This window comes from Streptomyces sp. NPDC002309, assembly GCF_053593375.1.
Map to the genome: position 1 here is coordinate 1 of NZ_JBSFCI010000008.1, position 113,091 is coordinate 113,091.

The following is a 113,091-nucleotide window of genomic DNA, read 5'->3' on the forward strand; positions in this document are numbered from 1 at the left end:
CAGTCGTGTGCTGTTCCGATCTGGTTGGCGCGTCAACCCGGGTGAGTCGGTGAGTGACCGATTCCGCGCCGTTCCGAGGACGGACACCCCCCGGCCCGGCCCCGACCCACCCACCGGACAGACGCCGCGGGCCGGACCCACCCACCCACCGGACAGACGCCGCGGGCCGGAAACCACACACGACAGCGGCCCACCCGTCGTAAGGGGGATCAGGGGCGGATCCCGTCGCAGGCGATGGGCAGATGGCGCGGGCCGCGCAGGACGGCGTTCTGGCGGTAGGGGGGCGGGTCCTCCAGCAGGCGGGGGTTCTCCAGGCGCCGCGCCAGTTCGGCCAGGGCGAGCTGCGCCTCCAGCCGGGCCAGCGGCGCTCCGAAGCAGCTGTGGATACCGCTGCCGAACCCGAGGTGCTGGATGTCCCCGCGGTCCGGGTCGAAGCGGTCGGGGTTCTCGAACCGCTGCGGGTCACGGTTGCCGGACGCCAGCACCAGCCACAGGGACGCCCCCTTCGGAATGTTCACCCCGCCGATCTCGATGTCGGCGATGGTGGTGCGCTGCGGCACCAACTGCACCGGCGGCTCGAAGCGCAGCAGTTCCTCGACGATCGGCACGGCGAGCCGCGGCTCGGCCCGCAGCCGCCGCAGGACGTCCGGGTTGCGCAGCAGGGTCAGCATCCCGTTGGTGACGAGGTTGACGGTGGTCTCGTGCCCCGCGATCAGCAGCAGCGCCGCCGTGCTGAGCAGCTCCATCGTGGTCATCGCTCCGTCCGGGCCGTCGGCCGCCGCCAGCGCGGAGATCATGTCGTTCTCAGGGCGCTTGCGGCGCTCCTCGATCAGACCGGCCAGATACATGCCGAGCTGCATACGGGCCTCGTTCGACGACTTGCCGTGCTCGGCGGGGTCCGCGTCCGGATCGGGGTCGAGGCTCGCGGCGATGGCGTCCGCCCACCCGTGGAAGCGGGGCTCGTCCTCGCGCGGCACACCGAGGATGCGGCAGATCACGGTCACCGGGAACGGGTACGAGAACTCCTCCACGAGATCGATCCGGCCGGGGTCGGCGATGCCGTCGACGAGGCCGGAGACGATGCCGTGCAGTTCCTCGCGCATGCCGTCGACCCGGTGCGGGGAGTGCGGCGGGCCGAAGGGCCGGTTCGTCATCCGCCGCAGCCGGTCGTGCTCGGGCGGGTCGAGCCGCAGGAAGCTCGGCGGCAGCACCCCGTCGCCCGGCTCGGACGGCGACTCGGCCAGCGGGTCGTTCGTCGCCGAGGCCAGGTTGCGGGCGTCGGAGCTGATGCGGGGGTCGTGCAGGAGGCTGCGGATCTCGTAGTAGGTGCTGACGACGTACGGCCCGTCTTCCTGGTGGAGGACCGGCGTCTTCCGCAGCTCCTCGTAGAGGGGGTACGGGTTGGCGCGGTTGGAGTAGTCCAGGATCTGGTGCAGCGGAGTTGGCGTCATCGTGCGTCCTCGTGGCCGGGCGGGTCGGCGGGTCAGTGCGCGGGGGTGAACGTGATCCGGCGGTCGGCCGGCGAGTATCCGCTGAGGGTCACCGTGGGGCCGTGCGTGGGCACCGACGGGTCGGGGAAGTCCGCGTCGACCGGACGCTGCCCCGGGCTCCGGCCCACCGTGGGGAACGGCGGCGGGAACGGCGCGGTGGTCTCGATCAGCTCCTGGTAGAACGGCAGCCATCGGGCGTGGTCGAAGGAGACCGCCCCGATGACGCGCCCCTGGTAGCCGTAGACACCCACGAAGCGCCGGTCGGTGAGCGAGCCCTGCGCGATGAGGATCTCCGTGCCGAGCGACGGCACCCCGACCGACTTGATGTTCACCCCGAACTGCGAGGACCAGAAGGCCGGCACCCACAGGTGGGGCAGCCGCTCGGCGCTCTCGCTGAGCATGTTGTGCGCGGCGGTCTCGGCCTGCCGGACGGCGTTGCCCCAGTGTTCCAGGGACAGGAACTGGTAGCCGAACAGGGCGTGCGGGGACCTCGCCACGTCACCGGCGACATAGACGTCGTCGGTCACGATGCCGCGGATGTCGAAGGCACGGCAGCCGGCGTCGCAGGCGATGCCGCGCGGGCCCGCCCCGAGTCCGGACCCGGCGAGCCACTCGGTGTTGCGGGTGGCGCCGAGGGAGACGATCACCAGGTCGGTCTCGACGGTGGAGCCGTCGGAGAGGTGAGCGGCCCGCACCCGTCCCGAGGCGTCGCCCTCCAGGGCGGTCACCATGACCCCGCACCGCAGGTCCACGCCGTGTTCCTGCTGAAGTTCGGCGGCGACCGCGCCGACCACTCCGCCGAGCGCGCCGACCAGGGGCGCCCCGCCGCGTTCGGCGACGGTGACGGCGATCCCGCGCTCCCGGCAGGCGGAGGCGATCTCCGAGCCGGTGAACCCGGCGCCGATCACGAAGACCCGCTTGGGCCCCTCGGCGAGCCGCCGCTGCAGCCGGGCGGCGTCGTCCCGGGTGCGCAGCACGAAGACGCCGTCGAGTTCCGCCTCGGCCTCGTGGGGCCACGGTCGCGCCCGCACTCCGGTGGCGATCAGCAGCCGGTCGTACGGCACCTCGTCGCCGTCGCCCAGCCGCACCCGGCGCGCGGACATGTCGAGACCGGTGGCCGGGACGCCGAGCCGCCAGGTCGCGCCGAGGTTCTCGCGCCGGGGCAGGGCGGTGCGGTCCGCGGTGGTCAGGCCCAGCAGCACCTGCTTGGAGAGCGGGGGCCGGTCGTACGGCTCGTAGGGCTCGTCACCGATGATCGTCAGGGAGCCGGTGAAGCCCTTCGCGCGCAGGGTCTCCGCTCCGCGCAGGCCCGCGAGCGAGGCGCCGACGACGACGATGCGGCCGTCGCGCCTGAGGCGTTCCAGGGATCCGTCAGCGTTCATCCGGCACCGCCCCGGCGGGTACGTCGACCTCGTCGACGAGGATGGCCTGGACGGGGCAGGCGGCCGCGGCCTGCGCGATTCTGTCGCGCTGCGCCTCGTCGGCCTCCGGGTGGTAGAGCAGCCCCTCGTCGCCGTGCATGACGAAGACGTCGGGCGCGAGGAACGCGCACTGCGCGTATCCCTGACAGCGGTTCAGGTCGACGACAAGCCTCACCAAGGGATTCGTCCTCTCCTGCGGCACGGCCCCCTGCGCCCATCGTCGGCGCGTCGGCGGGGCCCGGCGACGAGGGATGGGCCGTCGGAGTGAACCCCCGTGCCGCGCGGGACCGGCGAGGGTCAGCCCGCGGGTCGTCTGCCCCACAGGATGTTCAGGCTGACCAGCAGCGCCCAGGCCGGGAAGACCAGCTCCGACCAGGGCAGGTTCGCCCCCACCACGAGCAGCACCAGGCCGACGAGGTAGCCGAGGACGACGAGGGGGCGCGGGATGACGCCGAGCCGGTGGCCGATGGTCGAGGTCGTGAAGATGAAGACGGCCGCCATGCGCAGCCCGTAGGTGGTCAGCAGGGTGTAGGCGAAGTGGCGGCCGAACGGCGAGGGTCCCTGGTCGTCGGCGAGCACGGTCCCGGCCGCCGCGCCGCTGCCGAACAGCATGGCCACGAAGACCAGTCCGCTGCCCAGGAACACGGTCGACACGAACCGGTCCTCGCCCGCACCCGCCTGTTCACGCAGGGCTCCCATGAACCACAGGAAGGCGATCCCGGCGAACGGCAGCAGCTCCAGCGCCGTCTGCACGGCGCCGCGCTGCCCGGCGTCGATGGCGACCTCGGTCCCGCCGGCCCCGCCGGGCAGGGCGAGGCGCACCAGGATGATCGCCGCGGCCATCAGGAACGCGAAGAGGACCCCGGCGATCCCGGCGGCCCGGGGTGTCCCGAGGCCCTCGTCCTTGTGCCGCATCCGTTCCTCGCTCTCTGTCCGTCCCGCGTCGCGCGGACGTCCGTCCCCGATCGCCAGGACGCCCGCCCTCCCGCCTCCAGACAGCAGCAATCGGCGGACTCCCGCCACCGGACCGCGCCGGCCCACGAGGGCGCCGCCCCCACTCCTGACCTCAGGCACGTTCGACGTCGGACGGGCATCCGAGTGACGGGAAGGGGCCAGATGTACGAAGCTGGAAGCATGAAGCTGGCGTTCTCCACCCTCGGTGTCCCCGGCCTCCCCCTGCCGGACGTCCTCCGGCTCGCGGCCGACCACGGCTACCACGGTGTGGAGCTGCGGGCGCATCCCGAGGAGCCGGTGCACCCCGGCATGGGGGCGGCCGAACGGACGGAGGCCGCCGCAGCGTTCGAGGCGTCCGGGGTCGCGTTGCTCGGGATCGCCGGGGACACGCGTGTGGCCACCCCCGGTGACGACGAGCCCGTGCTGGCCGAGCTGCGCGCCCTCCTCGACCTGGCCCGCGACCTGGGCGCGCCGTACGTCCGGGTCCGCCCCGGCGGTACGGCGGAGCAGAGTCCCGAGGAGGCCGACGCCGTCGCCGCCGGGCGCCTGGGCACGGCGGCCGAGTACGCGGGCGACGTCGGGGTGCGCATCCTGCTCGAGACCCACGACTCGCACCCCAGGGGCGCCGACGCGATGCGGATCCTGGGCCTGGTCGGCCACCGCCAGGTCGGCGCGCTGTGGGACGTGATGCACACCTGGCTGGGCGGCGAGCAGCCCTCGGAGACGTACGCGGCGCTCTTCCCCTACCTGGGCTACGTCCAGGTCAAGGACATCGCCTCCGCCGAGGACACCGCTCCGCTGCCGCTGGGCGCCGGGGTGCTCCCGCTCACCGAGACCGTGGAGCTGCTCTCCCGGCAGGGCTGGGACGGCTGGCTGTGCTGGGAGTACGAGAAGCGCCGGCACGAGGACGCCGCCCCGCTCCCCGGCCTGCTGGACGCGGGCCGCGGCCACCTGGCGCGCCTGCTCAACGACTCTGCCTGAACGCCGCCGCGCGGTCACCTGCCCGGCCCACGGTCACCGAGCCGGCACAAGGCACACAGCACCCGGCACCCGCACCCGCACCCGGCACACAGCACCCAGCACCCAGCACCCAGCACCCAGCAGACTCCGCCAGGCAGCAGAGTCAGCCGGGCAGACGGGCCCGCACCGCCGCGACCTCGCCGTCCACAGGACGGACCGCCGGGGATCGCCGGGGAGTGACCGAGGTGAGGGCCACGCCGCCCACCAGCAGTGCCGCCGCGCACCAGCGCAGCGGGGTCATCGACTCACCGAGGAACACCACCGCGGACGTCATCCCGAAGGCCGGGACCAGCAGCGAGAACGGCGCGACGGTGGAGGCCGGATGACGGCGCAGCAGCCAGCCCCAGGCCCCGAAGCCGAACACGGTGGAGACCCAGGCGACGTAGACGACGGTGCCGGCGCCCTGCCAGTCGAGGCCGCGCAGGGCGTCGTAGTCCCGGGTGGGTCCCTCCAGGAGCAGGGACAGGGCGAGGAGGGGCAGGACGGGGACGGTGCTCACCCACACCATGAAGTTGAGGGCGTCCGGGGGTGCGGCCTTGCGGGTGAGGACGTTGGAGGCGCCCCAGCAGGCGGCGGCCGCGATGACGAGGGCGAAGGCGGTCAGGGGGCCGGAGGTGCCCTCGTCGACGGCGGCGGCACCGACGCCCACGAGGGCCACGAGCATGCCCGACACCCGTACCGCGGTGGGGCGTTCACCCAGGAACGCGAAGGCGATCAGCGCGGTGAACACCGCCTGCGTCTGGAGCACCAGCGACGACAGTCCGGCGGGCATCCCGGCGTCCATCCCCACGAACAGCAGCCCGAACTTCGCGACCCCCAGGACCAGTCCCACCGCCACGATCCACTTCCAGGCGACCTTGGGGCGGCCCACGAGGAAGACGGCGGGGACGGCCGCCACCAGGAAGCGCAGGGCGGAGAAGAGGAGGGGCGGGAAGTGGTCGAGGCCGATCTCGATGACGGTGAAGTTGACGCCCCAGACGGCGGCGACGAGGACGGCGAGCAGGAGGTGGGCGGGGCGCATACGTCGAGGGTCACCCGCGTCGACCGTGTAGCACCAGCGATGCTTGCTGCATGATGGGATGAAGCAAAGCTAATTGATCGAGGGGTGTCATGCTCGACCTCCAGCGACTGCGGGCCCTGCACGCCGTCTCCGTGCACGGCACGGTCGGCGCCGCGGCCGTGGCGCTCGGCTACACCCCGTCGGCCGTGTCCCAGCAGATCGCCAAACTGGAGCGGGAGACGCGGACGGTACTGCTGGAGCGGGAGGGGCGGGGGGTGCGTCTGACCGACGAGGCGCACCAACTCGTCGCCACGGCCGCCGAACTGCTGGCCATCGTGGAGCGGGCGGAGACGGATCTGGAGGAGCGGCGCGGGCTGCCGGCCGGGCGTCTGACGGTGGCGGCGTTCCCGTCGGCGGCGCGAGGGCTGCTGCCGCCGGTCCTCGCCGACCTCGCGAAACGCCACCCGGCGCTGGACGCCCGCCTGACCGAGGTCGACCCGCACCTGTCGGTCGACCTGGTCACCAAGGGCGCGATCGACCTCGCCGTCGCCCACGACTGGGACATCGCGCCGCTGCCCGCTCCCGCGGGCGTGGAGCAGGCGGCGATCGGGGACGACCTGTGCGACCTGCTGGTCCCCGCGGACCACCCCTTCGCGTCCCGAACGGCCGTGCTCCGCTCGGAGTTGGGCGGCGAGCGCTGGGTCTGCCAGCCGCCCGGCCGGGTCTGCCACGACTGGCTGCTCCGCACCCTGCGCTCGGTCGGCCACGAGCCGGACATCGTCCACACGGCGGAGGAGAACCCGACCCTCGTGGCGCTGGTCGCGGCGGGCCTGGGAGTGGCCCTCATCCCGCGCCTGGGCCGGGGCCCGCTCCCGCCGGACGTGGCCCAGGTCCCCCTGGACCCCCTCCCCGTCCGCCACCTCTACGCCCTCTGGCGCGAGGGCGCGTCCCGCCGCCCGGCGATCGCGGAAACGGTCCGCACCTTGCAGACCCACTGGCCCGAGGTGTCGGACCGCTAGGACGTGTTTCGGAAGCCCCTTCGTCGCCCGAAGGGCGGCCCCGCGACGCCCGGCACGCACTCTCGCCGCACCGGAGGAAATGCCGAGTACGCCCAGTACGAGGCATTTCGTCCGGCACGACACGACCAACTGGTTCGCAACCGGGCCGGCGTGGGAGCCGACGCCGGAGAGGTGCCGCCATCGGCGCACGGGCCCGGTGCGCCGATGGCGGCACCTCCGGGGCGGGGCTCTGCGCCCCCCTTGACTGGCATAAATTTCCGGGATATTGGTGGCTCTTTGGAATTTATTTTCATCAATCTTCTACGGAAGGAGGGCACGTGCAGCACAACAGCACGCCGACCTCAGGAAACCCGGCTGCCACCCCGTCCAGGCGTGCCGTTCTCGCCGCCACCGCGGGCGTCACCGCCGTCCTGACGGTCGGCCAGAGCACGGCGCACGCCGCCGCCGGCGACGACGACAGACGCCTTCGGAAGATCATTTCCGGGATGACCCTGGAGGAGAAGGTCGGTCAGCTCTTCGTCTCCCGTGTCTACGGCCACTCCGCGACCGAGCCCGACCAGGCCGACATCGACCTCAACCTCAGCGAGTTCGGGGTGCGTACGGCGGCCGAACTGATCGCCAAGTACCGCCTCGGCGGCGTCATCTACTTCGCCTGGGCCCACAACACCCGTAATCCGCACCAGATCGCGGACCTGTCGAACGGCATCCAGAAGGCCTCCCTCGGCCTCCCCCGCGGACTGCCCATGCTGGTCTCCACGGACCAGGAGCACGGGATAGTGACCCGCGTGGGCAAGCCCGCGACGCTCTTCCCGGGCGCGATGGCCATCGGCGCCGGCGGGTCGCGCGCCGACGCCCGCACCCTCGGCCGGATCTCCGGCGAGGAACTGCGCGCGATGGGCATCCGGCAGGACTACTCCCCCGTCGCCGACGTCAACGTCAACCCGGCCAACCCGGTGATCGGCGTGCGTTCCTTCGGCTCCGACCCGCACGCGGTGTCCGAGATGGTCGTGGCGGAGGTCACCGGGTACCAGCGCGCGGGCGTCGCCGCGACCGCCAAGCACTTCCCCGGCCACGGCGACACCGCGGTGGACAGCCACTACGGCTTCCCGGTCATCAAGCACACCCGCGAGGAGTGGTCGACGATCGACGCGCCCCCGTTCCGGGCGGCGATCGCGGCCGGCATCGACTCCATCATGACGGCGCACATCATGGTCCCGGCGCTGGACTCCGCCGAAGACCCGGCCACGCTCTCCCGCACGATCCTCACCGGCATCCTGCGCGAGGAGCTGGGCTACGACGGTGTCGTGGTCACCGACGCGCTCGACATGCAGGGCGTCCGCACGAAGTACGGCGACGACCGGGTGCCGGTGCTGGCGCTGAAGGCGGGCGTCGACCAGCTGCTCAACGCGCCGAAGCTGGACATCGCCTGGAACGCCGTGCTGAAGGCCGTTCAGGACGGCGAGCTCACCGAGGAACGGCTCGACGAATCGATCCTGCGGATTCTGCGGCTGAAGGCGAAGCTCGGGCTGTTCAAGGAGCCGTACGTCACGGCGCGGGGCGTCGACCGCACGGTCGGCACCCGGGCCCACCTCAAGGAGGCCGACCGGATCGCCGAGCGGACGACGACCCTGCTCGTCAACGAGGGCGACCTGCTGCCGTTGTCCCGGCGCGAGCACCCCCGGCTGCTCGTGGTGGGCGCCGACCCGGCCTCGCCGTCCGGCACGACCGGCCCGCCCACCAAGGTCCTCGCGGGCGCCCTGACCGAGCTGGGCTTCACGGCCACGGCGCTGTCCACCGGCACGGCGCCCTCCGCGGCGGTCATGGACCAGGCCGTGGCGGCGGCGCAGGACGTGGACGCGGTGGTCGTGGGGACGTACAACGTCACGGCGACCAGCGCGCAGAAGACGCTGGTCGAGCGGTTGCTGGCGACCGGGAAGCCGGTCGTCGCGGTGGCCGTCCGCAACCCGTACGACGTGGCCCATCTGCCGGGAGTCCGCGGCTACCTGGCGTCCTACGCGTGGACGGACGTGGAGATGCAGGCGGCGGCGCGGGTCATCGCCGGGAAGGTGCGGCCGCGCGGCACTCTGCCGGTGCCGGTGCAGCGGGCGGACGACCCCGCGCGCGTGCTCTATCCCGTCGGACACGGGTTGTCGTACTAGGAGCCGACCGGACGCGCGATGCGGTGCGCCTGCGCCTCGGCGCAGGCGCACCCGTCAGGAGCACGCGGCTGTGCCCGCCCGACGCCGTGCGAACGGCGGGCACAGCACCGGCGTCACGGACGCAGCGTCCGCTCCGCGCCCCGCTTGTCGAGCCGTGCGTCGTACTTCGCCAGCGGCTCGGCAGCCGCCGGGTCGGCCGCGACCGCCGGGGAGGCGACGCCGGCCCACTTCAGGATCTTGGCCGTGGCCAGCGCCTTCTGCTGCTCCCGCAGACCGGCCACGTTGGCACCGTGGTTGGCGCCGGGCGCGGTGAAGACGTACGAGTCACGCGCGCCCTTGCCGAGGCGGAACGGCTCGGCGCCCCACGGGTCGTTCTCGCCGTAGACGAACAGCATCTGCCGCGCGTTGTGGCGGACCCAGCTGTCGACGTCCTTCATGGCGCCGTCCCGGAACTTCATCGGGATCGCGCGCGGCACGAAGTACCGCGGCGGCAGGTAGCCGTGGCGGATGTACTTCTTCTCGATGTGCGGGAAGACGATCGTGGGCGCGCCGAGCTCCGTGCCCGCCTGGTAGTAGTACGGCGTGTACGGCTCCAGGCCCTGGTCGGTGTAGAAGGAGAACCCGGCGATGGTGTCGACGGAGTTCCAGATCTCGTCGTCGGTCGCGTTCCTCGCGTCCGCCGGGATCGTGTCGCAGTCGGCCGGCAGGCTGTACTGCCAGAAGCCCCAGACGTAGTCGAGGACGGTCGCCTCGTACGCCTTGTCGAGGCTGCCGACGGTGGTGAACGTGTAGCCGTTCTCGGCCGCGTACGCCTGGTAGCGCTGCTCCAGCGGCTCCCTGCGCACCAGGGCCTCGCGCTGCACGCCGTTCAGCCGGTCACGGCACTCCTTGGTGCCGACGGTGGCGAAGAAGCGGTCGTACGCCCTGTCCTCGTGGTTCACCACGTCGTTGGGGGCGACGTAGGCGACGACACCGTCCATGTCACGGGGGTAGAAGCGCTCGTAGTAGGTGGCGGTCATGCCGCCCTTCGAACCGCCCGTGGAGAGCCAGTTCTCGGCGTAGATCCGCTTCAGCGCCGTGAAGATGCGGTGCTGGTCGCTGGCGGCCTGCCAGATGTCCAGCTTGGTCCAGTCGGCCGGGCTGGGCCGGGACGGCGTGAAGAAGCGGTACTCCATGGAGACCTGGTTGCCGTCCACGATCTGGGTCGGCTCACGGCGGCTCGGGTTGGTGGAGACGTTGTAGCCGCTGGTGTGGAAGACCGTCGGACGCGAGACGTCCTTGTGGAGCACCGTGATCCGCTGCTGGAACGTGCCCTTGGAGGGCTTGCGGTGGTCCACGGGCTGTGCGTAGTTGAGGACGAAGAAGCGGTAGCCGGGGTACGGCTTCTCCTCGATCAGGCTCATGCCGGGTATGGAGAGCAACCGGTCCTTGATGTCGGTGGCCTCCGGCGACGGGGCGGCGGTGGCCGCTCCGGCCGTGCTCAGCGTGCCTATGAGCACCGTGAGCGCGAGCAGCCATCTGAGCGCCTTGCGCATGCACCCTCCCTGTAAGAACAGATGTGCGCCGGAAGCTATCGGAGCAACACACCTGTGCACCAGGGTGGTTGGTGCTTCAGCAGGTCAGCACAGTGTCCAGCCGGAGCTGACCGACCCCCGGCCCACCGTGCCCTTCACCCACACGCAACGCTGCCCGGCGTGCACGGTCACCGGTCCCGCGCGGTGCGAGTAGCGGCCCTTGTCGACGACCGGGCGGTTGCCGCGCGCCTGCACGCTGACCGACATCGACCGTCTGGGACCGGGATCGTCCGGGAGCGTGACGGCGCAGACGTACCCGCCGCGCTTGTAGACGTGCACGGTGCCGGTGGCGAACGGCAGCGTCCTGACCTTGCGTCCGGCGCAGCCGGCCGCCGCCGCCTGCGCCTGTGCCGGTACGACGAGCGCCAGCAGCCCGGACACGGTCAGCAGGGCCACGCCGAGCGCCATCCGCCGTCGTATCGCACCCGTGTCCACAGTCGTCCCCTCCGCGCCCCTCGGATCGACGTACGGCTGTACGGACGCACGGCGTACGCCCGATGGTTGCACCCGCCTGCCGCGGACCCGACGTCAGGCCACCGCCGGGGTCTCTTCGCCGACGAAGGTCCGCCACAGGGCGGCGTACCGTCCGTCACGGGCGAGCAACTCCTCGTGCGTGCCGTCCTCCACCACCCGGCCGTGATCCATCACCACGACCCGGTCCGCGCGGGCGGCGGTGGTCAGGCGGTGCGCGACGACGAGCGTCGTGCGACGGCCGGCCAGCCGGTCCGTGGCCTGGTTGACCTGCGCCTCGGTCGCCAGGTCCAGCGCGGCCGTCGCCTCGTCGAGGAGCAGGACGTCCGGGTCGACGAGTTCGGCGCGGGCCAGCGCGATCAGCTGCCGTTGCCCGGCGGAGAGGTTGCGGCCGCGCTCGGCGACCTCGTGGAGGTACCCGCCCTCCAGTGTGGCGATCATCTCGTGCGCCCCGACCGCGCGGGCCGCCGCCTCCACCGCGGCGTCGGTGGCGTCCGGACGGCCGTAGGCGATGGCGTCCCGGACGGTGCCGGGGAAGAGGTACGCCTCCTGCGGTACGACGCCCAGGCGGTGCCGGTACGAGGTGAGGTCGAGGCCGCGCAGATCGGCGCCGTCGACGGTGACCCGTCCGCCCGTCGGGTCGTAGTACCGCGCCACCAGCTTCACCAGCGTCGACTTGCCCGCGCCGGTCTCGCCGACGAACGCGACGGTCTGGCCGGCGGGGACGGTGAGGTCGATGCCGCTGAGGGCCTCCTCCTCGTCGCCGTAGGCGAAGTGCACGTCCTCGAAGGCGATGTCGCCCCGCAGGGAGAGGACTTCGCGGGCTTCGTCGGCGGACTTCGTCGACGCCGGCTCCCGCAGCAGTTCCTGGATCCGGCCGAGCGAGACGGACGCCTGCTGGTAGCCGTCGAAGACCTGGGAGAGCTGCTGGACGGGGGCGAAGAAGAGATCGATGTAGAGGATGTATGCCACCAGCGCACCCGTGGTGAGGGTGGCCGCCTCCACCCGCCAGGCGCCGGCCCAGAGCACGGCCGCCACGGCGGCCGACGCCAGCAACTGCACGAAGGGGAAGTAGACGGAGATCAGCCACTGACCGCGTATCCGGGCCTGCCGGTAGCTGTCGCTGCGCTCGGCGAACCGCCGCCCGCCGTCCCCCTCGCGCCCGAACGCCTGCACGATCCGCAGCCCGGAGACCGTCTCCTGGAGGTCGGCGTTGACCGTGGACACCCGCTCACGGGCGAGTTCGTACGCCTTCACGCTCGCCTTGCGGAAGAAGTACGTGCCGACGATCAGCGGCGGGAGCGTGGCGAAGACGACCAGCGCGAGCTGCACGTCGATCACCAGCAGGGCGACCATGATCCCGAAGAAGGAGACCACGGAGACGAAGGCGGTGACCAGTCCCGTCTGCAGGAACGTCGACAGCGCGTCCACGTCGGTGGTCATCCGGGTCATGATCCGGCCGGTCAGCTCCCGCTCGTAGTAGTCGAGTCCGAGCCGCTGGAGCTGGGCGAAGATCTTCAGCCGCAGCGAGTACAGCACACGTTCACCGGTGCGGCCGGTCATCCGGGTCACACCGATCTGCGCCACCCACTGGGCGAGCACCGCGAACAGCGCGAGCAGCGAGGCGGCCCAGACGGCCCCGAGGGCGGCCTTCGTGACACCGCTGTCGATGCCGTGCCGGATCAGCACGGGCAGCAGCAGGCCCATGCCGGCGTCGACGGCGACCAGGCCGAGGCTGACCAGCAGGGGCGCGCCGAAGCCCCGCAGCAGCCGCTTCAGCCCGTACGACCGCTCGGGCCGCACGGCCTGGGCCTCGTCGACGGCGGGGATGTCCGTGGCCGGGGGCAGGGCGTCGACCTGGGCGAGCAGCTCCGGGGTGGCCGGGGTGCCGGCCAGGGCGGCGTCCTTGGGCTCGCGGTCACCGGTCCACAGGCGGGGTGTCACCCCGCGCTCGGCGTCGAACTCGGCGTCCAGTTCCTCGCGGACGGAGGTGTCCTCCCGGGGCACGGCGGGCGGGGCGTGGCCAGGGGAGACGCCGCCGAGTTCGTCGGGGTCGGTGAGCAGGCGGCGGTAGAGGGCCGAGCGTTTCTGGAGCTCGTCGTGGGTGCCGATGTCGACGAGCCGGCCGGCGTCCAGGACGGCGATGCGGTCGGCGAGGTTGAGCGTGGAGCGCCGGTGGGCGATCAGCAGGGTGGTGCGGCCCTCCATGACGTGCTTCAGCGCCTCGTGGATCTCGTGCTCGACTCGGGCGTCCACGGCGGAGGTGGCGTCGTCGAGGACGAGCAGACGCGGGTCGGTGAGCAGGGCGCGGGCCAGGGCGATGCGCTGGCGCTGGCCGCCGGAGAGGGTGAGGCCGTGCTCGCCGACGGTGGTGTCGTAGCCGCGCGGGAGCTCCTGGATGAAGCGGTCCGCCTGGGAGGCGCGGGCGGCGGCCTCCACCTCGGCGTCGGTGGCGTCCGGGTGGCCGTAGGCGATGTTGTTGCGGACCGTGTCCGAGAAGAGGAACGAGTCCTCGGGGACCAGGCCGATCGCGGCCCTCAGCGAGTCGAGGGTCAGTTCGCGGACGTCATGGCCGCCGACGAGGACCGCGCCGCGGTCGACGTCGTAGAAGCGCGGCAGCAGCAGGGAGACCGTCGACTTCCCGGAGCCGGAGGAGCCGACGACCGCGAGGGTCTCGCCGGGGCGGATCTCGAAGGTCAGGCCGTCGAGCACCGGCTTGCCGGCGTCGTACCCGAAGGAGACGTCGTCGAACTCGACGGTCGCGGGCGCGTCGGCGGGGAGGTCGCGGGCGCCGTCGCGCAGCGAGGGCTCGGTGTCGATCAGCTCCAGGACGCGCTCGGTGCCGGCGCGGGCCTGCTGGGCCACGGTGAGAACCACGGCGAGCATCCGGACCGGGCCGACGAGCTGGGCGAGGTAGGTGGAGAAGGCCACGAACGTGCCGAGCGTGATGTGGCCGCGCACGGCCAGCCAGCCGCCGAGGGCGAGCATCGCGACCTGGCCGAGCGCGGGGACGGCCTGGAGCGCGGGGGTGTACTTGCTGTTCAGCCGGATGGTGCGCAGACGCCCGGCGTAGAGCTTCCTGCCGACCTCGCGGAGCTTGCCGGTCTCCTGCTCCTCCTGCCCGAAGCCCTTCACCACGCGCACGCCGGTGACGGCGCCGTCGACGACGCCCGCGACGGCGGCGGCCTGGGCCTGGGCGTACCAGGTGGCGGGGTGGAGCTTGCCGCGGCTGCGCTTGGCGATGAACCACAGGGCGGGGGCGACGGCCAGGGCGACCAGGGTGAGCGGAGGGGACAGCCACGCCATGATCGCGAGGGAGATCACGAAGAGCAGGAGGTTCCCGATGGTCATCGGGAGCATGAAGAGCAGGCCCTGGATCAGCTGGAGGTCGCTGGTGGCCCGGCCGACCACCTGGCCGGTGGACAGCTCGTCCTGACGGCGGCCGTCGAGCCGGGTGATCGTGTCGTACATGTCGGTGCGCAGGTCGTGCTGGACGTCGAGGGCGACCCTGCCGCCGTAGTACCGGCGGATGTACGTGAAGACGTAGACGAGGAGGGCGGCGCCGATGAGCGAGGCGGCCCACGGGGCCATGGCCCGGGTGCGGTCGCCGACCACGTCGTCGATGATCACCTTGGTGATCAGGGGGACGAGGGCCAGGACGGCCATGCCCGCGAGAGACGAGCCGAGGGCCAGGACCACGTCCTTCCGATACCGCCAGGCGTAGCCCCACAGCCGCCGTGCCCATCCCCGTTGCGGTCCCACGCGGGTGCCCTCCGATCGTCCTGATCTACCGGAAGGCACCAACACGGACGGGCGCCGATTTCATCCCGCCGTGGCGATCGCCAGGCCGGTCAGGACGCGGCGAGGTCCTTGTGGACGACCTTGGCCACGCCCTGGATGGTGGCGATGCCGTAGTTCATGGTGCTGTTGCCGTGGGTGAGCACGGTGATCATGTAGTCGTGGCCGCGGCCCTTGAAGGTGCCGACGCTGTGCACCCGCCAGCCGTGCGTGGCCCGCTGGAGCCAGCCGTTCTTGACGGCGACGGAGACCCCGGACGGCACCCCGTACGGCGTGCCCCAGCGCTGCCCGGAGACCACCTGGCCCATCAGCTTGAGGATGTAGGCGCGGGAGTTGTCGCTGAGCACGGTGTTCTTGGCGGTGACGAGCTTGAGCAGCTTCTGCTCGTCGTTGACGGTGATCTGGGTCAGACCCCAGTAGCCGTTCGCGCCGGGCTTGGTCTGCGTCATGCCGGCGGCGGACAGGAAGCCCTTGATCTTCGTCAGGCCCAGCTGCTTCCAGAGCGTGGTGGTCGCGGCGTTGTCCGACTTGGTGATCATGGCCGTGGCGAGGGAGGTCTCGCGGGCGGTGAGATAGCGGCCGTGCTTCTTCGCGTCCCAGAGCAGCGCAGCGAGCACGGTGACCTTGACGACGCTGGCCGAGTCGTAGGCGGTGGTCGACCGCAGGGTGCAGGTCGTCTTGGTGGTGCGGTCGTAGAGGCCGACGGCGACGGTGCCCTTGCGGTTCGCGAGGGCGGCGGTGATGTCCTTCTTCAGCTTGGCTGCGAGGCCGGCCTTGGCCGACGTGCAGCTGACGGTGGGCGCGGGCGCGGCCACGGCGGGTGACGCGGCGGCGACGACCGATATGAGAATTCCGGCACCGAGGGCTGCGGAGAGCAGTCTCGTACCCCGGGGTCTGCGGGTTGTCATGCCGGTTCTGACCCGCACGGCGGACCGAAGGTTGTACGTGTGTTCCCCAGGACATATGTCCAGGCCGGAGCCCGGACGGGCCGGTGTGCTTCTGGAGCGACGAGGGATGCGGCGGTGACCACCGGGAGGGGACGGCACGCGGCGGCCACCGCGACCTGCCGCCCCGCCCGCACGACCACGTCGGCCCGGCGCCCGCTGGTCCGGGGCCGGGCCCGAGGCCGTACCGGTGCCTCGGCAGGCGTCAGCCGAGGTGCGTGGGGGCGAACATGCGCAGCACCGCCGGGAGGACGACCACCGACGGGCCCGGTGACGCCAGCGCCTTCTTCAGGTCGGCCTCCAGGGTCTCCGGCGTCGTGCGGATTCCCGGCACGCCGAAGGACTCGGCGAGCGCCACGTAGTCCGGGCGGGTCAGTTCCGTCGCCGTGGCCTGGCCGAAGGCGTCGGTCATGTACTCGCGCAGGATGCCGTAACCGCCGTCGTCGACGATCAGCCAGGTGACGTCCAGGCCGTACTGCCGGGCCGTCGCCAGCTCGGCGATCGAGTACAGCGCGCCGCCGTCCCCCGACACCGCCAGCACCGGCCGGGTCGGATCGGCGGCGGCCGCGCCGAGCGCCGCCGGGAAGCCGTAGCCGAGGCCGCCCGCGCCCTGGGCGGAGTGCATGGTGTTGGAGCCCTTGGGGTCGAAGGCCGACCAGGCCCAGTAGGCCAGGATCGTCATGTCCCAGAAGGACGGGGAGTCGGCGGGCAGCGCCCTGCGGACGGACGCCAGCACGTCCTGCTCCAGGGTGAGCTCCTGCGCGGCGATCCGGTCGGCGACCTTCGCGAGGACCTCCCGCACGCGCTCCGGCGCCGACGGGTCCGTCCGCTCCGTCACCGTCTCCAGCAGCGCCTGCAACGCGAGGCGCGCGTCCGCGTGGACGCCCAGCGCCGGATGGTTGGACTCCAGCTTGCCGAGGTCGGCCTCGACCTGGATCACCCGGCCGCGCGGCCGGAACGTGTGGTAGTTGGAGGAGACTTCGCCGAGGCCCGAGCCGACGACGAGGAGGACGTCCGCGTCCTCCAGGAAGTCCGTGGTGTGCCGGTCCTCGATCCACGACTGGAGCGACAGCGGGTGCGTCCACGGGAAGGCGCCCTTGCCGCCGGGGGTGGTGACGACCGGCGCCTGGAGCAGCTCCGCCAGCTGACGGAGCTTCTTCGAGGCGTCGGCCCGCACGACACCGCCGCCCGCGATGATGGCCGGGCGGGCCGCGTTCGAGAGCAGGTCGGCCGCCACGGCGGTGAGTTCGGGGCGCGGGGGCAGTTCCTCGGGGAAGGCGTCACCGCCCGTCACGACCGGGACGGACGTCTCGGCCAGCAGCACGTCCTGCGGGATCTCCACCCACACCGGCCCGTGCGGGGCGGTCAGCGCCGACTTCCAGGCCGCCGCGACGGCGGAGGGGATCTGGGACTGGGCGCGCACGGTGTGGACCGACTTCACCACGCCCCGGAACGAGGCGGCCTGGTCGGGCAGCTCGTGCAGATAGCCGTGCCGGCCGCCACCGAGGCCCGCCGTCGGGATCTGGCTGCTGATCGCCAGCACGGGCGCCGAGGCCGCCGCCGCCTCCTGGAGCGCGGCCAGCGAGGTCAGCGCACCGGGGCCCGTCGACAGCAGCAGCGGCGCCGCCTCGCCGGTGATCCGGCCGTAGGCGTCCGCCGCGAAACCGGCGTTGTTCTCCACCCGCAGCCCGATGTAGCGCAGGTCGGAGCGGCGCAGCGCGTCGAACATGCCGAGCGCGTGCTGACCGGGCAGGCCGAAGACCGTCGTCGCGCCGAGCCCGGCCAGGGTCTCCACGACCAGGTCCCCGCCGTTGCGCCCGGGCGGCGGGTTCAGGGCCGCCGTGATCTGCGCGGCCGTCGGGCGGAGTACCAGGTCGTGGTCGTGAGTCACTTCGCGCGCGCCTCGGCAATCTGTCGGGACATGATCGTGGTCAGTTCGTACGCGGTGTGGGAGGCCGCCACCGACGTGATCTCCGCGTGGTCGTACGCGGGGGCCACCTCGACGACGTCGGCCGACACCAGGTTGCAGGACGCCAGGCCGCGCAGGATCTCCAGCAGTTCGCGGGAGGTCATGCCGCCGGCCTCGGGCGTGCCCGTGCCGGGCGCGTGCGCCGGGTCGAGGCAGTCGATGTCGATGGAGATGTACAGCGGGCGGTCACCGATGCGCTGGCGCAGCTGGTCGGCGACCTCGTCGGCGCCCCGGCGGTAGACGTCCGCGGAGGTGACGATGCCGAAGCCCATCTTCTCGTCGTCGGTCAGGTCCTGCTTGCCGTACAGCGGGCCGCGGGTGCCGACGTGGGAGAGCGCCGAGGTGTCGAGGATGCCCTCCTCGACCGCGCGGCGGAAGGGCGTGCCGTGGGTGTACTCGGCGCCGAAGTACGTGTCCCAGGTGTCGAGGTGGGCGTCGAAGTGGAGGAGCGCGACCGGGCCGTGCCTCTTGGCGACCGAACGCAGCAGCGGCAGCGCGATGGTGTGGTCGCCGCCCAGCGTCATCAGGCGGGCGCCGGTGCCGAGCAGGTCGTCGGCCGCCGCCTCGACGGTCTCCACGGCCTCGTTGATGTCGAACGGGTTCACGGCGATGTCGCCGCCGTCCGCGACCTGGGCGAGGGCGAAGGGGTAGGCGTCCTGCGCCGGGTTGTACGGCCGCAGCAGCCGGGACGCCTCGCGGATCGCGTTGCCACCGAAGCGGGCGCCCGGCCGGTACGAGACGCCCGAGTCGAACGGCACACCCACGACGGCGACATCGGCGGTGCCGACCTCGTCGAGGCGGGGCAGCCGGGCGAAGGTCGCGGGGCCGGCGTACCGCGGGACGCGGGACGAGTCGACGGGGCCGCGGGGGGTCGGCGTCTCGCTGCTGCTCATCGGGGTTTGCCTTCTCTCTCACGCTTCATCGCGTATGCAACACATGGGCGCCATGCGCCGCTTGCACTACTTGTCGTATGACTTTACCGGTGGGCCGAGGCCGGTTCCGCCTCGGGTTCGGCCGCCCGCCCGGCGAGCCGCTCGCGCCAGGCGGCGAGCACGGCGGCGTCCGTGGCCGGGGTGGCCAGCGAGACGATCAGGTAGGCGGCGAGGGAGGCCGGCAGACCGTAGTAGACGGGCTCGTTGGCGAGGATGCCGTGGGTGGCCATCAGGACGACCACGGAGAGGCCGCCGACCGCGACGGCCGCGAGGGCGCCCTGGACCGTGCCGCGCTTCCACAGCAGTCCGCCGAGGATCGGCACCAGCAGACCGCCGACGAGCAGGTTGTAGGCCACGGTGAGCGCCTGCACCACGTCGTTGAGCGCGATCGCCGTGAGGATCACGGCGACACCCATGACGAGGATGAAGACGCGATTGCCCTTGACCTCGTCGTGCTCCTCCTCGGCGGTGCGCACGAGACCCCTGAGCCGTGACCAGATGTCGTTGTTGGCGACGGTGGCGCAGGCGATCAGGGCGCCGGAGGACGTGGACATCACGGCCGCGAGCGCCGCGGCGAGCACCAGGCCCCGCACGCCGATCGGGAGTTCGTCCTTGACGATCGTCGCGAACGCGTCGTCCGCGCTGGCCAGGTTCGGGTAGAGCACCTTGGCCGCGGTGCCGATGACGGCGCCGGCGAGCGCGTAGACCAGGCAGTAGGTACCGGCGACCGTGCCGCCCCACTTCGCCGTCCGGTCGTCGCGGGCCGTGAAGACGCGCTGCCAGATGTCCTGACCGATCAACATGCCGAAGGTGTAGATCAGGACGTAGGTGAAGATCGTCTCGCCGCCGATGCCCAGCGGGTCGAAGTACTCCGTGGGCAGCTGGGCCTTCATCTCACTGAAGCCGCCGGCCTTGACGACCGCGATCGGCAGCAGGAGCAGCAGCACGCCGATCGTCTTGACCACGAACTGCACCATGTCCGTCAGCGTGATCGACCACATGCCGCCCAGGGTCGAGTAGGCGACGACGATCGAGCCGCCGAGCACGATCGCGAGGGTGCGGTTCATGTCGAACAGGACGTCGAAGATCGTGGCGTAGGCGATGGTGGACGTCACCGCGAGCATCAGGGTGTACGCCCACATGACCACGCCCGAGATCACGCCGGCCCGGCCGCCGTAGCGCAGGTCCAGCATCTCGGACACGGTGTAGACCTTCAGCCGGGCGATCCGGGCGGAGAAGAAGATCGACAGGGCCAGCAGGCCGAGGCCGATGGTGAAGACCATCCAGGCACCGGAGAGCCCGTACTGGTAGCCGAGGCCCACGCCGCCGATGGTCGAGGCGCCGCCGAGGACGATCGCCGCCATGGTGCCGGAGTACATGGCCGGGCCCAGCCGGCGGCCGGCCACCAGGAACTCGCTCTTCGACTTGGCGCGGCGCATGCCCCACCAGCCCATGGCCAGCATTCCGGCCAGATAGACGACGATCACGATGTAGTCGACGGCCATGGGGCCTCCTTTGCGCACTCTCGGTGGCGTGTCGTGCAGAGGGGAGTCGTCCGGTGTGCGGCGCGGGGACATCCGCCCGTACCCGCGGCTGCCGGTCTGGACCGACCTTAGGTGGCCGGAAAGCGACTGCGAAGTGTACGTTTCATCCATTCGCGCGAAGCGGACTGAAGGAAACGCACACACCATGTCCGAGACGCCCACCCTGCCGCCCACTCCCGCCGTCCCCCTCTCGGCCCTGCTGGCCAGGGAGGATCTCGCACTGCGGCAGATCGCCGGGCCGTCCGGAGCCGGGATCGTGCTGCACGGGGCACATACCTCTGAAATGTCCGATCCATACCCATATCTGCTGGGCGGTGAGCTGTTGCTCACGGCCGGGGTGCACATTCCGGAGGCGGCGGGGTCGGGAACGTATTTCGACGACTACGTCTCGCGGATCGTCGCTGCGGGCGGCGCGGCCCTCGGCTTCGGGCTGGCCCCGGTGCACGACACGGTGCCGCGCGCTCTGGTGGCGGCCTGCGAGGCGTACGGCCTGCCGCTGCTGGAGGTCCCGCCCCGGACCACCTTCGCCGGCGTCGCCCGCGCCGTCTGGCAGCTGATCGCCCGGGCCCGGCTCGCGGAGCTGCGCCGTGTGACGGAGGCCCAGCAGAGCCTCGCCACGGCCGCCGCCCGCCCGGACCCGGTGCCGTCCGTGCTGCGCCAGCTGTCCCAGCGGGTGAGCGGCTGGGCGGTGCTGTACGGCCCCGACGGCGCCGCGATCGCCGACGCGGGCAGAGCACCCTCGGACGAGGCGCGACGGGCCCTGGAGGAACTGGCGGGGGTGGTGGGGCCCCGCAGCCCCGCCCCGCCCACCCCGCCGGCCCCCTCCGCCTTGTCCGCCCCCTCCGCCTCGTCCGCCCCCTCCGCCTCGTCCGCCCCATCCACCCCGTCCGCTCTGTCACCGCCTCCGCCCGCCTCCCCGCCTCCCGCCCCCTCCCCCTCCCCTTCGTCCTCTCCCTCCCCCGCCTCCGCGACCGACGCCGTGGGCGGCCTCCATCTCTCCGCCTACGCGCTCGGCGCCGGGCAGGGGTTCGTGCTCGGGATCGCCGCCCCGCACCGCGAACCCGCCGATCACGCCATCGCCTCCGTCGCCTCCGTGCTGCTCTCCCTCCTCACCGGGGAGCAGCGCAGCGGCGCGGGCGCGGCGCGCTCCTCGGCGCTGGTGCGGTTGCTGCTCGGCGCCGAGCCGCAGGCGGTGGCTCCACTGCTCGGGGCCGAGCGGTGGCTGGTCGTGCACGCACGGCCCGACGCGCACACGCCCGACCCGGTCGCCGCCTCGGCGCTCGGCGCGGCGCTGGGCTCTCCCCTGGTGGACCTCGACGAGGGCGTCGTGCGCGTCCTGCTGCCCGCCGGCCGCGAACCCGCCCCGCAACCCGGCTGGACCCTCGGCGTCAGCGCCTCCGCGGGCCCCCGGGAGTGGCCGGCCGCGGACACCCAGGCGGCCCGCGCGCTGGCCCGCGCCCGCGCCACCCGCACGGCGCTGGTGCGCCACGGCGGCCGGCCCGCGCTGGCGGACCTCGTGCCGGGCGGCGAGGCGGAGGCGTACGCCCGCGCGGTCCTGGGCCCCCTGGCGGACAACACCGCCCTCACCGACACCCTGCGCACCTGGCTGTCGCTGCACGGCAGTTGGGACCGCAGCGCCGTGGCCCTGTCGGTGCACCGCAACACCGTCCGGCAGCGGATCGCCCGGTGCGCGGTGCTGCTGGAGGTGGACCTGGACGACGCGGACGTGCGGATGGAGTTGTGGTTCGCGCTGCGGCAACTCTGACCCGCGACGCGGGGCCGGCCTCGGGCGCGTGACCCACGTCCCAGCGTGCGGGACGGCGGGGACGGGCCCGGGCGCGTACCGCACAATAAGAGCCATGCCGATATCCGGGACACCCAGCCGCGCCGAGCTCGTCGAGCACCTTGTGAAGACCCGTATCGCGGGCGACGTCGCCACCCCGCGAGAGAACAACCTCTCCCACTACCGCCAACTGTCCAACGGCGTCCGCAACTTCTGGCTCGGGCTGGAGCTCGGCGACCGCTGGACCGACGAGCAGGACGTGCTCGCGGTGATGGCGGAGCGGGTCGGCGTCAACGACGACGCCGAGCACCGGTACGGCCAGGACACGATCGACCCCGAGCTGACGGTCGCCGCGCTGGAGCGCCTCGCGGCCCGGCTGCGCAAGGCGGCGGACAGCCGGCAGCGGGTGCTCTTCGCGACCGGCCACCCGGGCGGCCTGCTCGACGTGCACCGCGCCACGGCGGCGGCGCTGCGGGCCGCGGGCTGCGAGATCGTGGTGATCCCGGACGGGCTGCAGACGGACGAGGGCTACGTCATGCAGTTCGCGGACGTGGCGGTGCTGGAGCACGGCGCGACCCTGTGGCACACCCACTCGGGCGAGCCGATGAAGGCCGTTCTCACCGCCCTGGAGCGCGAGGGCCGCCCGCTGCCCGACCTGGTCGTCGCCGACCACGGCTGGGCGGGGTACGCGGGGCAGCACGGGGTCGACTCGGTGGGCTACGCCGACTGCAACGACCCCGCCCTGTTCATCGCGGAGGCCGAGGGAACCGTCCAGGTGACGGTCCCCCTCGACGACCATGTGGTCAGCCCGCGCCACTACGACCCGATGACGGCCTACCTGCTCTCGGAGGCGGGGCTCAGCTAGCGCGCGGTGCGCGGACGACGCCTTCCTGGATCACCGTGACGGCGAGGCGGCCGTCCCGCGTGAAGATGCGGGCCTGGCCGAGGCCGCGGCCGCCGTACGCCGACGGGGACTCCTGGTCGTACAGGAGCCACTCGTCGGCGCGGAACGGACGGTGGAACCACATCGCGTGGTCCAGCGAGGCCCCGACGACGTCACCGACGGCCCAGCCGCCGCGGCCGTGCGCGAGCAGCACGGAGTCGAGGAGCGTCATGTCGGAGACGTACGTGGCCAGCACGACGTGCAGCAGCGGGTCGTCGGCGAGCTCGCCGTCGGCGCGGAACCACACCTGCGAGTGCGGCTCGCGCGGCTCACCGAACCTGCCGTAGGGCGGCTCGTCGACGTAGCGCAGGTCGACGGCGGCACGCGCCTCGAGGAACTTCTCGACGACGTGCGCGGGAAGGTGGCCGTAGCCGCTCAGCCGCTCCCCCGAGGTGGGGAGCGTGTCGGGGTCGGGCGCGGAGGGCATCGCGTCCTGGTGGTCGAAGCCTTCCTCGTACCTCTGGAAGGACGCGGAGAGCGCGAAGATCGGCCGGCCGTGCTGGACCGCCACGACCCGGCGGGCGGTGAAGGACCGGCCGTCGTTCATCCGGTCGACCGTGTAGACGATCGGCGCGCCCGGGTCGCCGGTGCGCAGGAAGTACGCGTGCAGGGAGTGCGGGTGCCGGTCCTCGGGGACCGTACGTCCGGCGGCGACCAGCGCCTGGGCCGCGACCTGTCCGCCGAAGACGCGCGGGACGACGGCGGACCGGGACCGGCCGCGGAAGATGTCCTCCTCGATCTGCTCCAGGTCGAGCAGATCGAGGAGACCCTTCAGTGCCTCGTTCATGGCACCTTTTCCGGTGGCCGGTGTCCGGTGGCTGCCGGAGCCTTAGAGGCCCATGTCCTTCGCGATGATCGACTTCATGATCTCGCTGGTACCGCCGTAGATGCGGTTGACGCGGTTGTCCGCGTACAGGCGGGCGATCGGGTACTCGTTCATGTAGCCGTAGCCGCCGTGCAGCTGGAGGCAGCGGTCGATCACGCGGTGGGCGACCTCGGTGCAGAACAGCTTGGCGGAGGCGGCCTCGGCGGGGGTCAGCTCACCGGCGTCCAGGGCCTCGGTGGCCCGGTCGGCGACGGCCTCGGCGGCGTCCACCTCGGCCTGGCAGGCGGCCAGCTCGAACTTGGTGTTCTGGAAGTGCGCGACGGGCTTGCCGAAGACCACACGGTCCTGCACGTACTGCTTGGCGAACCGGACGGCGGCCTTGGCCTGCGCGTAGGCGCCGAAGGCGATGCCCCAGCGCTCGGAGGCGAGGTTGTGGCCCAGGTAGGAGAAGCCCTTGTTCTCCTCGCCCAGCAGGTCCTCGACCGGCACCTTGACGTCGACGAAGGCCAGCTCGGCCGTGTCGGAGGTGCGCAGACCCAGCTTGTCCAGCTTGCGGCCGACCGAGTAGCCCTCGGACCCGGTGTCGACGGCGAAGAGGGAGATGCCGAAGCGGCGGTCGTCCTCGCGCGGCGCCGAGGTACGGGCGCAGACGATGACCTTGTCGGCGTGGACACCGCCGGTGATGAAGGTCTTGGCGCCGTTGAGGACGTAGTGGGTGCCGTCCTCGGAGAGCTTGGCGGTGGTCTTCATGCCCGCGAGGTCGGAGCCGGTGCCCGGCTCGGTCATCGCGATGGCCCACATCTCCTCGCCGGTGACGAACTTCGGCAGGAAGCGCTTCTTCTGCTCGTCCGTGGCCAGCATCTTGATGTACGGGAGGGCGAGCAGCACATGCACGCCGGAACCGCCGAACTGGACGCCCGCGCGGGCGGTCTCCTCGTACAGGACGGCCTCGAACTTGTGGCTGTCCATGCCCGCGCCGCCGAACTCCTCGGGCACGTTGATGCCGAAGATGCCCAGCTCTCCGAGCTGGTGGTAGAACTCGCGCGGCGCCTGGCCGGCGGCGAACCAGTCGTCGTAGACGGGCACGACCTCGGCCTCGATGAAGGCGCGCAGGGTCTCCCGGAACGCCTCGTGATCCTCGTTGAACACCGTACGGCGCACGCCGCCACCTCCACCGTCGCATGTCTAAGCGCTTGCTCACTCAACCGTACCGGCGAGTACGAACCGCCGACAAGACCGGTCCGTGCGTAACGCTCGTCACGCCCGGGGTGCCGTGAGGGGTGCGCAAAGGCGGCCCGGCGCTACTCCCCCACGGCCGCGAACGCCCCCCTGGCCATCCGGTGCAGCAGCTCCGCCGTGGCGCCGCGGCCCGGGAGCGAGCCGGGGCGGCCCAGGTGCGGGGTCGAGTTCAGCAGGCCGAAGACCGAGTGGACGGCGGAGCGCGCCGTCGGCTCGGCGAGTCCCGGGTAGACCTCGCGCACCACCTCCACCCACAGCTCGACGTACTGGCGCTGGAGCTGGCGGACCAGCTTGCGGTCGCTGTCGCGCAGCCGGTCCAGCTCGCGGTCGTGCAGCGTGATGAGGGGGCGGTCGTCGAGGGCGAAGTCGATATGGCCCTCGATGAGCGAGTCGAGGAGCGCCCCGGGGTCGCCGTCCGCCTCCGCCACCCGGCGCTTCCCGCCGGTCAGGAGCTGACCGCTGATCCCCACCAGCAGCTCGGCGAGCATCGCGTCCTTGCCCGGGAAGTGGCGGTAGAGCCCGGGACCGCTGATGCCGACCGCGGCGCCTATCTCGTCGACCCCGACGCCGTGGAAGCCGCGCTCGGCGAAGAGCCGCGCGGCCTCCTTGAGGATCTGCTCGCGGCGGGTCGGGGCGTCGGTTCGCGTGGCCATGCAAGCAATTCTAGACAGGGACGTTAGCGGTCGTTAACCTGAAGGGAAAATGCGTTAACGCTCATTAACAAGGTGAGGGGACCGCAAGGATGGACCAGGCACCGGAGCTGCACGGCGCGGCGGACCCCGCGTCGGAGGCCTGGCGGGTCAACGAGGCCGCGCACCTCGCGCTCGTGGAGGAGCTGCGCGGCAAGCTGGCCGCCGCCCGGCTCGGCGGGGGCGAGAAGGCGCGCGCCCGGCACACCGCGCGCGGCAAGCTGCTGCCGCGCGACCGGGTCGACACCCTGCTCGACCCCGGCTCGCCCTTCCTGGAGCTGGCGCCGCTCGCCGCCGACGGGATGTACGAAGGGCAGGCCCCGGCCGCCGGTGTCGTCGCCGGCATCGGGCGGGTGAGCGGCCGGGAGTGCGTCGTCGTCGCCAACGACGCCACCGTCAAGGGCGGGACGTACTACCCGATGACGGTGAAGAAGCACCTGCGCGCCCAGGAGGTGGCCCTGGAGAACCGGCTGCCCTGCCTGTACCTCGTGGACTCCGGCGGCGCCTTCCTGCCCCTGCAGGACGAGGTCTTCCCGGACCGCGATCACTTCGGCCGGATCTTCTACAACCAGGCCCGGATGTCCGCCGCGCGCATCCCCCAGATCGCCGCCGTCCTCGGCTCCTGCACGGCCGGCGGGGCGTACGTCCCGGCGATGAGCGACGAGGCCGTCATCGTCCGGAACCAGGGCACGATCTTCCTCGGCGGCCCCCCGCTGGTGAAGGCCGCCACCGGCGAGGTCGTCACCGCGGAGGAGCTCGGCGGCGGCGAGGTGCACTCGCGCGTCTCCGGCGTCACCGACCACCTCGCGGAGGACGACGCCCACGCCCTGCGGATCGTGCGGAACATCGTCGCCACCCTCCCCGCGCGCGGCCCGCTGCCCTGGGAGGTGAAGCCGGCGATCGAGCCCAAGGCCGACCCGTACGGGCTGTACGGAGCCGTGCCCGTCGACACCCGCACCCCCTACGACATCCGCGAGGTCATCGCGCGCGTGGTCGACGGTTCCCGGTTCGCCGAGTTCAAGGCCGAGTTCGGGCAGACCCTCGTCACCGGCTTCGCCCGGATCCACGGCCACCCGGTCGGCATCGTCGCCAACAACGGCATCCTCTTCTCGGAGTCCGCCCAGAAGGGCGCCCACTTCATCGAGCTGTGCGACCAGCGCGGCATCCCGCTGCTGTTCCTGCAGAACATCTCGGGGTTCATGGTCGGCAAGGACTACGAGGCCGGCGGCATCGCCAAGCACGGGGCCAAGATGGTCACCGCCGTCGCCACCACACGGGTCCCGAAGCTCACGGTCGTGGTCGGCGGATCGTACGGCGCGGGCAACTACTCGATGTGCGGCCGGGCGTACTCGCCGCGCTTCCTGTGGATGTGGCCCAACGCCAAGATCTCCGTCATGGGCGGCGAGCAGGCCGCCTCGGTCCTCGCCACCGTCAAGCGGGACCAGCTGGAGGGCCGCGGCGAGTCCTGGCCCGACGGGGACGAGGAGGCGTTCAAGGCGCCGATCCGCGCCCAGTACGACCGCCAGGGCAACGCCTACTACGCGACCGCCCGCCTCTGGGACGACGGGGTGATCGACCCCCTGGACACCCGCCAGGTGGTCGGCCTGGCCCTGACCGCCTGCGCCAACGCGCCCCTGGGTGACCCCCAGTTCGGCGTCTTCCGGATGTGAGGGGACCGATGTTCGACACCGTTCTTGTGGCCAACCGCGGCGAGATCGCGGTCCGGGTCATCCGTACGCTGCGCTCGCTGGGCGTCCGCTCGGTCGCCGTCTTCTCCGACGCCGACGCCGACGCCCGGCATGTGCGCGAGGCGGACACGGCGGTACGGATCGGGCCGGCGCCGGCCGTCGAGAGCTATCTGTCCGTGGAGCGCATCCTGGAGGCGGCGGCCACGGCGAAGGCCCAGGCCGTCCACCCGGGGTACGGCTTCCTCGCCGAGAACGCCGCCTTCGCGCGCGCCTGCGCCGACGCGGGGCTGGTGTTCATCGGGCCCCCGGCCGAGGCCATCGCCCTGATGGGCGACAAGATCCGCGCCAAGGAGACCGTCGCGGCGGCCGGCGTCCCGGTCGTCCCCGGCGGCCGCGACCCCGAACTCGCGCGGGCCGCGCGGGAGCTGGGCGCGCCCGTGCTGCTCAAGCCCTCCGCGGGCGGCGGCGGCAAGGGCATGCGCCTGGTGCACGACCTCGACCTGCTCGACGAGGAGATCGCCGCCGCCCGGCGCGAGGCCGCCGCCTCCTTCGGCGACGACACCCTCCTCGTGGAGCGGTGGATCGACCGGCCCCGCCACATCGAGATCCAGGTCCTGGCCGACGGCCACGGCGGCGTCGTCCACCTCGGCGAGCGCGAGTGCTCCCTGCAGCGGCGCCACCAGAAGGTCGTCGAGGAGGCGCCGAGCGTGCTCCTGGACGAGGCCACCCGCGCGGCGATGGGCGAGGCGGCCGTGCAGGCGGCCCGCTCCTGCGGGTACGTCGGCGCGGGCACGGTCGAGTTCATCGTCCCCGGCGGCGACCCGGCCGCGTACTGCTTCATGGAGATGAACACCCGCCTCCAGGTGGAGCACCCCGTCACCGAGCTGGTCACCGGGCTCGACCTGGTGGAGTGGCAGCTGCGGGTCGCGGCCGGCGAGTACCTCGCCTTCACCCAGGACGACGTGACCCTCACCGGGCACGCGATCGAGGCCCGCGTCTGCGCGGAGGACCCGACGCGGGGCTTTCTGCCCTCCGGCGGCACGGTGCTCCGGCTGAGCGAGCCGCAGGGCGACGGCGTACGCACCGACTCCGGCCTCAGCGAGGGCACGGAGGTCGGCAGCCTGTACGACCCGATGCTGTCGAAGGTCATCGCCTACGGCCCCGACCGCGCCACCGCCCTGCGCAAACTGCGCGGCGCCCTCGCCGGGACGGTCGTCCTGGGTGTGCCGACGAACGCCGGGTTCCTGCGGCGGCTGCTCGCCCATCCCGCGGTCGCCGAGGGCGACCTGGACACCGGGCTGGTCGAGCGGGAGGTGGGGGGCCTCGTGACGGACGAGGTGCCGGACGAGGTCTACGCCGCGGCGGCGCTGCTGCGCCACGGCGCGCTGTCCCCGGAGCCTGGCACCGGCTGGGTGGATCCGTTCTCCGTCCCGGGGGGCTGGCGTCTGGGCGGCGAACGGGCCTGGACGGCGCACCACCTGCGGGTGCCGGGGCACGACCCGGTGACCGTACGGCTGCGCGCGGCGGCGGACTGCGGGTTCGAGCTGCAGCTCGACGGCGCCAGCGTCCCGGTCCCGGTGTCCGCGGGCCCCGTCCCGACGGGCGGCGACTCCCGGTTCACGTTGCGGCTGGACGGCGTCGCCCACACCTTCGCCGCCCTGGCGGACGGCAGCTGGCTCGGCCGGGACGGCGATGCCTGGCAGGTGCGCGACCACGACCCGGTCGAGGCGTCCCTCTCCCGCACCGCCCACGCCGGCGCCGACTCGCTGACCGCGCCCATGCCGGGCACAGTGACCGTGGTGAAGGTCGCGGTGGGTGACGCGGTCGAGGCCGGTCAGAGCCTGCTGGTGGTGGAGGCGATGAAGATGGAGCACGTCATCTCCGCCCCGCACGCCGGGACGGTCGCCGAGCTGGACGTGGCTCCGGGCACGACCGTCGCCATGGACCAGATCCTCGCCGTCATCGCGCCGACCGAGGAGGAGCCGGCATGAGCACCACCGATCCCGCCCTCCCCATCAGCACCCCCGACCCCGCCCTCCCCATGGTCGTACCGGCCCCGGGCCTGCCCGCCCGGGTCCGGATCCACGAGGTCGGCCCCCGCGACGGCCTGCAGAACGAGAAGGCGCGGGTCCCCACGGAGGTCAAGGCGGAGTTCGTCCACCGGCTGGCCGACGCGGGTCTGACGACGATCGAGGCCACCAGCTTCGTCCACCCCGACTGGGTGCCCCAACTGGCCGATGCGGAGCAGCTGTTCCCGCTGGTGCGGGATGTGCCGGTGGCGCTGCCGGTGCTCGTGCCCAACGGCCGGGGGCTGGAGCGGGCGCTGGCCCTGGGCGCCACCCGGGTCGCCGTCTTCGCCAGCGCCACCGAGTCGTTCGCGAAGGCCAACCTCAACCGCACGGTCGACGAGGCGCTGGCCATGTTCGACCCGGTGGTGTCCCGGGCGAAGGCCGAGGGGTTGCACGTCCGGGGCTATCTGTCGATGTGCTTCGGCGACCCCTGGGAGGGCCCCGTCCCGGTGCACCAGGTCGTGCGCGTCTGCAAGGCCCTGCGCGACATGGGCTGCGCCGAACTGAGCCTCGGCGACACGATCGGCGTGGCCACCCCGGGGCACGTCACCGAGCTTCTCTCCGCGCTGAACGCCGAGCGGATCCCGACCCCCGCCCTCGGCGTGCACTTCCACGACACCTACGGCCAGGCACTGGCCAACACCCTCGCCGCGCTCCAGCACGGCGTCACGACGGTCGACGCCTCCGCGGGCGGCCTCGGCGGCTGCCCGTACGCCAGGAGCGCCACCGGCAACCTCGCCACCGAGGACCTCGTGTGGATGCTGCACGGCCTCGGCATCGACACCGGCATCGATCTCGGCCGTCTCACCGCCACCAGCGTGTGGATGGCCGGCCGACTGGGCCGACCCAGCCCGTCCCGCACCGTAAGAGCCCTCTCCCACCAGGAGCAGTGACCCACCATGGACCACCGCCTCAGCCCCGAGCTGGAAGAACTCCGCCGCACGGTGGAGGAGTTCGCGCACGAGGTCGTCGCTCCCAAGATCGGCGACTACTACGAGCGGCACGAGTTCCCCTACGAGATCGTCCGCGAGATGGGCCGGATGGGCCTGTTCGGGCTGCCGTTCCCGGAGGAGTACGGCGGGATGGGCGGCGACTACCTCGCCCTGGGCATCGCTCTGGAGGAACTGGCCCGCGTCGACTCCTCGGTGGCCATCACCCTGGAGGCGGGCGTCTCGCTGGGCGCCATGCCGCTCCATCTGTTCGGCACCGAGGAGCAGAAGCGTGAATGGCTGCCCCGGCTGTGCTCCGGCGAGATCCTCGGCGCCTTCGGCCTGACCGAGCCCGACGGCGGCTCGGACGCGGGCTCGACCCGCACGACGGCCCGGCTCGACGCGGAGGCCGGCGAGTGGGTGATCAACGGCACGAAGTGCTTCATCACCAACTCGGGCACGGACATCACCGGACTGGTGACCGTCACGGCGGTGACGGGCCGCAAGCCGGACGGCAGACCGCAGATCTCCGCGATCATCGTCCCGTCCGGCACTCCGGGCTTCACCGTGGCGCCCCAGTACTCCAAGGTCGGCTGGAACGCCTCCGACACCCGGGAGCTGTCCTTCGACGACGTCCGGGTCCCGGCGGCGAACCTGCTGGGCGAGGAGGGCCGCGGGTACGCCCAGTTCCTGCGCATCCTCGACGAGGGCCGGATCGCCATCGCGGCGCTCGGCACCGGCCTGGCGCAGGGCTGTGTGGACGAGTCGGTGAAGTACGCGAAGGAACGTCACGCCTTCGGCCGGCCGATCGGCGCCAACCAGGCCATCCAGTTCAAGGTGGCCGACATGGAGATGAAGGCCCACACGGCCCGTCTGGCGTGGCGGGACGCGGCGTCCCGACTGGTGGCCGGTGAGCCCTTCAAGAAGGAGGCGGCCCTGGCGAAGCTGTACTCCTCCACCGTCGCGGTGGACAACGCCCGCGACGCCACCCAGATCCACGGCGGGTACGGCTTCATGAACGAGTACCCGGTGGCCCGGATGTGGCGGGACTCGAAGATCCTGGAGATCGGCGAGGGCACCAGCGAGGTGCAGCGGATGCTGATCGCCCGCGAGTTGGGGCTCGTGGGCTGAGTCACCGGCCGCCCGGCCGACGTGCCTCGGCACCGGGTGGGGGACCCGGCCCCTGGACAAGATCTGAGGTTAGGCTAACCTATCTTCGATCTGTCCGGCGGGCCCCCCGCCCTGTGCGAAAGCAGCCATTTCCATGTCCAACGCCCGTGCCACCCACCTCACCCGTCGCGGAATCCTCGCCGCCGGCGGTGCCCTCGGCCTCGGCGCCGTGCTCGCGGCCTGCGGTGACGAAGACGCGAAGAGCGGCGGCTCGGACGCGAAGCCCTCCGCCAAGGCCTCCGGCCCCTGGACCTTCAAGGACGACCGCGGCGAGACCGTGAAGCTGGACAAGATCCCGGCCAACATCGTCGCCTTCGTCGGCATCGCCGCCGCTCTCCACGACTACGGCGTCGAGGTCAAGGGCGTCTTCGGCCCGACCGTCACCAAGGACGACAAGGCCGACGTCCAGGCGGGCGACATGGACGTCAGCAAGCTGACCGTCTTCGGCAACGTCTGGGACCAGTTCAACGTCGAGCAGTACGCCGCCTTCCAGCCGGACGTGCTGATCTCCACCACCTTCGACAGCGCGGGCACCCTCTGGTACGTCCCCGAGGCGTCCAAGGACAAGATCGCCAAGCTCGCCCCGAGCGCCGCGATCTCCGTCTACGACCGGCAGCTGACCGCGCCGCTCCAGCGCGTGTGGGAGCTCGCGGAGTCGCTCGGCGCGGACATGAAGGCCGACGCGGCCGTCAAGGCCAAGCAGGAGTTCGAGGCGGCCTCCGAGCGACTGCGCAAGGCCGCGAAGTCCCGGCCCGAGATCAAGGTGCTGGTCGGCTCAGCGAGCCAGGAGATCTTCTACGTCTCCGGCACCAACCTCTCCACCGACCTGGAGTACTTCAAGGCGCTCGGCGTGAACTTCGTCGAGCCGCCGGAGAAGGCCAAGGCCGCGGGCGGCGGCTGGTTCGAGAACCTGAGCTGGGAGAACGTCGACAAGTACCCGGCCGACATCATCATGATGGACGACCGTTCCGCGACGATCCAGCCGGCCGACATCACCGAGGGCACCTGGAAGAAGCTGCCCGCGGTGAAGGCGGGCCAGGTCATCGCGCGTTCGCCCGAGCCGATCCTGTCCTACGCGAAGTGCACGCCGCTGCTGACCTCGCTGGCCGAGGCCATCGAGAAGGCCAAGAAGGTCGCCTGAGAAAGAGCCGTCTGAGGTGCGGGACGACCGCGGGCCGGCTGCGACCGGTCGCGCGGTTCCCCGCGCCCCCAGGTCCCTTCCCTGACGTCGACTCAGGAGTCACCCCATGACGACGGCCGTAGCCGCCCCGTTCCGCTTCTTCGCCCTTCAGGTCGTGCGGACGAGGCGGCTCGGTCCGTCCCTCGTCCGGGTCACCTTCGCGGGAGACGACCTGCGGCACTTCTTCTCCGACGGCCACGACCAGTCGCTGTCGCTGTTCCTGCCCCACCCCGGACAGCCGGAGCCGGTCGTCCCGGTCGAACTCGGCGACGGCTGGTGGCAGGGCTGGCGGGAACTCCCGGACGACGTAAGGGCCGTGATGCGGTCCTACACCCTGCGGTCGCTGCGCCGGGACCCCGACGAGATCGACATCGACTTCGTCCTGCACACCCCGGCCGGGCCCGCCTCCCGGTGGGCCGCGCGGGCCGCCGCCGGCGACCGGGTGCTGCTGCTCGGACCGGCGGTCGCGGACAACCGGGCGATCCGGTTCCGCCCCCCGCGGGACACCGACCTGGTGGTCCTCTGGGGCGACGAGACCGCCCTGCCCGCCGTCTCGGCCATCCTGGAGTCACTCCCCGCCGGCCTGCGCGTGCGCGTCTGGCTGGAGGTGCACGACGCCGGGACCGTGCAGGACCTGGCGACCGGGTCGGACGCCGAGATCACCTGGCTGGTCCAGGGCGCACGAGGCGCCGAGGGCTCCCCCATGGCCCTCGACGCCCTGCGCGCCGCCCGGCTCCCGGCCGCCGAGCATCCGTACGTCTGGATCGCGGGCGAGTCCTCGTGCGTGAAGCGGTTGCGCCGGCACTTCGTGCACGAACGCGGCGTCGACCGCCGCCAGGTCACTTTCGTCGGCTACTGGCGACAGGGCCTGAGCGAGGAGCAGTTGCGCGAGGCGGGCGAGTAACTGCCGCCTTTCGGACGGCCGTTCACGGTGACGGCTGTCACGGCACGGGACTGCGTTTGACCAGAGATACTTAGGTTAGGCTAACCTAAGTCAATCGCGGCCTTCACTCGTCCCGCCCCGGACCGTCCCCACCGGAGGACCCCCACATGCGCTCGCACCTGCTCAATGACACGACCGCGGAGCAGTACCGCCGCTCCGTGACCGATGGAGTAGAGCGGGTGGCGGCGAAACTCGCCACCACCGACCGCCCGTTCACGGGCGTCACCGTCGACACCCTCTCCCCCCGCATCGAGCAGATCGACCTCGACCGGCCGCTGCACGACACCGCCGCGGTGCTGGACGAACTGGAGGAGGTGTACCTCCGCGACGCGGTCTACTTCCACCACCCCCGCTACCTCGCCCACCTCAACTGCCCGGTCGTCATACCGGCGGTGCTCGGCGAGGCGATCCTCTCCGCCGTCAACTCCTCCCTCGACACCTGGGACCAGTCGGCCGGCGGCACCCTGATCGAGCGCAAGCTCATCGACTGGACCACCGAGCGCATCGGCCTCGGCCCCGCGGCCGACGGGGTGTTCACCTCCGGCGGGAGCCAGTCCAACCTCCAGGCGCTGCTGCTGGCCCGCGAGGAGGCCAAGACCGACGAGCTCGCGAGACTGCGCGTCTTCACCTCCGAGGCCGGCCACTTCAGCGTCAAGAAGTCGGCGAAACTGCTCGGCCTCGGCCCCGACGCCGTCGTCGTGATCCCCACCGACCACGACAAGCGGATGCAGACCGTCGCCCTCGCGTACGAGCTGGAGCGGTGCAAGCAGGACGGCCTCGTCCCCATGGCCGTCGTCGCCACCTCCGGCACCACCGACTTCGGCTCGATCGACCCGCTCCCCGAGATCGCCGAGCTGTGCTCCCAGTACGGCACCTGGATGCACGTCGACGCCGCCTACGGCTGCGGACTGCTCACCTCGCTCAAGCGCCGGGCCCTGCTGGAAGGCATCGAGCGTGCCGACTCGGTCACCGTCGACTACCACAAGTCCTTCTTCCAGCCGGTGAGTTCGTCCGCCGTGCTGGTCCGGGACGCCGCCACCCTGCGGCACGCCACCTACCACGCGGAGTACCTCAACCCCCGCCGTATGGTGCAGGAACGTATCCCCAACCAGGTGGACAAGTCCCTCCAGACCACCCGCCGCTTCGACGCACTCAAGCTCTGGATGACCCTGCGCGTGATGGGCGCCGACGGCATCGGCCAGCTCTTCGACGAGGTGTGCGACCTCGCCCAGGAGGGCTGGAGGCTGCTCGCCGCCGACCCGCGCTACGACGTCGTGGTCGAGCCCTCCCTGTCCACGCTGGTCTTCCGCTACATCCCGGCCGCCGTCACCGACCCGGCCGAGATCGACCGCGCCAACCTCTACGCCCGCAAGGCCCTGTTCGCCTCCGGTGACGCCGTCGTCGCGGGCACCAAGGTCGGCAACCGCCACTATCTGAAGTTCACCCTGCTCAACCCCGAGACCAAGGCGTCCGACATCGCCGCCGTCCTCGACCTGATCGCCGGCCACGCCGAGCAGTACCTGGGAGAATCCCTTGACCGCGCTTCCTGACACCACGGACAAGACCTACGACTTCGTGGGGATCGGGCTCGGCCCGTTCAACCTCGGCCTCGCCTGCCTGACCGAGCCCATCGCCGAACTCGACGGCGTCTTCCTGGAGTCCAAGCCGGACTTCGAGTGGCACGCGGGGATGTTCCTGGACGGCGCCCACCTCCAGACGCCGTTCATGTCGGACCTGGTGACGCTGGCCGACCCGACCTCCCCGTACTCCTTCCTGAACTACCTCAAGGACCGGGGACGGCTGTACTCGTTCTACATCCGCGAGAACTTCTACCCGCTGCGCGTCGAGTACGACGACTACTGCCGCTGGGCCGCGAACCGGCTGAGCAGCGTCCGCTTCAGCACCACGGTCTCCGAGGTGACGTACGAGGACGAGCTGTACGTCGTGCGCACCACGGCCGGCGAGGTGTTCCGCGCCCGTCACCTGGTCCTCGGCACCGGCACCCCGCCCCACGTCCCGGACGCCTGCCAGGGCCTGGGCGGCGACCTCCTGCACAACTCCCGCTATGTGCAGCACAAGGCCGAGCTCCAGCGCAAGGAGTCGATCACGCTGGTCGGCAGCGGCCAGTCCGCCGCCGAGATCTACTACGACCTGCTCAGCGAGATCGACGTGCACGGCTACCAGCTGAACTGGGTGACGCGCTCCCCGCGGTTCTTCCCGCTGGAGTACACCAAGCTCACGCTGGAGATGACCTCGCCGGAGTACATCGACTACTTCCGCGAGCTGCCCGAGGCGACCCGCTACCGCCTGGCCACGGAGCAGAAGGGCCTGTTCAAGGGCATCGACGGCGATCTCATCAACGAGATCTTCGACCTGCTCTACCGGAAGAACCTCGGGGGGCCGATCCGCACCCGGCTGCTCACCAACTCCGCGCTCACCGGTGCCCGGTACGAGAACGGCACCTACACCCTGGGCTTCCGCCAGGAGGAGCAGGAGCGGGACTTCACGCTCGACACACAGGGCCTGGTGCTCGCCACCGGCTACAAGTACGTCGAGCCGGAGTTCCTGAAGCCGGTCCGCGACCGTCTGCGCTACGACTCCCAGGGCAACTTCGACGTCGCCCGCAACTACGCCGTCGACGTCACCGGCCGGGGGATCTTCCTCCAGAACGCCGGTGTCCACACCCACAGCATCACCTCGCCCGACCTGGGCATGGGCGCGTACCGGAACTCGTACATCATCCGCGAGCTGCTCGGCAGCGAGTACTACCCGGTCGAGAAGTCCATCGCGTTCCAGGAGTTCGCCGTATGAGCATCCAAACCCTGACCCTCCGCCCCCTCGACCCCTTGAGGGACGCCGAGCTGCTGCACGGCTGGGTCACCCATCCCAAGGCGGCCTTCTGGATGATGCAGGACGCGCGGCTCCAGGACGTCGAGCGCGAGTACATGCGGATCGCGGCCCACGAGCACCACCACGCCCACATCGGCCTGCACGACGGCGTACCGGCCTTCCTGATGGAGAGCTACGACCCCCGCCACGTCGAGCTGGTCGGCCTGTACGAGCCCGAGCCCGGCGACGTCGGCATGCACTTCCTGGTCGCCCCCACCGACCGGCCCGTGCACGGCTTCACCAGGGCGGTCATCACCGCCGTGATGGAGGAGTTGTTCTCCGACCCGGCCACCCGGCGGGTCGTGGTCGAGCCCGACGTGAGCAACAAGGCGGTGCACGCGCTCAACGAGGCGGTGGGATTCGTGCCCGCACGAGAGATCGACAAGCCGGAGAAACGCGCGCTGCTGAGCTTCTGCACGCGTGAGCAGTTCATGGCCGCCCGAGGAGTAGCCGTATGACCCCGTCCGACGCCGTGGCGCACCTCTCCCCCGACCGCTGGGCGCTTGCCAACCGCCTGCTGATCCGCAAGGCCCTCGCCGAGTTCAGCCACGAGCGGCTCCTGTCACCGCAGTCCACCGGCGACGGCGGCTATGTCGTCCGCAGCGACGACGGTCTGACCCGGTACACCTTCACGGCGGTGCTCCGGTCCCTGGACCACTGGCAGATCGACGCGGACTCCCTCGCCCGGCACCGCGACGGCGCCGAGCTGCCGCTCGCCGCGCTGGACTTCTTCGTCGAGTTCCGGCAGGCGCTCGGTCTGAGCGACGAGATCCTCCCGGTCTACCTGGAGGAGATCTCCTCGACCCTCGCCGGCACCTGCTACAAGCTCACCAAGCCGCAGATCCCGGTCGGCGAACTGGTGGGCGCCGGGTTCCAGGCCATCGAGACGGGCATGACCGAGGGCCACCCCTGCTTCGTCGCCAACAACGGCCGGCTCGGCTTCGGGGTCCACGAGTACCTCGCGTACGCCCCCGAGACCGCGAGCCCGGTCCGGCTGGTGTGGCTGGCCGCGCACCGCTCGCGCGCCGCCTTCACGGCCGGCGCCGGCATCGAGTACAAGGCCTTCCTGCGGGACGAGCTGGGCGCGGAGACGGTCGAGGGGTTCGACCGGCAGCTCACCGACCTGGGCCTGGACCCCGCCGACTACCTCCTGATCCCCGTCCACCCCTGGCAGTGGTGGAACAAGCTCAGCGTCACCTTCGCCGCCGAGGTCGCCCAGCGGCACCTCGTCTGCCTCGGCGAGGGCGACGACGAGTATCTGGCCCAGCAGTCCATCCGTACCTTCTTCAACACCAGCCACCCCGCGAAGCACTACGTGAAGACGGCCCTGTCCGTCCTCAACATGGGCTTCATGCGCGGGCTGTCGGCGGCCTACATGGAGGCCACCCCGGCGATCAACGACTGGCTCGCCCAGCTGATCGAGGGCGACCCGGTGCTGAGGTCGACGGGCCTGTCGATCATCCGTGAGCGCGCGGCCGTCGGCTACCGGCACCTGGAGTACGAGCGGGCGACGGACCGCTACTCGCCGTACCGCAAGATGCTGGCCGCGCTGTGGCGCGAGAGCCCGGTGGACTCGCTCCGGCAGGGCGAGTCGCTCGCCACGATGGCCTCGCTGCTGCACGTCGACCACGAGGGCCGGGGCTTCGCGGCCGCGCTGATCGAGCAGTCGGGTCTCACCCCCGGCGAGTGGCTGCGGGGCTACCTGCGGGCGTACTTCACGCCGCTGCTGCACAGCTTCTACGCCTACGACCTGGTGTACATGCCGCACGGCGAGAACGTCATCCTGGTCCTGAAGGACGGCGTCGTCGAGCGCGCGATCTACAAGGACATCGCCGAGGAGATCGCCGTCATGGACCCGGACGCGGTGCTGCCGCCGGCGGTGGAGCGGGTGCGCGTCGACGTCCCCGAGGACACGAAGCTCCTGTCGGTCTTCACGGACGTCTTCGACTGCTTCTTCCGCTTCCTCGCCGCGAACCTCGCCGACGAGGGCGTCCTGGACGAGGACGGCTTCTGGCGCACGGTCGCCGAGGTCACCCGTGAGTACCAGGAGTCGATGCCCGGACTCGCCGACAAGTTCCGGCGGTACGACATGTTCGCCCCGAGCTTCGCGCTGTCCTGCCTGAACCGGCTCCAGCTGCGCGACAACCGGCAGATGGTGGACCTGTCCGACCCGGCGGGCGCCCTCCAGCTGATCGGCGACCTGAAGAACCCGATCGCGGGGTTCTGACCCCAGGAACGGACGGGCACCCCGGAGTACGGTCCTCCGGGGTGCCCGTCGTCACGTCACGCCGGGTGGAGCAACGCACCTCGGGGGCGCGGGACTGTCCCGGTATGCGGCTCCGCCGCGGGGCGCGAACACGCCCCACCGGCCCGAAGACGCATTACCACGCCTACTGCGAAGGCCACGGCACCTGCGGCGATCTGTAGTAGTCGATCCCCAGCGCGTCCCACCGAGGCCCCTGCCCCGCGAGCCGCTGCCGGTAGCCCTCCCAGCCGTGGGTGGACCGGGGCGACCAGCCGAGCTCGGCGACGCCCGGCAGCCTCGGGAAGGCCATGTACTCGATGTGGCGGGAGTTCTCCAGGGTCTCCGACCACAGCGGCGCCTCGACGCCCCTGATCGCGGACGCGGGCGCTCCCGGCAGATAGGCGTCCGGGTCCCAGTCGTAGGACCGCCGCACCTCGACGTATCCGGCCCAGGACAGCCCGAGCGGGGTCCCGGCGTCGTACTTCATGTCGAGGTAGAGCCGGTCGGCCGGTGACAGGACGAGTCCGGTGCCGTTCCGCGCGGCGGCCGCGACCCGCTCCTTCTCCGCGGCGCCCGTTGTGTCCAGGCCCCAGTACTGCGCGAGGGCTCCCTCGGCCGGACGCGCCCCGGTCAGCTGGTGCCAGCCGACGACCTTCTTGCCGTACTCGGCGACGACCGGCTGCACCCGGTCCATGAACTTCACGTAGTCCTCGTGGCTGGTGGAGTGCGCCTCGTCACCCCCGATGTGCAGATAGCGGCCCGGGGTGAGCGCCGCGAGCTCCCGCACCACGTCCTCGACGAAGTCGTACGTGATCTCCTTCGGCACGCACAGCGAGCTGAAGCCGACCGCGGTGCCGGTGTAGAGCGGGGGCGCGACACCGTCGCAGTTCAGCTCGGCGTAGGAGGCGAGGGCCGCGTTGGTGTGGCCGGGCATGTCGATCTCGGGGACGACCTCCAGGTGGCGGGAGGCCGCGTAGCGGACGATCTCCCTGTAGTCGGCCTTGGTGTAGTGGCCGCCGGGACCGCCGCCGACCTCGGTGGAGCCGCCGTACGTCGTGAGCCGCGGCCAGGAGTCGATGGCGATGCGCCAGCCCTGGTCGTCGCTGAGGTGCAGGTGCAGCTTGTTGAACTTGTAGAGCGCCAGCTGGTCGATGTAGCGCTTGACCTCACCGACGTCGAAGAAGTGCCGGGACACGTCGAGCATCGCGCCGCGCCAGCCGTAGCGCGGGGTGTCCCTGATGGTGCCGCCCGCGACGATCCAGGGGCCGGGCTGCACGGAGTCGCGTTCGACGGCGGCCGGGAGGAGCTGGCGCAGGGTCTGGACGCCGTGGAGGAGGCCCGCGGCACGGGCGGCGGTGATGGTGACACCGCCACGGCCGCTGTCCAGGCGGTAGCCCTCGTCGCCGTAGGGGCCCTTGGCGAGCCGCAGCCGGATGCCTCCGTCTCCGCGGGTGGTGACGGGGAGCCGGTAGCCGGTCGAGGGGCGCAGCACGTCCGCGAGGTAGCCGCCGACGCCGCGGGCCTCGGCGGAGTCGTCGACGCGGATACGGGTGCGCTCGGTGATGCGGTACGGGGATCCGCCCGGGTCGACGGAGGCCGGCGCCGGAATCACGTCACCGAGTGCGGTCGGAGTGCCGGAGCCGGCACCGGAGCCGGGCGCCGCCGCGGTGAGGGACGTGCCGACCGCGGTGACGAACAGCAGGGAAGCCAGTAGGCGAGGCGCTCGACGGCGCGGTGTGCGGTGCTGTCTCACAAACGTCCCTTCCTGGAGCTCCAACAGGTATGGACCACTCTCTCGCGGGACCGGTGGAACAATCCCCCGCATGGCGGAAATCATCCAGAAGGACGGTACGTGGGTCTTCGACGGCGACGCCCTGCGCCTGACTCCCGGGCGGGACAAGAACGTCAGTCCGCTGCGCCGGGCGCTGGGTGAACTGGTCGTGCCGCTGGGGGCGTTGGCGGGCATCTCCTTCGAGCAGGGCCGCAGGTCGGGGCAGCTGAGGCTGCGGTTGCGGGAGGGCGCCTGCCCGCTGCTGCACGCCACCGCCGGCCGGCTCGGTGAATCCCACGACCCCTACCGGCTGACCGTCGAGTCCGACCGCCACGGCGTCGCCGAGTACCTGGCGGACGAGGTGCGCCGGGCGCTGCTGCTGGACCAGGTGCCCTCGGACCCGGTGTCGTCGTATCTGCTGCCCGGCCCCTCCGTGCCGTTGTCGGCGGCCGCCGGGGACGGCACCGCGAGCTTCGACGGCGAGCACGTGCGCCTGGAGTGGAACTGGAAGACGGAGGACGCCAAGGCCGCCGCCGGCCCGCGCACGCTGGCCGTCGCCGACATCACGGCCGTCCAGTGGCATCCGGCGGCCGGTCTGGAGAACGGCTACCTGCGCTTCACCGTGAGGAACGCCCCCACCAAGGCGCCGCCCAAGTACGACCCCGACTCGGTCGAGCTGTGGGGCTTCAAGAAGGACCCCCTGATGGCCCTGATCGCCGCCGCCGTCCAGGCCCGCCTCCCGCACCCGGCCGCCCCGGCCCCGGCCGCCGCCCTGACCGCCCCCGCCCCCGCGCCGGAGCCGGAGCCCGCCGCGCCCGCCCGGGAGGACGACCACGACGCCCTGCTGCGGCGCCTGCGCGAACTCGGCGAACTGCACCGCACCGGGGTGCTGACCGACGAGGAGTTCGCGCTGGCCAAGCAGGCGATCCTGAAGCGGATGTGACCCCGCCCGGCCGATCGACCGAGGGGAACCCCCCGCACCCCTGCCCGAAATCGGGCAAGATTGTTGCGAAAGCGTCGCCGGTACCCCAGGATCTAGCGGGTGCACGACGAACTCGTTGATCATCTGACACGCTCCACACCCCTCAACCGGGGTGAGGCGCTACGCGTGATCCAGGACGTGCTCGCCTACTTCGACGAGACGACCGAGGAGTTCGTCCGTCGCCGCCACCGCGAGCTCCAGGCCCAGGGCCTGGTCAACGCGACGATCTTCGAACAGATCACGGCGGACCTGACCTACCGGGCGGTGGCACCGCCGGAGCTCACCCTCCGGCAGCTGCGCCGCATCGTCTACGGCTGAGGAATACACCTATATGTGCGGAATCGTCGGATACATCGGGAAGCGTGACGTCGCGCCCCTGCTCCTGGAGGGCCTCCAGCGCCTGGAGTACCGCGGCTACGACTCGGCCGGCATCGTCGTCACCTCCCCCAAGGCCGCCGGCCTGAAGATGGTCAAGGCCAAGGGCCGGGTCCGCGATCTGGAGGCCAAGGTCCCGGCGCGCTTCAAGGGCACCACCGGTATCGCCCACACCCGCTGGGCCACCCACGGCGCCCCGTCCGACGTCAACGCCCACCCGCACCTGGACGCCGAGGGCAAGGTCGCCGTCGTCCACAACGGCATCATCGACAACGCCTCCGACCTGCGCCGCAAACTGGAGGCGGACGGCGTCGAGTTCCTCTCCGAGACCGACACCGAGGTCCTCGTCCACCTGATCGCCCGCTCACGGGCCGAGAAGCTGGAGGACAAGGTCCGCGAGATCCTCCGCCTCATCGAGGGCACCTACGGCATCGCCGTCCTGCACGCCGACTTCCCGGACCGCATCGTCGTCGCCCGCAACGGCTCCCCCGTCGTCCTCGGCATCGGCGAGAAGGAGATGTTCGTCGCCTCGGACATCGCCGCGCTGGTCACCCACACCCGGCAGATAGTGACCCTCGACGACGGCGAGATGGCCACCCTCAAGGCCGACGACTTCCGCACCTACACCACCGAGGGCACCCGGACGACGGCCGAGCCCACCACCGTGGAGTGGGAGGCCGCCTCCTACGACATGGGCGGCCACGACACCTATATGCACAAGGAGATCCACGAGCAGGCCGAGGCCGTGGACCGCGTCCTGCGCGGCCGGATCGACGACCGCTTCTCCACCGTGCGCCTCGGCGGTCTGAACCTCGACGCCCGCGAGGCCCGCCGGATCCGCCGGGTCAAGATCCTCGGCTGCGGCACCTCGTACCACGCCGGCATGATCGGCGCCCAGATGATCGAGGAGCTCGCCCGCATCCCCGCGGACGCCGAGCCCGCCTCGGAGTTCCGCTACCGCGACGCGGTCGTCGACCCCGACACCCTCTACATCGCCGTCTCCCAGTCCGGTGAGACCTACGACGTGCTGGCGGCCGTCCAGGAGCTGAAGCGCAAGGGCGCCCGGGTGCTGGGCATCGTGAACGTCGTCGGCTCGGCGATCGCCCGCGAGGCCGACGGCGGTATCTACGTGCACGCCGGCCCCGAGGTCTGCGTGGTCTCCACGAAGTGCTTCACCAACACCTGCGTGGCCTTCGCCCTGCTGGCCCTGCACCTCGGCCGCACCCGCGACCTCTCCGTGCGCGACGGCAAGCGGATCATCGAGGGCCTGCGCAAGCTGCCCGCGCAGATCGCCGAGATGATGGAGCACGAGGGCGAGATCGAGGAACTGGCCAAGGAGTACGCCGACGCCCGCTCGATGCTCTTCATCGGCCGGGTCCGCGGCTACCCGGTCGCCCGCGAGGCCTCCCTCAAGCTCAAGGAGGTCTCCTACATCCACGCCGAGGCGTACCCCGCCTCCGAGTTGAAGCACGGCCCGCTCGCCCTGATCGAGCCCGCGCTCCCGACGGTCGCGATCGTCCCGGACGACGACCTGCTGGAGAAGAACCGCGCCGCGATGGAGGAGATCAAGGCCCGCAGCGGCAAGATCCTGGCGGTCGCCCACCGCGAGCAGGAGAAGGCCGACCGCACGATCCTGGTCCCGAAGAACGAGGACGAGCTCGACCCGATCCTGATGGGCATCCCCCTCCAACTCCTCGCCTACCACACGGCCCTGGCCCTCGGCCGCGACATCGACAAGCCCCGCAACCTCGCGAAGTCGGTGACGGTCGAGTAGTCGTCCCCTTTGCAGGGGCGCAGCCCCTGCCTTCAGGGGCGCGGGGAACTGCGCGAGAAACCACGGCGCACCCGCACCGGCAGGACGACAGGACGGGCCCCCGCGTGCGCCACCTCACGCGGGGGCCCGTCCCATGTGCCGGGAAGCCGCCCAACTCCCCGGCCCGCGCCGCTAGCCGGCAGCCGTCACCCCCCGGCCCGCGGCGCGTCGCGGAAGAGCCGTCGGCCAGTGCGCCAGCGCCGCGGTCGCCGCGTACCAGGCGACGGCACCGGAGGCGACGGCGAACCAGCCACCGGCCTTGCCCAGCGCCCCGCTGTCCGCGAACTGCCCGATGGCGAGCAGCAGCAGCGCGACGAAGAACAGTCCGTACATGGCCTGCCCGAGAGTGTCGCCCCCGGCGAGCGTGAGGGTGAGGACGACGAGGGCGAACAGCAGCAGGAACAGCCCTGCGCCGTTGGCGGAGACCTCGGGCGAGACCGCCCAGGTGAACCAGAGCGCGCCGAGCGCGGCGAACGCGGTGCCGGTCCCGGCGTCGCTCTCCCGGAACGCGAGCAGTCCGGCGACGAACAGCGCCACGCCGCCTACGTAGTGAGCCAGTGTCACGGCGTCCGCCGCCGTCACTCCGTCGATCAGCCCGGTGTAACCGAGGCCGACGGCCAGCAGGGTGACACCGAGTGCGAGTCGGCCGACGATCGTGGTGGTGCTTCCCGCAGAGACGACGTTGTCCACGGCGGGCTCCCTTCATGCCTGTGCAGTTGTGGTGACCGATATATGCCCTTCACAAGAGCACAAACACATCTACGCGCCAGTAGATTCGGGGGACGCGCAAAGGGGGCCGGCCCTGCCCACGGGGCATCTCACCTGGGCCAACGGGGAGTTACGGAATGACAACGACCGGACGCCTGGCGCGCTTGGCCAACCGTCCCGCGACAGAGCCGAAAATGCGCCCCACGATGCCGTGCGTGGAGCCGACGACGATCGCGTCCGCCTCGTACTCCCGCCCGACCTCCTCGAGTTCGTGGCAGATGTCCCCGCCACGCTCGACCAGGATCCAGGGCACCTCGGCGAGATAGTCGGCGCAGGCCAGTTCCAGACCGAGGACCTCGGTGCGATGGTCCGGCACGTCGACGAAGACGGGTGGCTCGCAGCCCGCCCACACCGTGGTGGGCAGCCGATTGGCCACATGGACGATGATCAGGCCCGAGCCGGAGCGCAACGCCATCCCGATCGCGTACGCGAGGGCGCGCTCGGAGGAGGTGGAGCCGTCGAAGCCGACGACCACACCGTGCTTGAAGGCGGGATCGCACGCGTGGCGCGACTCTTCCGCCGCCAGGGGATCGGCCGCCGTAGGGTCGGCGACCGGCCGCTTGCGGTCCGCGGGTTCAAAGAATTCGTGACCGGCCATGGCTGTCTCGGCGTTGTGATCCTTTATGGGGGAACGGCACTGTGCGGTGGAGCTGTGTCCGGGATCAATCTTCCCAACCCCATACCCCCAAGGGTAGGGCGGCACGCCTCCTTCGCCCGGAATCCGCTCACGTCCGCGGCGGGTTCCAGGGAGCATGCACGAGGGGCCGCCCGTAACGCAATGCTTGCTGCCCCGTACAGGCGGTTCGCACAGGATTCACCCACGCCGCCGCCCCGGCCCCGCGTGGCAGTGACCGACCGGTGCGACGTGCGTTGATCCACGTGAGCCCGCCAGCACAGGGAGTAGTGATGTCCGCAACCCGGCCGACCTCCGAGACGCGCCCCGGGACCGCGTCCGGACCGGACGCGGTGACCGACCTCGTACGGTGGGCCGCCTTCAGCTGCCTGCTCGTGCCGGTGGTCCTCCTGTGGTGCGGCAGTTCCCTCGCGGGCGCCGCGGGCACCGCTGTCGGCCTCGCCGCCGTCACGGCCGTGTGCCGGGCGCTGCTGCGCGGGTCCGAGCGCGGCGCCGCGCGGCTGCGGGCCGCGGAGGGGGCGCCGCACCGGGGCCGGCATCAGCACAGCGGTTCGGGGGCACACAGGGGTGGGCGACGACCTGGCGGGCATACACCGGTCGGCTGACCGGTTTCCGCGCACGCGCCCGTATATTTTCAGCCAACTTCCGAGGAGTGTGCATCAGCACCCCTCGACACCCCCCAACCCCGGTTCGACCTGCGCGGAAAGGGCGCCGGGGGGCGCGCGCACCCTATGCGGATTGGCCACCGCGACAAGGCGCACTTCCCTGCGCGGCCCGCTGATGCAACGCTTCGTGATCGAATGCTTCACGCCAAGTTGCCAAGTCGACAATGTGCCGGGTGACGAACTGGCCACGCCGGCACAACGCGACCCAGTAGATTCGATCTTGACTGTTACGGCGGGGGACTCGTGCAGGACCGAGGGGAAACGTGCAGGAGCGACACAACCGAGGAGCCGCGACCACCAAGGGGGGCTTAGCAGTATGAGCCACGACTCCACTGCCGCGCCGGACACCGCGGGCCGGAAACTGTCCGGGCGCCGCCGCAAGGAGATCGTCGCGGTGCTGCTGTTCAGCGGCGGCCCCATCTTCGAGAGTTCCATACCGCTGTCGGTGTTCGGGATCGACCGCCAGGACGCCGGCGTGCCCCGTTACCGACTGCTGGTGTGCGCGGGCGAGGAAGGCCCCCTGCGGACCACAGGGGGCCTGGAACTCACCGCGCCGCATGGCCTGGAAGCGATCTCGCGCGCGGGCACGGTCGTCGTGCCCGCCTGGCGGTCGATCACCTCGCCGCCGCCGGAGGAGGCGCTCGACGCGCTGCGGCGCGCGCACGAGGAGGGCGCCCGGATCGTGGGCCTGTGCACGGGGGCGTTCGTCCTCGCCGCGGCGGGCCTGCTGGACAGCCGCCCGGCCACCACGCACTGGATGTACGCGCCGACACTGGCGAAGCGCTACCCGTCGGTCCATGTGGACCCCCGGGAGCTGTTCGTCGACGACGGCGACGTGCTGACCTCCGCGGGCACGGCGGCCGGAATCGATCTCTGTCTGCACATCGTGCGGACGGACCACGGCAACGAGGCGGCCGGCGCGCTGGCCCGCCGGCTGGTGGTCCCGCCGCGCCGGACCGGCGGACAGGAGCGCTACCTCGATCGGTCTTTACCTGAGGAGATCGGCGCCGACCCGCTCGCCGAGGTCGTCGCCTGGGCGCTGGAACACCTCCACGAGCAGTTCGACGTGGAGACGCTGGCGGCCCGCGCGTACATGAGCCGTCGTACGTTCGACCGCCGCTTCCGCTCGCTGACGGGCAGCGCGCCGCTGCAGTGGCTGATCACCCAGCGGGTGCTCCAGGCGCAGCGCCTTCTGGAGACCTCGGACTACTCGGTGGACGAGGTGGCGGGCCGCTGCGGCTTCCGCTCGCCGGTCGCGCTGCGCGGTCACTTCCGCCGCCAGCTCGGCTCGTCCCCGGCCGCGTACCGGGCGGCGTACCGAGCACGCCGCCCGCCGTCCGAGCGCATCCCGGACGGCGACGGCCCCCCGGGGACGTCCGCGCCGATGTCCGGCCCACCGCAGCAGGCCGGCCCGCCGTCCGCCCCGCTGCACCCGGACGGCCCGGTGCCGATCCAGGCACGCCGCACGGCTGCGGTCGGCTCCGCGTCCCTGCCGGGGGACCACGCCCGGGAGACGTACGCCCGGGCCAGCCTGCCGGGGCAGCGAAGCGGTTCGTGACGGCCGCGACGGTGTGACGGGGTCCACAGGGCGCGAACCCGCCCTGTGGACCCCGGTACGGTTTCGACGCCCGCGCGACGGACCTCACGCAGGCAACTCGGCCGTAGGGTGGACGCATGAACGATCGCATGGTGTGGATCGACTGCGAGATGACCGGTCTCTCGCTGTCCGACGACGCTCTCATCGAGGTTGCCGCCCTCGTCACCGACTCCGAGCTGAACGTACTCGGCGAGGGGGTCGACATCGTCGTCCGCCCGCCGGACCGGGCGCTGGAGACGATGCCGGAGGTGGTCCGTCAGATGCACACCGCGTCCGGTCTGCTCGCGGAGCTCGAGGGCGGCACGACCCTCGCGGACGCCGAGGCCCAGGTCCTCGCCTACGTGCGTGAGCACGTCAAGGAGCCCGGCAAGGCGCCGCTGTGCGGCAACTCGGTCGGCACCGACCGCGGTTTCCTGCTGCGCGACATGCCCACGCTGGAGGACTACCTCCACTACCGCATCGTCGACGTCTCCAGCGTCAAGGAGCTGGCCCGCCGCTGGTACCCGCGGGCCTACTTCAACAGTCCCGAGAAGAACGGCAACCACCGCGCCCTGGCCGACATCCGCGAGTCCATCGCGGAACTGCGCTACTACCGCGAGGCCGTCTTCGTGCCGCAGCCGGGCCCCGACTCCGACACCGCCAAGGCGATCGCGGCCAAGCACGTCCTGCCTGCTCAGCCCGCCTGAAACAGCCCGTGTGAGGGGCGCCGCGAAACCCGTGCGCGAGCACCCCTTCGGAGCCTGTACACTTTTTCTCGGCCGGTCGGGGAAGCGACAGTAGAACCGCCGGTCATGGTGGGTGTAGCTCAGCTGGTAGAGCACCTGGTTGTGGTCCAGGATGCCGCGGGTTCGAGTCCCGTCACTCACCCTCGCCGAAGAGGCCGATGATCTGCTCGACACAGATCATCGGCCTCTTTCTTTTCCCCGCGTGACCGGCCCCTTCGAGGACGCCCCGGGCGAGCACCGGACGACTGCACCCCGTGCGGTGCATCCAACGGGGCCTCCGCCGGGGAATCCCCCTCCGTGAAGGTCTGGGCTTCGAAACACACAGGGGGCGGTCCGCCGCGCCGGACGTTCCACGCGATCACACGTTCCCGGTGGGGCTTCCCCGCCGAGGGCGACCAGCGCCGCGACGGGGAGGTCCGGTGACCGAGGAGCACTCCCCCTGGGTCGGGGATCAGGTGTACGACTCCAACGCGGACAAGGAGGGCGTCATCACGGACGTGAGGAACGGGACGTACATCCTGCGGCCCGTGCACACATGGGCCCGCCAGTGGACAGCGCCCAGCGCCGACGTCCTGGTGATCACGGTGCCGCGTGAGGACCGCGTCAGGAGAGACCGGAAGGCCTGACCCGCACGGCGCCGCTCCCCCGGCGCTCCCTCACGGGGTCAACCCCTGGAGTCCCCTCCCGGCCCCGCGAGGTGAGAGGAGCCCCGGCCGTCCGACAACGGCCGGGGCTTTTGTCCTGTCGGGCCGGCAGGGGCCCGGTCATTCGCCGGCTCCCGGTCCCTCCCCCCATGCGTGGCCTCCGGACGATCAGTCCTCGGCCGAGTCCCGGTGCGCCTCCGGGTCGGGCAGGACCCTGCGCAGCTCGGCCTCGACCTCCGAGCGCGTCGTCCCCTTCTCCTTCGCGTACTCGGTCACCGTCTGACCCAGATCGCGGTCCAGGTCGCGCCAGGCCCGCCAGGCGGTCTCGTACGTCTCGCGCTGAGGCGCGTTCCAGCCGCCCTCCCGGGTCGGCGCACCGTAGGAGTCCCGAAGCTCCAGGACCCTGGTGTGCGCCTCGTCCGCCGCCCGTTGTTTCGCCAGAAGTTCCTCGAAGGTGTGTGCCACGCGCGGATCTTATGCGCGGCCCCGGCGGCACGCGTCCCGACCGGGCCGTCCGGGCGGCGCCCTGACTCACCCGGCGCAACCCGGCCCCGCACCCACCGCCGGCCCGCACGGCTCCGGACGACGCCGCGCCACCGCCCCCACGAGGGGCCGCCCTACGAAGGAGGCACCCCTACGAGGAGCCGACCCCACAAGGACCCGACCCTACGAGGAAGCGCGCTCCACCAGCTCCGTCGCCAGGACCATCTGGCGTCGCTGCGGCCCCCGGGACATCGCGGGGCGCCGGTCGGCGATCTCGGTGAGCAGCAGGTCGATCATGCTCCGGCCCATCTCCACTATCGGCTGGCGGACACTGGTGAGCGGCGGGTCCATGTGGCGGGCGATCGCCGAGTCGTCGTAGCCGACCAGGGCCACGTCCTCGGGGATACGCCGCCCGGCCTCGCGCAGGGCCTGGCGGGCGCCGGCCGCCGTCACGTCGGAGGCCGCGAAGACCGCGTCCAGGCCGGGGGCGCGGGCGAGCAGCTCCGTCATGGCGCGCCGGCCGCCCTCCTCGGTGAAGTCGCCCGGCTCGATCAGCTGTCGGTCCGCGGGGTGCCCGGCGTCACGCAGGGCGTCGCGGTAGCCGTCGATGCGCCGCTGGGCGCCGTAGACGTCGAGGCGGCCGGTGATGTGCGCGATGTGCCGGCGCCCCCGGGCGGCCAGGTGCTCCACCGCGGAACGGGCGCCGCCGTAGTTGTCGGAGTCCACCGAGGCGAGGGTCTCCTCGGCGGACCGCGGGCCGCTGATCACCGCCGGGATCTCCAGCTGGGACAGCAGGTCGGGCAGCGGGTCGTCCGCGTGCACCGAGACCAGCAGGACACCGTCCACCCGGTGTGCCGCGAGGTACTGCGCCAGGCGCCGGCGCTCGCGGTCGCTGCCCGCGAAGATCAGCAGCAGTTGCATCTCGGTGTCGGACAGTTCGGCACCGACACCGCGCAGCATGTCCGAGAAGTACGGTTCGGCGAAGAAGCGGGTCTCCGGCTCGGGGACGACGAGGGCGATCGCGTCGGTGCGGTTGGCGGCCAGCGCACGGGCGGCGGTGTTCGGGACGTAGCCGAGTTCGGCGACCGCCGCCTGGACGGCGGCGCGGGTCGCGTCGCTGACCCGGGGGGAGCCGTTGATCACCCGGGAGACCGTGCCCCGGCCGACGCCCGCGCGCGCGGCGACCTCCTCCAGGGTCGGCCGCCCGCCGCTCCGGCCCCGCGCTCCGTGGCTTGCCATGGGCTCCGCCTTCCGCCGTTCATCACGCTGGCCTGGAATGTAACAGCCCCGTGTGCTGGGGCGACCGTCGCGCAGGCGCCCCTGACGGGCCCGCGCCGGGCGTACCGGACCCTCGAATTCCAGTTAACGGCCCGATAACTGAACGCATCTCCCGTCGCCCGCTCCCTTGACACCCCCACGGGAAGCGACGACTCTTCAACCCATCACTTGTGGGAGCGCTCCCACGGTACCTGGCACCTACACATCCCGCACGTACCCCGCCCGAGCCGCAGCGCAACAACTTACGGGACCAACCATGCAGTTGGCCGGGGGTCGGCACGTCAGGGCAACAGGAGGACGCAATGCGAGCACGTAAGTCGGTGGTCCTCGCGGCCATCGCGACGCTGGGCGCCGGGCTGCTGGCCGGCTGTGCCGACGACGGCGGCGACGAAGGCGGTTCCGGCTCGTCCGGCGACGGCAAGGGCAAGACCACCATCACCCTGGGCCTGTTCGGGACGATGGGCTTCAAGGAAGCCGGTCTCTACGACGAGTACATGAAGCTCAACCCGGACATCACCATCAAGGAGAACGTCACCGAGCGCAACGAGAACTACTACCCGGCGCTCGTCAACCACCTCACCACCAACAGCGGCCTGATGGACATTCAGGCCGTCGAGGTGGGCAACATCGCCGAGGTCGCCACGACCCAGGGCGCCAAGCTGCTCGACCTGTCGAAGTACGGCAAGGAGAGCGACTACCTGGAGTGGAAGTGGAAGCAGGCAGCCACGGCCGACGGCCAGACGATCGGTCTCGGCACCGACGTCGGCCCGATGGCCATCTGCTACCGCAAGGACCTGTTCGAGAAGGCCGGACTGCCCACCGACCGTGAGGAAGTCGGCAAGCTGTGGGCGGGCGACTGGGAGAAGTTCGTCGACGCCGGACGCGACTACCAGAAGAAGGCGCCCTCCGGCACCACCTTCATGGACTCCCCCGGCGGTCTCATCCAGGCGATCCTCAGCAGTGAGACCGAGCGCTTCTACGACTCCTCCGGCGAGGTCGTCTACAAGACCAACCCGGCCGTCAAGTCCGCCTTCGATCTGACCGCGGCCGCCGCGGAGGACGGACTGGTGGGCAACCAGACGCAGTTCCAGCCCGCCTGGGACACGACCATCGCCAACAGCAAGTTCGCCGCGATGTCCTGCCCGCCGTGGATGCTCGGCTACATCAAGGGCAAGTCGAAGCCGGAGGCGGCGGGCAAGTGGGACGTCGCCGCGGCCCCCAGGTCCGGCAACTGGGGCGGCTCCTTCCTGGCCGTGCCCAAGTCCGGCAAGAACACGGAGGCCGCGGCGAAGCTCGCCGCCTGGCTGACCGCTCCCGAGCAGCAGGCCAAGCTGTTCGAGGTGCAGGGCAACTTCCCGAGCACGCCGCCCGCGTACGACACGGACGTGGTCAAGAACGCCAAGAACGAGATGACCGGTGACGCCCCCATCGGCGAGATCTTCGCCGAGGCCGCCAAGAGCGCCCCGGTCCAGGTGATCGGCCCGAAGGACCAGATCATCCAGCAGGGTCTGACCGACAACGGCGTCATCCTGGTCGCCCAGGGCAAGTCGGCCGAGGAGGCCTGGGAGACGGCCGTGAAGACCATCGACAACAATCTGGATCAGTGACCCGTATGACCACTGGGCACGACACCGCCGCCGCGTCCCCCTCCACGGAGGGGGGCGCGGCCCCGGCCCGCCCGTCGGCCGGTGCGCCGGGCTCCGAGCGGGAGCGGCGGCGCCGGGCCCGGCTGTCCCGCCGCTGGCAGCGGGACATGCGCTGGAGCCCCTACGCCTTCGTCTCGCCGTTCTTCCTGCTCTTCCTGGCCTTCGGCCTGTTTCCGCTGGTCTACACGGGGTGGGCCTCGCTGCACCAGGTGGAGCTGACGGCGCCCACCGACATGAACTGGGTGGGCCTGCGCAACTACACCCGGATCTTCGACGACGACTTCTTCTGGAATGCGGCCGGCAACACGCTGACCATCGGCGTCATCTCCACCGTTCCGCAGTTGCTGATGGCCATGGGTCTGGCCCACATCCTCAACTACAAGCTGCGCGCCTCGACCTTCTACCGGGTCGTGATGCTCGCTCCGTACGCCACCTCGATCGCCGCGGCGTCGCTGGTGTTCGTGCTGCTCTTCGGCCGCGACTACGGCATGATCAACTGGGTGCTCGGGGCCGTCGGTCTCGAACACGTCGACTGGCAGAACGAGAAGTGGCCCTCCCAGATCGCCGTCTCGACGATCGTCATCTGGCGCTGGACCGGCTACAACGCGCTGATCTACCTGGCGGCGATGCAGGCGATACCCCAGGACCTCTACGAGTCGGCGGCGCTGGACGGGGCCAGCCGCTGGCGGCAGTTCCTCCATGTGACGCTGCCGTCGCTGCGGCCGACGATCCTGTTCACCGTCGTCGTGTCGACCATCGGCGCCTCGCAGTTGTTCGGAGAGCCGCTGCTGTTCGACGCGAACAAGGGCGCCTCGGGCGGATCCCAGCACCAGTTCCAGACGCTCGGCCTGTACCTGTACGAGCAGGGCTGGATCAACCAGCACCTGGGCCGCGCCTCCGCCATCGCCTGGACGATGTTCCTGATCCTCATCGTGATCGGGATCGTCAACTACGTCATCTCGCGCCGGCTGCGCGCCAGTAGTTAGGAGACCGGCCGTGACGACGACACTGACCGAGCCCCCGACCGCCGAGGTCCGGCACCCCCGGCGTCCCAGGGCCGCGCGCGCCGGTGGCACCCTGCACGCCGGGCCCGTCGCCTACGCGGTCCTCGCCCTGTTCACCATCGGGTCGCTGTTCCCGCTGGTGTGGACGGCGATCGCCGCGTCCCGCGACAACCAGCGGCTGGCCGAGACGCCACCGCCGTTCTGGTTCGGCTCGAACCTGATGAACAACCTGGAGATCGCCTGGAAGGACGCCAACCTCGGCGAGGCGTTCCTCAACACGACGATCGTGGCCGGGATCTCGGCGCTCACCATCGTGGTGCTGTCGACGATCGCCGGGTTCGCCTTCGCCAAGCTGCGGTTCCGGGGCCGTAACGCGCTGATGCTCGTCGTCATCGGCACCATGATGGTGCCGCCGCAGCTCAGCGTGATCCCGCTCTACATGATGGTCGCCCGGCTGGACTGGACAGACCAGCTCCAGGCGGTGATCCTGCCGTCGCTCGTGAGCGCCTTCGGCGTCTTCTTCATGCGCCAGTACCTGCTGCAGGCGCTGCCCGACGAGCTGATCGAGGCCGCCCGGGTGGACGGCGCGAGCAGTTGGCGCGTGATCTGGCACATCGTGTTCCCGGCGGCGCGGCCGGCGATGGCGGTGCTGGGCATGCTGATGTTCGTCCAGACGTGGAACGACTTCCTGTGGCCGTTCCTGGTGCTGACCCAGACGGGTAACCCGACCGTGCAGGTGGCGGTCACGGGCCTGGGCCGCGGCTACACCCCCGACCAGTCCCTGATCATGGCCGGCGCGCTGCTCGGCACGGTGCCGCTGCTGCTGGTCTTCGCGATCTTCGGCAAGCAGATCGTGGGCGGCATCATGCAGGGCGCGGTCAAGGGCTGACCTCTTCCTTCTCGCGCAGGGGCCGGGCCACCGCCGTCCCGGCCCCTCTTCTCTCGACCTTCCTTGGGAGCGCTTCCATGCCTGAACCCGAATCGCCGGTGTCCTTCCCGCCCGCCTTCCTCTGGGGCGCGGCCACCTCCGCCTACCAGATCGAGGGCGCCGTGCGGGAGGGCGGCCGCACCCCGTCCATCTGGGACACCTTCAGCCATACGCCGGGCAGGACGGCCGACGGCGACACCGGTGACATCGCTGTCGACCACTACCACCGCTTCCGCGAGGACGTCGCGCTCATGGCCGGGCTGGGCCTGACCGCGTACCGGTTCTCCGTCTCCTGGTCGCGGGTGCAGCCCACGGGCCGCGGCCCCGCCGTCCAGGTCGGGCTCGACTTCTACCGGCGGCTGGTCGACGAGCTGCTGGCGGCCGGGATCAAGCCGGCCGTCACCCTTTACCACTGGGACCTGCCGCAGGAGCTGGAGGACGCGGGCGGCTGGCCGGAGCGGGACACGGCGTTGCGGTTCGCGGAGTACGCGCGGATCGTCGGCGAGGCGCTCGGCGACCGGGTGGAGCAGTGGATCACGCTCAACGAGCCCTGGTGCAGCGCCTTCCTCGGGTACGGCTCCGGCGTGCACGCCCCCGGCCGGACGGAACCGGCCGCCGCGCTGCGGGCGGCCCACCATCTGAATCTGGCGCACGGGCTGGGCACCTCCGCGCTGAGGTCGGTGATGCCGGCCCGCAACGCGGTCGCGGTGTCCCTCAACTCCTCTGTGGTGCGCCCGGTCTCGCAGGACCCGGCGGACCTCGCGGCGGCGCAAAAGATCGACGACCTCGCCAACGGGATCTTCCACGGCCCGATGCTGCACGGCGCCTACCCGCGGACCCTGGCCGCCGCGACGGAGTCGGTGACGGACTGGTCGTTCGTCCAGGACGGCGACCTGGCGGCCTGTCACCAGCGGCTCGACGCGCTGGGCCTCAACTACTACACCCCGACGCTGGTCTCCGCCGCCGCCCCCGAGGCGGAGGGTCCGCGCGCCGACGGTCACGGCGCCAGCGCCCACTCCCCCTGGCCGGGCGCCGACGACGTGGCGTTCCATCAAACGCCGGGCGAGCGCACGGAGATGGGCTGGACCATCGACCCGACCGGCCTGCACGAGCTGATCACGCGCTACCGGCGGGAGGCGCCGGGCCTGCCGCTGTACATCACCGAGAACGGCGCCGCCTACGACGACAAGCCCGACTCCGAAGGCCGTGTCCACGACCCCGAGCGCATCGCCTATCTGCACGGCCACCTCGCGGCGGTCCGCCGGGCCATGACGGACGGCGCCGATGTCCGCGGCTACTACTTGTGGTCGCTGATGGACAACTTCGAGTGGGCGTACGGCTACGGCAAGCGGTTCGGCGCGGTCCACGTCGACTACGCGACGCTGGAGCGGACCCCGAAGTCGAGCGCCCACTGGTACGGGAAGGCGGCGCGGTCGGGAACGCTGCCGCCGGTCGAGGGCGTGTAGCCGGGCCGGGGAGGTCGGGACGCGGCACCGGTGGGGGGTAGTGCCGCGCCCCGGGCTTCGGGGGTCGCCCGCGAACTGCGGACGCTTCCGGTCGCCCGCGAACGGCGGACGCTTCCGGTCGCCCGCGAACGGCGGACGCTTCCGGTCGCCCGCGAACGGCGGACGCTTGGGAGAACGCGCACGCCCTGTGCGGCGGGGCGTGTACAGGGCAGCACCCTAGCGAGCCGGGATCGGGCAAACCGCTCGATCCGGGCGGTCGTCCGGGAACTTATGGTGCGCTTAAGGGAGTGATCTGGGCCGCTTAAGGGTCGTGCTCGATCTGCCCGCTCTGCGGCGTCTCATGGACCCGCGGTGGCTGCGTCGCCCCGGCGTCCGCTCGCGCGCGTCCAACTGGATCCAGATCCGCACTTCGGTGCCGCCGAGCACCGACGACCCGATCCGTACGTCGCCGCCGGTCGCCTCCGCGAGCCGGCGCACGATGTCCAGCCCGAGGCCGGTCGACCCGTCGCTGCCGGAGCCCCGGCCGCGCGCCATCGCCGCCTCGGGATCCGCTATGCCGGGTCCCGCGTCCGAGACGAGCACGATCACCGCGTCCTCGCCGTTGTGCACGTCGACCGCGAAGGCGGTGCCCTCGGGGGTGTGCCGGAAGACGTTCCCCAGCAGGGCGTCGAGGGCGGCGGCCAGGTCGGCGCGGGCGACGGGTATGCGCACCGGCCGGTCCACACCGGCCGTCCGCACCTTGCGGCCCTCGTCCTCGGCCAGCGCCGACCAGAACTCCATCCGCTCCCGCACCACCTCGGCCGCGTCGCAGCCGGCACCGGGACCGGCCGCGGCGGTCTGCGGCTTGGCCTCCCGGGCGGTCCGGATGATCGTGTCGACCTCGCGCTCCAGCTGTGCCACCGCGGCCCGGGTCTGCTCGGCGGCCGGCCCGTCCCCGAGCGAGGCCGTGTTCAGCCGCAGCACGGTCAGCGGCGTCCGCAGCCGGTGGGACAGGTCCGCGGCCAGCTCCCGCTCGTTCGCGAGCAGTTGGACGACCTGGTCGGCCATCGAGTTGAACGCCACGGCCGCCAGCCGCAGTTCGCGCGGCCCCTCCTCGGGGACCCTGGCGCCGAGCCGGCCGTCGCCCAGCTCGCGCGCGCCCTCGACCAGCCGCTGCGCCGGGCGCACCATCCGCGCCCCCAGCCGGTCGGCGACCGCGACCGACCCGACGATCAGCGCGAGCCCGACCCCGGCGAGCACCGCCCACGCCGTGCCCACGCCCCTGGTGACGGCCGCGTCGGGGATGAACACCTCGACGACGGCGAACTCCCCGGAACTCAGCGCGACCGGCTGGAGCAGCACCGAACCGCCGGGCGCCGCGGCCGTAGAGGCGCGGCCCAGCTCCCGGGTGGCCTCGACGTCCACGTCGGCGGCCCGCTGCCGGCCCACGGCGACGGCGCGTGTGCTCTCGCCGCCCGGTATGTGCAAGGCCATCACGTCGCCCGGACCCGCGGCGGCGACCGCGCGCTCCAACTGGTCGCGGTCGGTGGTGATGGACAGCGCCGGGGCGATCTCGGCCGCGTCGCGCTCGGCGTCGGAGAACGCGCGGTCGCGAGCCATCTCCCTGACGACCAGACCGAGCGGCACCGCGAAGGCCACCACGACCATGGCGGTGACCGCCAGCGAGACCTTGACCAGTGCCCACCTCATGGCCGCGCCTCCGCTCCCGGGTGTTCCAGCTTCACCCCGACGCCGCGCAGGGTGTGCAGATAGCGCGGGCGCGCGGCCGTCTCGCCCAGTTTCCTTCGCAGCCAGGACAGATGGACGTCGATCGTCTGGTCGTCACCGTAGGACTGCTGCCACACCTCGGCGAGCAGTTCCCTGCGGGAGACGACGACCCCGGGCCGCCCGGCCAGGAAGGCCAGCAGGTCGAACTCGCGCCGGGTGAGGTCCAGTCGGGCGCCGTCCAGCTCGGCCTGGCGGCGCAGCGGATCCACCGTCAGTCCGCCGACCCGCAGCACCGGTGGCGGCGGGGCGTCTCCCACGGCGGCGCGGGAGCGGCGCAGGACGGCGGCGATCCGGGCGGAGAGGTGCTCAACGGAGAAGGGCTTGGTCAGATAGTCGTCCGCGCCGTCGTTCAGCAGCCGGACGACCTCCGTTTCGTCGTCGCGCGCGGTGGCGATGATCACCGGTACGTCCGTGATGCCGCGCAGCATCTTCAGTGCCTCGGAGCCGTCGAGGTCGGGCAGGCCGAGGTCCAGGATGACCACGTCGAAACGGAAATGCGCGACCTCGCGCAGCGCTTCCAGCGCCGTGCCGACGCTGCGCACGGTGTACGAGGCGTCGGTCAGATGCCGGATGAGCGCCGAGCGTACGAACTGGTCGTCCTCGACGACGAGAACACTTGCCATGCGCCGCACCGTACGCCATGCGAGGGAGCCGGGTCCGGCGCCTGTGGACAACCCGGCACCTGTGGACAACTCCCTTGTCCACCGTGACCGGTGGGACAGTGGTGGCGTGGGTGAGGCAGTATGGCCCGCGATGCTCAGAGGAGTCGTACACGTACTGGCCTGGTCGCTCGCCACGGGCGCGGCGACCACGCTGTCGTGGTGGGGTGTCCACTCGGTCATGGCGGGCACGGTGTACGACCCGCCCCGCGCCCTGCCCGTCACCGCGGCCGACGCGGGCACCCCTGAGCCGGCGCCGCGGTCCACGGCCGCGGGCACGCGCTCGCCCGAACCGTCGAAGAGCCCGAACTCCCCGCCGGTCGCGCGGAATCCGGCCGCCTCCGCCGCCCCGAGCCGTGGCCCGAGCCCGAGCGGCCCCGCGTCAGCTCCCGCGTCCGGGCAGGTCAAGAGCTACGCCACCGAGGGCGGGCGGGCCGTCTTCGACCTCGGCGAGTCCTCGGCGGCGCTGGTGTCGGCGACCCCGGACGCGGGCTGGTCGATGCAGGTGTGGAAGACGGAGAGGTGGATCCGGGTGGAGTTCGCCGCGGGCACGGACCGGGTGTCGGTGTTCTGCACATGGCACGACGGGCCGCCACGCGTGGAGATCAACACCTACTAGGACCTGTCCGGCGGACCAAGCCGCGGATCCGGGGCCGACCCTCGGGGGCTTCCACCGCGTACCCGGAGCCCGGCCCCCGGAGCTTCCACCACACACCCGAAGGCCGGCCCCCGGAGCTTCCACCACACACCGAGAGCCGACCCCCACCTCCCACTCCACACCCAGGGCCGACCCCGGGCCTCAGCGGAAGACCGAAGGGGGCGGTGCCGGTGAGGCGACCGCGGCGGCGTCCGTGACCGGGGTGGCTCCTCCGGTGAAGGCGACGAGCCTGCTGCCGTGCTCCACGCGGGCCGGGTGGGGGTCGGAGGCGGCGCGACGGGTCAGTTCGGCGATCGGGAGGGGCTGGTCGGAGGCGACCAGGACGGCGTTGCCGAAGCGCTTTCCCCGGAGCACCGCGGGGTCGGCGATCAGTGCGAGCTCGCCGAAACGGGCGGCGGCGGTGGCGATCTGGCCGCGCAGGTGCGCGAGCGGCGGGCCGTCGGCGAGGTTGGCGGCGTACAGCCCGTCGGCCCGCAGCGCCCGGCGGACCTCGTCGAGGAACTCGGTCGAGGTGAGGTGGGCGGGCGTACGGGCCCCGCTGAACACATCGGCGACGATCAGGTCGGCCCAGCCGTCCGACACCTTGGCGAGCCCTTCGCGGGCGTCGGCCGACCGCACCCGGACGCGTGCGCCCGGCGCCAACGGCAATTCGCGGCGGACCAGTTGGACGAGGGACGCGTCGCGTTCGACGACCTGCTGGGTGGAGCGGGGGCGGGTCGCGGCGAGGTAGCGGGCGAGGGTGAGGGCGCCGCCGCCGAGGTGCACGGCCTGGAGCGGCTTGCCGGGCGGGGCGGCGAGGTCGATGACATGGCCGAGGCGCCGCTGGTACTCGAAGGAGAGATGTCCGGGGTCGTCCAGGTCGACGTGGGACTGCGGGGCCCCGTCGATCAGCAGGGTCCAGGCCCGCGCCCGGTCCCGGTCCGGTATCAGCTGGGCGAGGCCGCCGTCGACGGTCTCCTCGACGGCTTGGAGTGCGGCTTGCGCCCGCCGCGGCTTTCTGGACTTTCCCACTCAGCCATTATCCGTGGGCGCGGCGGCATCGGCCCGATCGCCGTCGGCGCAGGTGGGCGGGGTACGGAGCCACCGCCCGGGGACCGCCCCGCCGGCGGCGGCCGGCGGCCGTCAGCGGCAGTTGTCCGCCGCCTCGATCGTGCGAGCGGCCTCGCCCAGCGCCCGGCGCAGCACCGCCGGATCCGTCGCCGGCTCCGACTCGTCCGGCGGCAGCAGCCAGGCGGAGCCGGGCAGCTTCTCGGGTCCGCCGGCCGGCGGCTCGGGGGCCAGCCGCAGTCCGCGTCCGTCGGTCCCGGTGCAGGTACTGCCGGGCATGTCCCACGCCGCCGCCGTACCGGGCGGGACCACGAAGCAGAGGGTGGCGCAGTCGTCGTCGTGCAGGACCGGGCCCACGGCCTCGATCTCACCGCGCCGGAGGATGTCGACCGCCTCCAGCCCCTGCCGGGCGGGAACCGTCACGAGGTCGCACTCCGGCAGCGGTGTACACGGATCGATGCTCCGGCTGGTCTCCAACTGGGCCTCCACCACGGAACGCCTCCTTGGGCGAGCAGGCCGGGAGTCGAGCGGCTCCCGGTCCACCGGGTTCAACGCGGGACGGCGTCAACGGCTACGGCGGAAGTGTGCCGCGAAGGATGGCAGTTCATGGCGGATCCCGGATGAGATATCCGATTTGTAGCCAAACGCAGCGTGGCGTACCCGACACAGCAGGTACGTTCTTGCCCGCCGGAATCAGGGCGTCACTTTGGACGAATGGTTCAACTCACCTTGATCCGGCATGGTTCGACGGTTCGCACGAGAGGACCCGGCCATGACGTCGTCGGATGTGACCTCGTCCCAGCCCCCACGGCCACCACGGCCGAACCTCGCCTTCCGGCGCCTGCGCGGCAGGCGTTCACCCGGCGAGTTCGCCGCGGCGGTGCGGCGTGCCGCCCGGGAGATCGGCGAGCGGGTCAGCTGTGACGCCCGCTACATCGGCCGGGTGGAGGCGGGTGAGATCCGCTGCCCCAACTACGCCTACGAGCGTGTGTTCCTGCACATGTTCCCCGGGCGCTCGCTCACCGATCTGGGGTTCGCGCCCCGCTCGTCCGTTCGCGGCCGGGGGCGCGGGGCGCACGGGGACGAGGAGACACCCCCCGTGCACTCCCCGAGCCCGGCGCAGACCACGAGTGAGACGCGCGGGGCGGGCGAGCCGTATGACACCACGCAGAACCCGTACGACACGCACATCAACTACGAGGAGAGCGACGTGCTGCGTCGCGCATTCATGACCGGCGGGAGCGCCACCGTGGCCGCCGCCTCGCTGAGTCCCATCGGGCTCGCACTCGACGCCTCGGCGGCGCAGCGCCCCGCGCGGCGCGCGGGGGCGAGCGAGGCGGGCGCCCTCGAAGAGGCCGTCCGCAGAATCCGGTTGCTCGACGACCGGCACGGCGCGGACGGACTCTACCGGCGGGCGGCGGCTCCGCTGCGCGCCGCGTACGCGCTCCTGGACGCCGGAGCGACACGGCAGGCGACCGCCGACCGGCTGCACTCGGGCGCCGGTGAACTGGCCATCTCCGTGGGGTGGCTGGCGCACGACTCGGGACGGTTCGACGACGCGCGCTCGCACTACGCGGAGGCCCTCGCGACCGCGCGGATGACCGGGGACCCGGCGCTGGAGGCGCACGCCTTCTGCAACACGGCGTTCCTCGCCCGGGACGCCGGACGGCCGCGGGAGGCCGTGCGGGCGGCGCAGGCCGCGCAGCGCATCGCGCGGCCCCTGGGCTCGGCCCGCCTGATGTCGCTCCTTGCGTTGCGGGAGGCCGGGGGATGGGCGGGGCTCGCCGACCCCACCGGGTGCGCCCAGGCGCTGACACGCGCGCACGCCTTCTACGACCGGGGCTCCTCGGACGCCGACCCCGAGTGGATGACCTTCTACGGGGAGGCCGAGCTGGAGGCGCTGGAGGCGCAGTGCTGGTCGACGCTGGGTGACTGGACCCGGGCGGCCCGGCACGCGCGGCGGGCGACGCGTCTGCAGGATCCGCACTTCACCCGGAACATCGCGCTCTACACGGCGGAGCTCGCCGACGACCTCGCGCGCGGGGGCCGCCCCGACGAGGCCGCCGGCGCGGGGATGCGGGTGCTGGACCTGCTGGACGAGGTGCAGTCCTCGCGCATCCAGGTGATGCTGGCGGGGACGGCACGGGTGCTGCTGCCGCACCGGCGGGCATCCGGGGTGTCGGAGTTCCTGGAACGGCATGCCTCGGCGCCTCGCCCGGTGTGACGCGCACCTGCGGTGCCGCCGCGCCCGGTGTCGCACCCCCGGACACGGCTACCCCGCGAGGTGGCCCACGTCGTTCCAGCTCTCGATCGCCGGCTCGCCGTAGGCCCAGCCCAGGACCGACAGGGACGTCGGGTTCAGCCGGACCCGGGCCGCGAAGTCGAGCGGCAGGTTCAGCCAGCGGGCGCCGATCGAGCGCAGGATGTGCCCGTGGGCGAAGATCAGGACGTCGCGGTCCTGTGCGCGTGCCCAGGTGACGACCTCGTCGGCGCGGGCGGTCATGTCGGCCGTGCTCTCGCCCTCCGGGACACCGTCGCGCCAGATCAGCCAGCCGGGCCGGACGGCTTGGATCTCGGCGGGGGTCAGTCCCTCGTAGGCGCCGTAGTCCCATTCCAGCAGCGCGTCCCAGGTGCTCGCGCGGGTGCCGAAGCCGGCGAGCTCGCAGGTCTCCCGCGCGCGGGACAGGGGGCTGGTGCGGACCTCGACGCCCGGGAGCCCGGCGTACGGCGTCTGGTGCAGGCGCTCGCCGAGGAGTTTCGCGCCGCGCCGCCCCTCGTCGAGAAGCGGTATGTCGGTCCTGCCGGTGTGCTTTCCGGCCAGCGACCACTCCGTCTGCCCGTGCCGGGCCAGCAGGATGCGCGGTGCCATGAGAGGACGGGACCTTTCGTGCAGAAGAACTGAAGAGGAACCTCTCCATCATCGCGCACCCGGTCCGGGGGCAACCCGGAGGGCGATCCCGGCGTCTATCAGGGCCGGGGACACCCGCAGGGTGGACGGAACATTCACCGTAAAGTGCTACGACCGGCCGCTGGGCCGAGGGGCGCCGCGAGGAGAAGGGGGAGGGCGATCGGATGCCGCACGCCGAAACACCGGGCATCGAGGCGGTTCCGCGCCTCCGGTTGCGCTGGTGGTCCGAGCTGCCGCTGATCCTGCTCGTGTACGCCTGCTACTCGGCGGGCCGGCTGCTCGCCAGGGGCGATGTCACCACCGCCGTCGACCACGGCCTGGCGATACTGCGCATAGAGAAGGCCCTGTACCTCAACGCCGAGCACCCGCTCAACCGCCTCTTCACGCGCGAGGCGTGGATAGGCATACCGGCCGACTTCTGGTACGCCTCGCTGCACTACCTGGTCACACCGGTGCTCCTCGTCTGGCTCTTCCGGACCCGGGCCGTGCAGTACCGCGCCGCCCGCACCTGGCTGATGACCTCGACCTTCATCGGCCTCATCGGGTTCACGCTGATGCCGACCTGCCCGCCCCGGCTGCTGTCCGCCGGGTACGGCTTCGTCGACACGATGGCGCAGTACAGCACGTACGGCTGGTGGGGCGGCGAGGCGAGCGCGCCCCGCGGACTGGGCGGCATGACCAACCAGTACGCCGCGATGCCCAGCCTGCACGTCGGCTGGGCGCTGTGGTGCGGGGTGATCCTGTGGCGGTACGGCGGGACGCGCCCGGCCAAGGTCGCCGGCGTGGTCTATCCGCTGGTGACCACCGTCGTGGTGATGGGCACCGCGAACCACTACTTCCTCGACGCGGTCGCGGGCGCCGCCGTGATGGGCGTCGGACTGCTGCTGGCGCCGTACGTGACGCGGGCCGCGAACCGCGCGCGGATGTCGCTGACCGCGCGCACCGCACCGGCCGCAGCGGGCTCCCTCACCGCTCGGACCCCGATTGTCAGTGGCGGATGTCAGACTTCGGCGGGTGAGCGAATTCCACGGCAGCGCGAGTCGCGGTTCGGAGCGGGAGCCGAGCCGGGTGCCACCCCCACGGACGCGGGGGACGGCGCTCCGGCACCGGCTCGCTGAGCTGCGCGGTCCCGACGTCCCGGCCAAGGCGCTGGACGCCCGCGCCCTCGCGGCCCTCGCCGCCAACCCGGGGTGCAGACGGCGCGCGATCCTCGACGGCGCCGGGGTGGACAAGGCGGCGCTGGCCGGTGCGCTGGGCTCGCCGTCGGGGTTCGGGCAGTCGCAGTTCGCCTTCATGCGGGGTAACGCGTTCGAAGCGCGGGTCAAGGCGGACGGCGGCACGGACCTGCTGCGGCTGGCGCACGAGAAGCTCGACCCGGGCGCCGAGGCTCCGGCAGGGGCACACGTTCCGGACCTGTCCGCCGTCGGACCCGAGGGCCGTGCCGCGCGTACGGCACTGGCGCTGCGCGAGGCCGTCGAGGCGGGCGGCTGGACGCTGCTCGACCACCCGATGCTCGCGCTGGACGTCGCGGGCTCCCCCGCGTTCCTGGAGCCGGACGCCGTGGTCGTGCACCCGGACGGCGGCTGGACGGTCGTCGAGATCAAGTCGTTCCCGATGCTCGACGGTTCGGCGGACCCCGCCAAGGTGGGCGCGGCCGCGCGGCAGGCGGCGGTGTACGTGCTGGCGCTGGAGGACGTCGCCGCCCGCATGGACCCCGCGCCACAGGTACGGCACCAGGTCCTGCTGGTCTGCCCCAAGGACTTCTCCAATCTGCCCACCGCCTCGGCCGTCGACGTGCGCAAACAGCACGCGGTCACCCGGCGGCAGCTGACCCGCCTGACCCGGATCGAGGACATCGCCGACACGCTCCCCGAGGGCACGTGCTTCTCCCCCGAGCTGCCCCCCGGCCGGCTCACGGCCGCCGTCGAGTCGGTCCCCGCGACCTACGCGCCGGAGTGCCTGTCCGCGTGCGAACTGGCCTTCCACTGCCGCGAACGCTCCCGCGCGCAAGGCGCGGTGACCTCCCTGGGCCGCTCGCTCCGCGCCGAGCTGGGCGGCCTGACCACCGTCCAGGACATCCTCGCCGCGTCCCGCGGCGAGGAGGGCGACCCGGACGACCCGGCGGTGGCCGCACTGCGCCGGGCGGCCCGCCTGCGCGCCGAGGCCCTGGGCGGACGGCCGCCCGGGACGGCCGGCCCGCAACTCCCCGAGGAACCGCAGCGGCGCGCCGAGTCCCCGGAGGGCGCCCGGTGTCGCTGATCTCCACCCTCGCCCGCCTCGAAGCCGTCGACAGCGGGCGTGCGCAGCCGGCCGCCACCGTCCGCCACCGGCATCTGTCCGAGCGCCCCCTCGTCCTGGTGCCGCTGACCACCGCGGGTGAGGCCGGCGCCCCGCTCGGCGCGCTGGTCGGCACCGACCGGGACGCGCCGCGCCTGCTGGCCGTGGCGCAGCCGCGCGACCGCGACCTCCGATTCGCCTTCCTGGCCGAACTGGCCGAGATGGTCCTGCCGTACATCGACACGCACGCCGGGAGCGTCGAGACCGCCGAGCGCACCGACACCGACCCGGAGACCGGCAAGCGGGTCAAGGTCGAGGTCGAGCTGTGCGCGGACGCGCCGCAGTTGATCGTGCCGAGCCGCCCGGGCGTCGACCTCGTACGACTGCTGGGACGCTCGATGCGTTTCCGCCGTACGGCGGAGCAGGACCCCGAGGCGCCCCATCCCGCGCCACCGCGGGTGCCGCTGCTCGGCCGGTGGCTGACGCACTACGGGGAGCGCGCCCGCGTCCCCGGTTCCTCGCTGCTGCTGGCCCTGACGGACGTGCTGTCCCGGCACTGGGCGACCGGCCAGTCCAGCCTCGAGGACCAGCACCTGGGCGCACTGCTCGCCTGGATCGATCCACCGGACGGCGCGACCGGCGCCGAGGCCGCGCTGCGCGCCGAGCTCGAACGGGACGGCCGGGGCCAGCTCCGATGGCCACCGGCGGGACCGGCCACCGACCCGGCCTTCGACAACAAGCTGCTCGCCCCGGCCATCGAGCGCTACGACCGCGCGCGCGGCGCACTCGCCGCCGCCGAGGACGGCCTGGAGGCGGACGACCGGCTCGGGGACGCCACCGCCGCCGAGCGGGAGATCCGGGCCCTGGTCGAGCGGGTCGCCCGCCCGACCTGGGACGCGGTCTGGCGCGGCCTGGACCTGCTGCGGGAGCTGCCCGAGGGGGCACGGGTCGAGGAGCGCTGGACGCGCGACCGCTGGTCGTTCACCGGCCATCGGGACCGGGTCCTCGCGGGCGAGCCGCCGCAGCCGCGCCGCGACGACGCGGTGACGGCGGCGAACAAACTGGCGACACGCGAGCGCGAACAGGCACGTCTGGAGGCCCAGGAGGCTCTCGACGATCCGCTGGTGATGGCGGGGCGGCGGCTCTCCGGGGAGGCGTTCGCGGGCGAGGTCACGGATGTGGTCATGGCGTACAGCGAGGGCAAGCGGCCCAGCCCGCGCCCGCTGGTGACCGTGCGTACGGACGACCGGCCCCATCTGGGCGAGCGGGCGAAGGTGTACCGCTCGCTGGCGGGAAAGCCGCAGGCCGCGGAGTTCGTCGGGTACGAGGACGAGAGGGCGCCGGAGGGCGCCGGGACCACGGCCGGGGGCGACGCCCCGGCCGGGAGCACCCTGGTGGTCCTGCGGATCGTCGACAAGATGGGCCGCGGCAAGGAGCCCGAGGCCGGGTCCGTGCCGGAGAAGGGCGACACCCTGTGCTTCACGCTGTTCGAGCACGAGCAGCGGGGCGGCGCGAAGCTGCCCGACGCGGAGGCCACGCCGTGGACACACGGCGGGCCGCCCGGTGAGCGGACCGCACCGGAGCCCGCCGACCCCGTCACCGAGGAGGACATTCTGTGACCACGCGGACCGCCTTCGACCCCGGCGCCGCGGCGGCACGCGCGACCGACGCGATCCTGCGCGACACCCTGCACGGGCGGCACCGCGGGGTCGTCGTCGACTCCCCGCCCGGCGCGGGCAAGTCCACGCTGGTGGTGCGCGCGGCACTCGAACTGGCCGAGGCGGGCCGCCCGCTGATGGTCGTCGCGCAGACCAACGCCCAGGTCGACGATCTGGTGCTGCGGCTCGCCGAGAAGAACCCCGAGCTGCCGGTGGGCCGGCTGCACAGCAGCGACGCCGACCCGTACGACAAGGCGCTGGACGACCTGCCGAACGTACGGAAGTCGGCGAAGGCGGGGGACCTGACCGCGATGCCCGTCGTCCTGTCCACGGCCGCCAAATGGGGTCACGTCAAGGCCGACGAACCGTGGCGGCACGCGATCGTCGACGAGGCGTACCAGATGCGGTCGGACTCGCTGCTGGCCGTGGCCGGGCTGTTCGAGCGGGCGCTGTTCGTCGGGGACCCCGGGCAGCTGGACCCGTTCGCGATCGTGGGCAGCGAGCAGTGGGCGGGGCTGTCGTACGACCCCTCGGCGTCCGCGGTGACGACCCTGCTCGCGCACAACCCCGAGCTGCCGCAGCACCGGCTGCCGGTCTCCTGGCGGCTGCCGGCCTCGGCGGCGCCGCTGGTCTCGGACGCGTTCTACCCCTACACCCCGTTCCGCAGCGGCACCGGTCACGGCGACCGGCGGCTCACGTTCGGTGTGCCCTCCGACGGCTCGGGCCCCGACCGGGTGATCGACGAGGCGGCGGAGTCCGGCTGGGGCCTGCTGGAACTGCCCGCCCGGCACACGCCGCGCACCGATCCGGAGGCGGTGCGGGCGGTCGCGGCGGTGGTACGGCGGCTGCTGGACCGGGGCGGGGCGGCCACGTCGGAGCGCTCCCACGAGCCGACGCCGCTGACGGCCGACCGGATCGCCGTCGGCACGGCGCACCGCGATCAGGCGGCCGCCGTCCGGGCGGCCCTCGCCGGCATGGGCGTCCGCGAGGTCACCGTCGACACGGCGAACCGGCTCCAGGGCCGGGAGTACGACGTCACGGTCGTCCTGCATCCGCTCTCCGGCCGCCCCGACGCCACGGCCTTCCACCTGGAGACCGGCCGCCTGTGCGTCCTGGCCTCCCGCCACCGGCACGCGTGCGTCGTGGTCTGCCGCGAGGGAGTGAGCGACCTGCTGGACGACTACCCGTCCACGGAACCGGTCCAGCTGGGAACTCTGGTGAAGTTCCCGGACGGCTGGGAGGCCAATCACGCCGTACTGGCGCACCTCGCCGAACACCGCGTCCGCTGGACACCCTGAACGCCGTACCGGTACACCGACCGGCCGACGCCACCACCACGCCGCCCCACAAGCCGGACGGAGTCCGGCACGCCGCCGGAAGCGGCCGCAGAACACAGCCCGGACGGCTGGGAGGCCAACCACGCCGTACCGGCGCACCTGGCCGAACACCGCGTCCGCCGGACACCGTGAACGCCGGTGTGCCACTGGCGGACACGGTGAACGCCGGCACCCGGGCCGACCAGGAATCCTGCGTGGTCCGGGCTCAAGGGCCCCCTTGCGCGGGCGCGAGAGAATTGAGGGTGGTCCACCCTGGACGGGTGTGCCGTCGGAAACGTACGAGGAGGAGATGAGGACATGGCGGAGCCCACGCCGCGTCGGAACGAACCGCGGCTACGCCCCGCGCCCCTGCTCTTCGAGCCCGCGGATGCGGCCTCGGACCCGGAGCACTTCTTCGACCTGGAGTCGATCGACGACCCCCGCAGGCTCCTGGCACGGGCCACGGAGCTGACCCACGCGTTCCGGGCCGCCGCGGACCGGGCGGTGGAGTTCCAGGCCATGGCCGCGGCGCAGCTCGCCGATCCGCGCCGGTTCGACCGGCTGACGTCGGCGGACATCGCCGAGCGGGCCGAGTGGACCGAGGACTACGCCAAGAAGATGGTGGAGTTCGGCCGGGACCTGCTGCGGGGCGTCGAGGCGCGGGGCCCGGATTCCGTCTGAGGGAGGCGGGCCACCGGACGCATGCCCCGGATGTCGGCGCCACGACCGCCCTCATGGCATATGCCGACCGGGCAAGGTACCCCTTCCCGCCGGCTCCTGTCCCGATTTCCCGCAACCTTCGGAAACATGCCGTTCACTCCCGGTACCTGTAGGTGCCATGAGCAGCAGCACAGTGACCTCGGACGGCACGGCCTGGCTCGCCTCGGCGGGAACCCACCCGCGCAGCACCCTCGCGCTCTGGCGGGAGCGGCCCGACGCGCCGGTGGTGCTGCCGTGCGGTTCCGCCTTCGACGTCGTGAGCGCGCCCGCGCTCTTCGGGCGCCGGATGCTGGACCGGTTGTGGGACGACGGACCCGGCTCGGGGCCGGTCGCGGTGTTCCGGGGCCGGATGCTGCTGTTCGCCGCGCCGGGTACGGCACAGCGGCTGCCGTCGCTGCTGGAGTGGGAGGAGTGGGGGGCCGTGGACCCGGCCCGCCCCGGCCGTACGGCGGCGATCCCGCCCCTCCTCTGCCACGGCACCGGCGACGCGGTCACCGTCCCCGCGCCCTCCGGCACCGAGTCGGAGCAGGCGTCCGGATCCCGCTGGCTCGTGGCCCCCGACACCCGTCGCCCTTGGCTCCCGGGCCCCGAGATCCTGCTCTGGGCGGCGGTCGGGGCGGCCCGCCGGGCGGTACGGATATCGATTTTTCCTCCCCCTGACCAGGATGCTAAGGTCTACGACGTCAGCAGGCGCCGCTAGCTCAGTTGGTTAGAGCAGCTGACTCTTAATCAGCGGGTCCGGGGTTCGAGTCCCTGGCGGCGCACGTTGTCGAAGGCGAGGCGGGTTCGCGGAAATCGCGAACGGCCTCGCCTTCGTCGTGTCCACGGATCACCCGTGCGCGATCTTCACCGTCCACCCCCCGGACGTGGTGCGCCCCTCCACGTCCAGCCGCACGGTCGTGCCCGGCACGGTGAAGCTCTCTCCGAGGGCGACCGGCGCGTCCGCGAGCGGCGGATACACCGAACCCTCCCAGCACGCCTCCGTGTGGGGATGGGCGTCGATCACCTGGACCGGGCCGCCCCCGGACGCGGCTCCGGCGTGGACGCGGTAGACGAGGACGCCCTGGCGGCAGCTCTCCTGGTCGTTACCGACCGCGCCGCGGGCCTCGATGGCGAGGGCGCTGTCCGACCCGATGCGCACGACCGCCAGCTTGGTGCCGCGGCCCAGCCCGAAGGCGGGGGCGCCGGCCGGTGCGGTGGACGGCAGTCCGGGTGCCGCGCCCAGCGACTCCAGCGTCAGCCGTACGGGCGTGCCGCCCCGGACGCAGACCACCTGCCGGGGATCCAGCCAGCCCAGCTTCCACTTGTGCCAGCCGAACAGATCCGGCGCCAGTCCGAACTGGCTGCCCATCAGGTCCCAGTCACCCACATGGGTGTCCCAGTCGCCCTTTCCGTCGTCCGGGCGATGGTAGAGGTCCGGCAGGTCGAAGACATGGCCGGTCTCGTGGGCGAGGACGAGCCGGTCCGGCGGGTGGTTCTCGAACACCGTGACGATCCGGCGGATGTCGGTCCCGTCGGCGCGCAGCGGGGTGTCCAGGTTGACGACCTTCGTGGCGTCCGAGTCGACGCCGGGGGCGTGCGGGTCGGCGACGAAGTAGACGACGTCGTAGCGCGAGAAGTCGACCTGGTCGTCGGCCGCGGCGAGCGCGTCCCGCAGATAGGCGGCACGGTGGGCGGCGCCCCAGTCGCGCTGTATGGCGTAGGCGGTGGACGGGCGCGGCATGCGGATCCAGTACGGCACCGGGTGGGAGTGCAGCCGGAACTTGCCGTAGGAGGCGCGTTCGAAGTAGCGGCTGGTGGCCGGGAAGTGGTCGGAGGCCAGTTCGGTGGGGGTGGTCAGCGGGCGGGCGTCCGGGAAGGACAGGAAGACCATCACCGCGTGGAGGGCACCGGCGGGCCGGGGGTAGGCGGCGTTCCAGGTGTCCAGGCCCTCGGAGTGGTGGGCCTGGGTGCGGGTCAGGGCGCAGGGCGCGGCCGCGAAGGGCTCGGCGACCGAGGGGCAGGCGATGAGGGAGGTCGCCGCCACCGCCGACAGGGTGGTGAACACGGCCGCGGTGCTGCGCAGTCGGGGGCGGGCGGCCACGCGGCCGAGCCCCTGGAGAGCCTCACGGGTGCGTTCCCCCAAGGGCAGCTGACGCGGCACATGGACCTCCGGATGCGGTTCGCGGGACACCGCATCCAGACTGTGTGAATTTCATGCTGTATGCCCTGTTTGTCTGCACCGGACGAGTGAGGCGCCTACCACCGAACGGGGTCACCGAACCGGCCGACACCCCCGAACCGCTCACGGTCCGTCACACTCGGTCGAGGGGTGGGAGAACCGGGCCTCAGGCGGGCAGAAACGATCTGTCAGGAGGACGGGTCGTTCCGCGCGTGTTCAGCGACACTGGACAGTGGGCTGCGAGCGGCGGGAGCGGCCCTCTATGATCGGCACACTTTCCTGACCCTTTCCTGCCCGGACCGAGATCGAGCAGAGATCGAGCAGATCGAGTGCACTGCGGGAGCGAGCGGTGAGCGGAACGTCCGAAGGGCCGACGCCCACGGCCGACCTCATCGGGCCGGTCGTCACAGACAGTAATCACCAGGCGCCGCGAAGTACCAGGTCCGACGCCTCCGACTCCTACCGATCCGCCTTCGCCGCCGCACCGCTGGCGATGGCCGTCGTCGACCGCGAAGGTCTGGTGGCCGGCGCCAACGCGGCCCTGGTCGACCTGCTCGGCACCGGTTCCGGCGACCTCACCGGACGGGTCGCCGCCGACCTGGTCGACCTGGCGTCCGACGCCCGCACCTGGCACGCGTACCGCGAGGTACTGCGCGGACGGGAGGCCAAGCTGCGGTGCAGCCGGCGGCTGAAGCACCCCGACGGGCACAGCGTCTGGGTGCAGGTCACCGTCGCCCCGCTGCCCGACGGCGCGCAGGGCGTGCTGCTGACCGTCACCGACATCAGCGCGCGGCGCGAACTGCAGGGCAGATTGCGGCATTTGCAGATGCACGACCCGGTGACGAGGCTGCCCAACCGGACGCTGTTCTTCGAGCGTCTCTCGGCCTCCCTCGACGTGGAGTCGTACGAGCGGGGCGGCACCGGCCGGATCGGTCTGTGCTATCTGGACCTGGACGGCTTCAAGGCGGTCAACGACACCCTCGGCCACCGGGTCGGCGACCGGCTGCTCGCGGCCGTGGCGGAGCGGCTGGGCCGCTGTGCGGACGAGGCGGGGTACGGCAGGGCGAGCGCGCCGCTGGTGGCCAGGCTCGGCGGTGACGAGTTCGCGCTGCTGGTCGAGGACTCCACGGGCACCGAGCAACTGGCCGATCTGGCCGAGTCGGTGCTCACGGCGCTTCAGGAGCCCTTCGATCTGGCCGGTCAGCGGCTGTCGTTGTCGGCGTCGATCGGCGTCGTCGAACGACAGGCGGCCGGCACCACCGCGACCGGTCTGATGCAGGCCGCCGACACCACGCTGTACTGGGCGAAGGCGGACGGCAGGTCCCGCTGGACGCTCTTCGACCCCGAGCGCAACGCGCACCGTATGACCCGCCAGGCGCTCGCCTCCACCCTGCGCCCGGCCATCGAACGGGGCGAGTTCGTCCTGGAGTACCAGCCGCTGGTCGGGATGGCGGACGGACGGCTCAGCGGGGTCGAGGCGCTGGTCCGCTGGAACCACCCGCAGTTCGGCATGCTGACGCCGAATCGGTTCATCGGACTGGCGGAGGAGGACGGCGCGATCGTCCCGCTGGGCCGCTGGGTGCTGGCCACCGCGTGCCGCCAGGCCCGCCGCTGGCAGCTCGAACGCCCCGACGAACCGCCGCTGTTCGTCTCCGTCAACGTCGCCGTGCGTCAGGTCTGGGACTCCGACCTGGTCGCGGACGTCGCCGAGATCCTCGGGGAGACGGGTCTCGCTCCGCAACTGCTCCAGCTGGAGCTCACCGAGTCCGCGGTGATGGGCTCGGCGGGCCGCCCGCTGCAGGCCCTCCAGGCGCTCAGCGACATGGGCGTGCGCATCGCCATCGACGACTTCGGCACCGGCTACTCCAACCTCGCCTACCTCAGCAGACTGCCGGTGTCGGTGCTGAAGCTCGACGGCTCCTTCGTACGGGGCTTCCAGTACGAGGACGCGGGCGCCCACGCCAGCCCGGCCGACGAGGTGATCGTCGAGGCGATGATCCAGCTGGCGCACCGGCTGGGGCTGACCGTCACGGCGGAGTGCGTCGAGACCTCCTCGCAGGCCGGCCGGCTGCGCCGGATCGGGTGCGACACCGGGCAGGGATGGCTGTACTCCCGCCCGGTACCGCCGGATCGCATCTCCGAGCTGCTGGCGTGCCCGTCGGGTCAGGTGGTCGGCAACCCGTAGGCGTCCGCGACGAGTTCGTAGGAACGGAGCCGGATCTCAGCGGTGTGCGTGTTGCCCGTGAGCATCAACTCGTCGGCGCCGGTGCGCTTCTGGAGGCCGTCGAGGCCCGCGCGGACCTCGTCCGGGGTGCCGTGGACGACGTCGGCGCTCCAGGAGGAGACGAACTCCTCCTCCAGCGGGCTGAACTCGTGCGCCTCGGCCTCCTCCGGCGTGGGGACGAGGCCCGGCCGTCCGGTGCGCAGTCGCACCATGCTCAGCGCGGCGGCGCGGACCTGGCGGCGGGCCTCCCTCTCGTCGTCGGTGGCCAGCGCCGCGACGCCGATGAGGGCGTAGGGCGCGTCGAGGAGGGCGGACGGCCTGAAGGTCTCCCGGTAGAGGTCGAGCGCGGGGACGGTGTTGCGCGCGGAGAAGTGGTGCGCGAAGGCGAACGGCAGACCGAGCAGGCCCGCCAGCCGGGCGCTGAAGCCGGAGGAGCCGAGCAGCCAGACGGGCGGGCGGTGCCGCGACTGCACGCCGCCGGGCGAGGTGGCCTGCACGGGGCCGGGGACCGCGTGGATACGGCGGTAGGGGTGGCCGTCGGGGAAGTCGTCGTCCAGGAACCGGGTCAGCTCGACGAGCTGCTCGGGGAAGTCGTCGGCGCCTTCGTTCAGGCGGTCGGTGCGGCGCAGGGCGGCGGCGGTGGCGCCGTCCGTGCCGGGGGCGCGGCCGAGGCCCAGGTCGATCCGGCCCGGGGCCAGCGCCTCCAGGGTGCCGAACTGCTCGGCGATCACCAGCGGGGCGTGGTTGGGCAGCATCACGCCGCCCGAGCCGAGCCGGATGCGCTCGGTGTGGGCCGCGAGATGGGCGAGGATCACGGCCGGGGACGAGGAGGCGACGCCCGGCATCGAGTGGTGCTCGGCGACCCAGTACCGGTGGAATCCGCGGGCTTCCGCGAGGCGGGACAGGGCGACGCTCGTGCGCAGCGCGTCGGTGGCGGTGCGGCCCGCGCCGACGGTGACCAGGTCCAGGACGGAGAGCGGGACGGGGGCGGTGCCGTGCGCGGTGCCGCGGATCCCGTCGCCGTCGCGCTCGCCGTGCTCCTGGTGCTCGTGGTGCTGGTCGTCGGGCAAAGGGTGCCTCCTGGTTCTCGGCCGTGCGGTCTCCTCACAGCCGCTAACAGGAGACTGTCCCCGCTTATTCCCTCCGGGGCCGGCAGGGCACCGCCGAGGCCCCGCACCCGCACCGCTCACACCTGCACGATCGGCTCCCGGGTGAACAGCGCGCCCAGCCGCGGCGCGTTCACCCGGCGGTCGGCCAGCCGCAGCGCCTCCCAGACGGTGACCTGGTTGGCGGTCAGGACCGGCTTGCCGAGTTCCTTCTCCAGGGCCGGGATGTGGGCTGCCGTGTGCAGGGCCGTGTCCGGGAGGAGGACGGCCTGCGCGTCGGGCGTGTCGGCCGCGCGGGCCAGCGCGAGGACCTCGGCCTCGCCCCAGGTGCCGGCCTCGGCCGCGGTGACGATCCCGGAGCCGCGCACGGCGGTCACCTCGATGCCGGCCGCCCCGAGGAAGTCCACGAAGAGCCGGGCCACGTCCTCGGGGTAGGTCGCCCCGACGGCGACCCGGTCCGCGCCGACCTCCCGCACGGCGTGCACGAACGCGAAGGACGTCGACGACGCCGGCATGCCCGCGGCCCGGGCCAGGGTGCGCACCTGCTCGTGGGCGCCCTCCCAGCCGTGCGCGAAGCTGCCGCCGGCGCTCGCCCACACCACGGCGTCGGCACCGGCGTGCCGCAACTCCTGGACGCTCGCCGCGAGGCGGGCCGGGGCGCCCAGCTCCAGGAGGGCGTCGACCCGGTGGGCGTCCTCACCGATGTCGGTGTGCACCAGGTCCACCCGGATGTCGCTGCCCAGGAGCTGTTCGATGCGCGGATAGTCGTCCTCGGCAAAGTGGCCCGGGTAGAGGAATCCCAGTGCTGTCATGTCCAGCCTTCCTGCTGCTGCTCTTCTTCCGGCACTACGGCGCCGGGGGTCTGTCCCGGCGGTACGGGACCGGTGCGCGCCGCCGGATCGGTCAGCGCCTGACACGGCCCCACGGCACGGGTACCCAGCCGGCGCGGTGCCGCCCACATCGTCACTTGGTTGGCCGAGATCACCGGTAGGCGCGGCTCCGCCTCCCGCCGCGGAATCACGTTCGACCGCGTTCAGGGTGCGTACCGCCTCGCTCGGCGTCTCGCGCTCGCCGGCCGGGCCAGGTCCCGGCTCATCTCGACCGGCACGTACAACGTCCGGGTGATGTGCGGGGACCCCTCATCCGGCACCCGGCGTCCCGGCTCGCGGTCCAGCGCGAAGTCGAAAAGGGCGACGACACCGGCTCCGCTTCCCGGAGCCGGTCCGCCGAGGAACGCGACGTCCACGGCGGGCACCGGCCTCCCGCTCGGGGGGCGAGTGGGCGACGGATCGTGGGGAACGCCCGTGTTGACGACGGCAGGTTCGGGTGCGAGCGTGGGCAATCCGCCTGAATCACTCCCAGGCCGACCGGCGGTCAAGCCCCGTTGACATGTCGTCACCGGCCGTTGCCCCACGGTCGGCCGCCCCCGCGAACGGCTGGAGAAACGGCTGCTCATGCCCCTTCCCACCCTGCTCGTCCTGGACGCCGAACCCCTCCCCCGGCTGGGCCGCCTCACCGGCCGCGCCCGGATCGAGCACACGGACCCGGCGGGGCTCGCCGAGCGGCTGCCGCAGGCGGACGTGCTGCTCGTGTGGGACTTCACCTCGCACGCCGTGCGTGCCGCGTGGCCGGGCGACGGGCCGCGGCCCCGCTGGGTGCACACCGCGAGCGCGGGCGTGGACCATCTGATGTGTCCGGAACTCGCCGCCTCCGACACCGTGGTGACCAACGCGCGCGGCATCTTCGACCAGCCGATCGCCGAGTACGTCGCCGCCCTGGTGCTGGCCATGGCCAAGGACCTGCCGCGGACGCTGGAGTTCCAGCGGGAGGGGACGTGGCGGCACCGCGAGTCGCAGAAGGTCACCGGGGGCCGGGCGGTCGTGGTCGGATCCGGGCCGATCGGCCGGGCGATCGTGCGCACGCTGAAGGCGCTCGGCGTCACCACCGCCCTGGTCGGCCGTACCCCGCGCACCGGCGTCCACGGCCCCGGCGACCTGGACCGGCTGATGGCCCGCGCCGACTGGGTGATCGCCGCGGCGCCGCTCACCGAGCAGACGTACGGCATGTTCGACGCGCGCCGCTTCGGGGTGATGCAGCCCTCCGCGCGCTTCGTCAACGTCGGGCGCGGGCAGCTGGTGGTCCAGGAGGCGCTCACCGAGGCGCTTGCCAAGCGCTGGATCGCGGGCGCCGCCCTGGATGCCTTCGACGCCGAACCCCTGCCGCCGGACAGTCCGTTGTGGCGGGTCCCGAACCTGATCGTGTCCCCGCACATGAGCGGCGACACCGTCGGCTGGCGGGACGAACTCGGCGCGCAGTTCGTGGAGTTGTACGTGGCGTGGGAGGCCGGGCGGCCGCTGGCGAACGTGGTGGACAAGGAGCGCGGGTATGTACCCGGACACTGACGTTCCCGGGAGGGTGGATGACCGAGCTCACCGAGCTGACCGCCGTACGGCTCCTCGACGGCTACCGCAAGGGCGAGTTCAGCCCGGTGGAGGTGGCCCGCGCGGCGCTGGAGCGGGCCGAGTCGATCCAGCCGGAGGTGAACGCCTTCGTCCGGCTGACCGCCGAGGACGCCCTGCTGCGGGCCCGGGAGTCGCAGGAGCGTTGGCGGCGCGGTGAGCCGGACGGGCTGCTCGACGGGGTGCCGGTCACCGTGAAGGACCTCCTGCTGCTGCGCGGCGCCCCGACCCTGCGGGGTTCCCGGACGGTCGATCCGCAGGGCCGCTGGGACGAGGACGCCCCCTCCGTCGCCCGGCTGCGCGAGCACGGCGCGGTGTTCCTCGGCAAGACGACGACGCCCGAGTTCGGCTGGAAGGGCGTCACGGACTCACCGGCCGGCGGGGTGACCCGCAACCCGTACGACCCGGCGCGCACCGCGGGCGGCTCCAGCGGGGGCGCGGCGGCGGCCGTGGCGCTCGGCGCGGGCCCGCTGGCCCTAGGCACCGACGGCGGCGGCAGTGTGCGCATCCCGGCGGCGTTCTGCGGGATCTTCGCGCTGAAGCCGACGTACGGGCGCGTGCCGCTGTATCCGGCGAGCGCGTTCGGGACGCTGTCGCACGTGGGGCCGATGACCCGGGACGCGGCGGACGCGGCGCTGTTGCTGGACGTGATCGGCCGCCCCGACTCCCGTGACTGGTCGGGGCTCCCGCCGTCACCCTCGGCCTTCACCGACGGCCTGGCGGACGGCGTGCGCGGACTGCGGGTGGCGTACTCGCCGTCGCTCGGCGGGCAGGTGGCGGTGCGGCCGGCGGTCGCGGCGGCGGTACGGCGCGGGGTGCAGTCGCTGGCGGAGCTCGGCGCGTACGTCGAGGAGACCGATCCCGACCTGACCGACCCGGTGGAGGCGTTCCACACGCTGTGGTTCAGCGGGGCCGCCCGGGTGACCCAGCGCCTCGGGCCGCGGCAGCGGGCGCTGCTGGACCCCGGGCTGCGGGAGATCTGCGCGCGGGGCGCCCGGTACTCGGCGCTGGATCACCTGGCGGCGGTGGACGTCCGGATGGACCTGGGCCGCCGCATGGGCCGCTTCCACGACACCTACGACCTGCTCGTCACCCCGACCCTGCCGATCACGGCGTTCGAGGCGGGCGCCGAGGTGCCGAAGGGGTCCGGGCACCGGCGGTGGACGGGCTGGACGCCGTTCACCTACCCGTTCAACATGACGCAGCAGCCCGCGGCGACCGTGCCCGTCGGGACGGACGGGGACGGTCTGCCGATCGGGATGCAATTGGTGGCGGCCCGGCACCGGGACGACCTGGTCCTGCGGGCCGCGCACGCGCTGTACGAGGCGGGTGCCGCCGACCGGGTCAAGCCCGCCGGAAGCTGAGGGTCTCCCGGGCCGCCCCGGTCCGCCACACGTCGTCGCGGGCCTCCGCCATCGCGGGCAGGCCCTCGACGATCCGGCCCCGGAGGGAGTCCGCGCCGCCGGTCAGGGTGGCGCGGGGCTGGAAAGGATCGGCATAACCCGCGTGCGGTCGGGTAGCCGCGCGCCCATGGCTCCACCACGCAGAAGCCCGACGCGAAACACCGACCACATATCCGACATCGCTTCCGGACCTGTCGCGGGACATGTCCCCGGACCTGTCCCGGGACCCTTCTCCGGACCCACCCGCCGTTCGCTGCTCGCGGGGGCCGCGGCGCTCGGCGCGCTCGGCGCCGCCGGCTGCACCAGGGTGGCCACCGCCTCCGGCGCGAAGGGCGGTGACCTGCTCGGCCGGCTGAGGGCCGCCGGTGTCGTGCGCCTGGGCATCGCGGGCGAGATCCCGTTCGGGTACATCGACACGGACGGCGAACTGACCGGTGAGGCGCCCGAGCTGGCCAGGGTGATCTTCAAGCGGCTCGGAGTGGACCGGGTGCAGCCCGTGCCGACCGAGTTCGGCTCGCTGATCCCGGGCCTGAACTCCCAGCAGTTCGACGTCGTGGCCGCGGGGATGTACATCAACCCCGAGCGCTGCGAGCAGGTCATCTTCTCGGACCCCGACTACCAGATGCTCGACTCGTTCATCGTACGCAAGGGCAACCCGCTCGGGCTGCGCGACTACCGGGACGTCGTCGAGAAGAAGGCCAGGTTCGCCACCGGCACCGGCTACGCGGAGATCGAGTACGCCGTGGAGGCGGGCTACGAGGAGAGCGACATCCTCATCGTGCCCGACCAGGTGGCCGGGCTGAACGCCGTCGAGGCCGGGCGTGTGGACGTGTTCGCCGGGACGGCGCTGACCACCCGCGAGGCGGTGAAGAAGTCCGCCAAGGCCGAGGCGACCGAGCCGTTCAGGCCGATCGTCGACGGCGAACCGCACGTCGACGGCGGTGGGTTCGCCTTCCGGCCCACGGAGACCGGGCTGCGGGACGCCTTCGACCGGGAGCTGCGAAAGCTCAAGGAGAGCGGCGAACTGCTGCGCATCCTCAGGCCGTTCGGGTTCACCGAGGAAGAGATGACGGATCTGACCGCGAAGGAGCTGTGCGGCGGATGACCTCGGGACTGTGGGAACTCGTACTTCGGGGCCTGTGGGTCACCGTCCAACTGCTCGTCCTCAGCATGCTGCTGGCCACCGCCGTGTCCTTCGCGGTCGGCATGGCGCGCACCCACCGGCTGCGGATCGTCCGCTTCCTCGCGGGCTTCTACACCGAGGTGTTCCGCGGCACCTCGGCGCTGGTGATGATCTTCTGGGTGTTCTTCGTGCTGCCGCCCGCCTTCGGATGGCAGCTGGTCCCGCTGTGGGCGGGCACCCTGGCGCTCGGGCTGACCTACGGGGCGTACGGCTCCGAGATCGTGCGCGGCGCGCTGAACGCCGTCGACCCCGCGCAGCGCGAGGGCGGGATCGCGCTCAGCCTCACCCCGTGGCAGCGGACGCGGCTGATCCTGCTGCCGCAGGCGGTGCCGGAGATGATCCCGCCGTTCTCCAACCTGCTGATCGAGCTGCTCAAGGGCACCGCGCTGGTGTCGGTCATGGGCATGGGCGATCTGGCCTTCAGCGGCAACCTGGTACGCCTCGCCCTCCAGGAGAGCGCGGAGACCTACACATACGTCCTGCTCGTCTATTTCGTGATCGCCTTCCTGCTCACCCGGGTGATGCGCGGGCTGGAGCACAGGCTGAAGGCCGGGGTCGGCAAGGCCCCGGAGCGCGAGACCCGGGCGCCTGAGCCGGTCGTGGTGGAGGGGGTCCGATGAACTGGGACTGGAACGCGGTCACGGACTTCATGCCGCACTTCCGGGACGGTCTGCTGGTCACCCTGCAGATCCTGGTGATCGGCTCGCTGATCTCCTTCGTCCTGGGCCTGGTGTGGGCGCTGCTGATGCGGGTGCCGAGCCGCTGGGTGACCTGGCCCGTCGGCGCGGTCACCGAGTTCGTCCGCGACACCCCTCTGCTGGTGCAACTGTTCTTCCTCTTCTACGTGCTGCCCGAGTGGGGCGTGACGGCCTCGGCACTGACCACCGGTGTGATCGGCATCGGCCTGCACTACTCGACGTACACGATGCAGGTCTACCGCGCCGGCATCGAGGCGGTGCCCGTCGGCCAGTGGGAGGCCGCGACGGCGCTGAACCTGCCGCTGGGGCGGACCTGGACGGCGGTGATCCTGCCGCAGGCCGTCCGCCGGGTGGTGCCCGCCCTCGGCAACTACGTGATCTCCATGCTGAAGGACACACCGATGCTGATGGCGATCACGGTGCTGGAGATGCTCGGCGAGGCCCGGCTGTTCTCCCAGGAGACCTTCCGCTTCACCGAGCCCCTGACCGTGATCGGCGTGGCCTTCATCGTCCTTTCCTATCTGGCCTCCCTTGTTCTGCGAGCCCTGGAGCGACGCCTTGCCCACTGAGACCCTCCCCGACCCGAAGAAGCACCCCGCGACGAACAGGACCGCCGAGCTGATCCGGCTGGAGCGGGTGAGCAAGCGGTTCGGCGACAACCTCGTCCTCGACCACCTCGACTTCTCCGTCGAAGCGGGCCGGCACGTCACCCTGATCGGGCCGTCCGGTTCCGGCAAGACCACGATCCTGCGGATGCTGATGACCCTGACCGAGCCCGACGAGGGCACGATCACCGTCGACGGGGACAGGCTCTTCCCCGCGCCGGAGAAGCAGATCCGCGAGGTCCGCAAGAAGATCGGGATGGTCTTCCAGCAGTTCAACCTGTTCCCGAACATGTCCGTGCTGCGCAATGTCACCGAGGCGCCGGTCACCGTGCTCGGCCTGTCGAAGGACGAGGCGGAGGCGCGCGCCCGGGAACTGCTGGATCTGGTCGGCCTGGCCGACAAGTGCGACGCCAAGCCCTCCCAGCTGTCGGGCGGTCAGCAGCAGCGGGTGGCGATCGCGCGGGCGCTGGCGATGCGCCCGCGGGTGCTGCTCCTGGACGAGGTGACCTCCGCGCTCGACCCTGAACTGGTCGCGGGCGTGCTGGACGTGCTGCGGGACATCGCGCGCAGCACCGACATCACCATGCTCTGCGTGACCCACGAGATGAACTTCGCCCGGGACATCTCCGACCAGGTCCTGATGTTCGACTCGGGGCGCGTGATCGAGTCGGGCCCGCCGGAGAGGATCTTCGGCGACGCCGAGCACGAGCGCACCCGGGAGTTCCTGAGCGCGGTGCTGTGATTTTTTACGGTCCGTCACCGTACGCGCCAGTACCGTCACCCGAGGTCGGGGCGGCGGGGCATCCCTTGGGCATATGCCAGCCGGTTACGCCCCTGCTGGGAGGGCGGTCATCTCGTCAACTGCCGCCCACTACCTGCCTCTTGCCGGTTATCGTGGAGAGCGAGAGCAGGTCCAGGACGGAAGTGAGCGAGCGCAGGGGGAGACCGTGGCGCTGAAGCACGAGCCGACCGTGCCGTACCACTCGGCACAGGACGCACTACGCGTTCTGGAGACGGTGGCCCGGCACCCCGCCGGCGTCACCGTCACCGGGATCGCCCGCCGGACGGGCCTGCGCGCCGAGCGGCTGACCGGACTGCTGCGGATGCTGCGCCGCGAGGGGTACGTCGACCAGGAGACCGACGGGGCGTACGTCACCGGCGCCGCGCTCGCCCGGCTCGGCTCGGCGCACCGCCACGACGAGGCCCTGCGCGAGCAGCTCCAGCGCACCCTGGACCGGCTGCGGGACTCCGTCGGCGCGGCCGTCTACATCAGCCGCTACGTCGACGGCGAGGTCCGGGTCACCCAGTACGCGGCCGGCCCGGCCACCCCGGCGGTCAACGAGTGGGTCGACTTCCGCTACTCGGCGCACGCCACGGCGGTAGGCAAGAGCCTGCTCGGCCAGCTGGACCACAACGGCCGCCGTGACCACCTCGCCCGGCACAAGATGGCCCGCCTCACCTCGCGCACCATCACCAGCGACAAGGTGCTGCTCTCCCGGCTGGAGGCCCAGCCGCCGACGGTGCCGGTGCTCGACCTCCAGGAGTACGCGATCGGCACGGTCTGCGCGGCCGTCCCGATCACCGCCGGTTCCGCCGTGGGCTGCCTGGCCCTGTCGCTCCCGGTCGAGCACGCTCACCGGCTGCGCGAGGCGGCCGACACCCTCAACCGCAACGCGGCCCCGGTGCTGCTGTCCCTGGCCCTCTAGGAGGCCCTGCCGCGGTGGTCCGGAGCACCCGCACGGAGCGGGTACTATTTTCTTCGTCGTCGGCCGCGGACAGCGGACGGCGGGAGTCACGCGCCGCTAGCTCAGTTGGTTAGAGCAGCTGACTCTTAATCAGCGGGTCCGGGGTTCGAGTCCCTGGCGGCGCACAGCGAAAGGCCCCTCGTGCACACGGGGGGCCTTCTCCATGCCCGGCCACCGGGCGCAGGGATCAGCCGAACGTCACGACGACCGTCGCCACGAAGGCCACGCAGAACATCACGACCCCGCCGAGGAACGCCAGCAGCACGATCACGGTCGCCGTGTGCCCTCCGTGGCCCGGGGGGCGCGCCGTGGCGAACACGTCCGGGCCGTCGGCGTAGTGCACGACGACGATGTCGCCCTCCACCGTCGTGCCGGGACCGCCCGCCTCCTCGAAGCGCACCACCCGGCCGTCGCCCGCGGTGAACTCGTACACGTGGTGCAGGACGGTGCGCACTCGGCTGTCTCCGCCACCGTGCGTGGTCGTGTACGTCCGCAGGCACCGGGCCTCGGCGGTCAGGCCGCTCCGCCAGGCCCCGCGCAACCGCGCCCACTGGCGCACCAGCCGGTACGCGAGGAACAGCGCCACGGCCGCGATCAGGCCGGGCACGAAGAAGAAGATGACATCCACTGGACTTCCCCCGAGGTCGGTGGTGCTCCCCTGTGCCGCCGCCGTCGGGCGGTGGCACAGGGACCGTACCCCCGGGGGGAGCCCGACTCTCTCAAGCGTTGCTCAGAATTGGACGTCCGAGCAGGCGTAGAACGCGTTGGCCGTGTCCGCGATCGTCCACACCGCGACGATGACGTGCCGGCCGCTGAGCCCGGACGGCAGGGTGCCACTGTGCGAGAGCGTCTGCGGCGGACGCTGGCCGTTGTACGGGACCGTGAGGAACGGGGTCAGGTTGAGGTCGGACCGGGCCAGGTTGTGGTTCTGGTTCCAGCCCGGCTTGGTGACGTAGTACTTGAAGTCGGTCGTGGCGTGCATGGCGGTGAACTGCCAGCGGAACGAGTAGCTCTGCCCGCCGTTCACCCTGGTCGTCGGCCACGCGCCGCCCGACGGGGTGCGCGGGCTGTCGAGCTGGCCGAACTGCCCGTTGTTGCCGGAGCAGATCCGTCCGTCGGCCGGCCCGGAGGAGGGGAAGCCCTTCGGGCCCTCGACGCTCTGCGGCTCCCACTGGATGTTGCCGCAGTTGGTCACCGTGCCGTTCTGACACAGCTTCTGCCGGCTGATGGGGAGGTCGGTATAGCCATGGCTGCTGGCTCCGCCGGACGAGAGCACCAGGGCACCGGTGGTGGCCATACCCACCATCAAGGCGGACAACTTGGTCTTTTTACGCATACTGCCGCTCCTGGAGAACGTGGGGGAAGTTCACTGAGCTTGCAGGTCTAGACCAAGCATGAGTTTATTGCCGTCAGTTGAACATGTCCATACCAATCACCGACCGGTTTCCCCCCGACTCGCGCAGAACGCCAAGGTCAAGTCCTTGACCAGTACCCTGCGTTCGTCGTCGTCCAGCGCCACGAGCCCCCGCATCGTCAGCCGGGTCACGGTGTCCTCCACCGAGTCCACCACCGAGGTCAGCACGCTCGCCCGGGCCTGGGCGTCCAGCGCGGCGATCCGGCGCCGGTGCATCGCGTCGGCCACCTCGGGCGCGTACTCCACCCGCACCGGCTGGACCCAGAAGACCTCCAGACCGACCGGCGTCGCGTCGGCGGCCACCAGCCGGGTCAGCGCGTCGGCCGCCGCGTCCACCGCGGGCTTCGCCGCGCCCGGCATCTCCACCGGCACGCGCGCCAGCGCCGCCTCCACGCACACCCGCAGATACGACTCGTGGTTCTCCACCGCCAGCACCGCCCGCGCGGTGTCCCGCACCCGCCACACCACCAGCACCACGATCCGCAGCGCGACCCCGTTCCCGTCGGCCGCCGGCATCGGCTCACTGCGCCAGTGCCGCAGCCGTACGTCGACCCGGCGCCGCGGCAGCAACGGGTTCACCCACATCAGACCGGTCCGCCGGACGGTCCCCCGGTAGCGGCCGAACATCCCCAGCACCCAGGCCCGCCCGGTGCGCCCCCGCGCCAGCCCGGCGAACCCGAAGAGGCCCAGCGCCCCGGCCCCGGCGTACGCCGCCCACTGCGCCGGACCGGAACCGGCACCCGCCGAGGCGGTCATCCCCACCGCCGTGGCCACGGCCGGCGGCAGCGTCCCCGCCCACCACGAGGTGAGCACGCACCCGGCCGCCCCCGCGGCTCCGGCGAGCACCCCGACCGTCGCGGGCAGCACCCGCGCGGGCCGCTCCACCAGATCGGGGTCGACCTGCGGCACCGGACGGGACCGCGCCGGCACCTGGCGGCGCAGCCGCGGTTGCTCGCCCGTTCCCTGCCGGCGATTCACCACGGCCGGCCGCAGCTGCACCGACACCGGGTCCGGGTCGTCACGGAACAGCAGATGGACGGGGATCTCGGTGGTCGCCTCGTTGTGGATCACCCGGACGGGCCGGGCGGGAGGCGGCGGGGCCTGCTCGGTCCCCCCGGGGTCGGGTGTCTGGGGAGTGGTCGTGGTCATCCGTGTCTCCAGCCTCCGCGCCAGATGCGTTCGTGGGGGAACAGCGGGTCAGGAGAAGAGCCTGCGCCAGGTCTCGGGCCCGGGGACGCCGTCGGCGGCGCCGCCGCGCCAGCCCTGGGTGCGCTGGAACGCCTCGACCGCCCGCCGGTCCGCCTCGCCCCAGCGGGGGCCGGGCCCGTTCGGGAGGTGCCTGCCGAACCCCTTCCTCACCAGCTGCCTGCCGAGCTCGGTGACGTACGGGTTGACGGCGCCGGGCCGGAACATCGCCCGTCCCGGATAGCCCGGTACTCCGTACGCGGCGGGCGTCCTCGCACCGGCGTGCGACGCGGGGGCCTGTCCGCCGCCCCGCCTCGCGTCGGTCCGGGGCAGTGCCGGGGTCCGGGACGGCGTCGGGGGCGGGGTCTCTGGAGGCGTCACGAGCGGGGTCTCCGATGGGGTCGCGGGCGGGGTCTCCACCACGCCCTTGTAGCGATAGGGGACGTACCGGGCGGAGTTGCTCCAGTAGGCGTACGGGGTCACAGCCCGGCGGGCGGCCGGGCGGGTCGACTCGTAGGCGATGTACGACGTCCGGGTGTGGTCGGTCCAGCCGCCGAAGAGGACGACGTGGGAACCGTTCTCCGGGTTGTCCGGGTTGTGGAAGAGCAGCATGTCGCCGGGCTGCAGTTCCGCCTTGGTGATACGGGTGCCGAAGGTGTGCAGGGAGCCGGTCCATTCGTTCTGCGGCAGGCCCCAGGCCATCGAGACGTAGCCCGAGCAGTCCTGCCGGTAGCCGTCCGACCAGTAGGAGGTCATGCTGTACGGCACCTTCGCGTCGACCCATGTCTGCGCCCGCGCGATGATCTTCTCCCGGGTCGTCTCGGGCGTCTTCCCCGCGTCCGACGGCTTCCCCGGCGTCCCGGCCGGACCGTGCAGCGGGGCCGTGCCGCCCTGGGGGGTCTCGGGCTCGTCACCTGTGGGAACGCCGGGCCGCGCGGGGGCGTGGGCGGCCGCGGGAGCGGGCGCGGCCTGAGCGACGCCGAGGGCCGTGGAGGTCAGCGCGGCCAGTGCGAGGACGCGCCGGGCGGCGGGGCGGGCGGTGGGGCGGTGCGGGGTGGAACGCGGCAGGACGGGGCGCCGGTGGGCGCATCCGGGGCAGTCGCAGTCGCTCACGGGATCGATTTCCTCGAATACCGGAGTCTCCATGCGATTCCCCTCACACTGCTGGCGAGAATTTCCGGACCGGTGCACGTTGATCAGTTTCACAACTGTCTTCCGGGCGCGCATGTTGACGGTCCGAATGATGTACGGCCCCCGAAGGCCCCTTCCCGGGCCCGGCCGGCCCCCTCTTCGGCGGTCGGGAGCACCCGTGGAGGTCATGTAGAGTTAACGATGTCAGCAGGCGCCGCTAGCTCAGTTGGTTAGAGCAGCTGACTCTTAATCAGCGGGTCCGGGGTTCGAGTCCCTGGCGGCGCACCGACAGCGAGGCCCCTCATCACGGTGAGGGGCCTTTCGCATGGTCGGAGGAGGGTCCTCCCCGGTCATGGCCGGTTACCCTCTGGCCATGGCAGCGCGTGACCTCCAGGAACGGATCAAGCAGCTCATCGTCGACGGCCGGCTGGCCTCGGGGGCGCCGCTGCCGACCGAGCCCGAGCTGATGGCGTTCCTCGGCGCGAGCCGGAACTCGGTCCGCGAGGCACTGAAGGCGCTCCAGGCGATGGGGATCATCGAGATACGGCACGGCTTCGGCACCTATGTCGGCCGGATGTCCCTCGCGCCGATGGTCGAGGGCCTCGCCTTCCGCACGGTCGCCGGGCACCACCGGGGCGAGGACAGCCTGCGCCAGCTCCTCGATCTGCGGGAGGCGATGGAGACGGGGCTGGTCTCCCGGCTCGCGGGGCGGCTCCCGGACTCCGACCTCGCCGAGTTGGAAGCGCTCGTGGACACGATGGACCGGCGGGCCGCGCGGGGGGCCGGTCTCGCCGAGGCCGACCGGGCCTTCCACGCCACCCTGTACCGGGCGCTGGACAACACGCTCCTGAGCGAGGTGCTGGAGGCGTTCTGGGACGCCTTCCACCGGGTGAGCAGGGACCTTGTCGAGGTGCCGGGCGATCCGCGGATCACCTGCCGGCAGCACCGGGAGATCCTGGACGCGGTGCGCGCCGGCGACTCGCTCCGCGCCGAACAGGCCGTCGGGGACCACTTTCGCCACCTTCGTACCCGGCTGCGCTCATGCGCCCCGGCCGACGCCAACTTGCGTCCGAATGAGCCCGTATAACGGATGCATACCCTTCATCCCATCTTGTGATCATGCGGAACGGCGTAGAACCCTGGTCCCAAGTGGCTGCGAGTACACGCCCATTGGGGGGACAAGAACCGGTTGCCGGTGGAGCGGGGAGGGGGCCCCGTTCATGAGGCGACGCCGAGGGGGCGTCGCGCGACCGGACACGCGCCCGTGCCGGCCGAGGGGGACCGGAGCGGGTGAAGGGACCGACAGACACGCGGTGCCGACCCGCGTGCGGGGGGATGCCTCATGACGTCGACGCCGACGGGCGCCCGGCAGGACCGAGGCCCACTCGTCCTAGAACTCGCAGTCGTCGTCGCCCAGGACGCGTGCCCCCAGCAGGCCGGCGATCTCCCGCATCTTCTCGATGAGAACCGCGTCCGGGTTCTTCACCACGACGCGCCCGAGTCTCCAGTCCAACCAGGCGCCGTGGGCGTCCCGTTCGGGGTGGGTGACCATCTGCGCCAGCCACGCGTGGCGGTACTCCAGCACCACATCCTGGCCTCGCGGAGAAGACCGGGCCACCTGAACCATCTCCAGGTCCGGGTCGGCCTCGACCACCGCCGCCCACTCCTCCCTCGTGATCTGCTCGCCCTCATCCGCCCACCACGGCGTACGTCTGGTGATGTGCACGTCATAGCCCATGCCCGTCACGGTAGAGGGCACCACGGACACCACCGACGCGATCACGAAGCCGCACCGGAGCACCAAGGGGTCGTCGCCCGCGCTCCCGACGCCCCTGACATACGCCGCGTTGCTCCCACGAGGTGGCGAAGAGCCTTGGCCGGGAGCTGTTACCGAGCTCCGGTGAGATACGCCGAGACGACCACGTTCGCCGTGTAGCTGCCCGCGGCGCGGTCGAAGGTGCCGCCGCAGGTGATCAGGCGCAGTTCGGCACGCCCCGACTCCCTCGGTCCGTAGGCCTGTTGCGCGTCGAAGCGGTCGCGGCTGAGGACCCTGACGTCCTCCACGGTGAACTCGGCGACCTTGCCGTCGGCCCGGAACACCCGGACGGTCTGGCCGGGGCGCAGGGCGCTGAGCCGGTGGAAGACGGCGACGCGGGTCTCGGTGTCGACATGGCCCACCATCAGCGCGGTGCCCGCCGTGCCCGGCTCGGCGCCGGCCCCGTACCAGCCGACGACGCCCGGCTGGTCGTACGGCGGCGGGTCGACCGCGCCCCGCGCGTCGAGCCCGCGGGCCACGACCGGCGCCCGGATGCCGAGGCCGGGGATGTCCAGGCGCTCGGGCCGCGCGCCGGTCAGCGGCTCGGCGGCGGGGGGCAGCGCGGCGGCGGGCGGGCGGCCCGCCGCCGCCATGTCGCCGGTGGCGGGCGCGGTCGTGCCGACCCGCACGTCGGTCACCTCGCGGCCCCACAGCCACAGTCCGAGCAGCAGCACCGCCCAGATGACGCCCGTGACCAGCCGTCCGGTGGCGGTCCCTCCTTCGCGGTCGGACATGATCGCTCAACCCGTCCTGCGGCTCCGGCGGCGACCGAGCACATTGACCGCGACACCGGCCGCGCCGGCCAGGACCAGTCCGGTGACCGCGTGCGCCGCGTCGGGTCCGGCCGCCCGGGCGTCCTCGTCCCCGGCGACGAGGTGCGCCGCGCCGCCACCCCCGGCCCGCACGGGGGCGATCGGGGAGGCGTGGCCCGAGGGGTGCTCCACGCCCGCAGGCGAGGTCGAGCCGTCGGTCAGGGTGAGCGGGGCCGTGATCGACCTGGGCCCGTCCGCTCCGTCGCAGGTGACCGTGACCTCGTAGGACTGCTCCGGCGCGAGCGCCGAGCGGATCCGGGTCTCGCCGGTCAGCGTGCCGTCCAGGCCGCTGAGCCGGGCCTCGGTGACGAAGGCGGCCGAGGTGGCGACGCCCGCCTGTCCCGTGCAGCCGGTCACCCTCAGCCCCAGCTCGCCGCCGGGGGCAGGGGTGGCCGGGGTGACCGAGACACCGCCGTCCGTCGCGTGCGCGACCGGAGCGAGTGTCGCGGTGCCCGCCAGCACTCCCGTACAGAGAGTGAGTCGCAGTGAACCCATCGTGGTGAACCTCCAGACTCCTGGAGACTCCCCCGCACGACCCGCCCCTGCATCCTCAACAGGGGCGGAACTGCTCCGAAAGAGTGGGTTTCACCCCGATCCGCCCGGTCCGTGGTTTCGGTACGGCCGGATGCGCACCGCAGGGTCCGCCGGATGCGCTCCACAGGATCCGCCCGATGCGCTCCACAGGGTCCGCTAGATGCGCTCCACCAGGTCCGCGATCGAGTCGACGATCTTGGAGGGCCGGTAGGGGAAGTCCTCGACCTGTCCGGGGCCGGTCAGGCCGGTCAGCACCAGGAAGGTCTGCATACCGGCCTCGATGCCCGCCAGCACGTCCGTGTCCATCCGGTCGCCGATCATCGCGCTGGTCTCGGAATGGGCGCCGATCGCGTTGAGGCCGGTGCGCATCATCAGGGGGTTCGGCTTGCCCGCGAAGTAGGGCTTGCGGCCGGTCGCCCGGGTGATCAGCGCGGCGACGGCACCGGTCGCGGGCAGCGGGCCCTCGGCGGAGGGGCCGGTCTCGTCCGGGTTGGTGCAGATGAAGCGGGCGCCGCCGAGGATGAGGCGTACGGCCTTGGTCATGGCCTCGAAGGAGTACGTCCTCGTCTCGCCGAGGACGACGTAGTCGGGCTCGTGGTCGGTGAGGATGTACCCGATGTCGTGCAGCGCGGTGGTCAGGCCCGCCTCGCCGATGGCGTACGCCGAACCGCCGGGCCGCTGGTCGTCCAGGAACTTCGCCGTGGCCAGCGCGGACGTCCAGATGTTCTCGACCGGCACGTCCAGTCCCATCCGGCGGAGCCGGGCGTGCAGGTCGCGCGGGGTGTAGATGGAGTTGTTGGTGAGCACCAGGAACGGCTTGCCGGACTCGCGCAGCTTCTTGATGAAGGCGTCGGCGCCGGGGATCGGGGTGCCCTCGTGGATCAGGACCCCGTCCATGTCGGTCAGCCATGAATCGATGGGCCTGCGGTCTGCCATGTGCGTCGATCACTTCCTGGCGTACGTGCGAAACAGGGGCGCCGGAACCGCGGCGTACCGACGCCCCCAAGACTAGTGCCGGGTGTTCCCGATCGCGTCGGCCACCCGGTGGCTCAGCTGCCGGTCGCGGACTTCCAGGAGTCGACGTACTTCGTCAGGTTCTCGCCGATGTCGTCCCAGTCGGGCTCGAAGATCTCGACGCCGTCCATGAGCTTGGTGAGGGCGATCGCGTTGGCGTCGGTGGCCTTGACGTCCTGGCGGGCCGCGAAGCCGCCGCCGATCTCGCTGACCTGGGCCTGCGCCTGCCGGCTCAGCATGAAGTCGAGGAGCTTCTTGCCGTTCTCGCCGTGCGGGGCGTCGGTGACCAGGCCGCCGGCGTAGGGCAGGGCGAAGGTGGTGGGCTTGCCGCCCTCGCGGGCCGGGAACCAGATGCCGAGGTGGGGCATGGTCTTGGACTGGGCGAAGTTCATCTGGACATCGCCGTTGGCGACGTGCAGTTCGCCCTTGTCGACCTTGGGGGCGAGCTTGCCGGTGGAGGCGGACGGGCCGACGTTGTTGGCCTGGAGCTTGCCGAGGTAGTCCATGGCGGGCTGCTCGCCGCCGAAGTCGTGCATGGCCTTGATGAGCACGGCGGTGCCGTCGCCGGCGACCCCGGGCGTGGAGTACTGGAGCTTGTTCTTGTACCGGGCGTCGAGCAGCTCCTCCCACGTGGTGGGGGCCTGCTTCAGCTCCTTCGTGTTGTAGATGAACCCGAAGTAGTTGTTGACGACCGAGGTCCAGGTGCCGTCGGCGGACTTGTCGGCGCCGCTGACCTGGTCGGAGCCCTTCGGGGCGTACTTCTGGAGCAGGCCCTTGTCGTCGGCCTGCTGGATGAAGGGCGGGAGGGTGACGAGCACGTCGGCCTGCGGGTTGCGCTTCTCGCGGACGGCGCGCTGCACCATCTCGCCGGAGCCGCCCTCCACGTACTCGACCTTGATGCCGGTCTCCTTCTCGAAGTCCTTGAAGACCTGGTCGTACCAGCCGTCGCCGTTCTCGCCCTTGAGGCCGTCGGCGCTGTAGACGGTGACGACCTTCTCGTCGGAGGCGGCGGAGCCGCCGCCGCAGGCGGTCAGGGAGGCGGCGAGGGCGAGGCTGCCGAGGACGGCGGCGACCGGCTTGATGTTCTTTGCGGGCATGGCGACGTGAACTCCTTGCGTGGGTGCGGGGTGCGCAGAGGGAACGTGGACTAGCGGTACGAGGCCTTGGTGCGGATCTTGGAGACGGCGAGCAGGACCAGCAGGGTCGCCGCCATCAGCACCACGGCGATCGCGGAGCCGGCGAACAGGGCGCCGCGGTCGGTGGCCGCGTAGATGAGGACCGGAAGTGGTGTCCAGTCGGGCGGATAGAGCATCATCGTGGCGCTCAGCTCGCCCATGGACAGGGCGAAGCAGAGGCCGGCGGCGGCGGTCAGGGAAGGCAGCAGCAGGGGGATCCTGACGCGCCACAGGACGTACGAGGGCCGGGCTCCGAGGGAGGCGGCGGCCTGCTCGTACGCCGGGTCGAGGCGGACGACCGCCGCGGACACCGACTGGTACGCGAACGCGGTGACCAGGACGGTGTGGGCGGCGATCACGATCCAGCGGGTGCCGTTCAGCAGGAACGGCGGCTGGGAGAAGGCGACCAGGATCGCGAGGCCGACGACCACCGAGGGAACGGCGACCGGCAGCACGAACAGAGCGTCGAGCACCTTGCGGTACCGCCTGTTCAGGGCCGCCGCGGCGAGCGCGGCCCAGGTGCCGGCGGCGAGTGCGAGCAGGCTCGCGGCCACCGCCGTCACCAGGCTGGTGGTGAGGGCCTGGAGGGCCTCGCCGCGGGTGGCGGCGGAGTAGTGCCCGGTGGTGAAGCCGGACGGCAGGACGCTCGACCAGTTCGTGGCGAACGAGGCGCCGAGGACCACGAGGAGCGGCAGGGCGAACAGCGGCAGGAAGAGCAGGAGGAAGACCGTCCACACGGCCCACCTCGCCTTGCGGCTATGCACCAGCACGACGGCTCACCACCCGGTACAGGCCGTACAGGCCCACGGAGATCAGGACGTTGACGACGGCGACCACGCAGGCGCCCGGGTAGTCGGACTCCAGGATCGCCTTGCTGTAGACGAGCATCGGGAGGGTCGTGACGCCCTTGGCCCCGGTGAACAGGACGATGCCGAACTCGTTGAGGCAGAGCACGAGGACGAGGCTGCCGCCGGCGGCGAGCGCCGGGAGCGCCTCGGGCAGGATGATCTGCCGGATGATGCGCGGTGCCCGGGCGCCCAGGGAGCTCGCCGCCTCCAGCTGGGCGGTGTCCAGCTGGGAGAAGGCCGCGAGCAGGGGGCGGATCACGAAGGGCGTGAAGTACGTGATCTCCGCGAGGAGCACTCCCCAGGGCGTGGTGAGGAACTGGAAGGGCCCCTCCGCCGCTCCCGTGACGTCCGTCCACAGTCCGTTGGCCATGCCGACCGAGCCGTAGACGAACAGCAGGGCGAGCGTGATCAGGAAGGACGGGAAGGAGAGGAAGACGTCGATGAACTTCGACACCGCCCGGGCGCCGGGGAACGGCACGAACGCGATGACCAGTGCGAGCAGGAACCCGAGGACCAGGCATCCGACGGTGGCCGCGACGGCCAGCCAGACGGTGGTCCACAGGGCCTCGCGGAACGCCTCGGAGGCGAAGACGTCGGCGTAGGGCCGCACCGAGGTGCCGCCGGTGTCCGGCTGGAAGGACTGCTGGACGACCAGGGCGAGCGGGTAGAGGAAGAACAGGCCGAGGAAGGCGACGGGGGGCAGGGCCCAGATCCAGGCCGGCACCTTGCGGGAAGGGGCCGGGGTCGCGGGCGCCGGGGTGCCGGTCGCCGTGGTCCCGAGCGTCGCGCTAGCCATGCAGGCTCACCCCCGCGGGCAGCAGCACCGCGTCCTCGGGCGCGAAGTGCAGCGCGACGGTGTCCCCGAGGGCCGGCGGCTCCCGCAGCTCCCGCAGGTCCGCCAGTACCCGGTGGCCGTCCACCTCGACGTACAGCCGGTGCGTCGCGCCCCGCCACTGGATCTCGGCGACGGTCCCGGACAGCTGGTTGGGTCCGGAGCCGAGCCCGACCAGGTGCGGGCGGACGCACAGCGTGGCCCGCGCGCCCGGGGCCACGGACCCCGTGTCCAGCTTGAGCTCGGCGCCGGCGAAGGCCACGCCGCCCTGTCCCACCGTGACCGGCAGCAGGTTGGCGTTGCCGACGAAGGACGCGGTGAACTCGTTCGCGGGCGCCCGGTACAGCTCGCGCGGGGTGCCGCACGCCTGGAGCCGCGCCTTGTCCATCACGGCGATCCGGTCGGCCAGGGTCAGCGCCTCCACCTGGTCGTGGGTGACGTAGAGGAGGGAGACGTGGGGCAGTTCCCGGTGCAGCCGGGCGAGTTCGGCGAGCATGCCGGAGCGCAGCTGGGCGTCGAGCGCGGACAGCGGCTCGTCCAGCAGCAGGACGTCCGGCCGGATGGCGAGCGCCCGCGCGATGGCGACGCGCTGCTGCTGGCCGCCGGACAGCTCGCGGGGGTAGCGGCGGGCGTAGGCCGCCATCCCGGTCATCTCCAGCGCCTCGGCGACCCTCTGCCGGATCCCCGCCTTGTCCGTCTTGTCGGCCTTGCGGGCCTTCAGTCCGAAAGCGACGTTGTCCTCGACGCGCATGTGCGGGAACAGGGCGTACTGCTGGACGACCATCCCGATGCCCCGCCGGTACGGCGGCAGGTCGGTCACGTCCCGGTCGCCGAGGAACACCCGCCCGGAGACCGGCCGCACGAACCCGGCGACCGCGCGCAGGGCCGTGGTCTTGCCGGACCCGGACGGCCCGAGCAGCGCCATCACCTCGCCGGGGGCGACGGTGAGGTCGAGCGAGTCGAGGACGACGTTGCCGTCGTAGGCGACGGTGACCGAGTCGAAGCGGATGCCCATCAGGCGGTTCCCCGCAGGAGGGCGGGCAGGGCGGCCACCGAGTCGAGGACGTGGCCGGCGCCCGCCTCGCGCAGCGCCTCGTCGCCGTGCGCCCCGGTGCGGACCCCGGCGACGAGGCCCGCCCCGGCGCGGACGCCGCTGAGCATGTCGTACGAGGTGTCGCCGACGACCGCGACCTGCTGGACGCCGTCGGCGGCCTTGGTGCGCAGGAAGGCTTCGAGCACCATGTCGGGGAAGGGCCGCCCGCGTCCGCCCGCGTCGGCGGGGCACAGGGTGAGCGGGACCAGGTCCTGCCAGCCCAGGGCGGCGAGGATGGCGTCCTGGGTGACGCGGGCGAAGCCGGTGGTCAGGACGACGGTGCGGCCGCCGGCCTGGATCTCCTCGATGGCCTCGCGGGCCCCGGGGATCGGGGCGACGAGCCCGCCGTCGACCAGTTCGCCGTACGCCTTCTCGAAGGCGGTGTTGGCGCGCCGGGCGAGTTCCTCGGTGCCGAACAGGTGGCGGAAGACGGAGATCTTGGACTCGCCCATGGTGGCGCGGACGTAGTCGAGCTTGTCGGCGTGGTCGGGGGTGCCGGGCCGGACGCCCAGCTCCTGGGCGGCGGCCTCGAAGGCGCGCTCGACGAGGCCGCCGTCGGCGACGGTGGTGCCGGCCATGTCGAGGACGACGAGGCGGATGTCGGTGGTCGGGTCCGCCGGGTGCGGCTGCGGGTGCGTCGGGTTCGTCATGGTGTTCACCAGCCAAGTTCGTTCGCGGTGGTTTCGGCGATCGCGGGCGAGCAGGTCATCCCGCGCCCGCCGGGCCCGGTCACCAGCCATATGCCGTCGCGTACCTGCTGCCGGTGCACGACCCGGGAGGTGTCGGTGCACTGCGCGTACACGCCGGCCCAGCGGCGCCTGATCTTCGGCAGCGGGCGGCCGAGCAGGGACTCGACGACGCCGGTGAGGTGGTCGTAGGGGTCTTCGAGGGTGTCGAAGGCGAAGGGGTGCTCGTACTCGTGGGTGTCGCCGATGGTCAGTCCGCCGTCGGCACGCTGGACCATGAGCAGCTGCATGCGGTGCTCGGCCGCGGTCTCGGGCTGCGGCTGCCCCGCGTTGAGCTCGTCGAGGGCGGGGCCGCGGTAGGCCGGGTAGTAGCGGAAGCTGTCGGCGTCGGCGATCGAGGTGGTGAGCGGCTCGCCGAGGGGCTCGGTCTGCATCATCTGCAGGCGGACCCGGCGGACCGGCAGGTCGGGGCCGGTCAGCTCGCGGACCAGGCCGCCGAGCCAGGCGCCGGTGCACAGCACGACCACGTCGCCCTGGTGGACGTCGCCGTGGTCGTCACGGACGGCGTCGGCGCCGATGACGTCACGGACCTCGCGGCCGGGCAGGAAGCGGTAGCGCGGGGACCTCAGCAGCTCCTCGCGCAGGGCGAGCTGCGCGGTGCGGGGCTCGACGGCCGCGTCCCGCTCGCAGTACAGGGCCGCGTCGAACTCGCCGCGCAGGGCGGGGTTCAGTGCGCGGGCCTCGCCGGGGGTCAGCAACTTGTAGCCGCGGGAGGCGGCGTCCGGGCGGGCCACGGCGGCCTCGGCCACGGCGAGTTCCAGGTCGCCGCGCACGGGGGTCAGGGAGCCGTTCGGGCGGAAGCCGACGGCCGGGACCCGGCCGCCGATCTCCTCCCACAGCTCGCGGGCCCGCAGCGCGGTCTCCAGTTCCTCGCCGCCGGCGCGGCCACTGACCCAGATCTGGCCGAAATTGCGCAAGGACGCGCCGCGAGCCTCCGCCTCGCGCTCGATCTGTACGACCTCATGGCCACGGTTCACTGCGTGCCAGGCGTGCATGGTGCCCACCACGCCGGCTCCGACGACTATCACTCTCACGTCCGCCACGCTCCTTGAACTGAGGGAACCGGAAGGGTCCGGCCGACAACGGGAGCGTGAACGAGCCGGCAAGTCTGGGCTAGACCCGTTATCTGTTCGTTATAATCAAAGGAGTGGATCTCGGTCGTTTCCGGGCGGACATCAGGCGATTGATGGGCGTTTTTCGGCCATGCCGGAGGGGCGTCTCAGCCGCGCAGACGGGTCGTGAAGGAGAACCGGTCGCCGCGGTAGAGGCTCCGGACCCGCTCCAGCGGCTGCCCTTCCGTGTCCCTGGACACCCGGTGGATCAGCAGCATCGGCAGCGCGGGCGGCGTCCCGACGAGCAACGCCTCGCGCGGGGTGGCCAGCACGGTCTCGATGCGCTCGTCGGCGTCGCCGAACCCGATGCCCTGCTCCCCCAGCCAGGCGTAGAAGGAGGAGTCCGGGTCGAAGTCGAGGTCGAGCCGGGGCACCCGGGCGACGGAGACGTACGTGCTCTCCAGGCCCACCCGCTCGTCGTCGGCGAGCAGCAGGCGCTCCAAGTGCCAGACGGGCTCGCCTCGCCGCAGGCCGGTCTCGGCGGCGAGCGGGTCCGGGCAGGGGAAGCGGTCGAGGCTGACGAGGTTGCGGCCCGGGGTCCGGCCCTGCCGCCGCACCCCCTCCGTGTAGCTGGCCAGGGACAGCGGCTGCTCCAGCTTGGGCCCCGCGACCACGGTCCCGCGCCCCTGCCGGCGCAGCTTGCCCTCCAGCACCAGCTCGCGGATCGCCTGCCGGACGGTCTCGCGGGCGACCTCGTACCGCTCGGAGAGATCGCGCTCGGTGGGCAGCAGTCCGCCCTCTCCGAGGTCCTCGATCAGCCGGTCGAGCCGCGCCTTGACCGCGTAGTACTTGGGGATGCGTCCGTGCTCCGGGATGCCGTCGCGGACGGGGGCGCCGGGGGCCTGGTCGTTCGGGTAGTCCACGCAGGGATCGTCGCACGGGCGACGCGGCTGCTCAGCGCCGCCTGCGCACCCTCACCAGGGCGGTACCGGTCACGACCAGCAGGAAGGACGCGGCCGCGAGGGCACCGCGGGGGGTGGTGAGGCCGGTGCGGGCGAGTTCGTCGGCGAAGGAGAGGCCGCCGTCTGGAGCGGCGGACTCGGCGGCGGAGGGGTCGTCGCCGGGCTCGGCGTTGCCCTCCCGTTCCGGCTCCGGGAGCGCCCGTACCCGGAACCGGTAGTCGTTCGACTGCCCGACCCAGTCGCCGTCGTCCGCCCGCCGCTGCACGACGGCCGCGTTGGCGGTGATGTCGTTCGGCACGGCGTCGGAGGTCAGCGCGAGGCGCACCCGCACCGTCAGGGTCCGCCCGGCCGGCACGGTGAACCCCGCGAACCCGTCGCCGAAGACCCCCACCAGTTCGTCCCTGTCGGTCCGCTCGAACCGCACCGCGCGGGGCCGAGTCCCCTCGTAGAACTCCAGCCGCGGCTGCGACGGCTTCAACTCCCGTTCACCGTCGACCAGCACGACGACCGGGTGGATGCCGGCGCAGGCGCCCCGGGTGGTGTTGCCGAGCTCGATGGCCCAGGTCCCGTACCCGCCGCCGGCGTCGTAGGAGGCGGGGCCGTCGACGATCCGGGTGGTGATCGGGAACTGCCGGTCGTCGGAGGCGGTGCAGTCGCCCGTGGGGGCTGTGTGCGGGGTCGGCGTGGCGGCCGCGTGCAGGGTCGGCGTGGGGGCCGCGTGCAGGGTCGGCGCGGGGGCCACGTGCGAGGAGGAGACGGCTCCGGTGAGGAGGGCGGCGGCTGCGGCGAGGCAGAGGGAGGCGGGCGTGCACAGTCGCATGCCTCCATTGCGTGCCACGCGCCTGCCGCTCCGCGAGAACACCGCGCCGTACGGCCCAACAGGTCCGCCCGATCGGGCAGGCCGCGCCGGCCCACGGGAAGGACACGACCACCGCATCCCGGTCACCGGTGCCGCGGGCCGGCCCACCAGAAGGACACCCCGGTCGCCGGCCGGCACGCGTCGGCCCACGAGAAGGCCGCCCCCGCGGTGGGCGGTCGAGCGCTGCTCGCCGTCTCCACACCGCGCGCGGACCCACGAGAAGGCCCCCCAGCGCACGGACCCACGAGAAGGCCACTCCCACCGCACCCCGGCCCACGAGAAAGCCGCCCTCACCGCACCCCGGTCACCGTCCCACGCGCCGCCCCCTCACCCCCCGCCCCTCCCGAACAACGGCGCCAGCAGCAACTGCGCCGCGCCCTCGGCGACCACACGGCTCCCGCCCTCCGCGATCCGGACCGGCACCGCCTCCTCCCCCGTGCGCCGGGCGCGCTCCGCGAGGACCCCGGCGACTCCCCGGGCGAACCGCTCCGGCTCGGTCGCGACGATCCGGCCGCCCAGCAGCACCATGTCGACGTCGAGCAGCGCGATCAGGTTGCTCGCGCCGACCCCCAGTACCCGCGCCGCCTCCGCCACGTCCCCGCGGGCCACCGCGTCCAGGCACAGCGCCTCGACGCACCCGCGGTTCCCGCACCCGCACACCGGCCCGTCCAGCTGCACGACCTGGTGCCCGAACTCCCCCGCCCCGGTCCGCGCCCCGCGATGCACCGCGCCCTCGATCACCAGCCCGCAGCCGAGGCCCGCCGCGAAGTGCAGGTACGCGAACGACCCGCCGCCGTCCCCGACGGCCAGCCGCAGCGCGGCGGCGTTCGTGTCCTTGTCGACCACCACCGGCACCCCGAGCCGGCGCCCCAGCACGTCGCGCAGCGGGAACCCGTCCCACTCCGGGAACCCGGTGACGCGGTGCAGCACCCCGTGGACGTGGTCGAGGGGTCCGGGCAGGGCGACCCCGGCCCCGAGCAGCGACCGCACGCCGGCGGCCGGGTCCCCGCCGAGGACCTCCGTGACGACTCCGGCCACGTCCCCCACGACGGCCTCCGCGCCCGCTCCGAGGTCCATCGCCGTACGCCGCTCCCCCACCACCGTCCCGGCCAGGTCGACCAGCACCACCCGCAGCTCGTCCCGGTCCAGGTGCACCCCCACGGCATGCCCGGCCCCCGGCACCAGCCGCAGCACCGTGCGCGGCTTGCCGCCCGTGGACTCCAGCCGCCCCGCCTCCGTCACCAGGCCCTCGTCCCGCAACCGCGCGATGATCTTGCTGACGGCCTGGGGTGTCAGCCCGGTCCGCTCGGCGAGCTCCAGCCGGCTGACGCCGTCCGTCCCGGCGCCGCGCAGGAGTCCGAGGACGCGCGCGGCGTTGTGACCGCGCACCGCCGGCAGGTTCGCGCCCGGGCGCCCGCCGTGCTCCACGCCGTGGTCCACGCCCTGCGCCGCCCGCGCCGCGCTCCGCGCCCCGCCGTCCGCGGCCTGTCCCGCTCCCGGGCCGGGTCCGGGTCCGGGTCCGGCTCCTGTGGTGGTGTTCGCCCTGTTCACCGTCCCATTGTCGCCCGCGCTTGCACTTTGGCAACAGCGTTGCGAAAGTGGACGCATGACTGCCACACCCCCTGGCTCGCCCCTCCGCGTCGGCCTCGTCGGCTACGGCCTCGCGGGCTCCGTCTTCCACGCCCCGCTGATCACGACCACCGAGGGCCTCGCCCTGGACACGGTGGTCACCTCGAACCCCGAGCGGCAGGAACAGGCCCGCGCCGAGCACCCCGGCGTGCGCGTCGCCGCCGGCCCGGACGAGCTGTTCGAGCGGGCCGACGACCTGGACCTCCTCGTCATCGCGTCCCCGAACAAGACGCACGTCCCCCTCGCGACCGAAGCCCTGAAGTCCGGCCTCCCCGTGGTCGTCGACAAGCCGATCGCCGGCACCGCGGCCGAGGCCCGCGAGCTGGCCGCCCTCGCGGAGGAGCGCGGCCTGCTCCTCTCCGTCTTCCAGAACCGCCGCTGGGACAACGACTTCCTGACGCTGCGCCGGCTCGTCGCCGAGGGCGAACTGGGCGACGTACTGCGCTTCGAGTCCCGCTTCGAGCGGTGGCGGCCACAGCTCAAGGGCGGCTGGCGCGAGTCCGGCGACCCGGCAGAGATCGGAGGTCTGCTGTACGACCTCGGCAGCCACGTCGTCGACCAGGCCCTGGTCCTCTTCGGCCCCGCCGCCTCCGTGTACGCCGAGGCCGACACCCGCCGCCAGGGCGCCGAGACGGACGACGACACCTTCATCGCCGTCACCCACGAGAGCGGCGTCCGCTCCCACCTGTACGTCTCCGCGACGACCGCCCAGCTCGGCCCGCGCTTCCGGGTGCTGGGCTCGAAGGCCGGCTACGTCAAGTACGGCCTCGACCCGCAGGAGGCGGCCCTGAAGGACGGGCAGCTCCCCGCCACGACCGCCGGCTGGGGCGCGGAGCCCGAGTCGCTGTGGGGCCGCCTCGGCTCCGGCGAGTCCCCGCTGACCGGCGGTGGCCGCCCCGTGCCCAGCCTGCCCGGCGACTACCCCGCGTACTACGCCGGGATCGCCGCCGCCCTGCGCGACGGCGCCCCCAACCCGGTGACCGCCCTGGAGGCGGCCGCCACCCTGGACGTACTGGAAGCGGCCCGCCGTTCGGCCCGCGACGGAGTGACGGTGAACCTGTGACGCACAGCAGCACGACCTCGACGACCCCTGGGTCCGCCCCCGAACTGACGCCCGGCATCGAGGAGCTGGAGGCCCAGGAACGCCGCCTGGTGTTCCGCCGGTTCGGCTTCGACGACGCCTGGACGCTCGGCTCGCTGCTGGTGGAGCTGGCCCGGGAGTGCCAGGCGCCGGTCGCCATCGACATCCACCGCGGCGGCCAGCAGCTCTTCCACGCCGCCCTGCCCGGCTCCACCCCCGACAACGACGCCTGGATCGCCCGCAAGCGCCGGGTGGTGGAGCGCTACGGCTCCGCGTCGTACCTGGTGGGCGCCCGCTTCCGTGCCAAGGGCACGTCGTTCGAGGAGTCCTCCCGGCTGGACCCCGACCTCTACGCCGCGCACGGCGGCTCCTTCCCGATCACCGTGGAGGGCGTGGGCGTCGTCGGTTCGGTGACGGTCTCCGGCCTGCCCCAGCTCCAGGACCACCGCATGGTGGTGGAGGCCCTGGAGCACTTCCTGGGCGACCAGGGCTGATTCCCGGCCTCCCGGCTCGCCGGGATTAGCCCGAGCGACCCTCCGGTTACACATCGGTGTGACGGCCGTCACGGCAACCGGAGGGATCGCGCCCATGAACCACCCCGCAGCCTCGCTGAAGGAACGGCTGGGACGGTACGGCATCTGGAGCTTCGGCCTGCGCGCCGAGGAACCGTCGCTGCGCGGCGAGCTGGCGGACGCCGCCGCCGAGCTGGAGGACCTGGGGTACGGCGCCCTGTGGCTGGGCGGCAACAGCGCCGCCCGGCACGCCGCCCTCCTCATCGGCGCGACGTCGGAGATCACCGTCGGGACCAGCATCCAGAGCATCTGGCAGTACGAGGCCGAGGACACCGCGGCGGCCTTCACGGAGCTGGAGGCCGCCCACCCCGGCCGGTTCGTCCTGGGTCTCGGCGTCAGCCACGCGAAGTTCGCGGAGCAGTACAAGCGCCCCTACTCGGCCCTCGTCGAGTACCTCGACGCGCTGGACGCGGCCGGCGTGCCCGCCGGGCGCCGCATGCTGGCCGCGCTCGGCCCCAAGACCCTGGAGCTCGCCCGCGATCGCGCGGCCGGCGCGATCCCGTACCTGGTCACACCGGAGCACACGGCCTACGCCCGCGAGATCCTGGGCGAGGCGCCGATCCTGGCGCCCGAGCTGAAGGTCGTCCTGGAACGGGACCCGGACCGGGCCCGCGGCGCGGCCCGGGACTTCCTGGCCATGTACCTGGCGCTCCCGAACTACACGAACAACTTCCTCCGCCACGGCTTCACCGAGCCGGACCTCGCGGACGGCGGCAGCGACCGCCTGATCGACGCGGTGTTCGCGTGGGGCGACGAGGACCACATCCGGGAACGCGTCGGCGCCTTCCACGAGGCGGGCGCGGACCACGTGGCGCTCCAGGTGGTCGGCGCCGGGCCCGGCGACACGCTCCCGCGGGAGCAGTGGCGCCGGCTGGCGGGTCTGCTCGCGTGACGACGGCGTCCGGACGGGGCGGCGTCGGCGCCGCCCTCCCGGCGTCCGCGACCCTACCCGCGTCCGTGGGTGCTTCGGGCGAGCCCTACGCGTCCTTCAACTCCTGCCGCTGCCGCCCGAGCCCCTCGATCTCCAGCTCCACGACGTCCCCGGCCCGCAGATACGGCTTGGGCTCCGGCTGCCCCAGCGCCACCCCGGCGGGCGTACCCGTGTTGATCACGTCGCCGGGGTAGAGGGTCATGAACTGGCTCACGTACCGCACGACCTCCCCCACGGGGAAGATCTGCTCACCGGTCGACCCGTCCTGCTTCAGCTCGCCGTTGACCCACAGCCGCAGCGACAGCCGCTGCGGATCGGGCACCTCGTCCGCCGTCACCAGCCACGGGCCCAGCGGGTTGAACGTCTCGCAGTTCTTGCCCTTGTCCCAGGTCCCGCCGCGCTCGATCTGGAACTCCCGCTCGGAGACGTCGTGCGCGACCGCGTACCCGGCGACATGCGCGAGCCCGTCCTCGGCCGACTCCAGATAGCGGGCGGTGCGGCCGATGACGACCGCCAGCTCCACCTCCCAGTCGGTCTTGCGGGACGCCCGCGGCACCAGCACCGTGTCGTTCGGCCCGACGACTGTGTCCGCCGCCTTGAAGAAGACCACCGGCTCGGCGGGCGGCTCGGCCCCGGTCTCGCGGGCGTGGTCGTGGTAGTTGAGGCCGATGCACACGATCTTGCCGATCCGCCCCAGCGGCGGCCCGATCCGCAGGCCCGCCCCGTCCAGCACGGGCAGCTCCCCGACGGCGGCGGCGGCACGGACACGGCCGAGCGCCGCGTCGTCGGCGAGCAGCGCGCCGTCGATGTCCGGCACGAGTCCGGACAGGTCCCGCAGCACGCCCTCGGCGTCCAGCAGCGCGGGCTGTTCCGCACCGGCCGTTCCGACTCGCAGCAGCTTCATCGGTCACCATCTCCCTCGATCGTGGGGCACCCACCGATGTGTGCAGCCATCGGAGGACTGGTCGATCCTCCAAGGTGGCGGTCCGGTCCGCAATACCTCGTTCACGTACCGGACCGCGGGGAAGCGCCGGCCCCGCTCAGCGGTACAGCACGGCCCGCTCCACCGCGCTCCACGTCGTACTGGTGACCACGTAGAGGGCCGCCGCCAGCGGCACCACCGCGACGGTGATCAGTGTGAGGAACGACATGAACGGCATCACCTTGGTGACGGCTCCCACGGCGCCCATGCCCGGCATCCGCTCACCGCCGGCCGGCACGGGAGCCGCGGCGGCCGTCATCCGGCGCGTACGGCGGAAGTTGAACACGGCGACGGCCGCGACGAGGGCGAACAGCGCGACGTACACCAGCCCGGCGGCGCCGAACACCCCTCCGTCCCCCAGCGCGTCCAGCCACCGGTCCCCCAGCGGCGCGGCGAACAGATCATGGCCGAGCAGGGCGTTCGCCTCCCCGCCGATCGTCGGGTTCGAGAACAGGTGGTAGAGCAGGAAGAACGCGGGCACCTGCATCAGGCCGGGCAGACAGCCCGCCAGCGGGGACACCTTCTCCTGCGCGTGCAGCTCCAGCACCGCCCGCTGGAGCCGCTCGGGGTTCTTGTGATGCTTCCTGCGCAGCTCGGCGATCTTCGGCTGCAACGCGGTACGCGCCTTCTGCCCCCGGGCGGAGGCCCGGGACAGCGGCAGCACCAGCAGCCGTACGAACGCGGTGAACAGGACGATCGCGGCGGCGGCCGCGGAGGCGTGGAACAACGGCTGGAGCAACTCGGCGAGCTGCTCGACCAGATCGGCGAAAACGGACATGGGTGAGCCCTCCGTGGTGGGTCTCGTCGTGCCGGGACAGGGGACGGCGGCATGACGACCCGCGCGGGGTCACCGTGAGGTGCTGCTTCGAAGTGGCGTGCCCTACGCGACGGTCGTCAGGAGGGCGTGTCCGGGCGCTCGGGGGCGGGTGCGGCCCCTGGCGTCGGGGTCGCTTTGCGGCAGGAAGGCCGTACGCCGGTCCCGGTCGCGGATGGCCGTGCGCACCCGCGTGGGCGGCACGGCGGGCACGCGGCGCGCGCCGACCAGCAGGGAGACGGTGAACGCCGAGCCGGCGGCGGCGGTCGCGGCGAGCGCGACGGTGGCCGCGAGGGTACCGGCGTCCAGCAGCGCGAAGTCGAGGAAGAGGATCAGGAGCAGGACGGCGGGGCGCGACCTGGCGCAGCGCTGCAGCGTCACGGCGGCTCCCCCTCTCCTCGTGCGCACGGTCCTGTCGTTCGTTTATACCTCACCGCCGTCGCTCACCGCGGGCGCAGGGAACGGAGCGTGCCCCACACCACCAGGCGGTACTTGGACGTGTACTCGGGGGTGCAGGTGGTGAGCGTGATGTAGTACCCCGGCTCGCTGTACCCCCGGCCCGGATGGACGAGGCTGCGCGGCACGGGGCGTATCACCCCGGTGTCGCGGGCGGAGGTCCGCGGGACGGTCTGGTCGACGGCGTACGTGTACACCGCGGTCCGCGTCTCGACGACGATCAGATCGCCGTCGCCGAGCCGGTCGAGGTGCCGGAAGGGCTCGCCGTGGGTGTTGCGGTGCCCGGCGAGCGCGAAGTTCCCGGCGCGGCCGGGCTGTCCGGTGCCGGGGTAGTGACCGGCGTAGCCCTTGTCGAGGACGCCGGCCTTGCCGATGCCCTCGGCGACGGGGACGCGGAGGTCCAGACGGGGGACGGCGAGGATCGCGTAAGCGTGGGAGGGCACGGGCGCCGAGGCGGGCGCGGGACCGGTCTGCCGGGTGCCGGCGCCGTCCGGCGGCACGGGGAGGTCTCCGTCCCCGGCGTCCACCGGGTCGCCTTCCCGCACCCCCGGCCCCGGCGCGGCGCCCCCGTCCCAGTCCCGCTCCAGCGCGGCCACCTCGCGCTGGGCTCCTTGCCGGGCCTGCTGGTTGGTCCACCACAGCTGGTGGACCACAAGGAGCAGGACGACGAGCCCGGCGGTGACGAGGACCTCCGCACCCGTCCACAGGGCGCGCCGGCGCCGGGCGCGCCGTCGCCGGTCGGTGTGCAGCACGACGGGCACGCGCATGGGCGGACGCCTCCTCCACCGTCACTACGGGACGGGCCGCCCGCACGATAAGGCGCGGGGCGTGAGGTCTCCAGACGCGCGCTGGTCCTTTCAACCGCCCTGCTCTCCCCGGGCGTCGCGGGACGGACTCTTTTTTGTCACCGCTCGGCAGTACGGTGTCCCCCATGCGCCCCGACACGCCTGCCGAAAACGTCGACCACGCCACCGAGGCGGCCCGCCTGGAGCGAACCGCCGTCCTGTACCCCGAGGACGCCGAAGCCCTGCTCCTGCGGGCCGCGGCCCACCTCGAACTGTCCGGCGACCGCCCCGCCGCGACCGCGCTCTACGACCGCCTGCTCTCCTCCGGCGGCAGTCTGGAGGACCCGTATCTGGTCCGGGCCCTGAAAGCCTCGAACCTCTGGGAGTACGGCCACGAGGCCGAGGCCCGGGCGATCATCGACGGCATCCGCACGGGGGCCCCGCGCGAAGCCGCCCCCTGGGTGATCGTGGCCGAGGCCCTGGAGGCCCACGACGAGCTGGAGACGGCGCAGGAGGTCCTCACGGAGGCCGCGCGGCTCCTCGTGACGGACGGCGCACGGCCCCCGCGGCCCACGCACCCCCTCTTCTTCGGCCGCCACCGGGTGCGCCGCATGCTGGGCCTCCCCCACGACGAGTGGGACACCCTGGCCGACACCCTGCACTCCATGCCGGTCACCCTGGACGAGCTCCACGACCCGAAGCGGGTGTGGTCCCTGGGCTCGGACAACCCGGCGGAACTGGAGGCGGAGATCTCGCGTCTGCGCGCCGAGCTGGGCGCCTACCGGGAGGCCCTGTCCCGCCCGTTCCCCGTCGCCGTCCTGCACTGGCCGGCGGGCGAACTGACGGAACTGCTCTCGGCCTACCCGGCCCTGTCCTCGGAGTACCCGTCCCACGAGGAACACCTGTCGACGATAGAGACATCGCTACGGGAACTGTCGTCCTCCGGCACCCCCAACCTGGGCGTCGTCACCGGCACGGTCCCCTCCCTCGAGGCCTTCGCCGCATCGGAGCACACGACCCCGGACGACCCGACGCTCCTCCCCCAGTACGCGACGACACTCGCGTCCCGCGGCCGCGCCGTCGCCTGGCCCCCGGAGGGAACGGGCGCTTGCTGGTGCGGGACGGGTCGGGGGTACGGGGAGTGTCACGGGGCCATGGCCTGACGCCGGCGGCGCGGCGCATTCCCTGACCGGCGACCCTATTTGCGCCGATCCCACTACTCCTCCACAACTCGTGCACGCTAACGTCATACGCGACCAGCCGAATCGGCATGCCCGCACTGGCATGTCCTGGCCCGCGAGGAAATTGCATGCCGCCCTACCAGCCTTCATCGGAGTGGCAGTTCGACGTACCCACCAGCGGGAGCAAACAGCTCCCGCCGGCGGCCAGGTCGTTCGAATCGCTCGCGCACCAGGGCTACGGCTTCGAGGCGGCCATCGCCGACCTGATCGACAACTCCATAGACGCGCAGGCCCACAACATCGTCGTGAGTTTCCTCCGGGACACCGGTGAGCGCGGCGGCCGCGATCGCCTCGTCGGCCTGCTCGTCATCGACGACGGCGACGGCATGGACGAGGGGAGCCTGGACACGGCGATGACCGTGGGCGGGCGCGAGGAATACGCCGCCGACGCCCTCGGACACTTCGGCGCCGGATTGAAGGCCGCCTCGCTCTCGCACGCTGACGCGCTCACCGTGATCAGCCGGACCAAGCGCAGCCCGTCGGCCGGCCGCCGCTGGCTCACCGCCCGCGCGCAGGCCGACTTCACCTGCGACATCGTCGACGCGAGCTACTGCCAGAACCTGGTCGACCGCTATGACGGCGTCATCGGCTGGCACGGCACGATCGTGCGCTGGGACCATGTCCGCGCGTTCGAGACCATCGTGGACGGCCAGACCGACCGCTATCTCAACGACGCCATCGAGCGGTTGGAGACCCATCTCGGCCTCTACCTCCACCGCTTCCTCGCCCGCGACGGCTTCCACATCGACATCGTCGTCGAGGACGTCCACACCCGGGAGGAACTGGACCACCGGGGCGTGGAGCCCATCGACCCGTTCGGCTACCGCGTTCCGGGCCGCGCCGGTTATCCCCGGACGTACGTCGCTCCCGTCGAGGGCGTCGGCGACGTCGCGCTCGAAGCACACATATGGCCGCCCAAGTCCCCGCTCGTCGCGTTCCGCGGGATCGGCCCGCTCGCCGAACGCCAGGGCTTCTACCTCTACCGCAACAACCGGCTCGTCCAGGCCGGCGGCTGGAACGACACCCGCAGCCCGGAGGGCCACCTCGCCCTCGCCAGGATCGCCGTGGATCTTCCACCCCAGCCCAATGACGTGTTCGCGCTGACCGTCAAGAAGGACGGCGTCCAGGTGACCCCGGCGTTCGCCCGGGGCTTGGAGAAGGCAGCGGCCCCCACCACTGGCCACACCTTCACCGAATACCTTCGAGAGGCCGAGGCGACCTACCGCGAAGCCGCCAAGCGGCGCACCGAGGTCAGGCGCGTCGCCGTCATCCCGCCCGGCAAAGGCATCGACCCCAAGCTGAAGCGCACGCTGCGGGACGAACTGCCGCAGCTCGAGGGCGACGACCCCATCACCTTCACCTGGGCCAGGCTCGACATGCCGCCCGGCGTCGACTCCGCCGAACTGCTCTTCACGATCGACCACAAGGAGCGCCGGGTCGTCCTCAACAAGGACTACCGGCACGCCTTCAACGGCAACCGACGCGGAGGCTCCAACGACGCCCCGGTCCTCAAGAGTCTCCTCTATCTGATGCTCAACGAGATCTTCCAGAAAGAGCGGGTCTGGGCCAACCAGACCGACAAGGTCGCCCTGTGGAACAGCGTGCTCGTCACCGCGGTACGGGCCGAACTCGCCCGCGACGAGGGTTAGTCCACCGTCTCTCCCCCGCACCGTCCCGTACATCAGAGAGGCCGGCCCGACGCCGTGACCGCAGAGAACGCGCCCGCTCCCGACCACCTCACCGACCTCCACGGCGAGGTCCTCGACGCGATGAGCCGACGCGGCCCCAAGCACTTCGCCAAGCTCGCCTTCGTGCTCGCCGACACCGACGAACCGACGGACACGGACGGGAGCGGGTTCCTCGACCGCATCCTCGCGGCGGCATCCGGCGACGAGCTGCTCGCCCTCTGGCGCCGCAAGCTCACAGGATGGGACTTCGAGCAGTCGCCCACGTGGTCGACGACCGCGCCGCGGACCCCGACGCGCCGTGCGGAGGTCTACGACAAGCTCGCGTTCGGCGCTGATGTGCGCAAAGCGTTCGACGCCGCCGTCCCTGTCCACACGGAACCGGGCCCTGTGACGATCAGCCGCGAGTTCCAGCCCTGGTACACCCGGGAGTCGGCGGCGAACCGCTCCTTCTACTGGGCCTCTTACGAGCGTCTGTTGCGCCGCAAGGACTGGAGCGACGCGGCGGTCTCCGGTCTGGACGAAGCCACCCACGCGGTCGTGGAGCGTCTTGCCGACCCCACCGGTGAGGCCCCCTACGGCGCGCGCGGTCTGGTCGTCGGCTACGTACAGTCCGGCAAGACCGCCAACTTCACCGGCGTCACGGCCAAGGCGATCGACGCCGGCTACCGTCTGGTGATCGTCCTCGGCGGCACCTTGAACCTGCTGCGCGGGCAGACCCAGCGCCGCCTCGACATGGAACTGATCGGCCAGGAGAACATACTGGGCGCCGCCGACCCGAACGATCCGGACGCCTTGGTCGGCATCGACTACCAGGACGACGAGGACTGGCCGTCGAAGTTCGTCTCGTTCGGCGCCCGTCCCTCCACGCTCGGCGCCTTCGACATCGAGCGTCTGACCTCTCGCGATCGTGACTACGTGTCCCTGGAGCGCGGCATCAGCGCCCTGGAGTTCGACAAGCCGGACCGCACGCGCCCACTGTTCGACCCCGCGAACCTGCATGCGGCCCGCGCCCGCGTCATGGTCGTGAAGAAGAACAAGTCGGTGCTGGAGAATCTGGTCAAGGACCTCAAGAAGATGGGTCCGATCCTCGGCGAGATACCGGCCCTGATCATCGACGACGAGTCGGACCAGGCCTCGGTGAACACGACGGACCCGAAGAAGTGGGAGGACGGCAAGGTCACCCGCACCGCGATCAACGGCCAGATCAGCAAGCTCCTCACCCTCCTGCCCCGAGCCCAGTACGTCGGCTACACCGCGACCCCCTTCGCCAACGTGTTCATCGACCCTGGCGACGAGGCGGACCTCTTCCCCCGCGACTTCTTGATCTCCCTGCCCCGTCCCACGGACTACATGGGCGTTCAGGACTTCCATGACCTGGACTCCGTCGACGGCGAGGAGGGCGAGGCCGAACGGAGACATGTCCGGGGCATCTGCGACTACACGGGCGATCCCGTCATGGAGGCGGAGTCCACGGGCGACCGCCTCCAGGAGGCCATGGACGCGTTCGTCCTCACGGGCGCTCTGAAGCTCTACCGCGAGAAGCACGGCGTGCCCTCCGACCCGTTCCGCCACCACACGATGCTCGTGCACGAATCGGTCCGCATGGCCGAGCACGCAGTGCTCGCCGAGCGCATCCGGACGATGTGGCGCGACGCCGCCTACACGGGCCCGGCGGGCCACACCCGTCTGGCGTCCCTCTTCGACAAGGACTTCCACACCTACGCGGACCGTTCCCTGCCCACACCCGAGACGTACGCGGACCTCAAGCCCTTCATCTCCGATTCCTGCCAACTGATCAATCGGGGCGGCAGCCCCGTCATCGTCGTCAACGGCGAGAGCGAGCGCGACTACGCCCAGCCGGACCTGGACTTCGACCGCACCCCGAACGTCTGGAAGATCCTGGTCGGCGGCACCAAGCTGTCCCGGGGCTTCACGGTCGAGGGCCTGACCATCACGTACTACCGCCGCACGACGCGGCAGGCCGACACCCTGATGCAGATGGGCCGCTGGTTCGGCTTCCGTCCCGGGTACCGGGACCTGGTGCGGCTCTACATCGGCCGCGAGGAGACCCTCGGCCGAGGCCGCAACGCCAAGACCGTCGACCTGTACGAGGCCTTCGAGGCGATCTGCCGCGACGAGGAACTCTTCCGCGCCGAACTGGCCCGCTACGCCCCCTCGGTGGACGGCCGGCCCCAGGTCACCCCGGCCCAGATCCCGCCGTTGGTGGCCCAGCATCTGCCATGGCTGAAGCCGTCCGCCCGCAACAAGATGTTCAACGCGGAACTGGTCGAGGTGCGGTCGCCGGGTATGTGGGAAGAGCCCACGGCCTACCCGGAGAACCCCGCCGCCCTGCGTCACAACACCGAGTGTTGGGCGCCGGTCCTGGCGACCCTGTCGTCCGCTCCTGTCTCGCTCGGTGTGGACGGCGGTCCGCACTACGACGCACTGGTGGGCACGGTGTCGCACAGCGACCTGCTCACGGTGCTGTGCGACCTGCGCTGGTCCGTCCCGCAGCAGTTCTCGCCCCATCTGGAGTTCCTGCTGGACGTCGGGCGGGAACCGGGCACGATCGACGAGTGGTTCGTGATCGCTCCGCTCCAGACGTCCGTCGATCGCGAGGCACGCATTCTGGGGCACGGCCCCTTCTCGCTCGCCCGACGCAAGCGTCGCCGCGGGGCACTGTTCGGGGCGATCCGTGACCCCAAGCACGTCGATGCGGCGAAGCGCCTGGCGGGGGCCACGAACCTCACCGGAAACGTCACCGTCGAGCAGAGCGTCCGTCCGCGTCGGGGTGCGCTGGTGCTCTATCCCGTGGTGGAATCGGAACCCCGGATCGCGTCCGACGGTTCGGTCGATCCGCGTGACCTGGTCATGGCCTTCGCCTTCGTCGCCCCGCCGTCGACGGCTCAGGGCGACCGTCCCTTGGTTCGGTTCCGTGCGATCGACTCGACCAAGGCGGAAGCCGCGATCATCGACCGTGACGATATGCGTTCGTGAGGCTCGACGACAGTGAACAGCGTGACGCCTTCCTCTCTCGGCGTCTCGGCCCGGATGAGCAAGCAGGCGAGCAAGAACACGGGCATCGAACTGTCCGTGCGACGCCTGCTGCACGCGGCGGGGCTGCGTTATCGAGTGGAGTACCCCGTGCCGGGCATGCCCAGGCGACGCATCGACGTGGCGTTCCCCCGGGCCAAGGTCGCGGTCCTCATCGACGGCTGCTTCTGGCACGGGTGCCCTCAGCACGCCACTCAACCGAAGGCCAACGCGGACTGGTGGCGCCAGAAGCTGGACCGGAACATGGCCCGCGACCGGGAGACCACGGAGCATCTGCGCGCGATGGGGTGGACGGTGCTGCGGTTCTGGGAGCACGTACCGACGGAAGAGGTGGCGGCGACGGTACGCGCGGCGGTGGACCGGGAGAAGCTGGATCGGGACCGACGAAAGCAGAGGGCGCTGGAGCAGGTTCGCAAGAGGGGCTGAGGGGGAGCGGACGGTTGATCACGGAAGGCTGGACCGTGCTCGGGTCCGGGTACGGGTGGTGCGGGCGTGGTGCGGCAACGGATGGAACGAACCGGGGGGACAGAGTGAGTGGACTGACTTTCGTGGATGTGTGCTCCGGGGCGGGTGGTCTCGCCCTCGGGCTGGAGCGTGCGGGGTTCGAACCGCGCTTGCTGCTGGATGACGACGAACTCGCCGTCACGACTTTGCGGACCAATCGGCCGTCGTGGCATGTGCTCAACACCGACCTGCTGGACTTCGACCCGGCGGAGCATCCCGAGAGCCTCGACGTGGACCTCCTCTCGGCCGGCCTGCCGCGGGTGAGGTCGAGCGCGACCGTCGGACGGGCGGATTCGGGAGCCGAGGAGCGGTTGCTCAGGGCCACGGTCTATCTCGTCCATGCGATCAGGCCTCGCGCGGTCCTCATCGAGAACGTTCCTGGGCTCGCGCACTCGGACTCCTACCAGCAGTTCCGTGACTTCGCACGAGCCGAACTGGCGCATCTGGGATACGAGTTCAGTTGGTTCGTGGTGAACGCGGTCGACTACGGCGTGCCTCAGAACCGCAAGCAGGGCGTCCTCGTCGCCATCGAGCGACAGTGGGCCGAGGCATTCCGGCCACCGGCACCGACCGTGACGAAGCCCACGACGGTCGGTGCCGTTCTGGGACCGACCATGGCCGCGCGGGGTTGGCCGGACGCCGCCCGTTGGGTCGCCCAGGCCGATCGACCGGCCCCGACTCTCGTCGGTGGATCGAAGAACCGGGGCGGCGCGGACCTGGGGCCGACGGGAGCCAAGCGGACCTGGGCGACCATGGGTGTCAACGGTCACACCGTGGGCGATCAGGTGCCCGACGCCGACTTGGTGTGGGACCCCGTGCTCGGCAGAGAGAACATGGTGAAAATCACGGTCGAGCAGGCCGCACTGCTGCAGGGCTTCCCCGAGACGTGGGAGATCGCCGGGCGCAAGACCGCCCGATACCGTCAGGTCGGGCACGCGACACCTCCGCCGGTGGGAGAGGTACTCGGGAGAGCTGTCGCCGCCGCGCTCGTTCTGGATACCGCGCTCCCGGCTGCCGGCTAGACTTCCGCCACATGACCAGCACGGCGTCCCGCAGAGCCATCCTCGCCCAGCCCTTCGTCCTCGACCTCTTCGCAGGTCCCGGAGGGCTGGACGTCGCAGGTCACTCGCTCGACATCCCCAGCCTCGGAATCGAATGGGACAGGAACGCGTGCCTGACCCGGTACGCCGCCGGGCTGGACACCCTTCACGCCGACGTGAGCGCGGTACGCAGGAACGCCTTCGAGTCGTTGCCGCCTGAGATCAACGTGCTCGCCGGTGGTCCCCCGTGTCAGACGTACTCGGTGGCCGGGCACGGCGCCGGGCGTCAAGCTCTGGACAGGGTCAAGGAGTACATCGAGAGACTGATGGCAGGCGACTCCGACAGGGAGATCGACGCGGAACTCGATGATCTCCCCGATCCGCGCACCGCTTTGGTCCTCGAACCTCTCCGGTACGCGATCCAGGCAACGCGGAGCCCGAGCCGCGAGAACCGACCGTACGACGTCATCGTCCTCGAACAGGTCCCGGCGGTGGCCCCCCTCTGGGAGCACTACGCCAAGGTGCTGGCCGAGACAGGGCTTCCCGACGGAACCAAGTACAAGGTGGTCGTCGATGTTCT

The 113,091-nt window shown here is 72.1% G+C and carries 101 protein-coding genes, 4 tRNA genes and 2 pseudogenes (1 of these 107 only partly in view); 56 read left to right on the plus strand and 51 right to left on the minus strand.

All coding sequences use genetic code 11. The annotated features are described in order from the left end of the window. Positions 1-209 precede the first annotated feature (209 nt). From ACWCPM_RS09035 to ACWCPM_RS09050, 4 genes are all read right to left on the minus strand, one after another. The gene (locus ACWCPM_RS09035; protein WP_450975466.1) at positions 210-1,451 is read right to left on the minus strand and encodes a cytochrome P450; all 1,242 of its coding nucleotides are present in this window, start codon (positions 1,449-1,451) and stop codon (positions 210-212) included. Positions 1,452-1,483: 32 nt separating this feature from the next. Continuing rightward, the gene (locus ACWCPM_RS09040) at positions 1,484-2,872 is read right to left on the minus strand and encodes an NAD(P)/FAD-dependent oxidoreductase (protein WP_450975467.1); all 1,389 of its coding nucleotides are present in this window, start codon (positions 2,870-2,872) and stop codon (positions 1,484-1,486) included. Continuing rightward, positions 2,862-3,086 (minus strand): ferredoxin, encoded by a 225-nt coding sequence (locus tag ACWCPM_RS09045; protein ID WP_450975634.1) that lies wholly within the window; start codon positions 3,084-3,086, stop codon positions 2,862-2,864. The genes ACWCPM_RS09040 and ACWCPM_RS09045 overlap by 11 nt, the downstream gene beginning before the upstream one ends. 122 nt (positions 3,087-3,208) lie before the next feature. Further along, positions 3,209-3,826 carry a hypothetical protein gene (locus tag ACWCPM_RS09050; RefSeq protein WP_450975468.1) on the minus strand — a complete coding sequence of 206 codons (618 nt, stop codon included), beginning with the start codon at positions 3,824-3,826 and terminating at the stop codon, positions 3,209-3,211. A gap of 219 nt (positions 3,827-4,045) precedes the next feature. Between ACWCPM_RS09050 and ACWCPM_RS09055 the strand changes: the two genes are divergently transcribed. After that, positions 4,046-4,846 (plus strand): sugar phosphate isomerase/epimerase family protein, encoded by an 801-nt coding sequence (locus ACWCPM_RS09055; protein ID WP_450975469.1) that lies wholly within the window; start codon positions 4,046-4,048, stop codon positions 4,844-4,846. Between the two features lie 142 nt (positions 4,847-4,988). Here the strand turns inward: ACWCPM_RS09055 and ACWCPM_RS09060 are convergent, their stop codons facing one another. After that, positions 4,989-5,906 (minus strand): EamA family transporter, encoded by a 918-nt coding sequence (locus tag ACWCPM_RS09060; protein WP_450975470.1) that lies wholly within the window; start codon positions 5,904-5,906, stop codon positions 4,989-4,991. An 89-nt stretch (positions 5,907-5,995) separates the two neighbouring features. Here ACWCPM_RS09060 and ACWCPM_RS09065 point away from each other — a divergent pair, with 89 nt between their 5' ends. Together ACWCPM_RS09065 and ACWCPM_RS09070 are read left to right on the plus strand one after the other, a co-directional pair. Next, on the plus strand, positions 5,996-6,904 hold the full coding sequence (locus tag ACWCPM_RS09065; protein ID WP_450975471.1) for a LysR family transcriptional regulator: 909 nt from the start codon (positions 5,996-5,998) through the stop codon (positions 6,902-6,904). Positions 6,905-7,221: 317 nt separating this feature from the next. Then, positions 7,222-9,063, plus strand: coding sequence for a glycoside hydrolase family 3 protein (locus tag ACWCPM_RS09070; RefSeq protein WP_450975472.1), 1,842 nt, complete (start codon positions 7,222-7,224; stop codon positions 9,061-9,063). Positions 9,064-9,176: 113 nt separating this feature from the next. Here the strand turns inward: ACWCPM_RS09070 and ACWCPM_RS09075 are convergent, their stop codons facing one another. From ACWCPM_RS09075 to ACWCPM_RS09105, 7 genes are all read right to left on the minus strand, one after another. Further along, positions 9,177-10,598 (minus strand): aminopeptidase, encoded by a 1,422-nt coding sequence (locus ACWCPM_RS09075; protein WP_450975473.1) that lies wholly within the window; start codon positions 10,596-10,598, stop codon positions 9,177-9,179. A gap of 84 nt (positions 10,599-10,682) precedes the next feature. Further along, a complete protein-coding gene (locus ACWCPM_RS09080; RefSeq protein WP_450975474.1) occupies positions 10,683-11,072 on the minus strand; it encodes a hypothetical protein in 390 nt (129 codons plus the stop codon). Between the two features lie 93 nt (positions 11,073-11,165). Then, positions 11,166-14,870, minus strand: coding sequence for an ABC transporter ATP-binding protein (locus ACWCPM_RS09085; protein ID WP_450975475.1), 3,705 nt, complete (start codon positions 14,868-14,870; stop codon positions 11,166-11,168). 89 nt (positions 14,871-14,959) lie between these two features. Then, complete coding sequence (locus ACWCPM_RS09090; RefSeq protein WP_450975476.1) at positions 14,960-15,814, minus strand: serine hydrolase; 855 nt, start codon at positions 15,812-15,814, stop codon at positions 14,960-14,962. Between the two features lie 241 nt (positions 15,815-16,055). Beyond that, complete coding sequence (locus tag ACWCPM_RS09095; protein ID WP_450975477.1) at positions 16,056-17,741, minus strand: thiamine pyrophosphate-binding protein; 1,686 nt, start codon at positions 17,739-17,741, stop codon at positions 16,056-16,058. Continuing rightward, positions 17,738-18,712: an agmatinase gene (speB, locus tag ACWCPM_RS09100; protein ID WP_450975478.1), complete on the minus strand. Its 975-nt coding sequence runs from the start codon at positions 18,710-18,712 to the stop codon at positions 17,738-17,740. Before speB ends, ACWCPM_RS09095 begins: the two co-directional genes overlap by 4 nt. 83 nt (positions 18,713-18,795) lie before the next feature. After that, complete coding sequence (locus ACWCPM_RS09105) at positions 18,796-20,256, minus strand: sodium:solute symporter (RefSeq protein ID WP_450975479.1); 1,461 nt, start codon at positions 20,254-20,256, stop codon at positions 18,796-18,798. 184 nt (positions 20,257-20,440) lie between these two features. Between ACWCPM_RS09105 and ACWCPM_RS09110 the strand changes: the two genes are divergently transcribed. Next, complete coding sequence (locus ACWCPM_RS09110; protein ID WP_450975480.1) at positions 20,441-22,060, plus strand: PucR family transcriptional regulator ligand-binding domain-containing protein; 1,620 nt, start codon at positions 20,441-20,443, stop codon at positions 22,058-22,060. Between the two features lie 94 nt (positions 22,061-22,154). Next, positions 22,155-22,943, plus strand: a complete 789-nt coding sequence (locus ACWCPM_RS09115) for a phosphatase (RefSeq protein WP_450975481.1) — start codon at positions 22,155-22,157, stop codon at positions 22,941-22,943. Here the strand turns inward: ACWCPM_RS09115 and ACWCPM_RS09120 are convergent. The 3 genes from ACWCPM_RS09120 to ACWCPM_RS09130 all read right to left on the minus strand — a co-directional run bounded on the left by ACWCPM_RS09120 (position 22,936) and on the right by ACWCPM_RS09130 (position 25,739). Further along, entirely contained in the window at positions 22,936-23,808 is an 873-nt protein-coding gene (locus ACWCPM_RS09120; protein ID WP_450975482.1) for an acyl-CoA thioesterase, read from the minus strand. The genes ACWCPM_RS09115 and ACWCPM_RS09120 overlap by 8 nt on opposite strands. A gap of 42 nt (positions 23,809-23,850) precedes the next feature. After that, entirely contained in the window at positions 23,851-25,008 is a 1,158-nt protein-coding gene (locus tag ACWCPM_RS09125; protein WP_450975483.1) for an acyl-CoA dehydrogenase family protein, read from the minus strand. A gap of 140 nt (positions 25,009-25,148) precedes the next feature. Beyond that, positions 25,149-25,739, minus strand: a complete 591-nt coding sequence (locus tag ACWCPM_RS09130; protein WP_450975484.1) for an SACE_7040 family transcriptional regulator — start codon at positions 25,737-25,739, stop codon at positions 25,149-25,151. A gap of 89 nt (positions 25,740-25,828) precedes the next feature. Between ACWCPM_RS09130 and ACWCPM_RS09135 the strand changes: the two genes are divergently transcribed. From ACWCPM_RS09135 to ACWCPM_RS09180, 10 genes are all read left to right on the plus strand, one after another. Continuing rightward, positions 25,829-27,445 carry a carboxyl transferase domain-containing protein gene (locus ACWCPM_RS09135; RefSeq protein ID WP_450975485.1) on the plus strand — a complete coding sequence of 539 codons (1,617 nt, stop codon included), beginning with the start codon at positions 25,829-25,831 and terminating at the stop codon, positions 27,443-27,445. A gap of 8 nt (positions 27,446-27,453) precedes the next feature. Beyond that, positions 27,454-29,454 carry an ATP-binding protein gene (locus ACWCPM_RS09140; protein WP_450975486.1) on the plus strand — a complete coding sequence of 667 codons (2,001 nt, stop codon included), beginning with the start codon at positions 27,454-27,456 and terminating at the stop codon, positions 29,452-29,454. Continuing rightward, positions 29,451-30,425 (plus strand): hydroxymethylglutaryl-CoA lyase, encoded by a 975-nt coding sequence (locus ACWCPM_RS09145; protein ID WP_450975487.1) that lies wholly within the window; start codon positions 29,451-29,453, stop codon positions 30,423-30,425. Before ACWCPM_RS09140 ends, ACWCPM_RS09145 begins: the two co-directional genes overlap by 4 nt. Positions 30,426-30,431: 6 nt before the next feature. After that, the gene (locus tag ACWCPM_RS09150) at positions 30,432-31,592 is read left to right on the plus strand and encodes an acyl-CoA dehydrogenase family protein (protein WP_450975488.1); all 1,161 of its coding nucleotides are present in this window, start codon (positions 30,432-30,434) and stop codon (positions 31,590-31,592) included. 133 nt (positions 31,593-31,725) lie between these two features. Continuing rightward, positions 31,726-32,772: an ABC transporter substrate-binding protein gene (locus ACWCPM_RS09155; RefSeq protein WP_450975489.1), complete on the plus strand. Its 1,047-nt coding sequence runs from the start codon at positions 31,726-31,728 to the stop codon at positions 32,770-32,772. A gap of 106 nt (positions 32,773-32,878) precedes the next feature. Further along, positions 32,879-33,715: a siderophore-interacting protein gene (locus tag ACWCPM_RS09160; protein WP_450975490.1), complete on the plus strand. Its 837-nt coding sequence runs from the start codon at positions 32,879-32,881 to the stop codon at positions 33,713-33,715. 146 nt (positions 33,716-33,861) lie between these two features. After that, on the plus strand, positions 33,862-35,304 hold the full coding sequence (desA, locus tag ACWCPM_RS09165) for a lysine decarboxylase DesA (RefSeq protein WP_450975491.1): 1,443 nt from the start codon (positions 33,862-33,864) through the stop codon (positions 35,302-35,304). Beyond that, positions 35,288-36,565, plus strand: a complete 1,278-nt coding sequence (locus ACWCPM_RS09170; RefSeq protein ID WP_450975492.1) for a lysine N(6)-hydroxylase/L-ornithine N(5)-oxygenase family protein — start codon at positions 35,288-35,290, stop codon at positions 36,563-36,565. Before desA ends, ACWCPM_RS09170 begins: the two co-directional genes overlap by 17 nt. Further along, positions 36,562-37,101 (plus strand): GNAT family N-acetyltransferase, encoded by a 540-nt coding sequence (locus ACWCPM_RS09175; protein ID WP_450975493.1) that lies wholly within the window; start codon positions 36,562-36,564, stop codon positions 37,099-37,101. The genes ACWCPM_RS09170 and ACWCPM_RS09175 overlap by 4 nt, the downstream gene beginning before the upstream one ends. Further along, the gene (locus ACWCPM_RS09180; protein WP_450975494.1) at positions 37,098-38,870 is read left to right on the plus strand and encodes an IucA/IucC family protein; all 1,773 of its coding nucleotides are present in this window, start codon (positions 37,098-37,100) and stop codon (positions 38,868-38,870) included. Before ACWCPM_RS09175 ends, ACWCPM_RS09180 begins: the two co-directional genes overlap by 4 nt. 163 nt (positions 38,871-39,033) lie before the next feature. On the opposite strand, the gene ACWCPM_RS09185 is transcribed toward ACWCPM_RS09180, so the two are convergent. Continuing rightward, positions 39,034-40,713, minus strand: coding sequence for a beta-N-acetylhexosaminidase (locus ACWCPM_RS09185; protein ID WP_450975495.1), 1,680 nt, complete (start codon positions 40,711-40,713; stop codon positions 39,034-39,036). Here ACWCPM_RS09185 and ACWCPM_RS09190 point away from each other — a divergent pair. The 3 genes from ACWCPM_RS09190 to glmS all read left to right on the plus strand — a co-directional run bounded on the left by ACWCPM_RS09190 (position 40,712) and on the right by glmS (position 43,790). Beyond that, positions 40,712-41,602, plus strand: a complete 891-nt coding sequence (locus tag ACWCPM_RS09190) for a DUF4429 domain-containing protein (protein ID WP_450975496.1) — start codon at positions 40,712-40,714, stop codon at positions 41,600-41,602. The two genes, ACWCPM_RS09185 and ACWCPM_RS09190, sit on opposite strands and share 2 nt — an antisense overlap. A gap of 99 nt (positions 41,603-41,701) precedes the next feature. After that, on the plus strand, positions 41,702-41,959 hold the full coding sequence (locus ACWCPM_RS09195; RefSeq protein ID WP_450975497.1) for a hypothetical protein: 258 nt from the start codon (positions 41,702-41,704) through the stop codon (positions 41,957-41,959). A 13-nt stretch (positions 41,960-41,972) separates the two neighbouring features. Further along, positions 41,973-43,790, plus strand: coding sequence for a glutamine--fructose-6-phosphate transaminase (isomerizing) (gene glmS / locus ACWCPM_RS09200; protein WP_450975498.1), 1,818 nt, complete (start codon positions 41,973-41,975; stop codon positions 43,788-43,790). Between the two features lie 171 nt (positions 43,791-43,961). On the opposite strand, the gene ACWCPM_RS09205 is transcribed toward glmS, so the two are convergent. Both ACWCPM_RS09205 and ACWCPM_RS09210 read right to left on the minus strand, forming a co-directional pair. Beyond that, entirely contained in the window at positions 43,962-44,519 is a 558-nt protein-coding gene (locus ACWCPM_RS09205) for a GPR1/FUN34/YaaH family transporter (protein WP_450975499.1), read from the minus strand. 148 nt (positions 44,520-44,667) lie between these two features. Beyond that, complete coding sequence (locus ACWCPM_RS09210; protein ID WP_365449706.1) at positions 44,668-45,195, minus strand: universal stress protein; 528 nt, start codon at positions 45,193-45,195, stop codon at positions 44,668-44,670. Between the two features lie 308 nt (positions 45,196-45,503). On the opposite strand from ACWCPM_RS09210, the gene ACWCPM_RS09215 reads away from it, so the two are divergent. The 5 genes from ACWCPM_RS09215 (at position 45,504) to ACWCPM_RS09235 (ending at position 48,844) form a co-directional block, all read left to right on the plus strand. Further along, on the plus strand, positions 45,504-45,836 hold the full coding sequence (locus tag ACWCPM_RS09215; protein ID WP_450975500.1) for a hypothetical protein: 333 nt from the start codon (positions 45,504-45,506) through the stop codon (positions 45,834-45,836). Between the two features lie 376 nt (positions 45,837-46,212). Continuing rightward, positions 46,213-47,454 carry a helix-turn-helix domain-containing protein gene (locus tag ACWCPM_RS09220; protein ID WP_450975501.1) on the plus strand — a complete coding sequence of 414 codons (1,242 nt, stop codon included), beginning with the start codon at positions 46,213-46,215 and terminating at the stop codon, positions 47,452-47,454. A gap of 116 nt (positions 47,455-47,570) precedes the next feature. After that, positions 47,571-48,179: an oligoribonuclease gene (gene orn / locus ACWCPM_RS09225; RefSeq protein WP_450975502.1), complete on the plus strand. Its 609-nt coding sequence runs from the start codon at positions 47,571-47,573 to the stop codon at positions 48,177-48,179. A gap of 108 nt (positions 48,180-48,287) precedes the next feature. Beyond that, positions 48,288-48,360, plus strand: a tRNA-His gene (locus tag ACWCPM_RS09230). Between the two features lie 277 nt (positions 48,361-48,637). After that, positions 48,638-48,844, plus strand: coding sequence for a hypothetical protein (locus ACWCPM_RS09235; protein WP_450975503.1), 207 nt, complete (start codon positions 48,638-48,640; stop codon positions 48,842-48,844). A 186-nt stretch (positions 48,845-49,030) separates the two neighbouring features. Here the strand turns inward: ACWCPM_RS09235 and ACWCPM_RS09240 are convergent, their stop codons facing one another. Both ACWCPM_RS09240 and ACWCPM_RS09245 read right to left on the minus strand, forming a co-directional pair. Beyond that, positions 49,031-49,327 (minus strand): hypothetical protein, encoded by a 297-nt coding sequence (locus ACWCPM_RS09240; RefSeq protein ID WP_450975504.1) that lies wholly within the window; start codon positions 49,325-49,327, stop codon positions 49,031-49,033. A gap of 201 nt (positions 49,328-49,528) precedes the next feature. Continuing rightward, the gene (locus tag ACWCPM_RS09245; protein WP_450975505.1) at positions 49,529-50,584 is read right to left on the minus strand and encodes a LacI family DNA-binding transcriptional regulator; all 1,056 of its coding nucleotides are present in this window, start codon (positions 50,582-50,584) and stop codon (positions 49,529-49,531) included. A gap of 341 nt (positions 50,585-50,925) precedes the next feature. On the opposite strand from ACWCPM_RS09245, the gene ACWCPM_RS09250 reads away from it, so the two are divergent. The 4 genes from ACWCPM_RS09250 (at position 50,926) to ACWCPM_RS09265 (ending at position 55,667) form a co-directional block, all read left to right on the plus strand. Beyond that, complete coding sequence (locus ACWCPM_RS09250; RefSeq protein ID WP_450975506.1) at positions 50,926-52,230, plus strand: ABC transporter substrate-binding protein; 1,305 nt, start codon at positions 50,926-50,928, stop codon at positions 52,228-52,230. A 5-nt stretch (positions 52,231-52,235) separates the two neighbouring features. Beyond that, on the plus strand, positions 52,236-53,255 hold the full coding sequence (locus ACWCPM_RS09255) for a carbohydrate ABC transporter permease (RefSeq protein ID WP_450975507.1): 1,020 nt from the start codon (positions 52,236-52,238) through the stop codon (positions 53,253-53,255). Between the two features lie 10 nt (positions 53,256-53,265). After that, entirely contained in the window at positions 53,266-54,162 is an 897-nt protein-coding gene (locus ACWCPM_RS09260; protein WP_450975508.1) for a carbohydrate ABC transporter permease, read from the plus strand. 77 nt (positions 54,163-54,239) lie between these two features. After that, positions 54,240-55,667, plus strand: coding sequence for a GH1 family beta-glucosidase (locus ACWCPM_RS09265; protein WP_450975509.1), 1,428 nt, complete (start codon positions 54,240-54,242; stop codon positions 55,665-55,667). A 279-nt stretch (positions 55,668-55,946) separates the two neighbouring features. On the opposite strand, the gene ACWCPM_RS09270 is transcribed toward ACWCPM_RS09265, so the two are convergent. Together ACWCPM_RS09270 and ACWCPM_RS09275 are read right to left on the minus strand one after the other, a co-directional pair. Further along, positions 55,947-57,356: a sensor histidine kinase gene (locus ACWCPM_RS09270; RefSeq protein ID WP_450975510.1), complete on the minus strand. Its 1,410-nt coding sequence runs from the start codon at positions 57,354-57,356 to the stop codon at positions 55,947-55,949. After that, positions 57,353-58,057, minus strand: a complete 705-nt coding sequence (locus ACWCPM_RS09275; protein ID WP_450975511.1) for a response regulator transcription factor — start codon at positions 58,055-58,057, stop codon at positions 57,353-57,355. Before ACWCPM_RS09275 ends, ACWCPM_RS09270 begins: the two co-directional genes overlap by 4 nt. A 130-nt stretch (positions 58,058-58,187) precedes the next feature. On the opposite strand from ACWCPM_RS09275, the gene ACWCPM_RS09280 reads away from it, so the two are divergent. Further along, entirely contained in the window at positions 58,188-58,712 is a 525-nt protein-coding gene (locus ACWCPM_RS09280; protein WP_450975635.1) for a hypothetical protein, read from the plus strand. A gap of 180 nt (positions 58,713-58,892) precedes the next feature. Here the strand turns inward: ACWCPM_RS09280 and ACWCPM_RS09285 are convergent, their stop codons facing one another. Beyond that, complete coding sequence (locus ACWCPM_RS09285; protein ID WP_450975512.1) at positions 58,893-59,762, minus strand: spermidine synthase; 870 nt, start codon at positions 59,760-59,762, stop codon at positions 58,893-58,895. A 111-nt stretch (positions 59,763-59,873) separates the two neighbouring features. Then, positions 59,874-60,290, minus strand: a complete 417-nt coding sequence (locus ACWCPM_RS09290; RefSeq protein ID WP_450975513.1) for a hypothetical protein — start codon at positions 60,288-60,290, stop codon at positions 59,874-59,876. Between the two features lie 280 nt (positions 60,291-60,570). Between ACWCPM_RS09290 and ACWCPM_RS09295 the strand changes: the two genes are divergently transcribed. Next, positions 60,571-62,022, plus strand: coding sequence for a hypothetical protein (locus tag ACWCPM_RS09295; protein ID WP_450975514.1), 1,452 nt, complete (start codon positions 60,571-60,573; stop codon positions 62,020-62,022). A gap of 48 nt (positions 62,023-62,070) precedes the next feature. Here ACWCPM_RS09295 and ACWCPM_RS09300 read toward each other — a convergent pair whose 3' ends face one another. Beyond that, entirely contained in the window at positions 62,071-62,667 is a 597-nt protein-coding gene (locus ACWCPM_RS09300) for a histidine phosphatase family protein (RefSeq protein ID WP_450975515.1), read from the minus strand. Positions 62,668-62,870: 203 nt separating this feature from the next. Here ACWCPM_RS09300 and ACWCPM_RS09305 point away from each other — a divergent pair, with 203 nt between their 5' ends. The 7 genes from ACWCPM_RS09305 to ACWCPM_RS09335 all read left to right on the plus strand — a co-directional run bounded on the left by ACWCPM_RS09305 (position 62,871) and on the right by ACWCPM_RS09335 (position 69,441). Then, positions 62,871-63,824 (plus strand): phosphatase PAP2 family protein, encoded by a 954-nt coding sequence (locus ACWCPM_RS09305; RefSeq protein ID WP_450975516.1) that lies wholly within the window; start codon positions 62,871-62,873, stop codon positions 63,822-63,824. After that, positions 63,775-64,965 carry a hypothetical protein gene (locus ACWCPM_RS09310; protein ID WP_450975636.1) on the plus strand — a complete coding sequence of 397 codons (1,191 nt, stop codon included), beginning with the start codon at positions 63,775-63,777 and terminating at the stop codon, positions 64,963-64,965. Before ACWCPM_RS09305 ends, ACWCPM_RS09310 begins: the two co-directional genes overlap by 50 nt. After that, complete coding sequence (locus ACWCPM_RS09315) at positions 64,956-66,602, plus strand: hypothetical protein (RefSeq protein WP_450975517.1); 1,647 nt, start codon at positions 64,956-64,958, stop codon at positions 66,600-66,602. The genes ACWCPM_RS09310 and ACWCPM_RS09315 overlap by 10 nt, the downstream gene beginning before the upstream one ends. Then, the gene (locus tag ACWCPM_RS09320; RefSeq protein ID WP_450975518.1) at positions 66,599-67,939 is read left to right on the plus strand and encodes an AAA family ATPase; all 1,341 of its coding nucleotides are present in this window, start codon (positions 66,599-66,601) and stop codon (positions 67,937-67,939) included. Before ACWCPM_RS09315 ends, ACWCPM_RS09320 begins: the two co-directional genes overlap by 4 nt. A 336-nt stretch (positions 67,940-68,275) precedes the next feature. After that, positions 68,276-68,638, plus strand: coding sequence for a hypothetical protein (locus ACWCPM_RS09325; RefSeq protein WP_450975519.1), 363 nt, complete (start codon positions 68,276-68,278; stop codon positions 68,636-68,638). 58 nt (positions 68,639-68,696) lie between these two features. Then, complete coding sequence (locus ACWCPM_RS09330; RefSeq protein ID WP_450975637.1) at positions 68,697-69,377, plus strand: bifunctional DNA primase/polymerase; 681 nt, start codon at positions 68,697-68,699, stop codon at positions 69,375-69,377. Next, positions 69,368-69,441, plus strand: a tRNA-Lys gene (locus ACWCPM_RS09335). Before ACWCPM_RS09330 ends, ACWCPM_RS09335 begins: the two co-directional genes overlap by 10 nt. Positions 69,442-69,506: 65 nt before the next feature. Here the strand turns inward: ACWCPM_RS09335 and ACWCPM_RS09340 are convergent. Next, the gene (locus tag ACWCPM_RS09340) at positions 69,507-70,850 is read right to left on the minus strand and encodes a M6 family metalloprotease domain-containing protein (protein WP_450975520.1); all 1,344 of its coding nucleotides are present in this window, start codon (positions 70,848-70,850) and stop codon (positions 69,507-69,509) included. A gap of 337 nt (positions 70,851-71,187) precedes the next feature. Between ACWCPM_RS09340 and ACWCPM_RS09345 the strand changes: the two genes are divergently transcribed. Continuing rightward, a complete protein-coding gene (locus ACWCPM_RS09345) occupies positions 71,188-73,023 on the plus strand; it encodes a putative bifunctional diguanylate cyclase/phosphodiesterase (protein WP_450975521.1) in 1,836 nt (611 codons plus the stop codon). Here ACWCPM_RS09345 and ACWCPM_RS09350 read toward each other — a convergent pair. The 3 genes and pseudogenes from ACWCPM_RS09350 to ACWCPM_RS09360 all read right to left on the minus strand — a co-directional run bounded on the left by ACWCPM_RS09350 (position 73,002) and on the right by ACWCPM_RS09360 (position 75,414). Further along, positions 73,002-74,132 (minus strand): LLM class flavin-dependent oxidoreductase, encoded by a 1,131-nt coding sequence (locus ACWCPM_RS09350; RefSeq protein WP_450975522.1) that lies wholly within the window; start codon positions 74,130-74,132, stop codon positions 73,002-73,004. The genes ACWCPM_RS09345 and ACWCPM_RS09350 overlap by 22 nt on opposite strands. A gap of 116 nt (positions 74,133-74,248) precedes the next feature. Continuing rightward, positions 74,249-74,980, minus strand: a complete 732-nt coding sequence (locus tag ACWCPM_RS09355) for a maleate cis-trans isomerase family protein (RefSeq protein WP_450975523.1) — start codon at positions 74,978-74,980, stop codon at positions 74,249-74,251. Then, a pseudogene (locus ACWCPM_RS09360) lies at positions 74,977-75,414 on the minus strand (hypothetical protein). Before ACWCPM_RS09360 ends, ACWCPM_RS09355 begins: the two are co-directional and overlap by 4 nt. 208 nt (positions 75,415-75,622) lie before the next feature. Between ACWCPM_RS09360 and ACWCPM_RS09365 the strand changes: the two are divergent. Next, positions 75,623-76,570 carry a D-2-hydroxyacid dehydrogenase gene (locus ACWCPM_RS09365; RefSeq protein ID WP_450975524.1) on the plus strand — a complete coding sequence of 316 codons (948 nt, stop codon included), beginning with the start codon at positions 75,623-75,625 and terminating at the stop codon, positions 76,568-76,570. Between the two features lie 17 nt (positions 76,571-76,587). Next, complete coding sequence (locus ACWCPM_RS09370; RefSeq protein ID WP_450975525.1) at positions 76,588-77,991, plus strand: amidase; 1,404 nt, start codon at positions 76,588-76,590, stop codon at positions 77,989-77,991. Here the strand turns inward: ACWCPM_RS09370 and ACWCPM_RS09375 are convergent. Further along, positions 77,972-78,070, minus strand: a pseudogene (locus ACWCPM_RS09375) (DUF3830 family protein); the annotation flags it as partial. The gene ACWCPM_RS09370 and the pseudogene ACWCPM_RS09375 overlap by 20 nt on opposite strands. A gap of 87 nt (positions 78,071-78,157) precedes the next feature. On the opposite strand from ACWCPM_RS09375, the gene ehuB reads away from it, so the two are divergent. From ehuB to ACWCPM_RS09405, 6 genes are all read left to right on the plus strand, one after another. After that, positions 78,158-79,135: an ectoine/hydroxyectoine ABC transporter substrate-binding protein EhuB gene (gene ehuB / locus ACWCPM_RS09380; protein ID WP_450975526.1), complete on the plus strand. Its 978-nt coding sequence runs from the start codon at positions 78,158-78,160 to the stop codon at positions 79,133-79,135. After that, positions 79,132-79,833 carry an ectoine/hydroxyectoine ABC transporter permease subunit EhuC gene (ehuC, locus tag ACWCPM_RS09385; RefSeq protein ID WP_450975527.1) on the plus strand — a complete coding sequence of 234 codons (702 nt, stop codon included), beginning with the start codon at positions 79,132-79,134 and terminating at the stop codon, positions 79,831-79,833. The genes ehuB and ehuC overlap by 4 nt, the downstream gene beginning before the upstream one ends. Beyond that, positions 79,830-80,480 carry an ectoine/hydroxyectoine ABC transporter permease subunit EhuD gene (gene ehuD / locus ACWCPM_RS09390; protein ID WP_450975528.1) on the plus strand — a complete coding sequence of 217 codons (651 nt, stop codon included), beginning with the start codon at positions 79,830-79,832 and terminating at the stop codon, positions 80,478-80,480. The genes ehuC and ehuD overlap by 4 nt, the downstream gene beginning before the upstream one ends. Further along, a complete protein-coding gene (gene ehuA / locus ACWCPM_RS09395; RefSeq protein ID WP_450975529.1) occupies positions 80,470-81,258 on the plus strand; it encodes an ectoine/hydroxyectoine ABC transporter ATP-binding protein EhuA in 789 nt (262 codons plus the stop codon). The genes ehuD and ehuA overlap by 11 nt, the downstream gene beginning before the upstream one ends. A gap of 205 nt (positions 81,259-81,463) precedes the next feature. Then, positions 81,464-82,222 (plus strand): IclR family transcriptional regulator, encoded by a 759-nt coding sequence (locus tag ACWCPM_RS09400; RefSeq protein WP_450975530.1) that lies wholly within the window; start codon positions 81,464-81,466, stop codon positions 82,220-82,222. A 90-nt stretch (positions 82,223-82,312) separates the two neighbouring features. Further along, a tRNA-Lys gene (locus tag ACWCPM_RS09405) sits at positions 82,313-82,386 on the plus strand. Positions 82,387-82,448: 62 nt separating this feature from the next. Here ACWCPM_RS09405 and ACWCPM_RS09410 read toward each other — a convergent pair. From ACWCPM_RS09410 to ACWCPM_RS09425, 4 genes are all read right to left on the minus strand, one after another. After that, complete coding sequence (locus ACWCPM_RS09410; RefSeq protein WP_450975531.1) at positions 82,449-82,889, minus strand: hypothetical protein; 441 nt, start codon at positions 82,887-82,889, stop codon at positions 82,449-82,451. A 102-nt stretch (positions 82,890-82,991) separates the two neighbouring features. Beyond that, a complete protein-coding gene (locus tag ACWCPM_RS09415; protein ID WP_450975532.1) occupies positions 82,992-83,597 on the minus strand; it encodes a lytic polysaccharide monooxygenase auxiliary activity family 9 protein in 606 nt (201 codons plus the stop codon). A 96-nt stretch (positions 83,598-83,693) separates the two neighbouring features. Beyond that, complete coding sequence (locus tag ACWCPM_RS09420) at positions 83,694-84,824, minus strand: SPFH domain-containing protein (protein WP_450975533.1); 1,131 nt, start codon at positions 84,822-84,824, stop codon at positions 83,694-83,696. A gap of 48 nt (positions 84,825-84,872) precedes the next feature. Further along, complete coding sequence (locus ACWCPM_RS09425; protein WP_450975534.1) at positions 84,873-86,006, minus strand: peptidoglycan-binding protein; 1,134 nt, start codon at positions 86,004-86,006, stop codon at positions 84,873-84,875. 196 nt (positions 86,007-86,202) lie between these two features. Here ACWCPM_RS09425 and ACWCPM_RS09430 point away from each other — a divergent pair. Together ACWCPM_RS09430 and ACWCPM_RS09435 are read left to right on the plus strand one after the other, a co-directional pair. Then, positions 86,203-86,276, plus strand: a tRNA-Lys gene (locus tag ACWCPM_RS09430). Positions 86,277-86,364: 88 nt separating this feature from the next. Next, positions 86,365-87,078 (plus strand): FadR/GntR family transcriptional regulator, encoded by a 714-nt coding sequence (locus tag ACWCPM_RS09435; protein ID WP_450975535.1) that lies wholly within the window; start codon positions 86,365-86,367, stop codon positions 87,076-87,078. 303 nt (positions 87,079-87,381) lie between these two features. Here ACWCPM_RS09435 and ACWCPM_RS09440 read toward each other — a convergent pair whose 3' ends face one another. The 13 genes from ACWCPM_RS09440 to ACWCPM_RS09500 all read right to left on the minus strand — a co-directional run bounded on the left by ACWCPM_RS09440 (position 87,382) and on the right by ACWCPM_RS09500 (position 99,342). Then, positions 87,382-87,729 carry a hypothetical protein gene (locus ACWCPM_RS09440; RefSeq protein WP_450975536.1) on the minus strand — a complete coding sequence of 116 codons (348 nt, stop codon included), beginning with the start codon at positions 87,727-87,729 and terminating at the stop codon, positions 87,382-87,384. Between the two features lie 149 nt (positions 87,730-87,878). Next, positions 87,879-88,541, minus strand: coding sequence for a class F sortase (locus ACWCPM_RS09445; RefSeq protein WP_450975537.1), 663 nt, complete (start codon positions 88,539-88,541; stop codon positions 87,879-87,881). Positions 88,542-88,547: 6 nt separating this feature from the next. Continuing rightward, on the minus strand, positions 88,548-89,114 hold the full coding sequence (locus ACWCPM_RS09450) for a hypothetical protein (RefSeq protein WP_450975538.1): 567 nt from the start codon (positions 89,112-89,114) through the stop codon (positions 88,548-88,550). A gap of 195 nt (positions 89,115-89,309) precedes the next feature. Beyond that, positions 89,310-90,089, minus strand: a complete 780-nt coding sequence (locus ACWCPM_RS09455) for an HAD-IIA family hydrolase (RefSeq protein ID WP_450975539.1) — start codon at positions 90,087-90,089, stop codon at positions 89,310-89,312. A 113-nt stretch (positions 90,090-90,202) separates the two neighbouring features. Further along, entirely contained in the window at positions 90,203-91,264 is a 1,062-nt protein-coding gene (locus tag ACWCPM_RS09460) for a 2-aminoethylphosphonate ABC transporter substrate-binding protein (protein ID WP_450975540.1), read from the minus strand. Between the two features lie 50 nt (positions 91,265-91,314). Beyond that, positions 91,315-92,112 carry an ABC transporter permease gene (locus ACWCPM_RS09465; protein ID WP_450975541.1) on the minus strand — a complete coding sequence of 266 codons (798 nt, stop codon included), beginning with the start codon at positions 92,110-92,112 and terminating at the stop codon, positions 91,315-91,317. After that, positions 92,099-92,986 carry a 2-aminoethylphosphonate ABC transporter permease subunit gene (locus ACWCPM_RS09470; RefSeq protein WP_450975542.1) on the minus strand — a complete coding sequence of 296 codons (888 nt, stop codon included), beginning with the start codon at positions 92,984-92,986 and terminating at the stop codon, positions 92,099-92,101. The genes ACWCPM_RS09465 and ACWCPM_RS09470 overlap by 14 nt, the downstream gene beginning before the upstream one ends. After that, on the minus strand, positions 92,979-94,037 hold the full coding sequence (locus ACWCPM_RS09475; protein WP_450975543.1) for an ABC transporter ATP-binding protein: 1,059 nt from the start codon (positions 94,035-94,037) through the stop codon (positions 92,979-92,981). Before ACWCPM_RS09475 ends, ACWCPM_RS09470 begins: the two co-directional genes overlap by 8 nt. Next, positions 94,037-94,765: an HAD family hydrolase gene (locus ACWCPM_RS09480; protein ID WP_450975544.1), complete on the minus strand. Its 729-nt coding sequence runs from the start codon at positions 94,763-94,765 to the stop codon at positions 94,037-94,039. The genes ACWCPM_RS09475 and ACWCPM_RS09480 overlap by 1 nt, the downstream gene beginning before the upstream one ends. A gap of 5 nt (positions 94,766-94,770) precedes the next feature. Continuing rightward, positions 94,771-95,895 carry a TIGR03364 family FAD-dependent oxidoreductase gene (locus ACWCPM_RS09485; RefSeq protein WP_450975545.1) on the minus strand — a complete coding sequence of 375 codons (1,125 nt, stop codon included), beginning with the start codon at positions 95,893-95,895 and terminating at the stop codon, positions 94,771-94,773. A 185-nt stretch (positions 95,896-96,080) separates the two neighbouring features. Further along, positions 96,081-96,836 carry a GntR family transcriptional regulator gene (locus ACWCPM_RS09490; protein WP_450975546.1) on the minus strand — a complete coding sequence of 252 codons (756 nt, stop codon included), beginning with the start codon at positions 96,834-96,836 and terminating at the stop codon, positions 96,081-96,083. Positions 96,837-96,867: 31 nt separating this feature from the next. Beyond that, positions 96,868-97,695 (minus strand): hypothetical protein, encoded by an 828-nt coding sequence (locus ACWCPM_RS09495; RefSeq protein WP_450975547.1) that lies wholly within the window; start codon positions 97,693-97,695, stop codon positions 96,868-96,870. Between the two features lie 366 nt (positions 97,696-98,061). Further along, positions 98,062-99,342 carry an ROK family transcriptional regulator gene (locus ACWCPM_RS09500; protein ID WP_450975548.1) on the minus strand — a complete coding sequence of 427 codons (1,281 nt, stop codon included), beginning with the start codon at positions 99,340-99,342 and terminating at the stop codon, positions 98,062-98,064. Here ACWCPM_RS09500 and ACWCPM_RS09505 point away from each other — a divergent pair. The 3 genes from ACWCPM_RS09505 (at position 99,341) to ACWCPM_RS09515 (ending at position 101,908) form a co-directional block, all read left to right on the plus strand. Next, positions 99,341-100,426, plus strand: coding sequence for a Gfo/Idh/MocA family protein (locus tag ACWCPM_RS09505; protein WP_450975549.1), 1,086 nt, complete (start codon positions 99,341-99,343; stop codon positions 100,424-100,426). The two genes, ACWCPM_RS09500 and ACWCPM_RS09505, sit on opposite strands and share 2 nt — an antisense overlap. Then, a complete protein-coding gene (locus ACWCPM_RS09510) occupies positions 100,423-100,938 on the plus strand; it encodes a heme-degrading domain-containing protein (RefSeq protein WP_450975550.1) in 516 nt (171 codons plus the stop codon). Before ACWCPM_RS09505 ends, ACWCPM_RS09510 begins: the two co-directional genes overlap by 4 nt. Positions 100,939-101,032: 94 nt before the next feature. After that, a complete protein-coding gene (locus ACWCPM_RS09515; RefSeq protein ID WP_450975551.1) occupies positions 101,033-101,908 on the plus strand; it encodes an LLM class F420-dependent oxidoreductase in 876 nt (291 codons plus the stop codon). A gap of 85 nt (positions 101,909-101,993) precedes the next feature. Here ACWCPM_RS09515 and ACWCPM_RS09520 read toward each other — a convergent pair whose 3' ends face one another. From ACWCPM_RS09520 to ACWCPM_RS09535, 4 genes are all read right to left on the minus strand, one after another. Further along, positions 101,994-102,851, minus strand: coding sequence for a fumarylacetoacetate hydrolase family protein (locus tag ACWCPM_RS09520; RefSeq protein WP_450975552.1), 858 nt, complete (start codon positions 102,849-102,851; stop codon positions 101,994-101,996). A 136-nt stretch (positions 102,852-102,987) separates the two neighbouring features. Further along, a complete protein-coding gene (locus tag ACWCPM_RS09525) occupies positions 102,988-103,707 on the minus strand; it encodes a YidC/Oxa1 family membrane protein insertase (RefSeq protein WP_450975553.1) in 720 nt (239 codons plus the stop codon). A gap of 102 nt (positions 103,708-103,809) precedes the next feature. Then, a complete protein-coding gene (locus ACWCPM_RS09530) occupies positions 103,810-104,124 on the minus strand; it encodes a DUF6412 domain-containing protein (RefSeq protein ID WP_450975554.1) in 315 nt (104 codons plus the stop codon). 62 nt (positions 104,125-104,186) lie between these two features. Next, the gene (locus ACWCPM_RS09535; protein WP_450975555.1) at positions 104,187-104,966 is read right to left on the minus strand and encodes a class E sortase; all 780 of its coding nucleotides are present in this window, start codon (positions 104,964-104,966) and stop codon (positions 104,187-104,189) included. A gap of 164 nt (positions 104,967-105,130) precedes the next feature. On the opposite strand from ACWCPM_RS09535, the gene ACWCPM_RS09540 reads away from it, so the two are divergent. From ACWCPM_RS09540 to ACWCPM_RS09565, 6 genes are all read left to right on the plus strand, one after another. Beyond that, positions 105,131-106,147 (plus strand): SEC-C metal-binding domain-containing protein, encoded by a 1,017-nt coding sequence (locus tag ACWCPM_RS09540; protein ID WP_450975556.1) that lies wholly within the window; start codon positions 105,131-105,133, stop codon positions 106,145-106,147. A gap of 146 nt (positions 106,148-106,293) precedes the next feature. Continuing rightward, positions 106,294-107,874 carry an ATP-binding protein gene (locus tag ACWCPM_RS09545; protein WP_450975557.1) on the plus strand — a complete coding sequence of 527 codons (1,581 nt, stop codon included), beginning with the start codon at positions 106,294-106,296 and terminating at the stop codon, positions 107,872-107,874. Between the two features lie 120 nt (positions 107,875-107,994). After that, positions 107,995-110,910 carry a Z1 domain-containing protein gene (locus tag ACWCPM_RS09550; protein ID WP_450975638.1) on the plus strand — a complete coding sequence of 972 codons (2,916 nt, stop codon included), beginning with the start codon at positions 107,995-107,997 and terminating at the stop codon, positions 110,908-110,910. Between the two features lie 54 nt (positions 110,911-110,964). Next, on the plus strand, positions 110,965-111,393 hold the full coding sequence (locus ACWCPM_RS09555) for a very short patch repair endonuclease (protein ID WP_450975639.1): 429 nt from the start codon (positions 110,965-110,967) through the stop codon (positions 111,391-111,393). Positions 111,394-111,497: 104 nt separating this feature from the next. Further along, positions 111,498-112,493 carry a DNA cytosine methyltransferase gene (locus ACWCPM_RS09560; protein WP_450975558.1) on the plus strand — a complete coding sequence of 332 codons (996 nt, stop codon included), beginning with the start codon at positions 111,498-111,500 and terminating at the stop codon, positions 112,491-112,493. Positions 112,494-112,504: 11 nt separating this feature from the next. Beyond that, on the plus strand, positions 112,505-113,091 hold the start of the coding sequence (locus ACWCPM_RS09565; protein ID WP_450975559.1) for a DNA cytosine methyltransferase. Its footprint extends 760 nt past the window's final position; the window shows 587 of its 1,347 coding nt (coding positions 1-587); its start codon is at positions 112,505-112,507; its stop codon lies off the right edge, out of view.

What these genes read in the sequence shown, in the direction of transcription:
- ACWCPM_RS09035 (WP_450975466.1), bottom strand. Translation starts at nt 1,451, where the DNA reads ATGACGCCAACTCCGCTGCACCAGATCCTGGACTACTCCAACCGCGCC.
- ACWCPM_RS09040 (WP_450975467.1), bottom strand. Translation starts at nt 2,872, where the DNA reads ATGAACGCTGACGGATCCCTGGAACGCCTCAGGCGCGACGGCCGCATC.
- ACWCPM_RS09050 (WP_450975468.1), bottom strand. Translation starts at nt 3,826, where the DNA reads ATGCGGCACAAGGACGAGGGCCTCGGGACACCCCGGGCCGCCGGGATC.
- ACWCPM_RS09055 (WP_450975469.1), top strand. Translation starts at nt 4,046, where the DNA reads ATGAAGCTGGCGTTCTCCACCCTCGGTGTCCCCGGCCTCCCCCTGCCG.
- ACWCPM_RS09060 (WP_450975470.1), bottom strand. Translation starts at nt 5,906, where the DNA reads ATGCGCCCCGCCCACCTCCTGCTCGCCGTCCTCGTCGCCGCCGTCTGG.
- ACWCPM_RS09065 (WP_450975471.1), top strand. Translation starts at nt 5,996, where the DNA reads ATGCTCGACCTCCAGCGACTGCGGGCCCTGCACGCCGTCTCCGTGCAC.
- ACWCPM_RS09075 (WP_450975473.1), bottom strand. Translation starts at nt 10,598, where the DNA reads ATGCGCAAGGCGCTCAGATGGCTGCTCGCGCTCACGGTGCTCATAGGC.
- ACWCPM_RS09090 (WP_450975476.1), bottom strand. Translation starts at nt 15,814, where the DNA reads ATGACAACCCGCAGACCCCGGGGTACGAGACTGCTCTCCGCAGCCCTC.
- speB (WP_450975478.1), bottom strand. Translation starts at nt 18,712, where the DNA reads ATGAGCAGCAGCGAGACGCCGACCCCCCGCGGCCCCGTCGACTCGTCC.
- ACWCPM_RS09105 (WP_450975479.1), bottom strand. Translation starts at nt 20,256, where the DNA reads ATGGCCGTCGACTACATCGTGATCGTCGTCTATCTGGCCGGAATGCTG.
- ACWCPM_RS09110 (WP_450975480.1), top strand. Translation starts at nt 20,441, where the DNA reads ATGTCCGAGACGCCCACCCTGCCGCCCACTCCCGCCGTCCCCCTCTCG.
- ACWCPM_RS09115 (WP_450975481.1), top strand. Translation starts at nt 22,155, where the DNA reads ATGCCGATATCCGGGACACCCAGCCGCGCCGAGCTCGTCGAGCACCTT.
- ACWCPM_RS09120 (WP_450975482.1), bottom strand. Translation starts at nt 23,808, where the DNA reads ATGAACGAGGCACTGAAGGGTCTCCTCGATCTGCTCGACCTGGAGCAG.
- ACWCPM_RS09130 (WP_450975484.1), bottom strand. Translation starts at nt 25,739, where the DNA reads ATGGCCACGCGAACCGACGCCCCGACCCGCCGCGAGCAGATCCTCAAG.
- ACWCPM_RS09135 (WP_450975485.1), top strand. Translation starts at nt 25,829, where the DNA reads ATGGACCAGGCACCGGAGCTGCACGGCGCGGCGGACCCCGCGTCGGAG.
- ACWCPM_RS09140 (WP_450975486.1), top strand. Translation starts at nt 27,454, where the DNA reads ATGTTCGACACCGTTCTTGTGGCCAACCGCGGCGAGATCGCGGTCCGG.
- ACWCPM_RS09145 (WP_450975487.1), top strand. Translation starts at nt 29,451, where the DNA reads ATGAGCACCACCGATCCCGCCCTCCCCATCAGCACCCCCGACCCCGCC.
- ACWCPM_RS09150 (WP_450975488.1), top strand. Translation starts at nt 30,432, where the DNA reads ATGGACCACCGCCTCAGCCCCGAGCTGGAAGAACTCCGCCGCACGGTG.
- ACWCPM_RS09155 (WP_450975489.1), top strand. Translation starts at nt 31,726, where the DNA reads ATGTCCAACGCCCGTGCCACCCACCTCACCCGTCGCGGAATCCTCGCC.
- ACWCPM_RS09160 (WP_450975490.1), top strand. Translation starts at nt 32,879, where the DNA reads ATGACGACGGCCGTAGCCGCCCCGTTCCGCTTCTTCGCCCTTCAGGTC.
- desA (WP_450975491.1), top strand. Translation starts at nt 33,862, where the DNA reads ATGCGCTCGCACCTGCTCAATGACACGACCGCGGAGCAGTACCGCCGC.
- ACWCPM_RS09175 (WP_450975493.1), top strand. Translation starts at nt 36,562, where the DNA reads ATGAGCATCCAAACCCTGACCCTCCGCCCCCTCGACCCCTTGAGGGAC.
- ACWCPM_RS09180 (WP_450975494.1), top strand. Translation starts at nt 37,098, where the DNA reads ATGACCCCGTCCGACGCCGTGGCGCACCTCTCCCCCGACCGCTGGGCG.
- ACWCPM_RS09190 (WP_450975496.1), top strand. Translation starts at nt 40,712, where the DNA reads ATGGCGGAAATCATCCAGAAGGACGGTACGTGGGTCTTCGACGGCGAC.
- ACWCPM_RS09185 (WP_450975495.1), bottom strand. Translation starts at nt 40,713, where the DNA reads ATGCGGGGGATTGTTCCACCGGTCCCGCGAGAGAGTGGTCCATACCTG.
- glmS (WP_450975498.1), top strand. Translation starts at nt 41,973, where the DNA reads ATGTGCGGAATCGTCGGATACATCGGGAAGCGTGACGTCGCGCCCCTG.
- ACWCPM_RS09210 (WP_365449706.1), bottom strand. Translation starts at nt 45,195, where the DNA reads ATGGCCGGTCACGAATTCTTTGAACCCGCGGACCGCAAGCGGCCGGTC.
- ACWCPM_RS09215 (WP_450975500.1), top strand. Translation starts at nt 45,504, where the DNA reads ATGTCCGCAACCCGGCCGACCTCCGAGACGCGCCCCGGGACCGCGTCC.
- ACWCPM_RS09220 (WP_450975501.1), top strand. Translation starts at nt 46,213, where the DNA reads ATGAGCCACGACTCCACTGCCGCGCCGGACACCGCGGGCCGGAAACTG.
- orn (WP_450975502.1), top strand. Translation starts at nt 47,571, where the DNA reads ATGAACGATCGCATGGTGTGGATCGACTGCGAGATGACCGGTCTCTCG.
- ACWCPM_RS09245 (WP_450975505.1), bottom strand. Translation starts at nt 50,584, where the DNA reads ATGGCAAGCCACGGAGCGCGGGGCCGGAGCGGCGGGCGGCCGACCCTG.
- ACWCPM_RS09250 (WP_450975506.1), top strand. Translation starts at nt 50,926, where the DNA reads ATGCGAGCACGTAAGTCGGTGGTCCTCGCGGCCATCGCGACGCTGGGC.
- ACWCPM_RS09255 (WP_450975507.1), top strand. Translation starts at nt 52,236, where the DNA reads ATGACCACTGGGCACGACACCGCCGCCGCGTCCCCCTCCACGGAGGGG.
- ACWCPM_RS09265 (WP_450975509.1), top strand. Translation starts at nt 54,240, where the DNA reads ATGCCTGAACCCGAATCGCCGGTGTCCTTCCCGCCCGCCTTCCTCTGG.
- ACWCPM_RS09270 (WP_450975510.1), bottom strand. Translation starts at nt 57,356, where the DNA reads ATGAGGTGGGCACTGGTCAAGGTCTCGCTGGCGGTCACCGCCATGGTC.
- ACWCPM_RS09275 (WP_450975511.1), bottom strand. Translation starts at nt 58,057, where the DNA reads ATGGCAAGTGTTCTCGTCGTCGAGGACGACCAGTTCGTACGCTCGGCG.
- ACWCPM_RS09280 (WP_450975635.1), top strand. Translation starts at nt 58,188, where the DNA reads ATGCTCAGAGGAGTCGTACACGTACTGGCCTGGTCGCTCGCCACGGGC.
- ACWCPM_RS09295 (WP_450975514.1), top strand. Translation starts at nt 60,571, where the DNA reads ATGACGTCGTCGGATGTGACCTCGTCCCAGCCCCCACGGCCACCACGG.
- ACWCPM_RS09300 (WP_450975515.1), bottom strand. Translation starts at nt 62,667, where the DNA reads ATGGCACCGCGCATCCTGCTGGCCCGGCACGGGCAGACGGAGTGGTCG.
- ACWCPM_RS09305 (WP_450975516.1), top strand. Translation starts at nt 62,871, where the DNA reads ATGCCGCACGCCGAAACACCGGGCATCGAGGCGGTTCCGCGCCTCCGG.
- ACWCPM_RS09325 (WP_450975519.1), top strand. Translation starts at nt 68,276, where the DNA reads ATGGCGGAGCCCACGCCGCGTCGGAACGAACCGCGGCTACGCCCCGCG.
- ACWCPM_RS09355 (WP_450975523.1), bottom strand. Translation starts at nt 74,980, where the DNA reads ATGACAGCACTGGGATTCCTCTACCCGGGCCACTTTGCCGAGGACGAC.
- ACWCPM_RS09365 (WP_450975524.1), top strand. Translation starts at nt 75,623, where the DNA reads ATGCCCCTTCCCACCCTGCTCGTCCTGGACGCCGAACCCCTCCCCCGG.
- ACWCPM_RS09370 (WP_450975525.1), top strand. Translation starts at nt 76,588, where the DNA reads ATGACCGAGCTCACCGAGCTGACCGCCGTACGGCTCCTCGACGGCTAC.
- ehuB (WP_450975526.1), top strand. Translation starts at nt 78,158, where the DNA reads ATGGCTCCACCACGCAGAAGCCCGACGCGAAACACCGACCACATATCC.
- ehuC (WP_450975527.1), top strand. Translation starts at nt 79,132, where the DNA reads ATGACCTCGGGACTGTGGGAACTCGTACTTCGGGGCCTGTGGGTCACC.
- ehuD (WP_450975528.1), top strand. Translation starts at nt 79,830, where the DNA reads ATGAACTGGGACTGGAACGCGGTCACGGACTTCATGCCGCACTTCCGG.
- ACWCPM_RS09415 (WP_450975532.1), bottom strand. Translation starts at nt 83,597, where the DNA reads ATGCGTAAAAAGACCAAGTTGTCCGCCTTGATGGTGGGTATGGCCACC.
- ACWCPM_RS09420 (WP_450975533.1), bottom strand. Translation starts at nt 84,824, where the DNA reads ATGACCACGACCACTCCCCAGACACCCGACCCCGGGGGGACCGAGCAG.
- ACWCPM_RS09425 (WP_450975534.1), bottom strand. Translation starts at nt 86,006, where the DNA reads ATGGAGACTCCGGTATTCGAGGAAATCGATCCCGTGAGCGACTGCGAC.
- ACWCPM_RS09435 (WP_450975535.1), top strand. Translation starts at nt 86,365, where the DNA reads ATGGCAGCGCGTGACCTCCAGGAACGGATCAAGCAGCTCATCGTCGAC.
- ACWCPM_RS09440 (WP_450975536.1), bottom strand. Translation starts at nt 87,729, where the DNA reads ATGGGCTATGACGTGCACATCACCAGACGTACGCCGTGGTGGGCGGAT.
- ACWCPM_RS09445 (WP_450975537.1), bottom strand. Translation starts at nt 88,541, where the DNA reads ATGTCCGACCGCGAAGGAGGGACCGCCACCGGACGGCTGGTCACGGGC.
- ACWCPM_RS09450 (WP_450975538.1), bottom strand. Translation starts at nt 89,114, where the DNA reads ATGGGTTCACTGCGACTCACTCTCTGTACGGGAGTGCTGGCGGGCACC.
- ACWCPM_RS09455 (WP_450975539.1), bottom strand. Translation starts at nt 90,089, where the DNA reads ATGGCAGACCGCAGGCCCATCGATTCATGGCTGACCGACATGGACGGG.
- ACWCPM_RS09460 (WP_450975540.1), bottom strand. Translation starts at nt 91,264, where the DNA reads ATGCCCGCAAAGAACATCAAGCCGGTCGCCGCCGTCCTCGGCAGCCTC.
- ACWCPM_RS09470 (WP_450975542.1), bottom strand. Translation starts at nt 92,986, where the DNA reads ATGGCTAGCGCGACGCTCGGGACCACGGCGACCGGCACCCCGGCGCCC.
- ACWCPM_RS09475 (WP_450975543.1), bottom strand. Translation starts at nt 94,037, where the DNA reads ATGGGCATCCGCTTCGACTCGGTCACCGTCGCCTACGACGGCAACGTC.
- ACWCPM_RS09480 (WP_450975544.1), bottom strand. Translation starts at nt 94,765, where the DNA reads ATGACGAACCCGACGCACCCGCAGCCGCACCCGGCGGACCCGACCACC.
- ACWCPM_RS09495 (WP_450975547.1), bottom strand. Translation starts at nt 97,695, where the DNA reads ATGCGACTGTGCACGCCCGCCTCCCTCTGCCTCGCCGCAGCCGCCGCC.
- ACWCPM_RS09505 (WP_450975549.1), top strand. Translation starts at nt 99,341, where the DNA reads ATGACTGCCACACCCCCTGGCTCGCCCCTCCGCGTCGGCCTCGTCGGC.
- ACWCPM_RS09500 (WP_450975548.1), bottom strand. Translation starts at nt 99,342, where the DNA reads ATGCGTCCACTTTCGCAACGCTGTTGCCAAAGTGCAAGCGCGGGCGAC.
- ACWCPM_RS09515 (WP_450975551.1), top strand. Translation starts at nt 101,033, where the DNA reads ATGAACCACCCCGCAGCCTCGCTGAAGGAACGGCTGGGACGGTACGGC.
- ACWCPM_RS09520 (WP_450975552.1), bottom strand. Translation starts at nt 102,851, where the DNA reads ATGAAGCTGCTGCGAGTCGGAACGGCCGGTGCGGAACAGCCCGCGCTG.
- ACWCPM_RS09525 (WP_450975553.1), bottom strand. Translation starts at nt 103,707, where the DNA reads ATGTCCGTTTTCGCCGATCTGGTCGAGCAGCTCGCCGAGTTGCTCCAG.
- ACWCPM_RS09535 (WP_450975555.1), bottom strand. Translation starts at nt 104,966, where the DNA reads ATGCGCGTGCCCGTCGTGCTGCACACCGACCGGCGACGGCGCGCCCGG.
- ACWCPM_RS09540 (WP_450975556.1), top strand. Translation starts at nt 105,131, where the DNA reads ATGCGCCCCGACACGCCTGCCGAAAACGTCGACCACGCCACCGAGGCG.
- ACWCPM_RS09545 (WP_450975557.1), top strand. Translation starts at nt 106,294, where the DNA reads ATGCCGCCCTACCAGCCTTCATCGGAGTGGCAGTTCGACGTACCCACC.
- ACWCPM_RS09550 (WP_450975638.1), top strand. Translation starts at nt 107,995, where the DNA reads ATGAGCCGACGCGGCCCCAAGCACTTCGCCAAGCTCGCCTTCGTGCTC.
- ACWCPM_RS09555 (WP_450975639.1), top strand. Translation starts at nt 110,965, where the DNA reads ATGAGCAAGCAGGCGAGCAAGAACACGGGCATCGAACTGTCCGTGCGA.